Annotated in this window: 95 protein-coding genes (2 of these 95 cut by a window edge); 76 read left to right on the top strand and 19 right to left on the bottom strand. The window is 32.5% G+C overall.

Annotated features, from left to right (window positions below; genetic code table 11):
• The 9 genes from pfkB to KQI85_RS08190 form a co-directional block, all read left to right on the top strand.
• Positions 1 to 10: the end of a 1-phosphofructokinase gene (gene pfkB / locus KQI85_RS08230; protein ID WP_216575614.1), read on the top strand. The gene continues 911 nt to the left of window position 1, outside the view; only the last 10 of its 921 coding nucleotides appear in the window; the start codon falls outside the window, past its left edge; it ends in the stop codon at positions 8 to 10.
• A gap of 131 nt (positions 11 to 141) precedes the next feature.
• Positions 142 to 2,040: a fructose-specific PTS transporter subunit EIIC gene (locus tag KQI85_RS08225; RefSeq protein ID WP_216575613.1), complete on the top strand. Its 1,899-nt coding sequence runs from the start codon at positions 142 to 144 to the stop codon at positions 2,038 to 2,040.
• Positions 2,041 to 2,319: 279 nt separating this feature from the next.
• The gene (locus KQI85_RS08220) at positions 2,320 to 2,577 is read left to right on the top strand and encodes an HPr family phosphocarrier protein (RefSeq protein WP_216575612.1); all 258 of its coding nucleotides are present in this window, start codon (positions 2,320 to 2,322) and stop codon (positions 2,575 to 2,577) included.
• A gap of 175 nt (positions 2,578 to 2,752) precedes the next feature.
• Positions 2,753 to 4,405: a phosphoenolpyruvate--protein phosphotransferase gene (gene ptsP, locus KQI85_RS08215; protein ID WP_216575611.1), complete on the top strand. Its 1,653-nt coding sequence runs from the start codon at positions 2,753 to 2,755 to the stop codon at positions 4,403 to 4,405.
• 115 nt (positions 4,406 to 4,520) lie between these two features.
• Positions 4,521 to 5,282: a DeoR/GlpR family DNA-binding transcription regulator gene (locus KQI85_RS08210; protein ID WP_216575610.1), complete on the top strand. Its 762-nt coding sequence runs from the start codon at positions 4,521 to 4,523 to the stop codon at positions 5,280 to 5,282.
• Positions 5,283 to 5,452: 170 nt separating this feature from the next.
• On the top strand, positions 5,453 to 6,319 hold the full coding sequence (locus KQI85_RS08205; RefSeq protein ID WP_216575609.1) for a hypothetical protein: 867 nt from the start codon (positions 5,453 to 5,455) through the stop codon (positions 6,317 to 6,319).
• A 202-nt stretch (positions 6,320 to 6,521) separates the two neighbouring features.
• Positions 6,522 to 7,289, top strand: coding sequence for a ThiF family adenylyltransferase (locus tag KQI85_RS08200; protein ID WP_216575608.1), 768 nt, complete (start codon positions 6,522 to 6,524; stop codon positions 7,287 to 7,289).
• A gap of 350 nt (positions 7,290 to 7,639) precedes the next feature.
• Positions 7,640 to 8,818 carry a PLP-dependent aspartate aminotransferase family protein gene (locus KQI85_RS08195; RefSeq protein WP_216575607.1) on the top strand — a complete coding sequence of 393 codons (1,179 nt, stop codon included), beginning with the start codon at positions 7,640 to 7,642 and terminating at the stop codon, positions 8,816 to 8,818.
• Complete coding sequence (locus KQI85_RS08190; protein ID WP_216575606.1) at positions 8,799 to 9,986, top strand: MalY/PatB family protein; 1,188 nt, start codon at positions 8,799 to 8,801, stop codon at positions 9,984 to 9,986. Before KQI85_RS08195 ends, KQI85_RS08190 begins: the two co-directional genes overlap by 20 nt.
• Before the next feature lie 135 nt (positions 9,987 to 10,121).
• Here KQI85_RS08190 and KQI85_RS08185 read toward each other — a convergent pair whose 3' ends face one another.
• Complete coding sequence (locus KQI85_RS08185; RefSeq protein WP_216575605.1) at positions 10,122 to 10,919, bottom strand: hypothetical protein; 798 nt, start codon at positions 10,917 to 10,919, stop codon at positions 10,122 to 10,124.
• Positions 10,920 to 11,182: 263 nt separating this feature from the next.
• Here KQI85_RS08185 and KQI85_RS08180 point away from each other — a divergent pair, with 263 nt between their 5' ends.
• From KQI85_RS08180 to KQI85_RS08080, 21 genes are all read left to right on the top strand, one after another.
• The gene (locus KQI85_RS08180; protein WP_216575604.1) at positions 11,183 to 12,907 is read left to right on the top strand and encodes a GspE/PulE family protein; all 1,725 of its coding nucleotides are present in this window, start codon (positions 11,183 to 11,185) and stop codon (positions 12,905 to 12,907) included.
• 23 nt (positions 12,908 to 12,930) lie between these two features.
• Positions 12,931 to 13,986, top strand: a complete 1,056-nt coding sequence (locus KQI85_RS08175) for a type IV pilus twitching motility protein PilT (RefSeq protein ID WP_216575603.1) — start codon at positions 12,931 to 12,933, stop codon at positions 13,984 to 13,986.
• A gap of 38 nt (positions 13,987 to 14,024) precedes the next feature.
• Positions 14,025 to 15,239: a type II secretion system F family protein gene (locus KQI85_RS08170; protein ID WP_216575602.1), complete on the top strand. Its 1,215-nt coding sequence runs from the start codon at positions 14,025 to 14,027 to the stop codon at positions 15,237 to 15,239.
• Between the two features lie 159 nt (positions 15,240 to 15,398).
• Positions 15,399 to 15,839, top strand: coding sequence for a prepilin-type N-terminal cleavage/methylation domain-containing protein (locus KQI85_RS08165; RefSeq protein ID WP_216575601.1), 441 nt, complete (start codon positions 15,399 to 15,401; stop codon positions 15,837 to 15,839).
• Positions 15,840 to 15,900: 61 nt separating this feature from the next.
• Positions 15,901 to 16,659, top strand: a complete 759-nt coding sequence (locus tag KQI85_RS08160; protein ID WP_216575600.1) for an A24 family peptidase — start codon at positions 15,901 to 15,903, stop codon at positions 16,657 to 16,659.
• Positions 16,660 to 16,763: 104 nt separating this feature from the next.
• A complete protein-coding gene (pilM, locus tag KQI85_RS08155) occupies positions 16,764 to 18,497 on the top strand; it encodes a pilus assembly protein PilM (protein ID WP_216575599.1) in 1,734 nt (577 codons plus the stop codon).
• Entirely contained in the window at positions 18,497 to 19,174 is a 678-nt protein-coding gene (locus tag KQI85_RS08150; RefSeq protein WP_216575598.1) for a hypothetical protein, read from the top strand. Before pilM ends, KQI85_RS08150 begins: the two co-directional genes overlap by 1 nt.
• A gap of 16 nt (positions 19,175 to 19,190) precedes the next feature.
• On the top strand, positions 19,191 to 20,498 hold the full coding sequence (locus KQI85_RS08145; protein WP_216575597.1) for a prepilin-type N-terminal cleavage/methylation domain-containing protein: 1,308 nt from the start codon (positions 19,191 to 19,193) through the stop codon (positions 20,496 to 20,498).
• A gap of 3 nt (positions 20,499 to 20,501) precedes the next feature.
• Positions 20,502 to 22,673 (top strand): hypothetical protein, encoded by a 2,172-nt coding sequence (locus KQI85_RS08140; RefSeq protein WP_216575596.1) that lies wholly within the window; start codon positions 20,502 to 20,504, stop codon positions 22,671 to 22,673.
• Between the two features lie 12 nt (positions 22,674 to 22,685).
• Positions 22,686 to 23,222 carry a type II secretion system protein gene (locus tag KQI85_RS08135; RefSeq protein ID WP_216575595.1) on the top strand — a complete coding sequence of 179 codons (537 nt, stop codon included), beginning with the start codon at positions 22,686 to 22,688 and terminating at the stop codon, positions 23,220 to 23,222.
• A 6-nt stretch (positions 23,223 to 23,228) separates the two neighbouring features.
• A complete protein-coding gene (locus KQI85_RS08130; protein WP_216575594.1) occupies positions 23,229 to 23,840 on the top strand; it encodes a PilW family protein in 612 nt (203 codons plus the stop codon).
• 15 nt (positions 23,841 to 23,855) lie between these two features.
• Positions 23,856 to 28,082 (top strand): DUF5057 domain-containing protein, encoded by a 4,227-nt coding sequence (locus KQI85_RS08125; protein WP_216575593.1) that lies wholly within the window; start codon positions 23,856 to 23,858, stop codon positions 28,080 to 28,082.
• A gap of 123 nt (positions 28,083 to 28,205) precedes the next feature.
• A complete protein-coding gene (locus KQI85_RS08120; RefSeq protein ID WP_216575592.1) occupies positions 28,206 to 29,021 on the top strand; it encodes a rhomboid family intramembrane serine protease in 816 nt (271 codons plus the stop codon).
• A 140-nt stretch (positions 29,022 to 29,161) separates the two neighbouring features.
• Positions 29,162 to 30,595 carry a pyruvate kinase gene (gene pyk / locus KQI85_RS08115; RefSeq protein WP_216575591.1) on the top strand — a complete coding sequence of 478 codons (1,434 nt, stop codon included), beginning with the start codon at positions 29,162 to 29,164 and terminating at the stop codon, positions 30,593 to 30,595.
• Between the two features lie 165 nt (positions 30,596 to 30,760).
• On the top strand, positions 30,761 to 31,216 hold the full coding sequence (locus KQI85_RS08110) for a hypothetical protein (RefSeq protein ID WP_216575590.1): 456 nt from the start codon (positions 30,761 to 30,763) through the stop codon (positions 31,214 to 31,216).
• 142 nt (positions 31,217 to 31,358) lie between these two features.
• A complete protein-coding gene (locus KQI85_RS08105) occupies positions 31,359 to 31,718 on the top strand; it encodes an Asp23/Gls24 family envelope stress response protein (protein ID WP_216575589.1) in 360 nt (119 codons plus the stop codon).
• A 39-nt stretch (positions 31,719 to 31,757) separates the two neighbouring features.
• Complete coding sequence (locus tag KQI85_RS08100) at positions 31,758 to 33,434, top strand: DAK2 domain-containing protein (RefSeq protein WP_216575588.1); 1,677 nt, start codon at positions 31,758 to 31,760, stop codon at positions 33,432 to 33,434.
• A gap of 235 nt (positions 33,435 to 33,669) precedes the next feature.
• Positions 33,670 to 33,894, top strand: coding sequence for a hypothetical protein (locus KQI85_RS08095; RefSeq protein WP_216575587.1), 225 nt, complete (start codon positions 33,670 to 33,672; stop codon positions 33,892 to 33,894).
• 511 nt (positions 33,895 to 34,405) lie between these two features.
• Entirely contained in the window at positions 34,406 to 35,683 is a 1,278-nt protein-coding gene (gene serS, locus KQI85_RS08090) for a serine--tRNA ligase (RefSeq protein ID WP_216575586.1), read from the top strand.
• A gap of 220 nt (positions 35,684 to 35,903) precedes the next feature.
• Complete coding sequence (recG, locus tag KQI85_RS08085; protein ID WP_216575585.1) at positions 35,904 to 37,952, top strand: ATP-dependent DNA helicase RecG; 2,049 nt, start codon at positions 35,904 to 35,906, stop codon at positions 37,950 to 37,952.
• A gap of 111 nt (positions 37,953 to 38,063) precedes the next feature.
• The gene (locus tag KQI85_RS08080) at positions 38,064 to 39,179 is read left to right on the top strand and encodes a DUF4261 domain-containing protein (protein ID WP_216575584.1); all 1,116 of its coding nucleotides are present in this window, start codon (positions 38,064 to 38,066) and stop codon (positions 39,177 to 39,179) included.
• Positions 39,180 to 39,351: 172 nt separating this feature from the next.
• On the opposite strand, the gene KQI85_RS08075 is transcribed toward KQI85_RS08080, so the two are convergent.
• Positions 39,352 to 39,567: an alpha/beta-type small acid-soluble spore protein gene (locus KQI85_RS08075; protein WP_216575583.1), complete on the bottom strand. Its 216-nt coding sequence runs from the start codon at positions 39,565 to 39,567 to the stop codon at positions 39,352 to 39,354.
• Between the two features lie 257 nt (positions 39,568 to 39,824).
• Here KQI85_RS08075 and KQI85_RS08070 point away from each other — a divergent pair, with 257 nt between their 5' ends.
• The 4 genes from KQI85_RS08070 to KQI85_RS08055 all read left to right on the top strand — a co-directional run bounded on the left by KQI85_RS08070 (position 39,825) and on the right by KQI85_RS08055 (position 42,220).
• Positions 39,825 to 40,412 carry a histidine phosphatase family protein gene (locus KQI85_RS08070; protein ID WP_216575582.1) on the top strand — a complete coding sequence of 196 codons (588 nt, stop codon included), beginning with the start codon at positions 39,825 to 39,827 and terminating at the stop codon, positions 40,410 to 40,412.
• A 92-nt stretch (positions 40,413 to 40,504) separates the two neighbouring features.
• Positions 40,505 to 41,062 (top strand): 16S rRNA (guanine(966)-N(2))-methyltransferase RsmD, encoded by a 558-nt coding sequence (gene rsmD, locus KQI85_RS08065; RefSeq protein WP_216575581.1) that lies wholly within the window; start codon positions 40,505 to 40,507, stop codon positions 41,060 to 41,062.
• A 12-nt stretch (positions 41,063 to 41,074) separates the two neighbouring features.
• Complete coding sequence (gene coaD, locus KQI85_RS08060) at positions 41,075 to 41,557, top strand: pantetheine-phosphate adenylyltransferase (RefSeq protein WP_216575580.1); 483 nt, start codon at positions 41,075 to 41,077, stop codon at positions 41,555 to 41,557.
• 39 nt (positions 41,558 to 41,596) lie between these two features.
• Positions 41,597 to 42,220 carry a hypothetical protein gene (locus KQI85_RS08055; protein ID WP_216575579.1) on the top strand — a complete coding sequence of 208 codons (624 nt, stop codon included), beginning with the start codon at positions 41,597 to 41,599 and terminating at the stop codon, positions 42,218 to 42,220.
• 86 nt (positions 42,221 to 42,306) lie between these two features.
• On the opposite strand, the gene KQI85_RS08050 is transcribed toward KQI85_RS08055, so the two are convergent.
• Positions 42,307 to 43,287 carry a hypothetical protein gene (locus KQI85_RS08050; RefSeq protein WP_216575578.1) on the bottom strand — a complete coding sequence of 327 codons (981 nt, stop codon included), beginning with the start codon at positions 43,285 to 43,287 and terminating at the stop codon, positions 42,307 to 42,309.
• Positions 43,288 to 43,497: 210 nt separating this feature from the next.
• Between KQI85_RS08050 and KQI85_RS08045 the strand changes: the two genes are divergently transcribed.
• The 27 genes from KQI85_RS08045 to rsfS all read left to right on the top strand — a co-directional run bounded on the left by KQI85_RS08045 (position 43,498) and on the right by rsfS (position 68,345).
• A complete protein-coding gene (locus KQI85_RS08045) occupies positions 43,498 to 44,949 on the top strand; it encodes an aminoacyl-histidine dipeptidase (RefSeq protein ID WP_216575577.1) in 1,452 nt (483 codons plus the stop codon).
• A gap of 31 nt (positions 44,950 to 44,980) precedes the next feature.
• Positions 44,981 to 45,781, top strand: coding sequence for a GTP pyrophosphokinase family protein (locus KQI85_RS08040; protein ID WP_216575576.1), 801 nt, complete (start codon positions 44,981 to 44,983; stop codon positions 45,779 to 45,781).
• Positions 45,782 to 45,797: 16 nt separating this feature from the next.
• Positions 45,798 to 47,174, top strand: a complete 1,377-nt coding sequence (locus KQI85_RS08035) for an RsmF rRNA methyltransferase first C-terminal domain-containing protein (RefSeq protein ID WP_216575575.1) — start codon at positions 45,798 to 45,800, stop codon at positions 47,172 to 47,174.
• Complete coding sequence (locus KQI85_RS08030) at positions 47,128 to 47,886, top strand: pseudouridine synthase (protein ID WP_253293793.1); 759 nt, start codon at positions 47,128 to 47,130, stop codon at positions 47,884 to 47,886. Before KQI85_RS08035 ends, KQI85_RS08030 begins: the two co-directional genes overlap by 47 nt.
• Before the next feature lie 38 nt (positions 47,887 to 47,924).
• A complete protein-coding gene (locus KQI85_RS08025) occupies positions 47,925 to 48,596 on the top strand; it encodes an HAD family phosphatase (RefSeq protein ID WP_216575574.1) in 672 nt (223 codons plus the stop codon).
• Positions 48,589 to 50,688, top strand: coding sequence for a YgiQ family radical SAM protein (locus KQI85_RS08020; RefSeq protein WP_216575573.1), 2,100 nt, complete (start codon positions 48,589 to 48,591; stop codon positions 50,686 to 50,688). Before KQI85_RS08025 ends, KQI85_RS08020 begins: the two co-directional genes overlap by 8 nt.
• Positions 50,689 to 50,693: 5 nt before the next feature.
• Entirely contained in the window at positions 50,694 to 51,455 is a 762-nt protein-coding gene (locus KQI85_RS08015; RefSeq protein ID WP_216575572.1) for an SDR family oxidoreductase, read from the top strand.
• A gap of 3 nt (positions 51,456 to 51,458) precedes the next feature.
• Positions 51,459 to 52,016: a hypothetical protein gene (locus KQI85_RS08010; protein ID WP_216575571.1), complete on the top strand. Its 558-nt coding sequence runs from the start codon at positions 51,459 to 51,461 to the stop codon at positions 52,014 to 52,016.
• 177 nt (positions 52,017 to 52,193) lie between these two features.
• A complete protein-coding gene (locus tag KQI85_RS08005) occupies positions 52,194 to 53,195 on the top strand; it encodes an RluA family pseudouridine synthase (protein WP_216575570.1) in 1,002 nt (333 codons plus the stop codon).
• 271 nt (positions 53,196 to 53,466) lie between these two features.
• Positions 53,467 to 53,997 carry a Holliday junction resolvase RecU gene (locus KQI85_RS08000; RefSeq protein WP_216575569.1) on the top strand — a complete coding sequence of 177 codons (531 nt, stop codon included), beginning with the start codon at positions 53,467 to 53,469 and terminating at the stop codon, positions 53,995 to 53,997.
• A 121-nt stretch (positions 53,998 to 54,118) separates the two neighbouring features.
• The gene (gene hisZ / locus KQI85_RS07995; RefSeq protein WP_253293792.1) at positions 54,119 to 55,381 is read left to right on the top strand and encodes an ATP phosphoribosyltransferase regulatory subunit; all 1,263 of its coding nucleotides are present in this window, start codon (positions 54,119 to 54,121) and stop codon (positions 55,379 to 55,381) included.
• Between the two features lies 1 nt (position 55,382).
• The gene (gene hisG / locus KQI85_RS07990; RefSeq protein ID WP_216575567.1) at positions 55,383 to 56,030 is read left to right on the top strand and encodes an ATP phosphoribosyltransferase; all 648 of its coding nucleotides are present in this window, start codon (positions 55,383 to 55,385) and stop codon (positions 56,028 to 56,030) included.
• Positions 56,030 to 57,328, top strand: a complete 1,299-nt coding sequence (gene hisD / locus KQI85_RS07985; RefSeq protein WP_216575566.1) for a histidinol dehydrogenase — start codon at positions 56,030 to 56,032, stop codon at positions 57,326 to 57,328. The genes hisG and hisD overlap by 1 nt, the downstream gene beginning before the upstream one ends.
• A gap of 199 nt (positions 57,329 to 57,527) precedes the next feature.
• A complete protein-coding gene (gene hisB / locus KQI85_RS07980) occupies positions 57,528 to 58,115 on the top strand; it encodes an imidazoleglycerol-phosphate dehydratase HisB (RefSeq protein WP_216575565.1) in 588 nt (195 codons plus the stop codon).
• A 41-nt stretch (positions 58,116 to 58,156) separates the two neighbouring features.
• Positions 58,157 to 58,876, top strand: a complete 720-nt coding sequence (gene hisA, locus KQI85_RS07975) for a 1-(5-phosphoribosyl)-5-[(5-phosphoribosylamino)methylideneamino]imidazole-4-carboxamide isomerase (RefSeq protein ID WP_216575564.1) — start codon at positions 58,157 to 58,159, stop codon at positions 58,874 to 58,876.
• A gap of 68 nt (positions 58,877 to 58,944) precedes the next feature.
• Entirely contained in the window at positions 58,945 to 60,135 is a 1,191-nt protein-coding gene (gene hisIE, locus KQI85_RS07970) for a bifunctional phosphoribosyl-AMP cyclohydrolase/phosphoribosyl-ATP diphosphatase HisIE (RefSeq protein WP_216575563.1), read from the top strand.
• Between the two features lie 24 nt (positions 60,136 to 60,159).
• Positions 60,160 to 61,350: a ribonuclease E/G gene (locus tag KQI85_RS07965; RefSeq protein WP_216575562.1), complete on the top strand. Its 1,191-nt coding sequence runs from the start codon at positions 60,160 to 60,162 to the stop codon at positions 61,348 to 61,350.
• Positions 61,351 to 62,032: 682 nt separating this feature from the next.
• A complete protein-coding gene (locus KQI85_RS07960) occupies positions 62,033 to 62,671 on the top strand; it encodes a cyclodeaminase/cyclohydrolase family protein (protein ID WP_216575561.1) in 639 nt (212 codons plus the stop codon).
• A gap of 29 nt (positions 62,672 to 62,700) precedes the next feature.
• Positions 62,701 to 63,558 carry a bifunctional 5,10-methylenetetrahydrofolate dehydrogenase/5,10-methenyltetrahydrofolate cyclohydrolase gene (locus KQI85_RS07955; RefSeq protein WP_216575560.1) on the top strand — a complete coding sequence of 286 codons (858 nt, stop codon included), beginning with the start codon at positions 62,701 to 62,703 and terminating at the stop codon, positions 63,556 to 63,558.
• Positions 63,559 to 63,733: 175 nt separating this feature from the next.
• Complete coding sequence (gene rplU / locus KQI85_RS07950; protein ID WP_216575559.1) at positions 63,734 to 64,042, top strand: 50S ribosomal protein L21; 309 nt, start codon at positions 63,734 to 63,736, stop codon at positions 64,040 to 64,042.
• Positions 64,043 to 64,058: 16 nt separating this feature from the next.
• Positions 64,059 to 64,385: a ribosomal-processing cysteine protease Prp gene (locus KQI85_RS07945; RefSeq protein WP_216575558.1), complete on the top strand. Its 327-nt coding sequence runs from the start codon at positions 64,059 to 64,061 to the stop codon at positions 64,383 to 64,385.
• 3 nt (positions 64,386 to 64,388) lie between these two features.
• Entirely contained in the window at positions 64,389 to 64,679 is a 291-nt protein-coding gene (rpmA, locus tag KQI85_RS07940) for a 50S ribosomal protein L27 (RefSeq protein ID WP_216575557.1), read from the top strand.
• Positions 64,680 to 64,833: 154 nt separating this feature from the next.
• Positions 64,834 to 66,120: a GTPase ObgE gene (gene obgE, locus KQI85_RS07935; protein ID WP_216575556.1), complete on the top strand. Its 1,287-nt coding sequence runs from the start codon at positions 64,834 to 64,836 to the stop codon at positions 66,118 to 66,120.
• 127 nt (positions 66,121 to 66,247) lie between these two features.
• Positions 66,248 to 66,541 (top strand): ribosome assembly RNA-binding protein YhbY, encoded by a 294-nt coding sequence (gene yhbY, locus KQI85_RS07930; protein WP_216575555.1) that lies wholly within the window; start codon positions 66,248 to 66,250, stop codon positions 66,539 to 66,541.
• A gap of 12 nt (positions 66,542 to 66,553) precedes the next feature.
• A complete protein-coding gene (gene nadD, locus KQI85_RS07925) occupies positions 66,554 to 67,168 on the top strand; it encodes a nicotinate-nucleotide adenylyltransferase (protein ID WP_216575554.1) in 615 nt (204 codons plus the stop codon).
• A 3-nt stretch (positions 67,169 to 67,171) separates the two neighbouring features.
• Positions 67,172 to 67,912 carry a bis(5'-nucleosyl)-tetraphosphatase (symmetrical) YqeK gene (yqeK, locus tag KQI85_RS07920; protein ID WP_216575553.1) on the top strand — a complete coding sequence of 247 codons (741 nt, stop codon included), beginning with the start codon at positions 67,172 to 67,174 and terminating at the stop codon, positions 67,910 to 67,912.
• 70 nt (positions 67,913 to 67,982) lie between these two features.
• Positions 67,983 to 68,345, top strand: a complete 363-nt coding sequence (gene rsfS, locus KQI85_RS07915) for a ribosome silencing factor (RefSeq protein WP_216575552.1) — start codon at positions 67,983 to 67,985, stop codon at positions 68,343 to 68,345.
• A 321-nt stretch (positions 68,346 to 68,666) separates the two neighbouring features.
• On the opposite strand, the gene lexA is transcribed toward rsfS, so the two are convergent.
• Positions 68,667 to 69,284: a transcriptional repressor LexA gene (gene lexA, locus KQI85_RS07910; protein WP_216575551.1), complete on the bottom strand. Its 618-nt coding sequence runs from the start codon at positions 69,282 to 69,284 to the stop codon at positions 68,667 to 68,669.
• A gap of 491 nt (positions 69,285 to 69,775) precedes the next feature.
• Between lexA and KQI85_RS07905 the strand changes: the two genes are divergently transcribed.
• Positions 69,776 to 70,114, top strand: a complete 339-nt coding sequence (locus KQI85_RS07905; RefSeq protein WP_216575550.1) for a LysM peptidoglycan-binding domain-containing protein — start codon at positions 69,776 to 69,778, stop codon at positions 70,112 to 70,114.
• A gap of 74 nt (positions 70,115 to 70,188) precedes the next feature.
• Here KQI85_RS07905 and KQI85_RS07900 read toward each other — a convergent pair whose 3' ends face one another.
• Positions 70,189 to 70,923, bottom strand: a complete 735-nt coding sequence (locus tag KQI85_RS07900) for an ATP-binding protein (RefSeq protein ID WP_216575549.1) — start codon at positions 70,921 to 70,923, stop codon at positions 70,189 to 70,191.
• A 583-nt stretch (positions 70,924 to 71,506) separates the two neighbouring features.
• On the opposite strand from KQI85_RS07900, the gene KQI85_RS07895 reads away from it, so the two are divergent.
• The 13 genes from KQI85_RS07895 to KQI85_RS07835 all read left to right on the top strand — a co-directional run bounded on the left by KQI85_RS07895 (position 71,507) and on the right by KQI85_RS07835 (position 97,877).
• Positions 71,507 to 75,106, top strand: coding sequence for a S8 family serine peptidase (locus KQI85_RS07895; RefSeq protein ID WP_216575548.1), 3,600 nt, complete (start codon positions 71,507 to 71,509; stop codon positions 75,104 to 75,106).
• 754 nt (positions 75,107 to 75,860) lie between these two features.
• Positions 75,861 to 77,021, top strand: coding sequence for a DEAD/DEAH box helicase (locus tag KQI85_RS07890; protein ID WP_216575547.1), 1,161 nt, complete (start codon positions 75,861 to 75,863; stop codon positions 77,019 to 77,021).
• Positions 77,022 to 77,485: 464 nt separating this feature from the next.
• On the top strand, positions 77,486 to 79,072 hold the full coding sequence (locus KQI85_RS07885) for a DUF2828 family protein (RefSeq protein WP_216575546.1): 1,587 nt from the start codon (positions 77,486 to 77,488) through the stop codon (positions 79,070 to 79,072).
• A gap of 608 nt (positions 79,073 to 79,680) precedes the next feature.
• Positions 79,681 to 82,752 (top strand): DEAD/DEAH box helicase, encoded by a 3,072-nt coding sequence (locus KQI85_RS07880; protein ID WP_216575545.1) that lies wholly within the window; start codon positions 79,681 to 79,683, stop codon positions 82,750 to 82,752.
• A 32-nt stretch (positions 82,753 to 82,784) separates the two neighbouring features.
• Positions 82,785 to 85,958 carry a sacsin N-terminal ATP-binding-like domain-containing protein gene (locus KQI85_RS07875; protein ID WP_216575544.1) on the top strand — a complete coding sequence of 1,058 codons (3,174 nt, stop codon included), beginning with the start codon at positions 82,785 to 82,787 and terminating at the stop codon, positions 85,956 to 85,958.
• 6 nt (positions 85,959 to 85,964) lie between these two features.
• Positions 85,965 to 89,360, top strand: coding sequence for an AAA family ATPase (locus KQI85_RS07870; RefSeq protein ID WP_216575543.1), 3,396 nt, complete (start codon positions 85,965 to 85,967; stop codon positions 89,358 to 89,360).
• Positions 89,361 to 89,467: 107 nt separating this feature from the next.
• A complete protein-coding gene (locus tag KQI85_RS07865; RefSeq protein WP_253293791.1) occupies positions 89,468 to 89,779 on the top strand; it encodes a type II toxin-antitoxin system Phd/YefM family antitoxin in 312 nt (103 codons plus the stop codon).
• A 597-nt stretch (positions 89,780 to 90,376) separates the two neighbouring features.
• Positions 90,377 to 90,607 carry a helix-turn-helix transcriptional regulator gene (locus tag KQI85_RS07860; RefSeq protein ID WP_216575541.1) on the top strand — a complete coding sequence of 77 codons (231 nt, stop codon included), beginning with the start codon at positions 90,377 to 90,379 and terminating at the stop codon, positions 90,605 to 90,607.
• Between the two features lies 1 nt (position 90,608).
• Complete coding sequence (locus KQI85_RS07855) at positions 90,609 to 92,207, top strand: type I restriction-modification system subunit M (protein WP_216575540.1); 1,599 nt, start codon at positions 90,609 to 90,611, stop codon at positions 92,205 to 92,207.
• Between the two features lie 4 nt (positions 92,208 to 92,211).
• Entirely contained in the window at positions 92,212 to 93,381 is a 1,170-nt protein-coding gene (locus KQI85_RS16540) for a restriction endonuclease subunit S (RefSeq protein ID WP_253293790.1), read from the top strand.
• Positions 93,382 to 93,413: 32 nt separating this feature from the next.
• Positions 93,414 to 96,395, top strand: coding sequence for a type I restriction endonuclease subunit R (locus KQI85_RS07845; RefSeq protein ID WP_216575539.1), 2,982 nt, complete (start codon positions 93,414 to 93,416; stop codon positions 96,393 to 96,395).
• A gap of 103 nt (positions 96,396 to 96,498) precedes the next feature.
• Entirely contained in the window at positions 96,499 to 97,425 is a 927-nt protein-coding gene (locus KQI85_RS07840; protein ID WP_216575538.1) for a site-specific integrase, read from the top strand.
• A gap of 194 nt (positions 97,426 to 97,619) precedes the next feature.
• Positions 97,620 to 97,877 (top strand): type II toxin-antitoxin system Phd/YefM family antitoxin, encoded by a 258-nt coding sequence (locus KQI85_RS07835; RefSeq protein ID WP_216575537.1) that lies wholly within the window; start codon positions 97,620 to 97,622, stop codon positions 97,875 to 97,877.
• Positions 97,878 to 98,059: 182 nt separating this feature from the next.
• Here the strand turns inward: KQI85_RS07835 and KQI85_RS07830 are convergent, their stop codons facing one another.
• The 3 genes from KQI85_RS07830 to KQI85_RS07820 all read right to left on the bottom strand — a co-directional run bounded on the left by KQI85_RS07830 (position 98,060) and on the right by KQI85_RS07820 (position 100,242).
• Positions 98,060 to 98,908, bottom strand: a complete 849-nt coding sequence (locus KQI85_RS07830; protein ID WP_216575536.1) for an AraC family transcriptional regulator — start codon at positions 98,906 to 98,908, stop codon at positions 98,060 to 98,062.
• A gap of 180 nt (positions 98,909 to 99,088) precedes the next feature.
• Positions 99,089 to 99,349 (bottom strand): hypothetical protein, encoded by a 261-nt coding sequence (locus KQI85_RS07825; RefSeq protein WP_216575535.1) that lies wholly within the window; start codon positions 99,347 to 99,349, stop codon positions 99,089 to 99,091.
• Between the two features lie 167 nt (positions 99,350 to 99,516).
• Positions 99,517 to 100,242, bottom strand: coding sequence for a DUF6465 family protein (locus KQI85_RS07820; protein ID WP_216575534.1), 726 nt, complete (start codon positions 100,240 to 100,242; stop codon positions 99,517 to 99,519).
• 208 nt (positions 100,243 to 100,450) lie between these two features.
• On the opposite strand from KQI85_RS07820, the gene KQI85_RS07815 reads away from it, so the two are divergent.
• Positions 100,451 to 101,653, top strand: coding sequence for a tyrosine-type recombinase/integrase (locus tag KQI85_RS07815; protein WP_216575533.1), 1,203 nt, complete (start codon positions 100,451 to 100,453; stop codon positions 101,651 to 101,653).
• Between the two features lie 234 nt (positions 101,654 to 101,887).
• Here the strand turns inward: KQI85_RS07815 and KQI85_RS07810 are convergent, their stop codons facing one another.
• From KQI85_RS07810 to KQI85_RS07760, 11 genes are all read right to left on the bottom strand, one after another.
• Positions 101,888 to 103,414 carry a L,D-transpeptidase family protein gene (locus tag KQI85_RS07810; protein WP_216575532.1) on the bottom strand — a complete coding sequence of 509 codons (1,527 nt, stop codon included), beginning with the start codon at positions 103,412 to 103,414 and terminating at the stop codon, positions 101,888 to 101,890.
• 82 nt (positions 103,415 to 103,496) lie between these two features.
• Positions 103,497 to 104,144, bottom strand: coding sequence for an AAA family ATPase (locus KQI85_RS07805; RefSeq protein ID WP_216575531.1), 648 nt, complete (start codon positions 104,142 to 104,144; stop codon positions 103,497 to 103,499).
• Positions 104,145 to 104,373: 229 nt separating this feature from the next.
• Positions 104,374 to 105,246: an L-serine ammonia-lyase, iron-sulfur-dependent, subunit alpha gene (sdaAA, locus tag KQI85_RS07800; protein ID WP_216575530.1), complete on the bottom strand. Its 873-nt coding sequence runs from the start codon at positions 105,244 to 105,246 to the stop codon at positions 104,374 to 104,376.
• Positions 105,247 to 105,254: 8 nt separating this feature from the next.
• A complete protein-coding gene (gene sdaAB, locus KQI85_RS07795) occupies positions 105,255 to 105,914 on the bottom strand; it encodes an L-serine ammonia-lyase, iron-sulfur-dependent subunit beta (protein WP_216575529.1) in 660 nt (219 codons plus the stop codon).
• A 167-nt stretch (positions 105,915 to 106,081) separates the two neighbouring features.
• Positions 106,082 to 106,912, bottom strand: a complete 831-nt coding sequence (locus KQI85_RS07790; RefSeq protein ID WP_216575528.1) for an Mrp/NBP35 family ATP-binding protein — start codon at positions 106,910 to 106,912, stop codon at positions 106,082 to 106,084.
• Between the two features lie 161 nt (positions 106,913 to 107,073).
• Entirely contained in the window at positions 107,074 to 107,949 is an 876-nt protein-coding gene (locus tag KQI85_RS07785) for a methionyl aminopeptidase (protein WP_216575527.1), read from the bottom strand.
• Between the two features lie 407 nt (positions 107,950 to 108,356).
• On the bottom strand, positions 108,357 to 108,923 hold the full coding sequence (locus KQI85_RS07780; protein WP_216575526.1) for a manganese efflux pump MntP family protein: 567 nt from the start codon (positions 108,921 to 108,923) through the stop codon (positions 108,357 to 108,359).
• Between the two features lie 295 nt (positions 108,924 to 109,218).
• Complete coding sequence (locus KQI85_RS07775; protein ID WP_216575525.1) at positions 109,219 to 111,975, bottom strand: hypothetical protein; 2,757 nt, start codon at positions 111,973 to 111,975, stop codon at positions 109,219 to 109,221.
• Positions 111,976 to 112,037: 62 nt separating this feature from the next.
• Complete coding sequence (locus tag KQI85_RS07770) at positions 112,038 to 113,591, bottom strand: ABC-F family ATP-binding cassette domain-containing protein (RefSeq protein ID WP_216575524.1); 1,554 nt, start codon at positions 113,589 to 113,591, stop codon at positions 112,038 to 112,040.
• Positions 113,592 to 113,742: 151 nt separating this feature from the next.
• Positions 113,743 to 115,194 carry an HAD-IA family hydrolase gene (locus KQI85_RS16915; RefSeq protein WP_216575523.1) on the bottom strand — a complete coding sequence of 484 codons (1,452 nt, stop codon included), beginning with the start codon at positions 115,192 to 115,194 and terminating at the stop codon, positions 113,743 to 113,745.
• A gap of 71 nt (positions 115,195 to 115,265) precedes the next feature.
• Positions 115,266 to 115,343, bottom strand: partial view of an LrgB family protein gene (locus tag KQI85_RS07760; RefSeq protein ID WP_216575522.1) — the final stretch only. It continues 615 nt past the right edge of the window; only the last 78 of its 693 coding nucleotides appear in the window; the start codon falls outside the window, past its right edge — the gene reads right to left on this strand; its stop codon occupies positions 115,266 to 115,268.

The following is a 115,343-nucleotide window of genomic DNA, read 5'->3' as shown; positions in this document are numbered from 1 at the left end:
AAAAAGATAATACAAGATAATGCAAAATAATGTAGAAAGTATATTAAAGAATAAAACAGGGTGTAAAGATTACTAACTGTGTAAGGGAAGACACAGAATATAATATATGAGTATAGCGAATACTCAGAATAGGAGGTTTATATGAGAATTACGGATTTATTAGACAAGAGAAGTATTAATCTTAATGCTTCACCAAAGACAAAAGAAGAAGCACTTAATGAAGCAGTTGCACTTATGGCAAAAAGTGGCAAGATTAAAGACACAGAAGCTTATAAAAAGCAGGTATTTAAGAGAGAAGAAGAGAGTACAACAGGTATTGGAGAGGGCATTGCAATTCCACATGGCAAATGTAGTGCAGTTACAAAACCTGGACTTGCAGCAATGGTAGTAAAGAACGGAGTTGACTTTGATTCACTTGATGGTGAACCAGTTAATATCATTTTCCTTATTGCTGCACCTGATACAAAAGATAATGTACATCTTGATGTATTAAGCAAGTTATCAGTACTTCTTATGAATGAAGAATTTACAGAATCACTAAAATCAGCAAAGAATGTTGATGAATTTTTAAAGATTATTGATGAAGCTGATAACGAAGCAAAGAGTATTGACGCGAGATTAGAAGCTACATCAGGCAACAATGCGAAGATTCTTGCAGTTACATCATGTCCAACAGGTATTGCACACACATATATGGCAGCGGAAGGAATTGAAAAAGCAGCTAAAAAAGCAGGATGTGCAGTTAAGATTGAGACAAGAGGGTCAGGTGGTGCGAAAAATGTACTTACTGCTAAAGAGATTGAAGAAGCAGATTGCATTATTGTCGCAGCAGATGCACAGGTACCAATGGACAGATTTGATGGCAAACATGTTATAGAATGTCCGGTATCAGATGGAATCAATAAAGCAGATGAACTTATACAGAGAGCACTTAGAAAAGATGCACCTGTATATACATCTAAGAATGCACCACAGAAGTCAGAGACTAAAAAAGGCGGAATCGGACATCAGATATATACACAGCTTATGAATGGTGTATCACATATGCTTCCATTCGTAGTAGGTGGTGGTATTCTTATAGCAATAGCTTTCCTTATTGATGGTTTCAGCGTTGATATCAATTCATTAGCTGAAGCAGATAGAAGTAACTTTGGTACAATTACACCAATAGCAGCATTATTCAAAGGAATAGGTGGTGCCGCATTTGGATTCATGCTTCCAATACTGGCAGGTTATATTGCTATGGCAATCGGTGACAGACCGGCACTTGCACTTGGATTTGTAGGTGGTTATATAGCAGCTAATGGTAAGTCAGGTTTCCTTGGAGCAATAGTTGCAGGTTTCCTTGCAGGATATCTAATCCTTGGACTTAGAAAAGTATGTGAAAAACTTCCGGAAGCTCTTGAAAAAATAGCACCAGTTCTTATATATCCTGTAGTGGGTATTCTTGTTACCGGACTTTGCATGAACTATATTGTTGAACCAATAATGGGTATAATTAATACAGGCCTTAATAATGGACTTGCAAGTATGGGTGATTCAAGCAAATTGTTACTTGGTTTTGTCCTTGCAGCAATGATGGCAATAGATATGGGTGGTCCATTCAATAAAGCAGCTTATCTATTTGGTACAGGAGCAATCGCAGCTGGTAATTATGACATAATGGCAGCAGTTATGATTGGTGGTATGGTTCCACCTTGCGCAATCGCACTTGCAACAATATTATTTAAAGATAAATTTACAAAAGAAGAAAGAGAATCAGGTCCAACTAACTTTGTAATGGGACTTGCGTTTATAACAGAGGGTGCTATTCCTTATGCAGCAGCAGATCCACTTCATGTAATACCATCATGCCTTATAGGTTCAGGTGTTGCAGGTGCATTAAGCATGATATTCAAATGTACACTTATGGCTCCTCATGGTGGAATCTTCGTATTCCCTGTAGTAGGTAATGCTTTGCTATATATTGTAGCACTTGTAGCAGGAACAGCAGTATCAACATTATTACTTGGTATTCTTAAGAAAAAAGTAGTACAGTAAAAATACACAAAAAAAGATGCGCAAATATAAAATTTATAGTAAAAATGCTGTAAAAAGATTAAAAAACTATAAAGAATATGACTTAAGCAGCCGAAAAAATAGTGTAAGCAAATAGTTTATAAGGTGATTATGAAATATAATTTGTTTTTATTCAGCCATACTTTTCCTAAAATATTCATAATCACCTTACAATAAAAATTGTTAAACCAATAGGAAAAGTGATTGAATAATTAAAAACCAAAAATATAAATATCAATAATAAGAAAGGAAGTATTTAATATGAAACAGTTCAATTATACAATAACAGATCCAGAAGGAATTCACGCACGTCCAGCAGGAGAGCTTGTTAAAGCGGCTAAAGAATTCGAGAGCAAGATTACATTAGAAAAAGATGGAAAAAGTGGTGATTGCAAGAAGATTTTTACAATTATGGCACTTGCAGTAAAGAATGGTAATGAAGTAACAATTACATGCGAAGGTCCTGATGAAGATGCAGCAGCAGCTAAGATGCAGGAATTTATGAAAGAAAAGATGTAATAGTTTTTATATTCAATATATGAAGGGGACACAATATGTCCTCTTTATATATTAATACATCGTTAAAAAAATAGCAAAATATGTAATGCAAAGAACACAATATAACTTGTTAACTGCGTACATTGAATAGAATTATTAATTGCAGATTATGGTAACACAGGAAGGGGTTATAATTATGAACAAATATAACGGAAAAAGCGTATTTAAAGGAATTGCAATAGGCAAGATCTCTGTATATAAAAAGGGTGAACAGCTTGTAAAGAGAACAAGAATAGAAGATACACAAGCTGAGATAAAGAGATATAAAGATGCTGTAAGCGAAGCTACAAGACAGTTACAAGATCTTTATGATAAAGCATTAAAAGAAGTTGGTGAAGCTAATGCGGCTATATTCGAGATACATCAGATGATGCTTGAAGATGATGGATATGAAGAATCAGTTGTTAATATAATCGAATCACAGAATATGAATGCAGAATATGCAGTTGCAACTACTGGAGATAATTTCTCACAGATGTTTGCGGCAATGGATGATGAATATATGAGAGGACGTGCAGCAGATGTCAAAGATATCTCGGAACGTCTTATTACAATTTTGTCAGGAAAAAGTCAGTCAGGTGTAAGTGCTGATGAACCGGTTATAGTAGTTGCGTTAGATCTTGCACCTTCAGAGACAGTTCAGATGGATAAAGAAAAAGTCCTTTCATTCGTAACTGTAGAAGGTTCTCTTAACTCACATACAGCAATTCTTGCAAGAACAATGAGCATACCATCACTTATTGGAACTAATATGCCACTTGATGATACAGTTGATGGCAAACTTGGTATAGTAGATGGAGAAAATGGCTGTATCTATGTAGATCCTGATGAAGAGACAATTAAGATAATGACTAAGAAGAAAGAAGAAGATGACAATAAGAAACTTCTTTTACAAAAATTAAAAGGAAAAGAAAATGTTACTCTTGATGGACAAAAAGTAAAACTTTATGCAAACATTGGTAATATAAAAGATCTTGCACTTGTATTACAAAATGATGCATCAGGAATTGGACTTTTTAGAAGTGAATTCATTTATCTTGATAAAGATGATTATCCAACAGAAGAGGAACAGTTTACAATATATAAAACAGTAGTAGAGACAATGGCTGGCAAACAAGTCATTATAAGAACACTTGATATAGGTGCGGATAAACAATGCGATTATTTTAATATGGATAAAGAAGCTAATCCGGCATTAGGATATAGAGCAATAAGAATATGTCTTACAAGACCAGAAGTATTCAAAACTCAGCTTAGAGCATTATTTAGAGCCAGTGCATTTGGTAATCTTGCAATAATGTATCCTATGATAACAAGTACATGGGAAGTTGAAGAGATAAAACGTATTGAGCAGGAAGTTAAGGATGAACTTACAAAAGAGAATATACCATTTGGCAATCCACAGTCTGGTATTATGATTGAGACACCTGCTGCTGTAATTATAAGCAGGGCACTTGCTAAGATGGTAGATTTCTTCAGTATAGGAACCAACGATCTGACTCAGTATACACTTGCAATAGACAGACAGAATCCAAAGCTTGACAAATTCTATGATGCACATCATCCGGCAATACTTGAGATGATAAGAATGGTAGTTGAAAATGCACATAAAGAAGGTATCTGGGCTGGTATATGTGGAGAGCTTGGTGCTGATACGGAACTTACAAGAGATTTTCTTGCAATGGGTGTTGATGAACTTTCAGTATCACCGGGAAGTGTACTTCCAATAAGAAAAATCATTGTGGAAACTGACGTTAAGGAGTATATTAAGAATAGTGGTGCAAAATAATATGCAAAATTAATAGATTAATAAAAAGAGATATATGCTGTCTGTGGGCTTATATATAGCCCACAGATTATTAGATAATGCACCTGCTAGAAGAGATTATCAGGAGGTGTGTATTATGCTCACTGAGCAGAGACATGATATAATATTACAATTATTAAAAGAAAAAGGAAGTATAACTGTTACAGAGATAAAAGAACGTCTTAATGTATCAGAATCAACAATAAGACGTGATCTTATGGTTCTTGACAGAGAGAATAAACTCGTAAAAGTATTTGGCGGGGCTGTTCTTGCAGAAGAGAACGTTATGACAACTGAACTTTCAGTTTCTCAAAAAGAGGATGTTAACACAGATGAAAAGCAGATAATAGCACAATATGCCGCAAAACTTATTAATGAAGATGATTTTGTATATATTGATGCCGGAACAACGACCGGATATATGATAGATTATATTACACAAAAGAATGCAACTTATGTTACTAATGCTGTCACACATGCGAGAAAACTTGCCGCAGCAGGTTTTCATGTGATAATAATCGGTGGTGAATTAAAAGGGACTACAGAAGCAGTTGTTGGAAGCCAGGCATTGATTAATATAAAAGATTATCATTTTACAAAAGGTTTTTTTGGAACTAATGGAATTAATAGAAAATGTGGATTTAGTACACCGGATAGTAATGAAGCAATGATTAAGAAGATCGCAATGGAACATTGTAACCATAGATATATTCTTGCTGACAAAGAGAAGTTTGGTAAAGTAACTTCTGTTGCGTTTGCAAGATTTGAAGATGCTATAATTATAACCAATTCTGTTCCAAAAGATACATTTGGTGATTGCGATAATATAATGGTTGCACATAGCAATATAGGTATATGATAATGCCAATAAAACATATATTTCTGTCAAAAATTTAAGCCGTTGTAATAAAAACTTAAGATGCGAACATGTATTTACGATGATATAATCAAGTTAACATAACGGGAGACATATATTAAGATGCAAATAGATATATGTATCTGTAAAAATATAGCTGGAGGCGGTTTGATATGACAATTAAGAGATGTACTATAATGTTATTAGGAATATCTGCAATAGCTACGCAGATTATTGCATGTGGGAATCCTGGTTCACAGGATAAGACAGATAATTCAATTATGCAGACCAAACAGAGCGATATAGAGAAGTCATCAGAAGATACTACAGATAAAAAAGGCGATTTAAAAGTATCAGATGAAGGTACTGAATCAGGTATGGATAAACAGGAAGCAGCAGATGATGTTGATATTAATGATATATATAAAGCCGCACTTTATGATTTTGCCAATAATCATACATTTCCTGATGGTAGTGACTGTGCTTATGATGAAAGTTTTGGCGAGATGAGTGATAATACATTTGCAATAAGCGATATTGATAATGATGGCAGTGCAGAATTAATTATTAATTACATAACAGCACCGGTGTCAGGACAGGTAATGAATGTATATGATTATAATGAAGATAATGGAAGTATAAGCCTTGAACTTATGGAAGTTCCACAGGCAGAGTTTTATAGCAATGGACTTGTAAAGGCGATGTGGTCGCATAATCAGGGGCTTGCAGGTGACAGCTTTTGGCCATATAATCTGTATAAGTATAATGAAGAACGAAAAGTGTATGAACTTGTAGCATCAGTTGATGCATGGAACTTAAGCTATGCAGCTAAAGACTTTAATGGCAATTCATTTCCAAAAGAAATTGATAAAGAGAATGCCGGTATAGTATATTATGTTACAGAGAATGGTGCAGAGAATATTATAAGCAAAACAGATTATGATAAGTGGTACAATTCATATTTTTCAGCAGTTGAATCAATTAATGTAAGCTATGTTAATCTGACAAAAGAGAATATTGAGAATGTAACGTCAAAGTGATGATATATAGAAATGTATAAGATGTTGACGAAATGAATTATAGGCATTATAATATATCCTATCAGATTAGTAGAGTAACATTTAGAGTAGCGGGTGTTAATCATCCGCTATTTTGTTGTGAGATAATTTAATTATGTGAAAAATAGCACTGGCTATTGCCTGGATGTTATAATATTATAAGGATTTATAAGGAGGAATGATTGTGTTAACACAATTTTCAAGAACGGAATTATTACTTGGAAAAGATGCAATGGCAAAGCTTGAGAATTCAAGGGTTGCTATATTTGGAGTAGGCGGAGTAGGTGGATATGTATGCGAAGCTTTGTGCAGAAGCGGAGTAGGAGCATTTGACTTAATAGATGATGATAAAGTATGCCTGACTAATTTAAACCGTCAGATAATAGCTACAAGAAAAACTGTTGGTAAATATAAAGCCGAAGTAATGCGTGACAGAATATTAGAGATTAATCCAAAAGCTGACGTAAGAATTCACAAGTGCTTTTTTTTACCTGAGAATGCAGATGAGTTTCCTTTTGATGAATATGATTATGTGGTTGATGCTGTTGATACTGTTACAGCAAAGATTGAACTTGTAATGAAAGCACAGGCTTATAATGTGCCAATAATAAGCAGCATGGGAGCAGGTAATAAGCTTGATGCAAGTATGTTTCAGGTAGCAGATATCTATAAGACAAAAGTATGCCCACTTGCCAAAGTAATGAGACGTGAACTTAAGAAGAGAGGCGTTAAAAAACTAAAAGTAGTATATTCAGAAGAAAAACCAACAAGACCAATCGAAGATATGTCAATTAGTTGTAGAACTAATTGTATATGTCCACCTGGTGCGGAACATAAATGTACAGAGAGAAGAGATATACCAGGCTCAGTAGCATTCGTTCCATCAGTAGCAGGACTTATTATCGCCGGAGAAGTTGTAAAAGATCTTGCCGAATTCAAATATAGAGATTAATTAGATTGATAATGATTAATTAGATTGATAATGATAGTATTATTATGTCAGATTAATTAAGGATAATAGAGAACCTATAATGGAGATGTTCTGTTATAGGTTATTTCTATATCTGATTAAAGAAAAAATAGATTAACACTTTTCCTAGTATTCTGATAGAATAAAGTTACTAAAAGGGTTGACCAATTAGATACATATATACATTAAGTATATATGGTTAGCGTAGATTGTCATGCTTTAATGATTATTGCAATTATATGTGTCATCATATTAATAGATATAACAAACTTAAATTAATGAATCTGATTGGACTGACATAAATCTAAGATATAGGATACGGAGGAATGTATATGGCAAGAAAAATAGAAACAAAATGCCTGCACCTCGAAGAAGAAGAGGGCAGTATCAATAATTACGGAGCAATAAGTTATCCAATATATCAGACAGCAACTTATGCACATGCAGGAGTTGGAAAGAGTACAGGATTTGATTATAGCAGATTACAAAACCCTACTAAGGAACACTTAGAGAAGATAGTAGCTTCACTCGAAAATGGAACAGATGCACTTGCACTTTCAAGTGGAATGGCAGCAATTACACTTTTGATGGAGATATTTAAACCGGGAGATCACTTGATAGTAGATTCAGATCTGTATGGTGGCAGTATAAGACTTTTTGATAATGTATCTAAGAAAAATGGATTAAAGTTCACAAGCATAGACTGTTACAAAGAAGATGTTGAATCATATATAACTGAAGATACAAAGGCAGTATATATAGAGACACCAACGAACCCTATGATGAATGTTACAGACATTGAAGAATTATCAAAGATAACTAAAAAACATGGAATATTACTTATAGTAGATAATACATTCTTATCACCATATTTTCAAAATCCACTCGATCTTGGAGCAGATGTTGTTCTTCATAGTGGAACAAAATTCCTTGGTGGACATAATGATACACTTGCAGGATTCATTGTAACTAACAAAGATGATATAAGCGAAAAACTAAGATTTTTAATAAAGACAACAGGTGCAGGACTTGCTCCATTTGACAGCTGGTTAATACTTAGAGGAATCAAGACACTTGGAATAAGAATGGAGAAAGCACAGGCTAATGCAATTAAGATTGCTGACTGGCTTGTAGAACAAGACGGTGTAACAGAAGTTATATATCCTGGATTAACATCACACCCTGGACATGAGATAATGAAAAAACAAAGCAGAGGCTTTGGTTCAATGTTAACATTCAAACTTGAGAGTAAAGAATTTGCACTTGCAATTCTTGAGAAGATTCGAATGATCAAATATGCAGAGAGCCTTGGCGGAGTTGAGACGCTTATAACATATCCTACAACACAGACACATGCAGATGTACCAAAAGAGATTAGAGAGAAGAATGGAATTACAGAGAATACACTTAGAATGTCTGTAGGAATTGAAGATGTAGATGATTTGATCGAAGAACTTGACAAAGTATTTAAAGAGATTGGAGAGGAACTTCATGGCAGAAAGAAATCTTGATTTTGATAAAGTAAATAATAGAAAAGACACTAATTGTCTTAAATATGATTTTGCTATCGAGCGTGGAATGCCACAAGATGTACTTCCACTTTGGGTAGCAGATATGGATTTTCAGACTTCATCATATATTCAGGATGCATTAATAGAAGAAGTTAATCATGGAATATTTGGTTATAGTGAAGTTAAAAAACCATATTTTGACAGTGTTGCCGGTTGGATGAAGCGACATTATGATTGGGATATAAGAGAAGAATGGCTTGTTAAGACACCGGGAATAGTATTTGCACTTGCAATGGCAGTTAGTGCATATACTAAGCCTAAAGATAGTATACTTATTAATCTTCCTGTATACTATCCTTTTAGAGAAGTTATAGAAGATAATGATAGAAAGCTTGTAAGCAGTGATTTATATAAAGGTGAAGATAACAGATATCATATTGACTATGAAGATTTTGAGAAGAAGATAGTAGAAGAAGACGTTAAGATGTTCTTCCTATGTAATCCACATAATCCTGTTGGACGAGTATGGACACGAGAAGAACTTGAGACGATTGGTGATATCTGTTTAAAACATAATGTAATTGTTGTAAGTGATGAGATTCATGCAGATTTTGTATTTAAAGGCAGACATCAGGTCTTTGCAGATATAAAAGAAGAATACAAAGATATCACAATAACATGTACTTCACCAAGTAAGACATTTAACCTTGCAGGACTTCAGATATCTAATCTGTTTATTCCTAATGAGAGCCTTAGAAAAACATTTAAGAAACAGCTTGACAGGGCAGGATATAGCCAGCTTGGTGTATTTGGGCTTGTTGCATGTAAAGCAGCCTATGATAATGGCGAAGAATGGTATAAAGCTATGAAAGAATATGTATGGAATAATATTCAGTTTGCTAAAGAATACATAGACAAGAATCTGCCTGGAGTTACAATGACAGACCACGAAGGCACATATCTTATATGGTTAGACTTTAATGGAACAGGTCTGACACCGGCAGAAGTGGAAGACTTGATAGTTAAGAAAGCAAAACTTTGGTTAGATAGTGGAAGAATATTTGGCAAGACCGGATATGGTTATCAGAGAATCAATACAGCTTGTACAAGACAAGTACTAACAGAAGCACTTGACAGAATAAGAGATGCGTTAAATAAAAATTATTGATGGAATCTGAAATAGTATAATAAAAGCTATTAATAGTAATATCAAAAAGGCATAATAATAGTGACTTATGTTTTAATTATTAGAATTTAAAGCATAAGTCACTTGTTTTGATTATATAGTTATGTAATTATATAATTATATATTTGATTTATCACATATCAAATCAAATACAAGTTTTTTATGTTTTACAAAATAATCATCATAAAGTTCAGACATCTCAAGCATTGATATTCCTGGAACAGATTCCTTAAGATTGAATATCTTGCCATTATCAAAAGAACAGCTTACGATATCATCATATACATAATAATCAGTATTAACAGCCATATAATTCTTACGATAGCCCTTAAGTGTCCATTTATCATTCTTCATAGAACCACCTTCTTCGATGCTTGTTCTTAGAAGCTTCATAAGTAAAGTTTCAAGAGTCATTGATACATGGACTCTTGTAAGCTGTGAAAAAGTAGAGATATCTGTATCTGTTACATAAGTATGATTAATCTCTGCTTCATAAGAATCCATATTGGCAATCTGGTCTAGTCTTGCTTTAAGATTCATAATAGCCATATTATAGAATATCTTACCATTCATACCATTAGTCTCTGGTATAGTTTCTTTAAGTGAACTTTCAAGTTTTTTAATAACAGACTCCCATTTTTTAGTATCACAGAACATAATGAACTCATCAATAGTACTTATATTATCAAAAAAATCAAATAATGCACCAAGAAGTTTGTTATAATCAGAAGCTCTTTTAAGATTTTCTTTTTCTTCAAATGTATCAATTGCCATATACATAAGGTATATCTCATCGGTACGGACTCTTGGAAGTAGTTCAACAGTTTCCTTGGTAAGGTTAAAAATACTGTCAGTAGTAGATATATTTAAGCTACTAAGTTCAGTAAGATCAATTTCATTAGCTAAGTCTATCATAAAAAAATCCTCCTTATATTTCGAATATTATAATATTAATAGTATGCCGAATTTAATGAAATCTAAAAAAAGTAATTAATATAACTTCAATAGTTCTTATCGGCACATATAATGGAATGAACTAATTGTTTGAAAATAAAAAATATTAAAATTTTTCAAATTATACTATCAATTAATAAAATTGTTCTTAAAAAACAGTACCTCTATTGAAATTGTGTGGGTATATGATAATATTAACTTAATTAAAACGAAGGGGTGGAAATATGCAGGAAAACGGTAAAGATAACATTCTTAAGAAAAAGAAGAAGCTTGGGGATGTTCTCGTTGAACAGGGTGTTATTACAAATGACCAGTTAATGGAAGCTCTTGCAAAACAAAAAGTAACAAAGAGCCGACTCGGTGCAACACTTATAGAGATGGGAATAATTACCGAATTAGAGATTGCTAAAGCATTGCAGCAGCAGTTTGGCTTTGAATTTGTATCATTGTCTGGAATTAAGATACCGGATGATGTAATCAATCTTATAACAGATACAGCAATTCTTAAAAAGAATACAATGATGCCATTCGAATTTGACCAGGGCGATATGAGTACCCTTAGAGTGGCTATGGCAGATCCTCTTGATATATTTGCAATAGATGACTTGTCAATTATAACTAATACACAGATTCAGCCGGTAATAGGAACAACAACAGATATTATGGCTGCAATCGACAGATACTATGGTAATAAAGATGCCCAGGCTGTTGCTGAACAGTATACAAGAGAACGTGAAAAACAGTATATTCAAAAGCAGCAGGAAGAAGAAGCTAATAATGAGGATGTTGAAAAATCACCAATTGTTATTCTGGTTAAGACTATTATTGAACAGGCGGCAAGACAAAGAGCGAGCGATATACATATAGAACCACTAGAGAACAGAGTAAGATTAAGATATAGAGTAGATGGAGTGCTGCATGAGATATCATCGTATGATAATAATCTTTTGCAGGCTATTGTTGCGAGAATTAAGATCGTTGGTGGTATGGATATCTCAGAGAAGAGAAAACCACAGGATGGACGTATAACTCAAGTGGTTGATAAGATAGAATATGATATCCGAGTATCTATTCTTCCTACAGTATATGGAGAGAAGATAGTTATGCGACTTACAGCTAAACATAATCTTACAAGAGATAAGAAATTACTTGGATTTAATGAAGAAGAATTAAAGAGATTTGATGCGATATTATCTAATCCACATGGTATTATCCTTGTAACAGGTCCAACAGGAAGTGGTAAGTCTACAACGCTTTATACTGCTCTTAGTGAACTTAACAGGGAAGATGTTAATATTATAACAGTAGAAGATCCAGTAGAAGCTAACATTGATGGTGTTAATCAGGTTCAGGTTAATACAAAAGCTGATCTGACGTTTGCATCTGCATTAAGATCAATATTAAGACAGGATCCGGATATTATCATGATTGGTGAGATTCGAGATGAAGAGACAGCAAGAATAGCTGTAACAGCATCAATTACAGGACATCTTGTTGTATCAACTTTACATACAAATAGTTCAATTAATACAATTACACGACTTGAAGATATGGGAATTGAGAGTTACCTTATTGCAGATTCAGTAGTTGGAATTATTGCACAGCGACTTGTAAGAAGACTGTGTACATGTAAGAAGATACGAGAAGCAACAGATAGTGAGAAGATAATTCTTGGTAAGAATACTTTTGAAAAAATTAATATTTTTGAGCCATGTGGCTGTGCAAAATGTAATGATACAGGGTATGCCGGACGTATAGGTGTTTATGAAATTTTAACAGTAAGTAATGCTATTAAAAATGCAATTAGTAATAAGAAGAATACGGACGATATACTTGATATAGCATTAAGTGAAGGAATGAGCACTCTTAGAATGAGTGCAACAAAGCTTGTTCTTGACGGTGTTACTTCAATTAATGAGATGAAGAGAATTACCTATGATAATGAATAAATAGGTAGAAAGGTGAAATATATATGATAAAGATAGAAGAACTTCTATTAAAAGCACAGGAAGCAAAAGCATCTGATCTTCATATCTCAGTTGGAATTCCACCAAAGATCAGAGTTAATGGTGAACTTATTCCATTAGATTATGAAGATATGACACCACAGGATACTAAAGAGATAATAGAACCTATATTATCAGACAAGATACTTGATACACTTGCCATGGAAGGTGAGGCCGATTTTTCGTATGCGATAAAAGGAATCGGACGTTTCAGAGTCAATGTCTTTAGACAAAGAGGCTCATACGCACTTGTTATCAGATTAGTAGCAACACAGATTCCACCGGCAGAGAAACTTGGAATACCACAGTCAGTAATAGAACTTACCAATAAAAAAAGAGGCCTTGTCCTTGTAACAGGTCCGACAGGAAGTGGTAAATCAACCACATTAGCATCTATGATCGACATAATTAATTCTACCAGAAATGAACACATTATAACTCTTGAAGACCCAATCGAGTATATTCACAAACATAAAAAAGCAATTGTAAATCAAAGAGAGATTGGAATTGATACCAACTCATATTCAAAAGCATTAAGAGCTGCATTACGAGAAGATCCGGATGTTATCTTAGTAGGTGAGATGCGAGATCTTGACACAATATCAATAGCTATAACAGCAGCAGAGACAGGACATCTTGTATTCTCAACATTACATACAACAGGTTCTGCGAATACAATAGAACGTATTATTGACGTATTCCCTTCAGAACAGCAGCAGCAGATACGAGTTCAGCTATCTAATGTACTTGAATCAGTAATATCACAGCTTCTTATACCTACAAGAGATGGCAAAGGACGAGTTGCAGCTTATGAGGTAATGCATGGAACACCTGCAATTAAGAACCTTATAAGAGAATCAAAGACACATCAGATTAATTCGATGATTCAGACAAGCAAAAAGCTTGGAATGCAGCTTATGGATGATGCTCTATATGAATTATATCTAACAGGCAAGATTGATGCTGAACAGGCACTTAATTTTGCACAGGATGATGTAACAATGGAGAGAAGATTATTCTAATTAAGATATATTAATAATTAAAGAAAGGAAGATAGAATTTGGCAGAGTTTTCATATGTAGCGATTGCAAATGACGGCAAAGAGAAAAAAGGCTCAATGGAAGCTATTGATGAAGCATTTGTAAGAGCAAAACTTAAGAATGAAGGCCTGATTCCAATAAAAGTTACAACGCAGAATATGTTAACAAAAGATATTAATATCTCTATTGGCAAAGGTGTAAAGCCAAGAGATCTTAGTATATTCTGCAGACAGTTTAACAGTATTCTTAATGCAGGTGTAACAGTAGTTGAAGCACTTGCAATGTTAGGGGACCAGACTGAGAACAAGATATTTAAAAAAGCAATAAACGAGACTAAAATAGCAGTTGAAAAAGGAGAGACTCTATCAGATGCAATGAGTGTTCATAAGAATGTATTTCCGGCACTTATGATTAATCTTGTTGAAGCTGGTGAATCATCAGGAAGTCTTGATACAGCATTTGGACGACTTGCAACACAATTTGAGAAACAGGCCAAGATAAAAGGTCTTGTAAAAAAAGCGATGATCTATCCGATTATTCTTGTTATAGTCGCGATAGTTGTTGTAATTATTATGTCAGTAGCAGTTATTCCAAAATTTGCCGATATGTTTAGTGACATGGGAAGTGAACTTCCGGCAATTACAAAATTTGTACTCGGAATAAGTGATTTTCTTATATACAAATGGTACTTACTCATAATTATAGTAGGTGCATTAGCAGGTGGATGCAAACTTTTTGCAGGAACAGACAAAGGCAAACACATATTTGGAACACTTAAGATCAAATTGCCTGTGTTTGGTAAACTGTCAGTTAAAAGTTCGAGTGCTTCGTTCTCAAGAACATTATGCACACTTGTAAGTTCAGGGTTATCTCTATCAGATGCTCTTGATATAACAGCAAGATCAATGGATAACATATTATTTAAAGAGGCCATTGACAATGCAAAATCTGAAGTTGAAAGAGGTGTTTCACTCTCTGAACCTATCAAAGATGCCAATCTTTTTCCACCTATGGTTCATCATATGTTAAAGATTGGTGAGGAAACTGGTAATATTGAAGGTATGCTTGAAAAAGTTGCTGAATATTACGAGGAAGAAGTTGAGATTACAACACAAAGTCTTACAGCAGCCATAGAACCACTTATAATCGTGGTTATGGGTGTCATAGTTGGTATACTTGTACTTGCTATTTATATGCCAATGATTAATATGTACAGTGGACTTGAGAATCTCTAATGTAACATCGTTTAATAATTCCTAAAGCTATGGGAGCGGCAGGTATATTTGTTAGAGAATGGATAACCTGGAAATGGGAATTGTTAATATATTCGTGCAAATCAGACTGTTTGCACAAAAGTAACAATTAAATATTTTATATTAAGGAGAAATTGAAAAATGAAACTAAGAAACAAGAAACTTAATAACAAAGGATTTTCACTTGTAGAACTTATCGTAGTAGTTCTTATCATCGCTATTATTGCTGTTGCACTTGCTCCACAGGTTATGAAGTGGGTTAGTAAATCAAAAGACAGTGTTGATTCAAACAACATTGCATCAATTAAATCTTCAGTTAACACAGCAATTGCAGCAGTAGGTGAATTACCATCAGCAGAGCTTACATTCTATGTAACAAAAGATGGTATCAGTGGTACAGAAGCTGATTTAGCAACATACAAAGATGAACTTGCTGAGATCTTCAATGGAGATTATTCAGAGCCATCTAAGGGTGGTGCTTTTAAAGTAACTGTATCTACAACTGGTTCCGTAACAGTTGAAACAGCTGATAGTGCAAGTGGAAGTGTTGTTATTAAAGCAAACTCATCAGAAAGCAAATAATTCCGTATGTTTTACCGCAGGGCAGTGTCGCCTGCCCTGTGGTATATAAAGAAAGGGCAGTATGTTAGAAACTATCTTATATGCGTTAGTATTTATATATGGAATAATAGTTGGAAGCTTTCTAAATGTCTGCATTTATCGTATTCCGTTAAAGGAAAGCGTAGTCACAACCCGCTCCCATTGCATGAGATGTGGCTATAAGTTAAAGTGGTATGATTTAGTTCCTGTATTTTCTTATGTATTCCTTCGAGGAAGATGCAGAAAATGCGGGGACAGAATATCACCACAATATCCTATTATTGAATTATTAAATGGAATATTATGGGTGCTTACATTTATATATACAGGCATTAATATTACATCGCTTATATATAGCCTTGTGATATCAGCCCTGATTGTATTGAGTGTTATAGATTTCCGTACATTTGAGATTCCTGTAAGCATTAATGTCTATATAGGAATTATGGCACTTGTTAACATTGCTACTGATTATGAACATATACTTACTTATATAATAGGAATGATAATTGTCAGTGGAGTACTCTATCTTATGTACTTTTTATCAAATGGACGTGCAATCGGTGGTGGAGATGTGAAATTAATGGCTGCTTGTGGGCTTTTACTTGGTTGGAAGCTTATAATAGTGGCTTTTATTTTTGGATGTCTGTATGCTTCAGTAATCCATATATTAAGAATGGTAATATCTAAAAAAGATCATATGCTTGCGATGGGACCTTATCTTAGCGCAGGTGTAATAACTGCAATGTGGTTTGGCAGTCATATCGTTAACTGGTATGTTACCTGTCTCTTCCCCGGCTAAAAGGCTGTTGTACAAAATTAATAATTCATATAAGCCGGGTGAGTTATTAGTTTTGTACAACAGATTTTTGCTGTTATGTATAAGAAATTTTAAGGAGGATTTGTATGAAAGTATCCAAAGTAGTCAGTATCGAGATTGGTAATATTGTTACCAGAATATGTGAAACTGATTATAAAAAGAAAAATCCCAAAGTATATAAATGCGCTACAATACCAACACCTGAAAATAGTGTTGAAGATGGATATGTCAGGGATAAGGATAAATTAGTAAGAGTATTAAAAGATAAGTTAAGTGACATGGGAATCAAGAATAAGAATGTTATATTTACGATTGATTCTAATAAGATACTTAGCAGAGAAGTTACAATTCCACTTGTAGCAGAGAATAAGATGCTTGAAGTTGTAACGGCACAGGCGAATGACTATTTTCCAATGGATGTATCTAATTATGTTGTGTCATATAATCTTTTATCAAAAGATACAGAAGCAAAAAAAGCTAAAGTAATAGTATTCGCAGCACCATCTAATCTTATTAAGACATATTTCAGCTTTGCAGAACTTGCAAGTTTTAATATAGTATCTCTTGATTATGCAGGTAATTCAGCATATCAGTGGCTTAAGAAGATATCCGGTGAGGAAACAGGCTTCTATATGATTGTTAATGAGAATACAACTCTTATAAGTATTATTAATAATGGAGTACTTGAACTTCAAAGAACAGTTAATTATGGTACTAATATAATGGTTGAAGCTCTTATGGAGACTGGCAATGAAGAATTCGTATCGCCGGAGAAGTGTATGGAAGCACTTAAGAAGCATAAGTATATTAAAGACAGCTTTATGGATACTTCTGATGATGAGGTTGTTAATGAAGTAACGAATTCTCTCAGATTATTTGTAAGTAATATTGCAAGAATTATTGAATATTATCATTCCAATTTCAAGAATTCACGCCTTACAAAAGTATATATAATAGGTCTTGGCTCAATAGTAAAAGGACTTGATACGATTCTTTCAAGAGAACTTACACTATCTGTGTTTAATTATACAAGTGTTCCGGGAATTACATTCCCAAAAGAGAATATAGATGATTATATCCCAGGTGATATGGTTGTCTGTGCTGCAGGTGCGATGAAACCACTTGGATTTATTCCGATAGACCAGATTGTAAGTAAAAAAGGCGTTGATAAGACTCTTATGTATGTAACAGGTTTTTTTGTTGCAATAGTAGGTTCGGTTATGTTAACAGTGCTACCAATGATTAAGTACAATCATGCAGTTGACAAGAAAAAGAAATACGAAAAGCGAATTGAAGAGTTAAGTTACATAGAACAGATATGTGCAGATTATATGAATTATAAGAATGTATATGCTGCACTTGATGACATGAATACACATACATTTAGCAATATCGAGAATATGAATGGAATAGTAAGTGAACTTGAGCGTAATATCCCTTCAGATACAATCATACATTCGCTTGTTGCGACTAATGAGTCTATGATACTTAATGCCACAGTTTCATCGAAAGAAGAAGCAGCCAAGCTTGTAAGCCAGGTTGAAGGCATAGAATATTTTTCAAAAGTAACTACATCAGGTTTTACTGATACTAAGAATGAAGATACAGGTTCTAATGAAGTAGTATTGTCACTTGTATGTTATTTTAAAACAACAGAAGATGAGACTTCTAAAGATGCAGATACTAAGAAGGATAGTGATGCTTCTAAAGATGCAGATACTAAGAAGGATAGTGATGCTTCTGATACTGAATCTAAGAGCGATACCACTAATAGTGATAAGTCACAAGATAATGATAAGACGAAAGGAGGCACTAACTAATGAATGCCAAGATATTGAATAATGAGCAGACCAAATTAATAGTTATTCTTCTTGCAGTTGTTATGTTGTTCTTTTCGTATCAGTTTGGATTCAGCAGATATAATGATAAGACTGCTGCCATTAATGAAGAAAATAAGACACTTAAAGAAAAGCAGGAAGAACTTCAGGGGCTTGTTGATAAACAGACAATCTATGAAGATGGAATAACCAAATATAGTAAACTCATAGAAGAATTTACAGACAGATATGGTGCAGGAATCTCAATTGATAAGATTATTATGTTTCTTGTATCTTTAGAAAAGGAATCTGATATGGAGATTAGTGCAGCATCACTTGGAACAGAGACTCTTATACTTAATGAGGAGAATATTCCATCTGATATATCAGAACAAGGTATTCTCTATGCATACTCTGTTCCTATATCGGTGACATATAAGACAACTTATGAAGGATACAAAAAATGCATGACATATATTAATGAATATAAAGAGCGAATTAATGTCACAGATCTTAATACAACTTATGATGCACAGACAGGTAATCTTACAGGAACAATGACTCTTTCAATGTATTATCTTACAGGAACTGATAAGCCATTTGAAAGACCGGACATATCAGATATTAATCTTGGAACAGGTAATATATTTGGAACTCTTGAGATAAATACAGCCAACTAAAGGAGATGCCGTTTTTATGAAAAAAGGTAGTATTAAAAATAATAATGACGGTTTTACTCTGATTGAGACAATCATAAGTATGTTAATACTTGCTATTATTGTAACACCACTTCTTAGAACATTCGTTGTATCGGCTGTTACTAATAATAAGACTAAGACTAAGCAGATAGCAGGCGAGATAGCGACAACTCTGATGGAAGGCATTAAGGCGTATGGCATAGAAGAAACAGCACTTGAACTTAATGAGATAAATACTTTTAGACTTATAGATTCATCTTATATTACAGATGACACACAGATGTATGAACTTAGCTATAATAATCTTACTAATATGTATAAGAGAATTGAGAATCAGAATCTTTTGTCAGTAGCTAAAGGTAGCGATGGAACATATAGTTTTAAGACGAATACAGACAGACAATATTATTATGCTATTAATAATGTAAAAAAGGATAATCGTACATTTGATATCATTGCTAAGTTTGATGCAACAGAATATACAGGTAATACAGAGTCAGGTGGAGATGTTAAACAGAATAATTATAATATGCCTGAACTGTCTGAATTAAATAGTGCTACAACAGCAATACTTACGCCAGCTTCTTATGATGAGCGAGCCAGTGATTATTATTATGAACTATATAAGAATTATGAATTTGACAAATGGGTAAAAGCATGCGAGATTGCAGCAGCAGCTAATACTCCCGCACCGGAATATGTTCTATCAAAGACAGAAGATGATATTAAGAACAGAATAAGCCGTACACATGATGTTATACTTACAAAAGAAGCAGATAATAGAGTTAAAGTTACTTGTAATATTGTATATACGTTTGATAATACAGGTGGAATTATCTGTGCTGTGGGTGATGCTAATGAGAGTACTCTTACAGTGAGAGAATATAAGAATGCAGCCACAGAGAAGACTTATGACGCTCTTGAGAATGTATATCTTTTTTTTAACCAGTATAATACAACAGATTATAAAAAAGATATTATAAGAGTTAATAATGGTACAAGTATTAATTCATCAGTAGCAGCTAACCTGTTTATAGCTGTTCAGGATAGTAATTATGTAACACCGGTTAATATAGCACTTGATGTGTCACAGGCTTGTGCCAATAAGCTTAATATTTTTTCAAACAAACAGGTTCTTAATAGCACAGGGAGAGTATATACAGGAAGCGAATATAATGATTCATTGTATACAAGAAGTGATGCGACAGACAGACTTTACGATGTGACTATATATGTATATGAGAGTGAAGCGAATAACAGATATGTTAAATTGTATACTTCAATGACTTCATCGATAGGAGAATAGAATATGAAAAGACCTAAGAGTAGAAAAAAACTTAATAATGCAGGTTCATCATTAATTATAGTAATTATCTGTTCAATGTTTGTAAGTATTCTTGGGATGCTTATGCTAAGCCTTACTAAGATGAATTTTGATATGAAGAATACATCAATTAAGTCTAAAGATAATTTTTATACAGCAGAGAATGCACTTGATGAATTAAAAAATGGAATATATGAGAATGCTTCAGAGACTATGGCAGATGTATATGAGAAGATGCTTACTACATATACATCTACAGATAGTAATAAACGTATTAAGAATATGAAAACTGATTTTGTAAAAACATTCTACAGCGAATATACTTCAGATGATTCTAATAATGAACATCTTATGTCAGAAGATGAACTTAATCAGCTTTACAGTTATTTTGTTAATATAAAAGTCAGAAAAGATAATGGATATGGTGTAGAGATTGCATTATCACCGGTTGTTGCGTTTGATTATGATAAATATATTGTAACTTTCAAAGGCATATCACTTAGTTATCTTGATGAAAAAGGCTATGAGAGCAGAATAACAACGGATATTACTGTTGAATGTAATTATCCGGACAGACAGGTAACTTATGGCGATGGAGAATTGTATTATAGTGATTTTGCAATTATTAATGACGGAACATTAGATGCTAATCTTACAAGTGCCAATGTTAATGGCAATGTATATTCAGGAAGTGGAATAGTTGTATCAGGACTTGGCAATTCGCTTAATATTAATGCAGCTAAGATTATTACAAGAGAAGATATTACAGTTGAGAATAAAGGCCATTTTAGAGCAGATTTTCTTCAGACACTTGGTAATACATGTTCTATATGGGCTGATAATATTCTTACTAAGTCTGATAGTGGTTATACAACACCATCTGATTATATATCTGTTAATGCCGACTGTTATGTGAAAGATGATCTTACACTCTCTGCAAAAGGTGGTAATGTTAAGATAAGTGGTAATTATTATGGATATAGCAGTGGTAATTCGTCACCTGCTAATATAGATGGTGATGCGATGACAAGCAGTGCCATTAATGTTAATGCACAGTTTGCAACACTTGATTTGTCTGATTTATCAACACTTTATGTAGCTGGTAAATCATATCTTAATGTTCCAGACAGATATGGAAGTACTGTTAAGAGTGAGAGTAATGTATCTGTGCTTATGGGTGAGTCAGTGACTTTTAAAGGTAATCAGGTTGCATATCTTCTTCCTAATGAATGTATAAGCGGGCTTTTACATAATCCTGTAACAGCAGATGAATATCAAAAGATTATGGATGGTGAATATACAATTGATATTACTATGTCAGGAAAAAATGGTGGAATTGTATTAGAGAATTATCTTAATCCGGCTACACCTTATGTCAGCGTTCCTGTAAGGTATGTTGGAACAAAAGGTGTAGAAGGAGGTATGTTCTATATCTATATGAAGTTTCAAAATGCTGATAAGGCAGCAGCTTATTATAAAGAATATTATAACAGGTATGGTATAGATCTTAACCAGAGAACAGCAGGCAATAATACAGGTAATGTTATTCTTAATGAGAGTATTGTGTCAACAGGTAATGCACTTATGTATAATGACGGAGCATTATCACTTGTAGGTGCTAACCTTTCTCAGAATGATTCTTCTGTAGAAGCGTCAGAGATTAATTATGGTGCATCTTATGATGGTCTTATTAAAAAACTCAGAACAGATTATGTATCAGATGATAATAATGATCTTACAGATAATCTTATATGGTTTGAAGATAATACAGATGCCGGTGAGCATGGTGTTATATATGACAGCAGTATAAGAGGCGGATATGCATATAGCATTACAGAGAATGCTAATAATCCATATTATGTATGTATTACTGATAGAGACGTGAATGTTGATACTATTCATAATAATGGATTAATTATAACAACAGGTAATGTTAATGTTAATGCTTCATTTACAGGACTTATAATTGCAAAAGGCAACGTCAGACTGTCTGGTAATGCAACTGTTAAGTATTCTGATAAGATAATTGACCTTATACAATCTGACAGTAACATATATAAGTATTTTAAAGACTATGTTAGTGAAGATAGCCAAGATACGGTGGCTGACAGTGATAAGATGATAGATGTGTATTATGAAAACTGGTATAAGGATTAAAGGGGATGAATGATGTTGTCATTAAGGTTGAAACATAGAAAAACAAAATATACTCTCTCTAATAAAGGTGTCAGTCTTATTGAAGTTATTGTTGTTATACTGATTCTTGCAATTCTATCAACAGCAGGTATTATAAGTGTCGGTTATATACACAGAGTTAATGCATCTTCATGTGCAGCAAAACTCAATTCGGCACTTGAACAGACGAGAATTAAGACTATGAGTAAGCAGGAAGGCAGGATAAGCCTTGTTATATATACCAAAGATAAGAATTATTACGCAGCTATATGTACAGATAATGCTGGAACTTCAGAATATGATGAAGGTACACTTCTTGGAAGTACTTCCCTTTCACTTAACGTTAAAGCAAGTGACGGAACTGTTACTAAGCTCTCAGATAGTGAGGGTATGGAGTATAGGATTAATTTTGTAAAAGGCAGTGGAGCTTTTAGCTCTGATATAGATGAGATTAGTGTTAAAGGAACTAAGGAAGTTATAATAAAACTTATCAAGGAAACCGGCAGAAGTTACATTATGAAACAGGAGTAGAGAGTTATGAAGAAGAATAGGATTATACAAAAAAATAATGTTAATTCAGATATAGCTTTGGATAATAGAGGTTTTACTCTGGTTGAACTGATTGTCGGTATGCTTATAGCTGCGATAGTTATGCTTGCAGCGGCTTCACTTACAGCAGCAGGTTCTAATCTGTTTGGCAGTGGAAGCGGTGAAGTGAATCTGTCTGTTGAATCCGAGACAGCACTATCTTTTGTATCTGATATTCTTAAGGAATCAAAAGATTATGTATACTACCCGTCAGTTGTAACTGATAGTGGCAGATATAAAGTGCTTACTGTTCTTGTCAGTGATAAAGGTGATAATTATTGTGATATGATTATCTTTAATGAATCAGAGAATCTTTTATGTTTTGAAAAAGATAAGACTACACAGGATGTAGTACTTAAAGATATATCACTAAAGGATATTAAGAATAAATGTGATAATTCAGGACGTAATAACTATCTTGCAATGTATGTTAAGAATTTTGTTGTGACACCAGATAATTACTTAGATGCTAAAGACAGCATTGAGTTACAACTCTATTTTAAAAATGGTAAGTCTGAATATGAGAGCAGTATACTTGTGACGAGCAGAAACAGAAAGTAAAGGAAGGAATATGTAATGAATAGAAAAAATAAGAAAATATTGTGTATAATGCTTGCTTTTCTGTTTGTGGTGGAATCTTTATTAGTAGGCTCAAAATATGGTATTTTTGACATGTTTAGCGTTAATGCAGCAGGAAGTACAGATTATAAGCTGCCAAAGTCTTTGGATTATAATGAATATAGTCTTGGAACAGTTAATAATCCTTTTGTGATTCTTGAGATTACACCTTATGAAGGCTATGCAGAGATTGGATATCTTGTCAAAGGACAGGAGCCTGTATCAATGGAGCAGGTTGTATTAAACGGTGCGATTAATGCAATTGGAAGTGGTGGCTGGGCGATTAATGTCAGCCCATCAAATAGTAAGAAGAAATTCTATGTGGAAGATGAGAGTAATATAACTTCACTTGCCAATCCATCACAATATACAAAGTTAGAGAATAGATATCAATATGGTTATTTTAAGAGAATGGCAGATGGAGATGGAGATTATGTACAGCTTATTACAGCATGTGAAGCTGTTAATATGCCGGGTGGAGCTTATGATTATGTTGATGAGCAACTTAGTGAACTAACAGAAGATAATAAGAATATAGGATACTACATATATGTTGGTGATGGTAATGGAAGTTATGATGTAAGTGATATAACTGATGCAGTATATAGGAAGGTTAAAAAAGGTGAGACAGGTACACTTAACTGGTATGGACTTCCTGAATTCAAAGATGGCAATATTGAAGTATATACTCTTGATGGTTATAATGCAAAGCCATATACCTATGAAGAAGCAAATCATAATAATGCACTAAGCTATGATAAGAAAGTATATACATATATGGAGAAAGCTGTATATGAAGGTTATATCTATGTATATGAGAGCTGTAACAGATTTGCAAAAGATATAATGCGAATAGACGATGATGAAGCTTCAGATTATGTTACTAAAGTTGTTACAGTTACACCTGATGAGCTTAATAAGAATCCAGAACTTATTGACCAATCAGATCTTATATATATTACACCTAAGAGTCATGTAGGAGCACTTAATGGACTTTGGAAGAGTTATGCTAATAAAAAACTTTTTGATGGAACAATTCATGAAGAAAGAGAAGGTTTTGATCATAATGATCTTACTTTTGAAACAGCCAAAAAACTTTTTATAAGAACATGTGTTGAAGAAAAGAGTGCTCTTATATATGATATTGAGACTTATCAAAAGTCATATAATACTAAGAATGTTGCACTTACAAAATATTATGCGAATGGTACTCCTGTAAGCAGTGATGTTGCAAGAGGTGATAATTATTATGGTAATAATATTGTAAAATTGTATATTATGATGCATGTTATGGATCCTGTAACTTTTTATAATAATTATATAAAAACAGGTAAGATTGATGAGAATGGCAATTACATTGAACAGACAGGTGATGCAGCAGCTTATTGGGGAATTCTTACATTCTGTCCATTTGAGATATATGATGATTATGCAGATATGGGGCATGTATATAATTTTGCAGACCTTGGATTTGAGACAAATCTTTATAATAATAACAATAATGATACTGTAAGGAATAATTATTTTACTTTTAATGGTAATACAGCAACGACACAGAATATTGTTAATGGATGGCATATTAATAATCAGGGTTATACTTCGGATGCATTTGATTTCTTTAAGAATAGTGGAGAAGATATAAGATATTCAGGTGATGAGAATCACATGTCACCGGCAGATGCTATATATTATCTTCTTCACAGAGATAAGACTTATGAAGATGAGATTAACAGAGATATGGTTATTCTTGAAATTGAAGCTGGTAACAGATTTAAGTCAGATGCATATTTTAAGACGCTTATAACTAATACACTTCCTGAATTCACAGGTGATATTAAAGTTGTAAGGCAGACTTCTGCTGAGTTTATATGCAGTAATATTGATCTTAATTCTGAGTATGATATGATATTTATTGGAACATATCTTAATGGCAATACAATAGATGGAGAGTATTCGCAATATGCTTACATTCATTCAGGCAGAGGAACATATAAAGTCAGAAAGTCGCTTTGGGATGGTCTTGATGGCAAGAGTGATTGTAAGAATGTTATTAAAAGTGGTAATGACCTGACTGGTGTTAGTGTAAGAAAGCTTGAAGATTATATTAATGGTAAACTTCCTGTTATATTTGCAAAAGGATTCTATTCAGATCCATCTAATCGTATAATTGACAATTATAAGGGTGCAGATAAGACAACTAATATGCGTGTATTCCTTACAACATATAATGATTCGAGAACTTATTGTGAAAAAGGACTTGACAGAAAGAATCTTAGAAGGATTATGACTGAGAAGATGTGTAATATTGATATGCTAAGTGAGCCTAAAGAATATGTTGATAAGACAGCCGCAGTCAATGAAGGTAAAAATATCACTGATGCAGATATATATGTAAATGGTGAAAATATTAACAATAAAGTGCTTGAATACAGATTTACTATTAATAATACTATTGCAGAAGATACATATACACTTAATCTGTATATAGATAGCAATGCTGATGGTAAGTTTGATGCACAGGCAGAGCTTCTTAATTCTGTCTATGTATATGATGAGACACTTTCAAGAAATGTTGATATAAAGGATCTGGCAGCAGGACATACATTTAAGGTTACAAGAAGTGTTGACAAGCTTGTCGGTATACTTCCTTGGAGATTAGAGCTTGTCAATAACTCTAATTCAAGTATCAGGGATTCAAAGATAGGATATTGTGCATTAAAGGCATCAGCTAATACTGAAAAAGAGACTATTAAGATACTTCAGATAGCTCCAGATTCAGATATAATAAGTGTTGCACTTCCTACAGATGAAGAAATAGCAGGCAAGACTAAGATTGAAGATTTTAGGAATAATACAGTTGTCAATGGAAAAGTACTTCCGGATAATCTATCTGATATTACGGGTAAATTCTGGTATTATACTAAAGATCTTGATTGTTTTGATATTCATTTTACAAGACTTACAATTAATGAAGTATCAGATATGATTAAGAATAATCCATATTACTTTAGTGAATTCGATATGCTTATTCTTGGTTTTTGTGATAAATATCCGGAGATTGATGACAGGAATCTCTTACAAGGTGTTGTAGATTTTGCTAATACAGGAAAAGCAGTTCTGTTTGCACATGATGTACTTATGTATAACTGGAATAAAGAAAGGGACAATACCAAAGAGAATCTCAATGCATCATATTTTAGAGAAATGCTTGGTATGGACCGTTATGGTGTAAGGCTTAACAAAGATGAACGTGAAGGTAAAGACAGTGTATATATAGGCAGTGATATAACAACAAGTGAAGATTTGTCAAAGTATATTCAAGGATATACAACAGCTACAATTGACTGTTATGATCAGAATCTGAAACAATATACAAGAAAGACTACAAAAGTTACTAATAATAATACAGGACAGATTACAACATATCCATATAATATTGATAAAGAGTTTGATGTTGCAGAGACACATTCACAATATTTTCAGTTGGATCTTGAGACTGATGATATAACAGTATGGTATTCACTTGGTGGTGATTATTATAATCAGAGCCCTAATGATGGACGTAATAATTACTATATCTACAATATTGGCAACATAACATATACCGGTATGGGACATATGAAGTATTCTAAAAGGACAACGTTTAAACTATCAGATATGGAGATAAAACTATTTGTTAATACTATGATTGCAGCTTATCGTTCTTCTGCTGCACCTGTAGAGATAACAATTACTAATACAGATGCAACAGATAATGGAGAGAATGCTTTCCTCTATGTTGATTATGATGCAACAGAGAGTGAGAATGCAATCGGCAGTGGTATAACAACAGTTGATGGTGTTCAGTATAAGAGAATATACTTCATGCTTCAGGATAAGAGTATTGTGTCTAACAAGACTACAGAAGTAGTATTCCATATGTCTGATGAGAATGGTAATACAGATGTTAGTAAAAATGAAGGATATCAGATATTTAGAACATCAGATAATATACCTGTAGACAATACATCACTTACATCAGGCGTTGAATATTATATTGATGTACCGGTAACACAATTAAATAGCGTGATTATGGAGAAACTTACAATAGAAGCAAAAGTAAGGTTTGGAAAAGCAGGCGAAAATGTGATTTCAAGCAATAAAAATGCCATAATTATGAAGAGAGCTCTTTTTGAACTTGATTAATGAATATAAAATTACTCAAAAAAAATTATTATTTAAGAACAGAATTAATTGACAAATAATTGTTACTAATTTATAATGTCAATGCGGTATGTCCGCTATAATAAAAAGTGAAGAAGGAATGATATGAACTGGCTTAACAAGTTAGAACGCAAGTTTGGAAAATATGCGATTCACAATCTGATGTATTATATAGTAATACTTTATGCAGTTGGTGTATTTGTTAATATCGTTAATCCATATTTTTATAGCCTGCATCTTTCCCTTAACGCAGAGAGAATTCTGCATGGAGAAGTCTGGAGACTTGTCACATTTATGATAAAGCCGCCTGACTCATCACTGATTTTTGTTATATTTGCTTTGTATCTGTATTATATGATAGGTACTAACCTTGAGAGACAATGGGGTGCATTCAGATTCAATATTTATTTCTTTACAGGAATAATAGGAACGATTGCAGCAGCATTTGTATTATATGCAATAACAGGTTACAGTTATGCGTTAGATACTAACTATCTTAATATGTCACTGTTTTTTGCTTTTGCTGCTACTTATCCGGATTATCAGCTCCTGCTGTTTTTCATAATACCGATTAAGATGAAGTATCTTGCAATGCTTGATGGACTGTATTATATAGTAGCATTCTTTACTGGAGGTATTGCAGTAAAAGTAGCAATAGTATTATCACTTGCCAACTTTATAATATACTTCTTTTCAACAAGAAATTACAGAAAGCTTTCACCTTATGAGATGAAGAGAAAGCGTGAATACAGACAACAGGTTAAGGCGCCAAAGAGTATAACAAAACACAAATGTGCCATATGTGGAAGAACAGAAAAAGACGATGACAATCTGGAATTTCGCTTCTGCTCAAAATGTGATGGTAATTATGAGTATTGTAGCGAACATTTGTATACGCATCAGCATATTAAAAAGCAATAATACAAAGGTGTATTATAGTTGTATTTTTGTGAACAATTTATTATGACAAAGATATAGAACGTATTATAATTGCTGTACGTTCTATATTTATGAAAATTTTAACAAAAAAAGCCGTAGAAACGGCAAAATTGGAGGATTTTATGAAGAGAACAAAAATTATTTGTACAATGGGACCTAACACTAATGACAAGAACGTATTAAGAGAACTTGTTAAAAATGGTATGGATATTGCCAGATTTAACTTTTCTCATGGTGATCACGAAGAACAGTTAGGACGTGTTAAAAACGTTCGTGAGATTCGTGAAGAATTAGGTTTACCTATTGCTATGCTTCTTGATACAAAAGGACCAGAGATCAGAACTGGTATTGTCGCAGGAGATAAAAAATTAAACCTTGTTGCTGGTAACAAATATACAATCAAAATGGAACAGTGTGAAGCTACTGAAGAAGTAAACTGTGTATCATATAGCGGACTTGCTGGTGATGTTAAAGCTGGAGATACAATCTTATTTGATGATGGTCTTATCGAATTACACGTTGATGATACAACAGCTACAGAGATTCACTGTACAATCGTTAACGGTGGTGAACTTGGAAGCAAGAAAGGTGTTAACGTACCTAATGTAAGCATTAACCTTCCAGCTATCACAGAAAAAGATAAGAGCGATATCATCTTTGGTATTGAACAGGGATTTGATTTCATCGCTGCTTCTTTCATAAGAAATGCAGAAGGTGTTCGTGAAATCAAAAAGATCTTAAAAGAACATAATGGAGACATCGCAATCATCTCTAAGATTGAGAACGCTGAAGGTATTGCAAATATCGATGAAATCATCGCAGAAAGTGATGGTATCATGGTAGCTCGTGGTGATATGGGTGTTGAGATTCCAGCTGAAGACGTACCACATGTACAGAAGATGATCATTGACAAATGTAATGCTGTATTCAAGCCAGTTATTACAGCTACACAGATGTTAGATTCAATGATCAGAAATCCAAGACCAACAAGAGCAGAAGTAACAGATATTGCTAATGCTATCTATGATGGTACAGACGTAGTTATGCTTTCAGGTGAAACAGCTAATGGTAAATATCCAGTAGAAGCTGTTACAATGATGGCTCATGTATGTGAGACATCAGAACAGTACCTTGATCATCAGAAATATATCGACAGAAACAAAGTTTCAGAGAAAAATAACGTATCTAACACAGTTAGCTACTCAGCAGTTGCTGCAGCTGACAGCTTAAATGCAGAAGCTATCGTAACACCTACAGTGTCAGGCTTTACAGCAAGACTTGTATCAAAATATAAACCATCATCACTTGTTATTGCAACAACACCTGATGAAAAAGTACAGAGAAAAATGCAGATCTTATGGGGTGTAAAACCACTTAAGGCTGATAGAAAAAATTCAACAGATGATATTATTGAGACAGCTGTTGAAACAGCTAAGAATAGCGGACTTGTTAAAGATGGTGATACAGTTGTATTAACAGCAGGACTTCCAGCAGCTAACGAAAAAGCTGGTGAAAGAGGTATCACTAACATGATGAGAGTTCTTAAAATTGACTAATTAATATAATTAATTTTTTGAACGATATAAATATCAGTTATTATATGATACAGTGCCATGTATAGTGGCACTGTATTGTTGCAAAATAACAACAACTGTTCAATATAATATAATGCGTATCTGTTATTAGATATAGCATCCCATGAATTATCAGAGGTGTGTGTAATGTATATAAATGACCTTGAATATATAGGTTGTAATATAAGCTTTAAGCGTGTTATAAAAAGAAAAAGAAAGTACAGGCTCATGGAATGTGAAGTTAATTTTTATGGTAAAGTTATGAAAGGCAAAGCTAAGATGTATAAGTCTGGTGGTGCATATTTTATACCTGACAGAAAAAGAGACGTTATATTCTTAAGTGAAGCATACAACTATTCACTTAAAAAAAAGGATCAGCCACTTTCTAAAAGAGCATTTAAACGTTCAAGCGTAAAGATTGCAGCGAATTTATTTGTTATATTCTTTTTGTACTTTATATCTCAATATGGTGCACTATTATCGATATCATTTAAAAATGGGCATATGTATTATGTAGGATACTATTATATTATACAGATGATGCTTGCGAGTGTTTTTTTAATTATATCATTTAAGATGCGCAAGCTGGTACATTGTTTTTAAATATCCTGGCAGGTTTGCCTGCCGGGTTTTTTTTTCTTATTGAAATGTTTTTATTATCAAAATAAATTTTATATATTTATTTTTTCTTTAAATTGGTATATAATGTTTAAAGAATTCTCTAAAATAATGGGAGGTATTAATTATGAAAGGTAAAATGAATAATCAGTTAGGCGAAATAATTATAGATACTGATGTTATTGCGAATTATGCAGGATCCACTGCAGTTGAGTGTTTTGGAATTGTAGGAATGGCAGCCGTTAATGTAAAAGATGGACTTGTAAAACTCTTAAAAAGAGACAGTCTCACTCATGGTATTAATGTTGTTGTGGATGAGAATAATAAAATCACAGTAGATTTTCATGTTATTGTAGCTTATGGTGTGAGTATTTCAACAGTTGCAGATAATTTAATCAATAATGTTAAATACAAAGTTGAAGAATTTACAGGAATGGAAATTGAGAAAATTAATATTTATGTAGAAGGTGTAAGAGTCATAGATTAAGAATCAGTACTCTTATACAGATTTAAGGAGGAACCAGTTGTGGTAGTTAATACAATAGATGCACAGACTCTTCAGAAGATGTTTCTTGCCGGGGCAGCTAATCTTGAGTCAAAAAAAGAATGGATTAATGATTTGAATGTATTCCCTGTTCCAGATGGTGATACAGGTACTAATATGACATTAACTATTATGTCAGCTGCAGGTGAAGTAAACAACATTACAGAACCTACATTTGCTAATCTTGCAAAAGCAATATCAAGTGGATCTTTAAGAGGAGCAAGAGGTAATTCAGGAGTTATCTTATCTCAGCTTTTCAGAGGCTTCACAAAAGAGATCAAAGAAGTTAATGAGATTAATTCAGAGATTATAGCAAAGAGTTTTGAACGTGCTGTAGAGACAGCTTACAAAGCTGTTATGAAACCAAAAGAAGGAACAATTCTTACTGTAGCAAAAGGTGTAGCTGAGAAAGTTAATGAACTTGCTCAGACAACAGAAGATCTTAATGCTATTTTTGAAGGTGCTATTGAATATGGTGATTATGTACTTTCAAAGACACCAGATATGTTGCCAGTATTAAAACAGGCAGGTGTTGTAGACTCAGGTGGACAGGGCCTTATGACTGTACTAAAAGGATGTTATGATGCATTCCTTGGTAAAGAGATTAAATTCGAAAGTGCTAAGAATGAAGATAATGATACAAAGAAATTAGCTAATGCACAGCAGGCACTTGAGAATGTAGATATTAAGTTTGGATATTGTACAGAATTTATTATTAATCTTGAGAAGGAATTTGACAAAAATGAAGAATTACAACTCAAAGCATTCCTTGAATCAATCGGTGATTCAATTGTTGTTGTTGCAGATGATGAAGTTGTAAAAGTTCATGTGCATACTAATGAACCGGGTGTTGCTATTACTAAAGCTTTAACATATGGTTCTCTTTCTAAGATTAAGATTGATAATATGAGAGAAGAACATGAAGAAAGATTGATGGCTGAATCAACAGATACTACAGAGAGTACATCTGTAAAAGAAGAGAGTGCTAATGAAGAACGTAAAGAGTTTGGATTTATCGCAGTATCTGCCGGTGAAGGCTTAAGCGAGATATTTAAAGGACTTGGTGTTGATTATCTTATCGAAGGTGGTCAGACTATGAATCCAAGTACAGAAGATATGCTTAATGCAATTGATAAAGTTAATGCAGATACAATCTTCATCTTTCCTAATAATAGTAATATCATACTTGCAGCTAACCAGGCAGCAAGTATATGCGAGAACAAAGAGATTATTGTTATTCCTTCTAAGACAATACCACAGGGAATAACAGCTATTATCAACTTTGTATATGATAAATCTGCTAAAGAGAATGAAGAACATATGATAGAAGAGATGCAGCGGGTTAAGACAGGTCAGATCACATATGCAGTAAGAGATACTAATATTGATAATAAAGAGATACATCAAGGCGATATAATGGGTATTGGTGATAAAGCAATCTTAACAGTTGGCCATAATGTAAAAGATACAACAATTGCTCTTATCAATGAGATTGTTGACGATGAGACAGAACTTATAAGTCTCTATTATGGCCAGGATATAACAGAAGAACAGGCTAATGAAGTAGCTTCAGTTATTGAAGAAAAATATCCTTCATGTGATATTGAAGTTCAGTTCGGTGGACAGCCAATATATTATTATGTAGTATCAGCTGAATAATTCAATTAGTAGTAATGCAGATAATTATAAAAGTTATTAACTAAGATAGATATTATACTTAATAATATAAAAAATAGTTTATAATAATTAAAAGAATATAGACTACTAAAGTATGGGAACGGAATTGACGAAAAATAGTTTTGAATTATTAACAAAAAGTCTTGACTTATTCTTCAAAAAGTTATATTCTAAGTGAGTAAGTTATATAATTTTATTGAAGAGGAGCGAACGTAAGATGAAAAATTACAACAAGCCTATAATTAGCGAAAATGAAGAATTATTCTTCGAACCAGTTTTAGCAGCATACAGTAATCCATTTGATCCAACATGCTTTAAGCCATCAGAACCACAGTATGATAGTGGTGATTCAGTACCAGCTGTTGCACTTTGTACATGTCCAACAATATGTGGTATTAAGATATGGAATATTGCATGTCCAAAACATGGTTGGTTCAAATAATTATTAGAGTTATTAGAAGATAAATATTGACAATATACGTTTGAGAAAAAATTCGGTTGCAATTCGGATTGCAGAGAGTCAGTGTCTGGTGTGAACTGATATCTGAAGCAGCCTTTCCACTTTTCGAGTATTGGATGATGAATCCAGGTTTTGTATACCTTATAATACTTAATGAGAGGCAGATTATTCTGCAATCAGGGTGGCAACGCGGAAGACTTTCGTCCCTATTATTATATAGGGAGGGAGTCTTTTTTTGTTATGTGATACTCTTTCTCACAGATGACTGATAATTATAGCATTATTATTAAATATAGATGCTATAATCAAATGACTAGTATATAATTAAAGCTAGTACTAAATAATGCTACTAACTAGAACCAAAGAATACTAGTTGGTAGATAATAAAAGTTAATATCAGTTATCGATGAGATTGATATAAAGAATATAAGAATATTAAATTTATAAGAAAGGATATGTTGTGATATGTCTAATATCACAATAGGAGAAGAATATGTTAGATTTAAAATTTTTAAGAGAAAATCCAGATATTGTAAAGCAGAACATTAAAAACAAATTTCAGGACAGAAAATTACCTTTAGTTGATGAAGTAATTGAACTTGATGCATTAAGCAGAAAGACACAGCAGGAAGCTGATGATCTTCGTGCTAATAGAAAGTCTGTATCAAAGCAGATTGGTATGTTAATGGGACAAGGCAAAAAAGAAGAAGCTGAACAGTTAAAAGAACAGGTTAATAAGGATGCTGAACATCTTGCAGAACTTGAAGAAAAAGAAACTGAACTTCAGGAAAAGATTAAGAAAATCATGATGGTTATTCCTAATATCATAGATCCAAGCGTTCCAATTGGTAAAGATGATAGTGAAAATGTTGAAATAGAAAAATTTGGTGAACCTGTAGTTCCTGATTTTGAGATTCCATATCATACAGAGATTATGGAAAAATTCAATGGTATTGATCTTGATAGTGCAAGAAAAGTTGCAGGAAATGGTTTCTATTACTTAATGGGAGATATTGCAAGATTACATTCTGCAGTTATCTCTTATGCAAGAGATTTCATGATTAACAAAGGCTTTACTTATTGTGTACCTCCTTTTATGATCAGAAGTGATGTTGTTACAGGTGTTATGAGCTTTGATGAGATGGAAGCTATGATGTATAAGATTGAGGGAGAAGATCTCTATCTTATAGGTACAAGTGAACATTCAATGATTGGTAAATTCATTGATACAATCGTTCCAGAAGAATCATTACCACAGACATTAACAAGTTATTCACCATGTTTTAGAAAAGAAAAAGGTGCTCATGGTATTGAAGAGAGAGGTGTATATCGTATTCACCAGTTCGAAAAACAGGAGATGGTTGTTGTATGTAAACCAGAAGAAAGCAAGATGTGGTTTGATAAATTATGGCAGAATACAGTAGAATTATTCCGTTCATTAGATATTCCAGTAAGAACACTTGAATGTTGTTCAGGAGATCTTGCAGATCTTAAAGTTAAATCAATTGACGTTGAAGCATGGTCACCAAGACAGAAGAAATACTTTGAAGTCGGAAGTTGTTCAAATCTTGGAGATGCCCAGGCAAGAAGACTTAAGATTCGTGTAAATGGCAAAGATGGTAAATACTTTGCTCATACATTAAATAATACAGTTGTAGCTCCACCTAGAATGTTAATCGCATTCCTTGAGAACAATCTTAATGCTGATGGTTCAGTAAATATTCCAAAAGCATTACAGCCATACATGGGTGGAATGACAGTAATTAAATAGTAGATAATATCGTTATATATTATAATATCTATCATGATATATAAGAATAATTATCAGTATTATCAGTATTATGAGTATTATGAGCATTATCAGTATTATGATAATGAAGAACTATTCTAATAGATGCTATTAGAGAATAAAAGATAACATATAAAAATGAGCCGTTAAAGATAAGGATTTTATTTTTGACGGCTCATTGTAACAGACAGGGGGAAAGAGTATGGAGTTAAGAGACATCAAGGGTATCGGTGAAAAAACTGAGCAGTTATTTAATAAGGTTGGAGTATATACAAGTGAAGATCTTGTTAACTATTATCCAAGAGCTTATGATACATTTGCTATGCCTGTTACACTTGTTGATGCAGATATGGATGATATAGTATCAATTGATGCAGTAATATGTTCTAATGTAACATTAGAAAAAGTTAGAAATCTTCAGATATTATCAGTATATATCAAAGATGTGAACCATGATACATTGAGACTTACATGGTATAATATGCCATTTTTGAAGAACAAATTAAGAATAGGGATGCGATATATATTTCGTGGACGAATCATATATAAACGTGGTGCAAAAGTAATGGAACAGCCATCAATATATACTCTTGCAGAATATGAATTAAAACTTCATGAGATGCAGCCGGTATATGCACTTACAAAAGGTCTTACTAATAATATGGTATCCAAATCGGTAAAAAAAGTATTTGAAGTTCAAGGAATGTATGAAGATTATCTTCCGGCAGATTTTAGAGAAAAATATAATCTTAGTGAATACAATTTTGCATTAAAGAATATACATTTTCCTTTAAGTACGGATAATGTTATAAAAGCAAGAAAAAGACTTGTATTTGATGAGTTTTTTAGGTTCCTTATGGCTATTAGAAAATTAAGGGAAGTTAAAGAAGTAAGTATTAATGAACATGTGATTTGCAATGACACAAGAACTGATGAATTCATAAAGAATCTGCCATTTGAACTTACGAAAGCTCAGCAAAAAGTATGGGAAGAGATAAAACGTGATATGGTATCTGACAAGACAATGAATAGGCTTATTCAAGGAGATGTAGGTTCTGGTAAGACAATTCTTGCAGTACTTGCATTGTTAAACTGTGCATTAGCCGGAAAACAGAGTGCTATGATGGTGCCGACAGAAGTACTTGCAAAGCAACAATATGATTCGATAGTTAAGATGTTTGCAGATAGTGGACTTGATATAGAGATAGTACTTCTTACAGGTTCAACAAGTAGAAAAGATAAAAAAGCAGCTTATGAATCAATTAGCAGTGGCAAGGCTCAGATTATAATTGGTACACATGCACTCATTCAGGAAAAAGTAGAATATAATGATCTCGCACTTGTAATAACAGATGAACAGCATCGTTTTGGAGTAAACCAGCGTAATACATTTGGTGAAAAAGGTCACAAACCACATGTACTTGTAATGAGTGCAACGCCTATTCCAAGAACACTTGCGATAATAATATATGGTGATCTTGATATATCAATTGTTGACGAACTTCCTGCTAACAGACTGCCGATTAAGAATTGCGTAGTTGATGAGAGCTATATGCCAAGAGCATATCGTTTTATTGAAGATGAGATAAGAGCCGGACATCAGGTATATGTAATATGTCCTATGGTTGAAGAAAGTGAGAATATTGAAGCTAAGAATGTTATCGATTATTCAGAAGAACTGCGAGCCGGACTTGCACCTGGAATAACAATAGAATATCTGCATGGTAAGATGAAGAATGAACAGAAGAACGATATTATGGGACGTTTTGCAAAAAATGAGATAAAAGTACTTGTATCAACAACTGTTATCGAAGTTGGAGTTAATGTTCCTAATGCGACTGTTATTATGATAGAAGATGCCGGAAGATTTGGGCTTGCACAGTTACACCAGTTAAGAGGTCGTGTCGGACGAGGATCGGCACAATCATATTGTATTATGGTAAGCAATTCCAAATCTAAAAAAACAAAAGAGAGACTTAATATACTTGCAAAGTCAAATGATGGTTTTTATATAGCAAGTGAAGATCTAAAGCTTAGAGGACCGGGAGATATATTTGGAATAAGACAAAGTGGTCTGTTGCAATTTGAACTTGGTGATATATATACAGATGCTGAGATATTAAAGGATGCAAAAGAAGCATGTGATATTATTTACAATAATGATCCTGAACTTCAGAATATTAAAAATCAGGGTATTAAAAATATATTAGATAAATATCTTGAAAAAGGTTTTGAAAAATTATGTCTGTAATATCTGTAAAATGTTAAAAAAAGATAAATAATCATTCTGATACTTGACTATGATGAATAAAGCATATAACATAGTGTTATTGAGAGATAGTGCAGCGAGGAGTGTGTATTAATGAACATAAATGAAGAACAAAGAACTGCGGCATATAACGGGATGGTTGAATGGTTAAAAGATGAGCATGAGCTTGGAAAAGAACCATATAGAATTACATTGGCAACAGAATTTGATTTACATAATTTGCACTATTACGTTTTTAAGTATAAAAAGAATGCATTTTCAAAATGGATGCTAGGTGTATGTGGTGGATATGAAGAGAATGAGCTTACGAATTGTGGACATGTATTTAGCGATATGGAAGAATACAAAGACAAGACTGCTGTTGCAGATGCTACTGCAATTGTAGAGAAGATTCGCAAGTATTACATGGATCTTGCCAGAAAAGATTGTTGTAAAGTCGTTGAGAATGAGAATACGAATACTGACAGTAAGAAGAAAGGAATATTTGCCGGTTTTGTATTATTAGATACATGTGAGATGGATGTTTCAAGATTTAAGAACTCCTTTGAAAAAGATTGGGAGTATGAATTCACTGATTTTGATATTAAGAATGAGACTTTATCTTTTACATATAACAAATGTCTTGTTATGGCGTCTATGGTATCTGTTCCGGTTCCTAATGGAGAAGCTGTTAAGAATGCAGAGACAAGTATCATGTGGAAAGAAGCAGTAGATGTTACCAAAACTCATGTAGCACATATTATACTTACAGTTGTTGCGAATGATAAGAATATGGATGCTAAAGATGTAGCAATTATATTTGTAAAAGCAGCATCAAGTCTTTTAAAACTTAAAAATGCAATAGGATTTAATTATTGTGGAACAGTATTTGAACCACATTTTTATATCAATGCTGCTGAGATTATAAAAGATGGTGATATTCCATTATTAAACCTGGTATATTTTGGAATATATCGTACAAGAGCCGGAATTAATGGTTATACTTTTGGACTTAAATATTTTGATAAAAAAGAGATAGAAGTAATAGGAACAGAGAAAACGCCAAATGAACTTAATGAATTTTTGTATGATATAGCATATTATGTAATTGAGAATGATATCACTCTTAATCCTGGTGAGACGATAGGTTTTACCGCAGAACAGAAGTTCGCAATAACACTGTCAAAAGGTATTTCACTTGAAGAAAATACACTTAAGATAGGAATGTAATCTTTAAGAGATTTAAAAAAGTAACAATAAAAATTTGAAGATTTAAAAGTGACAGTAAAAATATTTAGAAAAGAGACACTTAAAATCATTAAAAATGCTTAGAAAAGATAAAATTATTTAAAATCACAAGAAAAAGGGGAGTTTATAAAGACTCCCCTTAATTTTGTGGCTGTTATTTATCAGCCATCTCCTGTTTCTGACGTTCAATCATTTTCTTAACCATATAACCGCCGACACTTCCGTTCTGTTTAGAAGTAAGGTCACCATTGTAACCTGCCTTTAAAGGAACTCCAAGCTCCTCAGCAACTTCCATCTTAAATCTGTCTAATGCTTCTCTAGCTTCGGGTACAGAATTGTTTGATGAACTGTTTGATGAATTATTACTCATAATTAACGCCTCACTTTCTGCAGATTATAATCTGCAATGATTGTTTTTTGATAGAAACAAGCTGTAACTTTGTGTTACAATGTTATTATGTGATATATAATTGAAAATAAACTGGCAATATAAGGTTAAAAAGTGTTTTTTTTCTAATAATGTGGCTAATGTGCTTGCGATATTGATGACTAGAGGATATAATAAAACAGTTACTAAAAAGGAAAGTTAGTCATCATCCTTTGAAACCACGAATGGAGGGACTTGTTGTGGAGATATACATTATAAGACATGGTGAGACATATTGGAATGCTAAGAAGAGAATACAGGGATTTAGCGATATAGAACTTAATAATAATGGAATAGAACTTGCTAAGCATACTGGAGAGAGATTAGCAGATACAGAGTTTGACTATGTATATTCGAGTCCATTGAAAAGAGCACATAAAACTGCTGAACTTGTAACACAGAATAGATATGAGATTATTGATGATGACAGATTAAAAGAGATCTGTCTTGGTGATTATGAAGGCAGAGTAATGAGCGAGATCGGAGAAGAATTTAAAAAATTCTTTGATGCACCTGAAGAATTTGTGCCTGTTAATGGAGAAAGATTTGAAGAAGTCATATTACGTACAAAAGATTTTTTTGATAAAGTTATAATACCACTTGAAGGTAAAGCAGACAGAGTACTGATAGCATCACATGCTGCAGCAATCAAATGTATGTTATCATGGATAAAAAAAGTTGATGTTAAAGATCTGTGGTGTGGACCATTTATTAAGAATTGTGCTATAAGCATAGTAGAACTAAAAAATGGTCAATTACAGCTAAAAGAAGAAGGAATTATTTTATAAGCTAGAGTGTAAAACCCACTACCTTTAGGTGATGGGGAGTTCACAAATCATGGTAAATATATCGGTTTATAGATACTAATCGGAGGTTAGGAATGAGAGTAATAGCTGGTAAAGCAAGAAGACTTAATTTGAAGACAATAGAAGGACTTGAGACAAGACCTACAACTGACAGACTTAAAGAAACATTATTCAATATGATTCAGAATGAAGTTATAGGAGCTAATTTTCTTGATCTGTTTAGTGGAAGTGGAGCAATCGGAATTGAAGCATTGAGCAGAGGAGCTAAGAATGCATGGTTCGTTGAGAATAATAAGAAGTGTACAGAATGTATAAGAGAGAATCTTAGATTCACTAAACTTGCAGATGATGCAGTTGTTATGGAATGTGATGTACTTACAGCACTTAATCGTCTTGAAGGCAAAGTAGATTCATTTGATATTATATTTATGGATCCACCATATTCACATGAGCATGAGAAGACTGTATTAAGTCATCTTATATCAAAAAGTTATGTTACAGAAGATACATTAATAATAGTTGAAGCAGAACTTCATACAGAATTTGATTATCTTGCCGATATGGGATATGAGATTGTCAAGAATAAAGAATATAAGACCAATAAACATGTGTTTATTAAAAAAATACGCTAATTGGAGGATATTATGAGAATTGGAGTTTATCCGGGAAGTTTTGATCCGGTAACTTTGGGGCATTTAGATATTATAGAAAGATCATCAAAGATTGTTGATAAGTTAATTGTAGGTGTTTTGAACAATAATTCAAAAACACCGTTGTTTTCTGCGACTGAACGTGTTAATATGTTAAAAGAAGTGACGTCACATATTCCTAATGTGGAAGTGCAGGCTTTTAGTGGGTTACTTGTTGATTTTGCAAAAAAGAATGATGCATGCATCGTTGTGAGAGGTTTACGTGCCATAACAGATTTTGAGTATGAACTTCAAATGTCACAGACAAACAGAATAATATCACCAGATATAGATACAATCTTTTTTACAACCAATTTAAAGTATGCTTACCTTAGTTCAAGCACAGTAAAAGAAGTTGCAAAATTCGGTGGAGATATAAGTAAGTTTCTCCCTGAAAAAGTAATTTCGCATATGCAGGAAAAATTTAAAGAACAATAAAAGTGACATCAGATTAACAATAAGAAGAGGAGAGGTAGTATGAGCAAAATAGAACAGATTATTTCTGAGATAGAGGAATATATAGATAATTGCAAACCACAGCCTTTATCTAATACAAAGATTATTGTAAACAGGGACGAAATTACAGAACTACTTACAGAATTAAGAATGAAGACACCTGAGGAGATTAAGAGATATCAGGCAATAGTAAAGAATAAAGATGCTATTATCGAACAGGCTCATGAAGAAGCAAGAAAAGTAGTTGATGAAGCGAAAGTATATACTGAACAGCTCGTTAACGAACATGAGATTATGCAACAGGCGTATGCACAGGCTAATGCTATTGTTATGCAGGCACAGGAAGAAGCAAGAAATATGATTAATGCAGCATATGAAGATGCTGAGAATATAAGACTTGGAGCAATAGACTATACAGATGAATTGTTAGGTACAATGCAAAGTATGTTAGAGAATACAATAGAGACAACCAAGATCAAATATGACAGTCTCATCGCTTCTCTTTCAAAAGATCTAGAAGTTGTTGTTAATAATAGAAAAGAACTTCATCCAGAACCAGTACAGGAAGAGAAAGCTGAAGAACCAAAAGAAGAGCCAAAAGACGAGAATGAATATGACGAAGAGTCAGGAATGATAGAAGAATAACAGATACATAATGTAATTTAGAGCTGATCCTAGAGAGTATATAATACTTTTAGGATCAGCTTTTTATATATTTTCTGATTATATATTCATACAAGACAGATATATATAATATATATAACTCCACCAATTATAGACTCACATAATTTGGAAAGCAGATAATGAAGGCTGCTAATACCAGCTTTTTTGCTTACACCTAATACCTGCATATTAATACATATTCCACTAAAGCATATAGACATGACAATAATGAGGTTGCAGATAATCGGAATGTTAATAACACTATATGTATAATTAATTCCATTTGTTATCTCAACGATACATAGAATCAATGCTTTGATTGCTGGAGTTTTGAAAGATAATCTGATAATATATTCTGTCAGTACAGAACACATTATTATATATCCACCTACTCTAAGGATGATCTGAAAACTTGATGTTATTGCATCATCAATCAGGCTTATCAGATTTACTTTATCTTTTACCTTATCTTTTATATTATCCTTGATATTAAAATCAGAATAATCAATCTGTGAATATGAGTCAGGACATTTGATGTGATAGATTTTTTTATATATAGGCAGTAATATGATACGAGGAGCATATACAGATATTATAATTGCTAATATATTGTATATATTGCCTTTTTGTGCAGTAAGGACATATCCTGACAAAAACATAGGACTTATAAAACTTGAAATAATACATAAGAATTCACATTCATGTTGTTTTATAATTCCACTATCATACATATTAACAGCACATACTGCACCCGATGGATAACCACATATAATGCCGGGAATTACAATAGATGCATAATAAGGATTAAGATGCAATATCTTTTGAAAAAAAAGACCGAATATATGCCTGAATAATATAAAGCCGCCAAGTCGGTCCAAAAGATTTATTATAGTTATAAAAGGCAAAAGTGTTGGAACTATGTTATTAAACCATAATAGCAAACCGGTTCTTGCACCTGCGATTGATATAAGAGGTGAGGAGGCAAAAGCTGTAAGTGTAAGCAGGCATATAACAGAGAATATGTCTGTTTTATTAGTTGTATGTAGCATATTGTATCCATATAAGTTTGATTATTATTAATATATGCAAAGATATATATATAAGAACTATGTTTTGTGCTATAATATCACTGATTGATTTTTTGTAAAGATTATGGCAAAATAGTAGATAAAGGTTTTGATGCAAGGATTTTTAAGAATAAGTTAACATAACTTTATTAAAATATTGTAGCAAAATAGATAAGAAACGAGGTAATTAAAATGGAATATAAATTAAGTAATTTAAAACCTGAAAAAGTATTTAGATATTTTGAAGAGATAACAGCAATCCCACATGGTTCAAGAGATACTAAGAGAATTAGTGATTATTGCGTTAATTTTGCTAAAGAACGTGGATTAAGATATATTCAGGATGCTGCTAATAATGTTATTATATTCAAAGATGGAACAAAAGGATATGAACAAAGCGATGCTGTAATACTTCAAGGACATCTTGATATGGTATGTGAGAAGACTTCTGATTCAGAACATAACTTTGATACAGATTCATTAACTCTTATTGTTGACGGTGATAATCTTACAGCAGATAGAACAACATTAGGTGGTGACGATGGAATAGCTGTTGCTTATGCACTTGCAATACTTGACAGTGATGATATTGAACATGCTCCACTTGAAGTTATATTTACAGTTGATGAAGAGATAGGAATGCTTGGCGCTGACAGTATTGATCTTAGCATGTTAAAAGGCAAGTATATGCTTAATATGGATTCTGATGAAGAAGGCATTATTCTTGCAAGTTGTGCAGGAGGACTTACATCAACAGTTGAACTTGATGCAAAATATGCTAAAAAAACAGGTCTAAAAGTAGATATTGCAATAACAGGACTTCTTGGTGGACATTCAGGTGCCGAGATTAATAAAGGACGTGCTAATGCAAATTGTCTGTTAGGAAGACTTCTGTTCAATATAATTGAAGAGATAGATGCCAATATCATAAGTCTATATGGTGGTTCAAAAGACAATGCGATTCCAAGAGAAAGTGGAGTATCACTTGTAATTGATTCAAGTGATTATGATGTTTTAAGCACAGCATGTGATGAACTTCAAAAAGCACTTTCTGTAGAATATGGTGTTACAGATAAAAATATAAAGATAACTCTTACAAGAGATACAGAGGGTGAATATAATGCTCTTGTTGGAACAAGCCAGTTAAAACTAATCTTTTTATTAGTTAATCTTCCTAATGGAATAATGTCAATGAGCCCTGATATTGAAGGACTTGTTGAGACATCACTTAATCTTGGAATTTTATCACTTGATGAACATAAAGCAGTTATGGGATTTGCAATAAGAAGTTCTGTTAATTCAGCCAAGATAGCACTTAAGAACAGAGTACGATTTATGGCAGAATTCGTAGGTGCTTCTTACCATGAAAGTGGTGATTATCCAGAATGGGCATATAAGAGAGAATCCAGATTAAGAGATGTATGTAATGATGTATTCAAAAAACAGTATGGACATGATGTCAAGATAGAGGCAATACATGCAGGACTTGAATGTGGAATTATCGCCGGCAAAGTAAAAGATCTTGATATTGTCTCTTTTGGACCGGATATGAAAGATATTCATACACCAAATGAGACACTTAGCATATCATCTGTTGAAAGAGTATGGAACTTTGTTATACAAGTATTAAAAGAACTTAAATAACTAAAATAATATTCTCAGGGAGGTATTTTGCATGGAAATACAATTATGGAGAGAAATACTTACACCTTATGATCTTGCAGTAGATGAATTAGTTGTTAAATTTTCACACATGATTAAAGAATACAGACAAAAAGGGATGTATTCTCCAATTGAGCAGGTTACCGGAAGAGTAAAGACAATCTCTAGTATTCTTGAAAAAGTTCAAAAGAAGAACATTTCAATGGACGAGATTACAACAAAGATAGAAGATATTGCGGGAATAAGAATAATATGTCAATTTGTTGAAGATATATACAAAGTTGTTGATATAATTCGTAACCGCAGTGATATGACAATAAAAAGTGAAAAAGATTATGTAAAGAATCAAAAGGACAGTGGATATAGAAGTTATCATCTGATTATATACTACAATGTTGAGACAAGTCAGGGATGTAAGAAGATACAGGCTGAGATACAGATTAGAACACTTGCTATGAATTTTTGGGCTACTATTGAACATTCATTACAGTACAAGTACCGATATAATATGCCTGATTCGATAAAAGAACGCCTTATGGCTTCTTCAGAAGCCATTGTTATTCTTGATAAAGAGATGTCATCTGTAAGAGATGATATTATGGATGCACAGAATTCTTTTAATGATAAAGCTAATGTTGTTGCAGATATTCTTAATAATATCCAGAACCTGTATAAGGTTGCTAATAAAAGAGAGATTGTTAAGATTCAGGATGAATTCTATAGCATATATAAAGAAAATGATTTGGAACAGTTAAAAAAATTTAATAAACAATTAGATATAATAGCCGAGGGATATAGAGCTCAGGGCTTGTAAGGAGAACAGGAAAAGAATGAATTTACCAAAGCAGTTTACTGATAGTATGAAAGTACTTCTAAAAGATGAGTACGAAGATTATATAAAAAGTTTTGAAGAACCAAGAATATACGGACTTAGAGTTAATACATCTAAGATAAGCGTAGAAGATTTTTTGAAGATTAGTCCTTTTAAGTTAAGACAGATACCATGGATTGAGAATGGCTTTTTTTATTCAGAAGATGACAGGCCTGCTAAACATCCATATTATTTTGCAGGATTATATTATCTTCAGGAACCAAGTGCGATGACACCGGCTAATCTTTTGCCTGTAACACCGGGAGAGAGAGTTCTTGATCTGTGTGCTGCACCTGGTGGAAAGAGTACAGAACTTGCAGCAAAACTTGCAGGAGAAGGATTACTTGTATCTAACGATATAAGTGCTACAAGAGCTAAAGCATTACTTAAAAATCTTGAATTATTCGGGATATCTAATATGGCAGTTGTATGTGAGATGCCACAGAAACTTGCAGAATATTTCCCAGAATATTTTGACAAGATCTTAATAGATGCGCCATGTTCAGGTGAAGGAATGTTTAGAAAAGATAACAAACTTATAAAAGCATGGCTCAGTAATGGTCCTGAATTCTATAGCAATCTTCAAAAGACTATCGTTACAGAAGCAGTTAAGATGTTAAAACCAGGTGGACTTATGATATATTCAACATGTACATTTTCAATGTGTGAAGATGAACAACAGATACAATATATTCTTGATCAATGTCCGGAGATGTCAGTTGTTCCACTTGAGAAAAAAGAAGGCTTTTGTGATGGAATGTATGAACTTGCAGGTACATCAAAAGAGACAAAAGGCTGCGTAAGACTGTTCCCTCACAAGATAGAAGGCGAAGGTCATTTTGTAGCATTACTTAAAAAAGATGGAGAATTAAAAGAGGATCTTAATGGTAAAAGACTTGAGTCTAATGTAAAAAAAGTGCCTGAAGAGATAACTGAATTCTTAAAACATATATATAGAGACTATAATATGGATGAACTTCAGATATTTGATACAAGAGCATATATCGTACCAAAAGAACTTGGTTCATTAAAAGGACTCAAATATCTTAGAACAGGACTATTGCTAGGTGAGATTAAGAAAAACAGATTTGAGCCAAGTCAGGCACTTGCAATGTCACTTAAGATGAACGAGTTTGATTCGGTTATCGATCTTAATGTAGACGATGCAAGAGTTATAAAATATCTTAAAGGTGAGACAATTGATGTAGATGATATACAGACAGCAAGAGACAGTGGCTGGCAGTTAGTATGTGTAGATGGATGTCCACTAGGCTTTGGTAAACTTGTCAATGGAACACTTAAGAATAAATATCTATCCGGATGGAGATGGCAGTAATATGATAAGACTTGACAAATATCTGTGCGAGATGAGCGTTGGAAGTCGCAGCCAGGTAAAAGAGTATATCAAAAAAGGTCGTGTAAAAGTTGATAATGAAGTTGTAAAAAGTGCAGATGTTAAGATTGATGAGAATAGTGCAATAATAACATTTGATGATAAAGTGGTTGGATATACAAAAGTAGAATATTATATGCTTAATAAACCAGCCGGTGTAGTATCTGCAACAACTGATAACAGATATCGAACTGTAATTGATATAATAGATGATAAGAAGAGAAAAGATCTTTTCCCGGTTGGGAGACTTGATATAGATACGGAAGGACTTCTTGTAATAACTAATGATGGAGATATGGCACATAGGCTTTTATCGCCTAAAAAGCATGTATCAAAAGTATATTATGCACGAATAAATGGTCCTGTTACAGACAGACATATAGAATTATTTAAAGAAGGACTTATACTAAAAGATGGCACAAAAGCATTGCCTGGTAATCTTAAGATTATTAACTCTGCTGATGAGTCCGAGATAGAACTTGAGATATTTGAAGGTAAGTTTCATCAAGTTAAGAAGATGTTCGAAGCGATAGATCTTAAAGTGCTCTATCTAAAGAGAATATCAATGGGCAAGTTAAAACTCGATAATACTCTTGAGATTGGAAGTTATAGAAAACTCACTGATGAAGAAGTCAAACTTCTTAATGAAAGATAATGATTGCACAAAATAAAAGAAAAGGAAAAGAATAACTAATGTTAAAAGATATTAAAGCAGTAATATTTGATATGGATGGAACATTAATAGATTCAATGTGGATGTGGAGAGATATAGATATAGAATATCTTGGAAAACATAATATTGAACTTCCAGAGAAACTTCAAAAAGAAATTGAAGGAATGAGCTTTACAGAGACAGCAAATTATTTTAAAGAGAATTTTAACCTTAAAGAGTCGATAGATGAGATTAAAGAGACTTGGAATAATATGGCGAGATATAAATATGAGCATGAAGTAGGTTTAAAGTATGGAGTAAAAGATTTTCTCTCATATCTTAAAGATAATGGAATAAAACTTGGTATTGCAACAAGCAATTCAAGAGAACTTGTTAATGCTGTATCACTTGGTACAGGACTTAATAACTATTTTGATGAAATTGTAACAGCATGTGAAGTTAATAGAGGAAAGCCTGCACCTGATATATATCTTAAAGTTGCAGATGAACTTAATGTAGAGCCACAGGAATGTCTTGTATTCGAAGATGTGCCAATGGGAATTCTTGCAGGTAAGAATGCAGGTATGCAAGTATGTGCAGTATATGATGATTATTCAAAAGATGTTGACAGCGAGAAGAAGGAACTTGCCGATTATTACATTAATAATTATAATGATATATTAAGTGGAAAGTATGAGGTACTTAATGATTAAAGATTTTTTACCAATATCAAAAGAAGATATGAAAAAGAGAGGCTGGGAACAGTTAGATTTCGTCTATGTAATAGGTGATGCTTATATAGATCATCCATCATTTGGACCTGCAATAATAAGTAGAACACTTGAAGCACATGGATATAAAGTAGGAATAATATCACAGCCAGATTGGAAAGATAAAGAAAGCATTACAATTCTTGGTGAACCAAGGCTTGGATTCTTAGTATCTTCAGGTAATATGGATTCAATGGTTAATCATTATACTGTTTCTAAAAAAAGAAGAAAGATGGATTCATTTACACCAGGTGGCATTATCGGAAAAAGACCTGATTATGCTACAACAGTATATTGTAATCTTATACGTCAGGTATATAAGAAGAATCCTATAATTATTGGTGGAATTGAAGCGAGTCTTAGACGACTTGGACATTATGATTATTGGTCAGATAAAGTAAAACATTCGATTCTTATCGATTCAGGTGCAGATATTATATCATATGGAATGGGTGAACATTCAATAGTTGAGATAGCAGATGCACTTAATTCAGGGCTTGCTGTATCGGATATTACATTTATAGCAGGAACTGCATATAAGGCAAAGACACTTGATAATCTATATGATTATATTATGCTTCCGTCTTTTGATGAGATAGCTTCAAGCAAAGAAACTTATGCCAAAAGTTTTTATACACAGTATATTAATACAGATCCATTTTCGGCAAAAGTACTTGTTGAAAAATACAAAGAAAAATTATATGTAGTACAAAATCCACCATCTAAGCCACTTACTCAGATGGAGATGGATGATACGTATGCGTATGAATATATGAGAGATTACCATCCATCATATAAAGAAGCAGGAGGAGTACCTGCTATTGAAGAGATAAAATTCTCACTTACAAGTAACAGAGGATGCTTTGGAGGATGTAGTTTTTGTGCATTAACATTTCATCAAGGAAGAATAATACAGGTTAGAAGTCACCAATCTATAATAGATGAAGCTAAGCTTATGACTGAAGATAAAGATTTTAAAGGCTATATACATGATGTTGGTGGACCAACAGCCAATTTTAGACATACATCATGTGAGAAACAGCTTACAAAAGGTGTATGCATTGGTAAGCAATGTCTATTCCCAGAACCATGTAAGAATCTTACAGTTGACCATAAAGATTATGTTGTGCTTCTTCGTGAGCTTAGAAAAATACCAAAAGTTAAAAAAGTATTTATTCGTTCTGGTATAAGATTTGATTATATGTGTGCTGACAAAGATGATACTTTTTTAAAAGAACTATGTAAGAATCATATAAGTGGTCAGTTAAGAGTTGCACCTGAACATATAAGTGATTCTGTATTAAAACTTATGGGCAAACCTAAGAATGAAGTATATGAACGATTCAGGAAAAAATTTGAAAAAGTAAATCTTGATGAAGGAAAGAAGCAATATATTGTTCCATATCTTATGTCTTCACATCCGGGTTCAACAATGAAAGAAGCTGTTGAGCTTGCAGAATATGTAAGAGATCTTGGATATATGCCAGAACAGGTGCAGGATTTTTATCCGACACCATCAACAATATCAACATGTATGTATTATACAGGTCTTGATCCAAGAACAATGGAGAAAGTATATGTTCCTGTTAATCCACATGAGAAAGCAATGCAAAGAGCACTTATTCAATATAGAAATCCTGAAAATTATGATCTTGTAAAAGAAGCACTTATAATTGCAGGAAGAACAGATCTTATTGGATTTGGTGATGAATGTCTTATACCACCAAGAAAGATGGCATATACTAAATATAAAAATTCAGATACTAAACGTACTGATATTGTAAGACGTGATACCTCTAATAGCCATGCGGACAATGTTAAGCATAATTCAGGAAAAAATGCAAAGAATCATACAGTTAAAGATTCAAATAAGCATACAAAAAATGTAAAAGACAGTAATACTAGAAAAAATGCAAAAGATAGTAATGTTGCAAAATATTCTACAAACAAGAATAATAAAGACAGAAAATATTCAGAAGATAAAAGCAGGAATAGAACTGATAATAAAGACAAAAATAAAACAAAAAGAAGGTAGTGAGTATGAAAATAGCTTTAGTTACAGGTGCATCATCAGGAATGGGAAGAGAATTTGTAAAACAGATATCTCAAAAATATCCAAAATTGGATGAAATATGGGTAATAGCAAGAAGAATAGACAGACTTTCAGAATTACAAAAAGAAGTAAAGACTCCACTTAAGATAATAGGACTTGATCTTACAAAAGATGAGAGTCTTAATGAATTCGAATCAATTCTTGCTGAATACAAACCTGATGTAAAGATACTTGTCAATTCAGCAGGATATGGAAAGATAGGCAACGTGGAAGAACTTGCATATGAAGATGTAACAGGAATGATAGATTTGAATTGCAAAGCACTTACAGCAGTAACATATCTGGTATTACCATATATATCAAACAGAAGTCGAATCATTCAGCTTGCATCATCTGCAGCTTTTATGCCACAGCCGGGATTTGCAATCTATGCTGCGACCAAATCATATGTGCTTAGTTTTTCAAAAGCACTTGGATACGAATTAAAAAAGAGAAACATTACAGTAACATCAGTATGTCCGGGACCTGTTAAAACAGAATTCTTCGATATAGCTGAAACAGAACATAGTATTCCTTTTTATAAAAAAGTGGTAATGGCTGATCCTAAAAAAGTTGTTGCACATGCAATAAAAGAAGCTGCATTTGGTAAAGAAGTATCCGTATATGGAAAACTTATGCAGGCTTTCAAAACATCTTCTAAGTTCCTGCCACAAAAGATGGTATGCAATATTATAAGTAAAGGAAGATAATATATGCCACAAAAAGGAGAATATGGATATCTTAATGCGAGAATGAAGAAGCAGGCAGGGCTTTCGATATTTGGACTTGCAATAATAATTGCGACAATTGTTGTAGGATATTTAAGATATCATACAAGAGCCAATATTTTTACAATAGCAGCCGCTCTTGTAGCAATACCAACAGCAAAAGTTCTGGTAGGTTTTATAATATGTATTAAGAATAAATCACCAGAGAGAACACAATATGACCGATTAAAAGAAATAGCAAAAACACCATATATTCTTAGCGATCTTCTCTTAACATCAAGAGAGAATATGATGCCTTTTGAATTTGCAATAATAAGTGCCAATAATCTGTGTCTGTATACAACTAATAAAAAGATGGACAAGAGAAAAGCAGAGAATTATATAAGAGATTATATAAAAGCAGAAGTTAAGAATATCAATGTAAAAGTTGTTGATGATTATAATGCAATAATTAAAGCAGCTGCAAGAATGGTTGTAAAAGAAAAGGGTAATTATGATACAGAGGAAACCATTAAAAATACTCTTTTGATCTTACAATATTAAGCAGTTAATTGAATATGAACAGGCAATTGTTAATGTAAATATCTTTACAGACAATTGCTAATGTATATGTTCTTACAGAAGTGAGAATCTATTAGTATGCCAATATAGTATGCCAATGGATTCTCACAATGTGATCATAATAATATATAGTTATCAGATGAAAAAGGGAGGAAACTTATGAGACAGTTAATTATCTCAGAAAATGATGCAGGACAGCGTCTTGACAAATATCTTGCTAAATATCTTAATGCTGCACCAAAAAGTTTTTTTTATAAAATGATGCGTAAAAAAAATATAGTACTTAATGGAAAAAAATGTGATGGCAGTGAAAAAATCAAAAAAAATGATGAAGTAAAATTATTCTTATCAGATGAGACAATTGATAATTTTAGAACTAAAAAAAATAATATATCAATATCAAAAATTCCTGTAACAAAGCTTGATATAGCTTATGAAGATAAAGATATACTTATTATAAATAAACCATCAGGAATGCTTACACAAAAAGCATCACCAACAGATATATCTCTTAATGAGTATATAATAGGTTATCTGATTAATTCAAAAGCATTAAGTGAACATGAACTTTTAACATTCAGACCTTCAGTATGCAATCGTCTTGATCGTAATACAAGCGGGCTTGTAACTGCAGGCAAGACTCTAAAGGGACTTCAATATCTGTCAGGAGTATTAAAAGACAGAAGTGTTAAAAAATATTATCTGTGTATGGTAAAAGGACGGATAGATAAAAAAATGAAAATAACAGGTTATCTTGGTAAGAACGAAAAAACCAATAAAGTTACTATATACAAAGAAGAGAAAAAAGACTCATCCTACATAGAAACAGAATATGAACCACTTGTATGTACAGATAATATAACACTTTTAAAAGTACATCTGATCACAGGACGTTCACATCAGATTCGTGCGCATCTTGCATCAGTAGGACATCCGCTTATTGGTGATTATAAATATGGTAACAGTAGCATTAATGATTATTATAGAAAAAAATATAATATAAAAGATCAGATGCTTCATTCATACGAGATGATATTTAGTAATGACAATAAAGAATTTGCTTATCTTGCAGACAAAATAATAAAAGCAGATATTCCGGAAACTTTTAAAAAAGTTGCAAGGGGAGAAAATATACAACTTGATATACTAAATGTTAAATAATAATACAGATTAATAAATTGAGAATTGAATCGATAAATTAATAATTGAATCAATAAATTGAGAGCCGAATCAATAAGTTAATAATTGAATCAATAAATTGAGAGCCGAATCAATAAGTTAATAATTGAATCAATAAATTAAGAGCCAAAATCAATAAAGTGATAATTGGCTCAATGAATTCACATTAAAACAGTAGAATAATAATTAACAATAGATTGATAATTAAAATAATAGCTTAGTTTTTACTAAGCAAAGACCTGGGAGTGATAATATGGCAACATGGAGTTCGAGAGGACTTAGAGGTAGTGGTCTTGAAGAACTGATTAATAAGAGTAATGAAAAATATCGAGAAAATCATCTGGGGCTGGTGCAAAAAATTCCAACCCCGATAACTCCGATAAAAATTGATAAAGAGTCAAGACATATAACACTTGCATATTTTGAACAAAAGAGTACAGTAGATTATGTTGGTGTTATTCAGGGAGTACCAGTGTGCTTTGATGCAAAAGAATGTGTCACTGACACTTTTTCAATGCAAAATATACATGAACATCAGATTAATTTTATGAGAGAATTTGAAGAACAGGGCGGAATTGCTTTTATAATACTTCAGTTCACAAAGCGTAATGAGATATACTATATACCATTAGAATCTTTAAATAAATTCTATGAGCGTGCTAAAAATGGCGGTCGAAAAAGTTTTACCTACGAAGAAATTGATAAAAATTACATAATAACAACAAAATCAGGAGTTCTTGTACACTATCTGCCTGCTTTAAAGAGAGATTTGGAGAACCGCTAAGACGGTTTTCCAAAAAAATCTTTATAATGATTGACAAATATAGGTGATCCATTGTATAATCAATAAAGTTGATTTAGTGTAGTAGCATTTTACCATATTAAAGCAGATGAGGAGGATTACATTGAAGAAAAGTTTATTACATACACCAGAAGGTGTAAGAGATATATATAATGCAGAATGTTCCAAGAAAAAGGTTATTGTTGACAGAATGAGAAGTGTTATAGACCTATATGGTTATAACGGAATCGAGACACCAACATTTGAATTTTTTGATATATTTGACAGTGAAAAAGGTTCTGTTGAGACAAAAGAATTATTCAAATTCTTTGACAGAGATGGTAATATTCTTGTATTAAGACCTGATATGACACCATCGATAGCAAGATGTGCTGTTAAATATTATACAGAAGAAGATATGCCATTACGTTTATCTTATATTGGTAATACATTTATTAATAATCTTAATTATCAGGGACGATTAAAAGAGACAACGCAGATAGGAGCTGAACTTATAGGTGATGATTCTGTAGCTGCAGATGCTGAGATAATCGCAATTGTAATTAATATTATGCTAAAAAGCGGAATTAGTGAGTTTCAGGTTGACATAGGACAGGTTGATTACTTCAAAGGACTTATAGCAGAAGCAGAACTTGATAGCACAACAGCTGAGAATCTTAGAAAGTTAATTCAGGAAAAGAACTACTTTGGCGTTGAAGAATTATTAGATTCAAGCAATTGCAATGATTCAGTCAAGAATGTATTTTTAAGACTTCCACAATTATTTGGTTCTTATGAGATACTTGATGAAGCAAGAGCACTTGCAGGTAATGAGATAAGCCGTAATGCAGTTGAGAGACTTATTGAACTTAGCAGATGTCTTGATGAATATGGTCTTTTAAAATACATTTCATTTGATTTTGGTATGTTAAGCCGTTATGAATATTATACAGGAATTATATTTAATGCATATACCTATGGAACAGGTGATTCTATCATAAAAGGCGGACGATATGACAAACTTTTAGCACAGTTTGGAACGGATGTTGCGTCAGTTGGATTTGCAGTAACAGTAGACCAGATGTTAGTAGCAATGTCAAGACAGAAGATTAATATTGATACGGATGATAATATAAAAGCAATTGTATATTCAAAAAAATATGAAAAAACAGCTATAAAACTTGCTACGAATATGCGTAATAATGGTCAAAAAGTAAGATTTATGCAGCTTGATGCAAAAAGAGATCTTACATACTATATAAAATATTGCAAGAATTGTAAGATAGCAGAGCTTATAGAAGTAAAATCTGATAATCAGGTTAATATTACTGACATTAATACAGCAAATGCGATATTAAAAAATATAGATGAGCTGGAGGGGAAATAAGATGAAGTATATTACAATAGCACTTGCAAAAGGTCGTCTTGCCAAGAAGACTTTAGCTATGTTCGAACAGATTGGAATAACATGCGAAGAGATGAAAGATGAGACATCAAGAAAACTTATATTTGTAAATGAAGAGCTTGGACTTAGATTCTTCCTTGCAAAAGCAAATGATGTTCCAACTTATGTAGAATATGGTGCCGCAGATATAGGAATTGTTGGTAAAGATACAATTCTTGAAGAAGGAAGAAAGCTATATGAAGTTCTTGATCTTGGAATTGGTAAATGTAAGATGTGCGTATGTGGACCTGAATCTTCAAGAGAATTGTTGCAGCATCATGAATTAATCAGAGTTGCAACTAAATATCCTAATATAGCAAAAGACTATTTTTATAATGTTAAACATCAGACAGTAGAGATTATCAAACTGAACGGTTCAATAGAATTAGCTCCAATAGTAGGATTATCAGAAGTAATAGTTGATATAGTTGAGACAGGAGCAACACTTAGAGAGAATGGTCTTACTGTACTTGAAGAGATAGTACCATTATCAGCAAGAATGGTTGTTAATCAGGTAAGTATGAAGATGGAAAGCGATAGAATTGGGAAAATAATTGAAGATATTAGAAAGTATCTGGCAGGAGGCAAATAATGAAGATATTAAAATTAGATAATAACAGTAAAAAGAATCTATTAGAAGATCTATTAAAAAGAAGTCCTAACAACTACGGACAGTATGCCGGCGTTGTTGATGAAGTGCTTAATAATGTTAAAAATAATGGTGATAAAGCATTATTTGAATATACTAAGAAGTTCGATAAAGCTACAATAACATCAGAGAATATAAGAGTTACACAAGAAGAGATTGAAGAAGCATATACTCTTGTCGATGAGAATCTTGTAAGAGTAATAAGAAAAGCACTTGTTAATATTAAGGAATATCATGAGAAGCAGAAACAGTATAGCTGGTTTGATTCAAAACCTGATGGTACAATTCTAGGTCAGAAAGTCACACCTATCGAAAGAGCCGGTGTCTATGTTCCGGGTGGAAAGGCAGTCTATCCTTCAAGCGTTCTTATGAATGTTATTCCTGCTAAAGTAGCTGGTGTATCACAGATAGTTATGACAACACCTCCAAACAGCGAAGGAAAAGTCAATCCTAATACACTTGTAGCTGCTAATGAAGCAGGTGTTGATGTTATATATAAAGCAGGTGGAGCACAGGCAATAGCTGCACTCGCTTATGGGACAGAATCAATTAAAAAAGTAGATAAAATAGTCGGACCTGGCAATATCTATGTAGCACTTGCCAAAAAAGCAGTATATGGACATGTAAGTATTGATTCAATCGCAGGTCCAAGTGAGATTCTTGTAATAGCAGATGAAACAGCCAATCCAAGATATGTTGCTGCAGATCTGTTATCTCAGGCAGAACATGACGAGCTTGCAAGTGCAATCCTTGTAACAACAAGCAGTGACCTTGCAAAAAAAGTTAACGAAGAAGTAGAAGGTTTCTTAAAAGTACTTGACAGAAGAGAGATAATCCAAAAATCACTTGATAATTATGGATATATACTTCTTGCAGATACAATTGATGATGCAGTTGATATTGCTAATGATATTGCTTCAGAACATCTTGAGATAGTTACAAAAGATCCATTCAATACAATGACTAAGATTAAGAATGCAGGAGCAATATTCCTTGGTGAATACAGTTCAGAACCACTTGGAGATTATTTTGCAGGACCTAACCATATTCTCCCAACTAATGGAACAGCCAAATTTTTCTCTGCATTATCAGTAGATGATTTTGTTAAAAAATCAAGTATAATCTCATATTCAAGAGAAGCACTAGAAGATATTCATACAGATATTGAACAGTTTGCAAAAGCTGAAAAACTTACTGCACATGCTAATTCAATAAGTGTAAGATTTGAAGATGCTAAATAAATTTTAATAAGAATAAGTAATTGCCTAATTATACGAATTGCAGATTAATAAAACTAATGAATAATTAAAATAAAGTGTAATGAAGATAGAACAGACAATAAATAATTGTAGTAAAGATGAATCAGACAAAGAATTATTGTAGTAAAGAGTTAAGAAAAATAATTAGGCAATTACTAATAACAATAAAGGAAGTGAGAATATGGCAAGATTAGCTGATATAAGCAGAAAAACAGGTGAAACCGATATCACCGTAAAATTTAATCTCGATGGAAGTGGAAAGACAGACATAGATACAGGAATAGGCTTTTTTGATCATATGTTAAATAGCTTTGCAAGACATGGTCTTTTTGATCTTGAAGTTAAGGCAAAAGGAGATCTGTATGTAGATTGTCATCATACAATAGAAGATGTTGGAATTGTACTTGGCAAAGCAATAAAAAAAGCAGTCGGCGATAAAAAAGCAATAAAAAGATATGGTTCTGTTATACTTCCAATGGATGATGCACTTATTATATGTGCAATAGATTTATCCGGAAGACCATATTTTAACTATGATGTTACTCTTACAGCAGACAGAGTCGGCACATTTGATACAGAGATGGTAAGAGAATTCTTCTATGCAATATCATATGCGGCTGAGATGAATCTTCACATTAAGATGCTGTCGGGAATTAATAATCATCATATAATAGAAGGAATATTCAAAGCATTCGCAAAATCACTTGATGAAGCGACAATAACAGATAATAGAATAACAGACGTGTTATCAACCAAAGGAAGTCTGTAGACTTAGAATAAATAAAACTGAAAGGCATAGGTGATAATAACATGAAACTTTATCCTGCAATTGATATAAAAAATGGACAATGTGTAAGACTAAGACAAGGAAAATTTGACGATGTAATAATATATTCCAACAACCCTGTTGATATTGCAAAAGAATGGGAAGCATGTGGAGCATCATTTATTCATCTTGTTGATCTTGATGGAGCATTATGTGGACATGCAGTTAATGCAGAAGTTATAAGAAAGATTGCATCTACAGTAAATATTCCGGTAGAAGTAGGTGGAGGAATAAGAAATATCAAAGATATTGAAGATGTTTTTGCACTTGGTGTATCAAGAGTTATTATAGGAACTAAAGCAGTTGAGAATCCTAATTTTATAAAAGAAGCAGTAGACAAATTTGGTGCAGATAAGATTGTTGCCGGCGTAGATGCAAAAGATGGACTAGTTGCAATACATGGCTGGGAAAAAGTAAGCAATATAAAAGCTGTTGATCTGTGTATGGAGATGAAAAAATTAGGAATAAAGACAATTATCTATACAGATATATCAAAAGATGGAATGTTATCAGGACCAAATGTATATCAGACAAAACTTCTCTCAGATCAGACAGGTCTTGATATTATTGCATCTGGCGGTGTATCAGGATTAAAAGATCTTGAACTTGTAGACGAAGCTGGTATACATGGAGCAATAATTGGTAAAGCACTCTACGAGAATAAAATTGATCTAAGACAGGCAGTAGCGATGTTTGAACGATAATAACATATAATTATGTAATTATATTGCCATAAATGTCTAAGTATGAGAAGAATATGTGGAGGAAAGATATGGATAAAAAATTAATTTCAAAAATATACATTAATGATAATAAGGCATATAGTGATAGTGCACTTACAAAGCTGCTTACAGATGATGTAGTCAATCTATGTATTGAATTATGTGGAATTGGTGCAGACGGAATATATATTAATGATGTGTCAGATGATGATTATTCACATGACAGCAATATTCTTCTTATTAAAAAAATATGTTCCAATTGTGCATCTGATGTATATGTAAGTGGTACTATTAAGAAGTTTGAAGATATTAAAAAGTATCTATATGCTGGTGCAAAAAGTGTACTTGTAAAAGAAGATGAAGTTAAGAATAGTAAAGCTGTACAGGAAGGAATAGACAGATTCGGCAAGAAAAAAGTCGGAATAATATTTGACGGCGACAAAGGTATTAAGACAGACGATATGTTTACTATATGTGAATGTGATTCTGCACAGATTACAGACTATTTAAAACAGGATTTGATTTCAGGCGTAGTTTGTGATATCTTTAATCTTGAGTTTGATTATAATGGATTCAAGGATAAGCTATCAAAAGATGGTATAAATACAAGCATAATAAAGAGTAGTATAAACTTTTCTGAATTTAAGACAGATGAGAATGGACTTATTCCGGTTATAGTAACTGATTTTAAAAGTGATGAAGTTCTTATGTTAGCATATATGAATGAAGAAGCATTTAATCTCACAGTTACAACAGGACGAATGACATATTATAGCAGAAGCAGACAAGAGATATGGGTAAAAGGTCTTACATCCGGACATTATCAATATGTAAAATCAATAGATATTGATTGCGACAAAGATACACTTTTAGCAAAAGTACACCAGATAGGCGCAGCATGTCATACCGGTAATAGAAGCTGTTTTTATACTAATCTGTTTAAAAAAGAATATACAGAGACTAATCCACTTAAAGTATTTACAAGTGAGATGAATACTATTCTTGACAGAAAAGCTCATCCAAAAGAAGGATCCTATACTAATTATCTCTTTGATAAAGGAATAGATAAGATACTTAAAAAAGTTGGAGAAGAAGCGACAGAGATAGTAATAGCAGCTAAAAATCCCGAGCCGGAAGAGATCAAATATGAGATTGCTGACTTTTTATACCATGTTATGGTTCTTATGGCAGAAAAAGGAGTTACATGGGAAGATATCACAGATGAATTGTCAAAGAGATAAAATATAATATTTTATGGTGATTTGATGAATGGAAAATTAATAATAACAGAATTATATGATAAAAAAATGAGTGCATATTTTGAAGAAGGTAAAGTGAAAGAATTAAAATTTCATGATAAATCAATTCTTGGCAATATATACATAGGAAGAGTTCAAAATGTTGTTGGGAATATTGATGCCGCTTTTATTGAGATACAAAAAGGTCTTATATGCTATTATTCAATGAAAGAAAATAAGCATCCCATTTTTTTAAACAAAAAGAATAATAATAAAGTTAATATCGGTGATCTTATGTTAGTTCAGGTATCTAAAGATGATATAAAGACTAAAGCACCAACAGTTACCTGCGAGATTAATCTGGCAGGTAAATATGCTGTACTTACATATGGAAAAAGTCATATCGGAATATCTAATAAGATCAAGAATGAACATTGGAAAAAGATATTCAGGAATTTGTGTGAACCATTTATAATAGATAATATAGGCTATATAATAAGAACTAATGCCGGAAGTGTACCAGCTGAGATTGTAGTCGAAGAGATACAAAAACTTAAAGAGCAATTTGATGCAATAATGAAGAAAGCAGAATATCTTAGTGCTTTTAGTTGTATATATACAGAAGGAGAGAGTTATATAGCCGCTATCAGAGATATGTATGCTAATTTATCTTATGAGATAATAACAGACAAAGAAGACATATATAATAATATAAAAGAGTATCTTACAGACAAAGAGCCAGATAGATTAGATACATTAAGAATGTACGATGATAAGATGCTTCCGCTTATAAAACTTTATAGTCTTGAAAAATGTGTTACAGATGCACTTAGAAAAAATGTATGGCTTAAATCCGGTGCTTATCTTGTTATTGAACCAACAGAAGCACTTACTGTGATTGATGTTAATACTGGTAAATATTCCGGTAAAAAAAATAGCAGTGAAACTTATCTTAAGATTAATATTGAAGCTGCAAAAGAAGCATGTGCGCAGATACGACTACGCAATATTTCAGGAATAATAATTATTGACTTTATAGATATGGAAAGTGAATCAGACCGACATAAGCTTATGGATGAACTAAAACTACTTGCCGGCAAAGATCCTGTAAAGACAACAGTTGTAGATATGACATCACTTAATCTTGTAGAGATGACCAGAAAAAAAGTAAGAAAACCATTATATGAACAGATATCACTTCCTAAATCAGATAATTAAGCGATTGAATAATTAGGTGATTGAATAATTAGGTGATTGAATAATTCAGGAATTGAGTAATTAAGCAATTGAATAATTAGGTGATTGAATAATTCAGTAATTGAATAATTAAGTAATTGAATAATTAAGCGACTGAGTGATTGAGCGATTGAATAATTAGGTGATTCAGAAATTAAGTAATTGGCAGAAAAATATTAATAAAATAATATTTTTCTGCCAAAATGCTTTTTCGCCTTGACATATTACAGCCATAAAGTTTATACTAACGTCAATTAATTAATTAATTAATGCAGAGTTGAGTCTATATTAATTCAAGGGTTTATTCTATATCTGAATTAATGTTAATTCGGGTTTGTATTCTATATTTGGATTAATGTTAATTTAGGTTGATATTCTATATTTGGATTAATGTTAATTTAGGTTGATATTCTATATTTGGATTAATGTTAATTTAGGTTGATATTCTATATTTGGATTAGTATTAATTTAGGTTGATATTCTATATTTGGATTAATATTAATTCAAGTTAATATTACAATTTGGATTTGATATTAAGTAATTGGGAAACTACATTTATTAGTTAATATTTTATTTATTGTAGAAGTTATATTATTAAGTTTTATAATAGAAGTTATTTTGATTTTGAGTTTTTCAGTTACTTTAGAATAGAGAGGAGATATATATGAGCGATAAGATAATAGATAAAAGCTGCATGGAATTTGTACAGGTTCTGTCAAGTAAAGCACCGGTTCCCGGTGGTGGAGGAGCAAGTGCACTAGTTGGAGCAATTGGAATAGCACTTGGTAATATGGTAGGAAATCTTACTGTTGGAAAGAAGCGATATGCAGACGTTGAAGAAGATATTATTGAACTTATGCGACATTCAGATGAATTACAGGCTCGTTTTCTAGAACTTGTAGAAAAAGATGCAAAAGCTTTTGAACCTTTATCAAAAGCCTATGGAATGCCTAAAGAGACCAAAGAACAGCAGGCAGAAAAAGAAAAAGTAATGGAACAGGCACTTATAGAAGCAAGTAAAGTCCCATACGAGATAATGGAAGCATGTAAAGAAGCTGTAGATCTTATAGATGCCTATGCCGAAAAAGGTAGTAAAATAGCAATCTCAGATGCAGGAGTAGCAGCAAGTTGTATAAGAGCAGCACTTAATGGAGCGGCACTTAATATTTTTATCAATACAAAGCTTATGAAAGATACAGAGTATGCCAAAGATATGAATGAGCGAACAGAACTTTTACTTGAAGAATATACTAAAAAAGCTGATTATATATATAAAAAAGTTATAGATAAAATAAGACAATAAATAATAATTGACAGGAGTGATTAGATTATATGGCAAAGCTTTTACTAGGTAAAGAAGTTAATCAAAGATTAAACGAAGAGATAAAGAAAAAAGTAGATTTATTAAAAGAAAAAGGTATAGAGCCAACTCTTGCAATAGTAAGAATTGGTAATAATGAGAGTGACTTAGCATACGAACGTGGTGCAACAAACAGATGTGAAAAATTAGGCGTAAATGTTGAAAAACATCTAATACCTGAGACAGCAACCCAAGAAGAAGTGATAAAAGTTATTGATACACTTAATAAAGATAAAAAAGTTAATGGTGTATTGCTATTTAGACCACTTCCAAGACAGTTTGATGCATATAAGATAGAGAATATGCTTGCACCTGAAAAAGACGTTGACTGTATGACTGAAGGCTCAATCGGAGCTGTATTCACAGGACATGATATAGGATATCCACCTTGTACACCTCATGCATGTATGGAGATTCTTGATTATTATGGAATCGACTGCACAGGCAAAAAGGCAGTTGTTATAGGTCGTTCACTTGTAGTTGGCAAACCTGCCGCAATGATGCTTATGAAAAAGAATGCAACTGTTACAATATGTCATACAAAAACAGCTGATATGGCAAAAGAAGCAAGAGAAGCAGATATTCTTATTGTTGCAGCCGGCCACAGCGGCACTGTTACTAAGGAATATGTAAGAGAAGGACAGATAGTTCTTGATGTCGGAATCAATGTTAATGAAGAAGGCAAATTATGTGGAGATGTAGTATTTGACGAAGTTGAAAATATTGTCGATGCAATAACACCTGTTCCTGGTGGAGTTGGCAGTGTTACAACTTCTGTACTTGTAAAACATGTAGTTGATGCTGCAGCCAGACAGAATAATCTCGCATAAAACAACGAAAATTAAAAAAGAAAATTAAAAAAATATAAAAAAGTGTCATGCACTTAAAAAGATGTTGACAAAATACTTTTTTGTATGTATTATAGATTTATGTGCCGCTCAGTGAGGTTTCAAAGTGCCTTATAGGACACCGAAGCTGGCGAGTAATTATTATAGGAGGTGCCATATGTACGCAATTATTGCAACAGGTGGTAAACAGTACAAAGTATCTGAAGGCGATGTAATCAGAGTTGAAAAGCTTGGTGTAGAAGCTGGACAGACTTATACATTTGACCAGGTTCTTTTTGTTAATGACAAAGAAGCAGTTGTTGGTAATCCAACAGTAGCTGGTGCTACAGTATCTGCAACAGTTTTATCAGAAGGTAGAGCTAAGAAAGTTGTTGTTTACAAATATAAGAGAAAAACTGGATATCACAAGAAAAACGGTCACAGACAGCAGTACACAGAAGTTAAGATTGACAAAATCAATGCTTAATCTGATATAACTGGATATGATTAAAATTGTGATATATGAAGATTCCGATAAGAATTGTATAGGATTTAATATGGCAGGTCATGCAGGCTATGCAGAAGAAGGCGAAGATATCGTCTGTGCTGCAGTTTCATCGATCGCATTGAATACTATTAATTCAATAGAGACTTTTACGGAAGATAAGTTTGAATATACTGTTAATGAGAATGATGCAGTTATCAATTATATTCTTAAAGGTGCAAAGAGTAGTGAATCTTTATTATTATTAAAGTCTTTTGTATTAGGCCTTAATGGTCTTTACGAAAACTACAGTGAATTTATTAAAATTGCATTCAAGGAGGTGTAGACCATGTTAAATATGAACATTCAGTTTTTTGCTCATAAAAAAGGTGTTGGTTCTACTAAGAACGGTAGAGATTCAGAATCTAAGAGATTAGGTGCAAAAAGAGCAGACGGACAGTTCGTTTTAGCTGGCAATATTCTTTATAGACAGCGTGGAACTAAAGTTCACCCAGGTAACAACGTAGGCCGTGGTGGTGATGATACATTATTTGCATTAGTAGATGGTGTAGTTAAGTTCGAAAGAAAAGGTAAGGATAAAAAACAGGTTTCTGTTTATCCAGTAGCTTCTAACGAATAATTAATTTTGGCTTCAGATCTTTTGATTTGAAGCCATTTTTTACGTATGATACTGATTTACACAAGAACAGATACGAAGTATAATAATTGATGTAATATAAGAATAATAAGAACGAGATATTAATATATAATAAGATAATAAAGAAGGTGAAACAATGTTTGCAGATAGAGCAAGAGTATTTATAAAATCAGGCAAAGGCGGAGATGGACATGTAAGTTTCAGACGTGAACTCTTTGTAGCTGCAGGTGGCCCAGATGGTGGAGATGGTGGTCGTGGCGGCGATGTAATCTTTGTTGTTGATAAAGGACTTAATACACTTACAGATTTTAGACATGTAAGGAAATATTGTGCTGAAGATGGTGAAGAAGGCGGAAAGCGTCGCTGCCATGGTAAAGATGGAGAAGATCTCATAGTAAAAGTTCCGGAAGGAACAGTTATATATGATGACGAATCAGGAAAAGTAATTGCTGATATGTCAGGAGAGAATTCAAGACAGGTTATTCTCTCAGGCGGTCGTGGTGGTAAAGGTAATATGAACTTTGCAACACCAACTATGCAGGTCCCAAAATATGCACAGCCTGGACAGCCATCAAAAGAATTATGGATTCGTCTTGAACTTAAAGTAATTGCTGATGTAGGTCTTGTTGGATTCCCAAATGTTGGAAAATCAACATTTCTATCAAGAGTTACTAATGCAAAGCCAAAGATTGCTAATTATCATTTTACAACTCTTAATCCAAATCTTGGAGTAGTAGATCTTGATGGTTCTAATGGTTTTGTAATAGCAGATATCCCTGGACTTATAGAAGGTGCATCAGAAGGAATAGGACTTGGACATGAATTCCTTCGTCATATTGAGAGAACAAGAGTAATCATTCATATGGTAGATGCAGCATCAACTGAAGGAAGAGATCCTATTGAAGATATCAATACAATTAATAGTGAATTAGAAGCTTATAATCCAGAACTTCTTAAAAAGCCACAGATTATTGCTGCTAATAAAATAGATGTATTATATTCAGAAGATGAAGATCCAGTTGAAAAACTCAGGCAGGAATTTGAACCAAAAGGGATAAAAGTATATGCAATATCAGCTGTAAGTGGTAAAGGCGTAAAAGAACTTTTATATGCTGTTAATGAACTTCTGTCAACAATAGAAGTAGAACCGATTGTATTTGAATCAGAATATAATCCTGATGAATATATGGATAATCCTAATGAACCATATACAGTATCTAACCCTGAAAGTGGTATATTTGTAGTTGAAGGACCTAGAATTGACAGAATGTTGGGCTACACTAACCTTGATTCAGAAAAAGGTTTCAGTTTCTTCCAAAAATTCCTTAAAGAAAGTGGAATTATTGACGAACTTGAAGCACTCGGAATTGAAGAAGGCGATGTAGTTAAGATGTCATATCTTGAATTTAATTATTATAGATAATATAGATAGACAATATGTTTAAATAGACAATACGTTTAATAGATAGTATGTTTAATAAACAATACGTTTAATAAGTAATACGTTTAGTAGGCAATATATAGTAACGTATTAATAGAAGGAGATAAAAATGACAAGTAAACAAAGAGCATATTTAAAGAGCCTTGCTATGGTTATGGACCCAATTTTCCAGATTGGAAAATCAAGCCTTACACCAGAAGTAACAGAGGCTATTAATGAAGCACTTGAAAAAAGAGAATTAATTAAAGTTAATGTTCTTAAGAATTGTGCAGATGATCCTAATGAACTTGCACAGATAGTTGCAGAGAGAACACATTCTCAGGTAGTTCAGGTAATTGGCAAGAAGATCGTGCTTTATAAAGAAGCTAAGGATAAAGATAAAAGAAAAATAGTACTTCCATAGTAGGAGAATATTATGAAGAGTAAGAGAAGAATTGGTATAATGGGTGGTACTTTTAATCCCATTCATATAGGACATTTAATATTAGCACAAAAAGCATATGAAGAGTATGAATTAGATGAAATTATATTCATCACATCGGGAGATCCTCCACATAAGCAGGTTGGTCATATATCAGCTACAATGCGTGGCGATATGACACGACTTGCAGTAGAAGATAATCCTATATTTCAATATTCGGATATGGAGATTAAGAGAGAAGGTTACTCATATACCTATCTTACACTTCTCGAACTTAGAGAGATATATGCAGATGCCGAATTATATTTTTTACTTGGTGCAGATTCACTTTTCTATCTTGAAAAATGGAAAAGACCAGATATAATTATGCAGAATGCAGTTATTTTGGCAGCAAACAGAAATACAAATAATGAACAGTTGTATAATAAAATTGATGAATTAAAAAAAGATTATGACGCAGACATAAGAATCATTGATATGCCTAACATTGATATAAGTTCATCATCCATAAGACATATGGTGAATATTGGCAGATCAGTAAAATATTATGTACCTGATTCAGTCATAGATTATATAAAAGAAAATAATTTGTATTTGGATGGAGAATAAGCAATGGAATATGATATTGATAAGATTAAGCAGTCATTAAGACGAAAACTTGATAATTACAGATATGAACATACTATAGGTGTTGCATATACTGCAACATCACTTGCAATGCGTTATGGTGAGGATATAAAAAAAGCTGAAGTTGCAGGTCTTCTTCATGACTGTGCAAAGTGTATACCGGATGATAAAAAGCTTGCGAAATGTATAAAGCATAAGATCAACATAACAGACATAGAAAAAGAGCGCCCATATCTATTACATTCCAAACTGGGAGCGTTTTATGCAATGAAAAAGTATGATGTATATGATAAAGATATAATTAATTCTATTTTAAATCATACGACAGGCTGCCCAAATATGACACTTTTAGAGAAGATAGTATTTGTAGCTGATTATATTGAACCAGGAAGAAATAAAGCTAAGAATCTTGATGAGCTAAGAAAGATAGCATTTGAAGATCTTGATATGGCTGTATATATAATATTAAGAGATACACTTGATTATCTTAGCAAAAAAACAGGCAATATTGATGATATGACACAGAAAGCATATGAGTATTATAGCAATCTTATAGCAAATAGAGATGACAACTGTAATCAAAAAGATGATTCATGTAATAAAGAGGATTCGTGTGAAAAAGAGGATTCTTGCAATAAGGATGATTCTTGTAAAAAAGAGAGTTCTTGCAATATAGATGATTCATGTAATAAAAATAATTCTTGCAATATAGAAAGTAAAGAATAATTACAGATACTAATAAAGAGATAGTTTAGATTAATTAATGTAACTAAATAGAAAATGGAGGTCCGAAGTAATGAATAATTCAAAAGAGATGGCTCGTTTAGCATTACTTACATTGGAAGATAAAAAAGGTGAAGATATTCAGGTAATAGATATATCTGAGATATCTGTACTTGCAGATTATTTTGTAATTGCAAGTGGTTCTAATGTAAGTCAGGTACAGGCTATGGTTGACAGTGTACAGGAAGAATTATATAAAGCAGGCTATGAATGTAAACAGGTAGAAGGTTATAAGAGTAAAAACTGGATACTTCTTGATTTTGGTGATATTATAGTTCATGTATTCTTAAGAGAAGACAGACTATTCTATGATCTTGAGAGAATCTGGAAAGATGGTAAATTCATAGATCCTGAAGAATTAAAAGCTGAGAAATAATCTATAGAATAAATAAAACATTGGATAATAGCTTTAATTGTTGCGTTGGTATGATTGATACTTAAATATAAAATATGAATATAGAATATGAGTAGAAACTATATAGATTCTATATAATCGTTAAATGCTATTATATAAAAAAGGCAAAAAACAATATCGTTTGTATGATATTGTTTTTTGCCTTTTAAGCTATTAATTAGACACTAGAACTTATTTTTACAATCTTAGAATAAATTTATTAGAATAGAATCGCTCTATTTATGTATGTAAAGTTAAACTTATTATCTGAACAGCTCTTTTGTGACTAATAAGCATAACCTATTATTTGAATAATCTGAATACACCGATTACAGTTCCAAGAATCTCTACATCTTTAACAATAATAGGATCTAATAGATCATTCTCTGGCTGTAGACGAATATGATCATTCTCTTTATAGAATCTCTTAACAGTTGCTTCATTATCAATCATAGCAACAACAATCTCACCATCTTGAGCAGTTGCCTGCTGTTTAACAAGAACTTTATCTCCATCAAGAATTCCTGCATTAATCATACTCTCACCCTTTACATTGAGCATATATACATTCTCTGGTGGCAGACAATCGGCTGGAACAGGAAAATATTCTGAGATATTCTGTTCTGCAAGAATTGGAGTTCCTGCTGCAACACTTCCGACAATAGGTACATTACGAACCGGATGTCTCTCAAGGTTAAAACTCTCGTCAAGAATCTCAATAGCACGAGGCTTAGTAGGATCTCTTCTTATATGTCCAAGTCTCTCTAATGTCTCTAAATGTGCATGTACTGAAGATGTTGATTTTAAATTAACTGCATCACATATTTCTCTGACTGCAGGTGGATATCCCTTTCTTAATATTTCAGCCTTGATAAAGTCAAGGATCTCTTGCTGCTTTTTACTCATTGTAGTTCTGCGCATAAAATTTTCCTCCTGTAAACTGGATTACATTATAATTAATTATGAATATAGTAGTCTTAATCATATAACAAACATATATTAACAATCTGTTTTATAATAGCATATTATTACAAATATTGCAAACCAATGTTCTGATTTTTGAAAAATATATTGACAAACATATGTTCAAGTAATATAATCAAAACAGAACAAAAGATAGAACATGTATTCAAGAAAACCTGTTCTAAAAATACTATACAATATGAGCACAGTTTTGTCAATGATTTTAATTGATATAAGTTATATCGCAAAACATATTATGAAACATAGTATATATAAAGCTGCTTTATATATAAAACAATCTGATATATATAACGATTTGCCATATATATTATTGTCATATATATATTAGCTTGCTATATGACTAAGATTACTATATTCATAATTAAGTATGTTGACATTAGAAACTGTTTACAGCTTTATAAACAAACAAAAGAAAGGATGAGCTATGTATGAGAATAGTAGAAAGTAATATTAATAAGAAAATTAAATCTAAGGTGAGATCAAAAGAGATGATCTTGGTTGCAATAATAATGGGAATATTCTTGTTTATACTATTCACAGGATTTGCATATAGTGGGCGAAGGAATGATTATACATATAGTAACAACATAAGATATAGCAGCATACGAATCGAAGAAGGTGATACTTTGTCTGATATAGCAACCAGATATATGCCGGATGGAGTAAGTGAAGAAGATTACATTAATAACTTAATGAGTCTTAACTGTCTAACTAATTATAAGCTTAATACCGGCAGATATCTGATTATATATTATTATACATATTAGAAATATCTAGTAATGCGTAGTATATTTAGTAGTGCCTTGCTATATACGTGAACATTAAAAGTTGACGATACCATCTATCGTTCAGTTCTTTTACGTTCCGGGAATCCTTCAAGATTACCATTAATTATAGCACTGAATATACGATTTTTAGCTCCTGGAGATTCATGGTTAATCTCTTTAATCAGATTAGATGCATATTCTCTTTTAGTAAAACCATCTGCAGGACAGAGATTTTTAACAACAGGCAGGTTGTATTTATTCTTAAAACCGATAATATCAGCTTCGTTTATATATAAGAGTGGTCTAATTAGAGTAAGATTACTTTTTTCAAGATGAGTAACCGGTGAAAAAGTATGTATTCTGCCTTCATATATGAGTGACATCATAAGACTTTCTACAAGATCATCTTTGTGATGAGCATAGGCTATCTTATTACATCCTAATTCGATTGCTTGGTTATTGAATGCACCTTTACGCATTTTAGCACATAACGAACATGGATTACTTTCTTTTCGTGCATTGAATACGATCTCATATATCTGCGTATTAACTATTGTATAGTTAACGCCAAGTTCTTTGCAAAGATTGGCTATTTGTGTAAAGTCCATTCCATCGATGCCAGTAGATACAGTTACTGCTTCTATGTCAAAGTGTTTTGGATAAAATCGACGCAGATTACTAAGAGCATACAAAAGTGCAAGGCTATCCTTACCGCCTGATATGCCTATAGCAATCTTATCTCCATCGTCAATCATACTATATTCTTCAATAGCCTTCCTGGTAAGACTTAATAATTGTTGTAGTTTCATAAACAAAAATCCTTTCATATATTCCCTTAATTGATATTGCTGATAATATGCATTATAGCAGATGTCTGCGTGAATAGGTAATAAAAAATGAAAATGTATAATAAGCAACACTATAGAACTATATACATAACAATTTTATAAAAATAATTAACAAAAAATTAAAAAGATATTAAAAATAGTACTTAAGTACTATTGCATTGAAGCTGTTAATTAATTATCATACAAATATGGTAAACATACTATTAAGTCAAAGATGACGCTTAGATTATTTTAATGAGATTCACTATTTTGATATTATATGATGATGAATTTTGTTGGAATTAAGATAGGTTTCATCTAATTTTTTACTCATAAACTTTATTTAGTTAATGTGGCGTAAATATGAAACAGTAATACATTAACACTATTGCATTGAAAAAACAGCTAGTAATAACGTTTCGCATTAGTATGTGTAACGTTCCCGCATTAGTATATGCATAAAGTTTCAGTATAAAAATTAAAATTTGGATAGTGAATATGTTTACTATTAATAGAGGCAGATAGTATGATAGTCTGCCTAATCAAAATATGGGAGGAATGTAATATGAAAAAGAAAACGGTTTCTTTATTTGTAGCAGCTACACTTGTAGCCGGCAACATAGCTACACCGGTATATGGCGCTACACCTACAGCAGATAATGGCCTTTTGACTAAATTAGACGAAGCACTTTCTGCTGGTGACGTAATCACAGTTGATGGAATTGCTGGTGAGAATACAACAGCAGACAAAGAAGTACTTACAAAAGAAGATGTAGAAAGTGAACAGAAATTTGCAGATGATCAGGTTGTAAACATTATTGTTGAACTTGATGATGATTCACTTTTACAAAAATATGTAGACGAAGGTGCTTCAGTAGATTTTGAAGAATACTATGCAGAAGATAAGAGTAAAGAAGTATTAGATGAACTTGCAGCAAAAAGAGATGAAGTTAAAGAAAAACTCGATAAAGAAGTAAGTGATTATGATGTAATCTGTGATTATGATACAGTTATCAATGGATTTGCTATATCAGTAGAATATGGCAATCTTGAAAAAATTGAATCAATTCCAGGTGTAAAAAGAGCATTCGTATCAGCTACATACGAACTTGATAAGACAGATGTAAGCGAAGCTACTCCAAACATGGCATATAGTAAAGAGATGATTGGTTCAACAGAAGAGAATTCATTAAGCTATGCCGGTGCAGGAACAGTAGTTGCAATTCTTGATACAGGTCTTGATTATGAACACGAAGCATTTTCTACTAATTTCCCAGAGAATGGAAAATATTCAAAAGAAGATATCGCATCAGTAATTGATAATTCAACACTTGCATCAGAGACATTTGCAGGTAAAGAATTATCAGCAGATGATCTTTATGTTAATTCAAAAGTTATCTATGGCTATGATTATGCAGATAATGATACTATGATTATACCAGATAATGCAGAACAGAATCATGGTACACATGTAGCCGGTACAATCGCCGGTAACTGTGACAACCTTAAAGGTGTTGCAAAAGATGCACAGCTTATGATTATGAAAGTATTCAGTGATAAAGGTGGCGGTGCAACAGATACTAATATTCTTGCAGGACTTGACGATGCAGTTGCACTTGGTGCAGATGTAATCAATATGAGTCTTGGTTCATCAGCCGGATTCACATCAACAGAAGAACAGGCTGTATCAGATGTATATGATCTTGTAACTACATCAGGAATTAACCTTTCTGTATCAGCAGGTAACTCATATAGTTCATCATATAATTCAAATTATGGCAATTATGCACTTGCAACTAATCCAGATAATGGTATTGTTGGTTCACCATCAACATATCCTGGTTCACTTTCAGTAGCAAGTATAGAGAATACACATCTTGCAAATTGTGCATATTTCTTAGGTGGTAAAGATGATGTAACAGTTGAAGGATTCTATAATGATAATGGTCCAGACGATAAAAAACTTTCAACATTAACAGGTACATATGAATTCGTAGACTGTGGATTAGGTACAGAAGAAGAAATTGCTGCAGTAGGCGTAAGTGGCAAAGTTGCACTTATCAAACGTGGTAGCATTGCTTTTTCAGATAAAGTTGCTAATGCTGCAAAAGCAGGTGCAGTTGCAGTAATCATCTATAACAATACATCAGGAACACTTAATATGTCAGTAGAAAATTATTATGTTCCTACAGTTTCAGTTACACAGGCAACTGGTGAAGCACTTCTTGCTTTAACAGATAAAGTTGTTACATTTGGCAGTGAGCTTGTAAAAGATGCTCCAAATGGACAGGCATATCAGATGTCAGATTTCTCATCATTAGGTGTTACACCAGATCTTAAGTTAAAACCAGAAGTAACAGCTCCAGGTGGTAATATCTATTCAGCTACAATCGGTGGCGGATATGTTAATATGAGTGGTACATCAATGGCAGCTCCTCATGTATCAGGTGCTATGGCAATCGTAAAAGGATATGTTAATGAAAAATATCCTGAATTATCAAAAGTTGAAAAAGAAAACTTAATTAATTCATTACTTATGAGTACAGCAACACCAGTTGTTGATTCAAATGGTCAATATTACACACCAAGAAAAACAGGTTCAGGACTTATCAATACTGAAAAAGCAATTACAACAAAAGCATACCTTTCAGTTGATAATAATGACAGACCAAAAGCTGAATTAGGATATAACACAGATGGTGCTTATGAATTCAGTTTCAATGTTAATAACTTATCATCAGAAGAATTAACATATAAGATTGATACAACAGTCCTTATGGAAAATCTTTCATCATACAATGGCAATATCGTATTTACAATGTCATCATCATCACTTGGCGAAGATGCAACAGTAACTTATGAGAACGTTAATGATGGAGTAGTAACAGTTCCAGCTAATGGAAGCACAACAGTAAAAGTTAACTTTGCAATATCAGATGACGCAAAAGCATTCTATGATGAACATTGTACAAATGGTCTTTTTGTAGATGGTTATGTACAGCTTCTTGCATCAGATGAGACTAACTCAGATCTTACATTACCATTCATGGGATTCTATGGAGACTGGGCAAAAGCACCTATGTTCGATGCTGCAAAATCAGCGGATTCAAAAGAAGTAATGAAAGCATGTACATTATATGATGTAAATTGCAAATACTTACTTGGACAGAATATGTTCGGTGAAGGTAGCGTAGAGAATAACAAATATGTAATTGCTCCAAAAGCTACAATAACAAAAGAAGATGGAACACCATATTTCGCAGAAGCTTCTACAATAACAGGACTTCTTAGAAATGCTGAAAAACTTACATATACAGTTACTAATGAAGCTGGCGAAGTTATAGATGAATTTGCTTATGATTATGTTCGTAAATCATACTACTATGCATCAGGCAGTATGATGTTATCAGCAGAAGATCTTATGGATGAACCACCAGTATTCAATGGTAAAGACAAAGATGGTAACTATTTACCACAGGGTATGTATACAATAACAATAACAGGTGTTGTATGTGGAACTAATGGTGCAACACAATCAATGACAGAAAATGTATATCTTGACTTTGAAGCACCACAGGTAGATGATACAGTACTTGCAAAACAGGACGGTAAAGATTATCTCTTAGTATCAGTAGAAGATAATCACTACGTTGCAGGTGTTCAGCTTACAACAGTAGATGGTAAAGTAGCAGTAACTAAGACAAAGGCTGTCTCAGAAGATACAATCGGAAGTACAACAGTTCTTACATACGATATTACAGGACTTTCAGAATTACTTGCTAATAAAGGTTATGAATCAGATAAGATTGCAGTATCAGTAGTAGACTATGGCTTAAATTCATCATCAAAAGTTGTATCAATAGCACCAAAATATAAAGTATCATTCAAGAAATTCGTATTAGCTGCAAAAGAAGGTACAACAACAACTCAGGTTGCTGATGTAAAATCAGTTAACAGCATTGGATATACACCAGAAGTTACATATTCATCAACTAATGAAAAAGTAGCAACAGTAGATGCTAATGGTGTTGTAACAGCTAAAAAACCTGGAACAACTACAATTGTAGCACAGTTACCAGATGGAACAAAAGGCTGTTATAGATTAGTAGTAACAGTAGATGTTAAGAAAGTATTCAAAAAAATATTTGGCTGGATAAGACACTAATCATAATACATGCAATACAATATATGTTTGATATATGTTTGAATTAATATATGTTCTCAAACATTCTAAAATATAGTTTAAGAACATATAAACAATAATGTATTTAATATAAGAAAATCTGTATTTTATAATATACATTATGTTTAACACAAGAAAATCTGTATTTTATAATATACACTATGTTTAATATAAGAGAACCTGTTTTCTATAATATGCAATATATAGAATAGCAGGTTCTTTTTATTATTTTCGCTAAGTTTTTCTTATTATTTTCTTTAAGTTCTTCTTATTATTTTCTTTAAATGCTTCTTATTATTTTCTTTAAATGCTTCTTATTATTTTCTTTAAATGCTTCTTATTATTTTTGCTAAGTACTTTTGTTGTCGCATAATCAATTCGTTCTTAGTCTACATAATATCTTACGATTAGTGAACTGCCCACCATCTAAAACTAACTCTTTTACTGTTTGACTAATTAATGTATAGATGGACTATAAGACAGATTTTGATGCTCTAGCAAATGTGACAAAGTGAAAATTCGATTGTATAAAGTAGTTTTATAGTCTATAATAGAAAACATAAAGGCAGATGTCTTTTCACATATCAATTTTCAAACCTCTAAAGGTAGTGTTTTTTCGCTTAAGAAAAATAAAATAATTCAATTATGAATTATAACATTATACAATTTATGACATCTGTTTTTAATAATCGCATATAGAGATGAAATAGTTAATAGTTGAAAGGATTAGATAATTATGGAAAGAAATAATATAAAAAATATATCATTTACTGAACTTGGACTAAATGATAATATTATTCAGGCATTAAAAAAAGAAAAAATTGTAAAACCGACAGAGATTCAGGCTGTAACATTTGAGAAGATCAACTCTGGCAAATCTTTTACAGCCAAATCATATACAGGTTCAGGTAAGACACTTGCGTATATACTTCCATTATATATTAATGCTATTAATAATACTGAAAAAGGAAACAAATATCTTATTTTAGTTCCTACTCATGAACTTGCATTTCAGGTAAATAGACAAATTGAAGCTCTTAATAAGAATTCGGGTAATAATGTTACTTCAGTTGTTATTACGGGTAATATTAATATAACACGTCAGATAGAACATCTTCGTGAAAAACAGACTTTTGTAATAGGAACACCAGGACGTATACACGAACTTATCAAGAAGAAAAAGATTGCAGCCCATCTTATAAAGACACTTGTAATTGATGAGGGTGATAAGATGCTTGATGATAATAACTATCAGGTAACTTATGATGTTCGTAAGACACTTATGAGAGATACACAGATTCTTATGTTCTCAGCCAGTATGAGTAAAAAAGCACTTGAAAAATTCTCTACACTTACTAGCGAATACGAGAATATTGAAGCTGAACCTGCAAAAAAAGTTCCAGACAGTGTAAAGCATATGTATGTAGTATGTGATAAGAATAAAAAAGTTGAAACAGTAAGATCTATAATTAATGCTATAAAACCTAAAAAAGCTCTTATATTCGTAAATGGTGAGTACATGATTGAAGAGATTACAGCCAAACTTAAATATCATCATTATAATGCTGAATGTATATATGGAAAAGTAGATAATAATAAGCGTAAGAATGTTATTAATAGCTTTCTTAATAACAAGACAGATATTCTGGTAGCTACCGATATGGCTGCGAGAGGATTACATGTAGATGGAATTGATCTTGTTATCAATGTTACACCGGTTGAAGAAGCAGATATATACCTTCACAGAAGTGGAAGATGTGGACGTAATGGCAGACAAGGAACAAGTATAAGTATTGTTACAGAGAACGAAGTAAGATTTATTAAAGAATATAGAAAAGCTCTTGGTATCAATATTGTTGAGAAAAAGTTATTTAAAGGAAAACTGACAGCAAAATAGTTATATTACATGACAAAAGTGCCGCTAAGGTATCATCGAATTGCGAATTTCACATAAGCATGCACCGATGATAACCTTAGCGACACTTTTATCATATTCATATATAACTAATTGTAGAATATTAGAAATTTAATTTCAAGTAGGGAAATTACATAGCGCAGCCAATAATGCAATACTTGCAATATAATAATTGGGCAGAATATTTAATAGTTTATGAAAAAAATCAGTTCGCAACTTTTTTTCCGTGATAAAAAATCATATATAGCATATAATCATGTCATGAACAGCGAAGTTAAGAAAAAATCTTCTTCGTGTCCGGCTTAGCTCAGAAGGTAGAGCACAGAAAAGAGGAATCTTGTATAAGGTTCTTACAGCACTGATATCATTTTAGGGAACTGTTGTCGTTGGTTCGATTCCAACAGCCGGACGTGTTCATTTTTTATACGATGATGAGGTGAGTATATATGACTTTTATAAATATGTTAAATAATCATTTGAAAAATCAAAAACAATATACAGAAAATGGGGCTGTAGGTTATGCAACTTCCGGAAGGGAACTGCTTGATATGAATTATGCAGTTGGAAGTATGCGACAGTGGACTGATGAACAGATACTTAAACAATATGTAAAAGCTTATTATGAGAATCCTCTACTTGCAGTTAAATGGCTTTTTTATCTAAGAGATATAAGAGGCGTTGGAATGGGAGAGAGGCGAATATTCAGAGTATGCTTAAAATGGCTTATAAGTAATCAGTTTGATTATACATATCGAATAATAGATCTCGTTCCGGAGTATGGACGATATGATGATCTTATGTGTCTTCTCGATACCAAAGCCAAAGGGATAGTAATCTCTATCATTAGAGAACAGCTTATGAAAGATATAGATGGTATGCAAAATGGTAAACCGATATCACTTCTTGCAAAATGGCTTCCATCATGTAATACAAGTTCAGCTAATACAAGAAAAAAGGCTAAAATAGTCTATGAAGCACTTGATATTCGTGAAAAAGATTATCGTAAGATATTATCAAGACTCAGAGCATATCTTAACGTAGTTGAAGTTAAGATGGCTGATAATGCGTGGTCTGATATAGATTATAGTAAGCTGCCATCAAGAGCCAATTTGATATATGGTAATGCATTTTTAAGAAATGATGAAGATAGAAGGAGAGAATTCTTAGGAAAACTTACAAGAGGAGAAGTAAAGATTAATGCAGATACTCTTTTCCCAAGCGATATTGTTGCAAAATATTATAAAGAGAATAATAGTTTCTATCGTTATGGAAAAGATGAGTTAAAAGAAAGAGATGATACTCTTGAAGGTCTGTGGAATTCACTTCCTGATTATGTTAATGGCGATGGTTCAACTCTTGTAGTGCGAGATGGCTCCGGTTCAATGACTGTGAAGATTGGTAATACTAATATATCAGCACTTAATGTAGCAACTGCACTTTCAATATATTTTGCCGAACATTGCAAGGGAGAGTATCATAATAAATTCATTACATTTAGCAGCACACCTCAGATAGTAGATATGTCTAATGCCAGATGCCTTAGAGATAAGCTTGAGATATGTGACGCATATCAGGATATTACCAATACTAATATACAGGCTGTATTTGAACTCATTCTTCAGACAGCTGTTTATAATAGATTGTCACAAAGCAAAATTCCTAAGAACGTATTGATAGTGTCTGACATGGAATTTGATTCAGCTATAGGAACATATATCTGGGATGATGATAGAACTTCTGGAAAAAAATGTACGTTAAAAACTTTATTTGAATTAATTAGTGACGAATACCAAAAATATGGCTATAAGATGCCCCGCCTTATATTCTGGAATGTATGCTCAAGAACACAGACAATTCCACTTAAAGAGAATGACGCAGGAGTTACTCTTGTAAGTGGATTCAATCCGGCAGTCTATAATATGGTACTCTCAGATGAATTAGATCCTTATAAATGTCTGATAAAACAGATTAATTCTAAGAGATATGATGCTGTTGAGAGGAGAGTTGTGGGAGAGAAGGTAAGATATTATTGATTAATAGGGTGGAGAATTGTAATTAAAATATATTGGAAAAGATATGAGATGAGAAGCGCACTTGGTGGGCTTCTCATCTCATATACAAAATATTATTCATCTATTAACCAGTTAATTAAATTTAAAGATTTTATACTTTCTAACACCTTCACTTATCATTGACTCAGTAACCTGAATATAGATTTTATCATCTGGTTTTGTTGCAATAAAATCTATTTCAGCATTATCAATTTTACCAATTTGTGCAGTAGATTGCAAAAACTTCGGATTTTAAAAAGTTTCTGCAGTTTACTGCACAAACTTTTGATTTTGGAAAATTTACGCAGTTTACTGCAAAAAAATTTAGAGTCCTGTTTTTAATTGATAGCATATATTATAATCTCTAATAGTAACATTATTCAACTAATGAAAGAAAGTAGTAATAGGAATCTCTATAAGTGTATAGTTGCCGAAACATTGTAATTGTAACATAATTACTTCATAGACATTTTAAATGTAATATCAAATATAATTGAATCAATATATATCGATATTATGCCGATATTAGCACATATATTAACATGACAAATAGTACATAGTAGTACTATTAAGGTTAGGAGGACTTTAATATGGCTATTTTTAGTCAAGGACAAGTAGTTGTTTTAAAATCGGATAATTCAATAAAAGGTGCTGTTGTTAGCATAATTGATAGAGCTAATGAAGTTAGTTATCAAATATTTACAAATACTTTAGGAATACAAGTATATTATGAATCACAATTACAATCTGAAATTATTCAAACTGAGTTAGAAAAAGTTGATGCATATAGATTCCATGCAGGATTGACTGCATCTTTGATTCGCAATCCGACTATATCAAGTTTATATTCTCTTAATTCAGCCAAAATAGACTTTATTCCTCATCAATTTCGTCCAGTTCTAAAATTCATTAAGTCAGATAGACCTAGATTGTTAATCGCTGATGGCGTAGGTGTAGGTAAAACTATTGAAGCCGGTTTAATTATCAGAGAGTTAGAAGCTCGTAGAAATATAGAATCTATTCTGATCATCTGTCCTCGTCCACTTGTTTCGGAAAGAAAATGGGAAAACGAAATGAAGCGATTTGACGAAGAATTTGTTTCATTAGATGGAAATATCTTTCGCTATTGTATTAAAGAAATGGATATTGAGGGAGAATGGCCAGATAAATATAAAAAGTGTATAATTCCATATTCACTTTTTGATGAAGGAAATGTATTAGGTAATAGAAATGGAAAAAATGTAAGATTAGGTCTTATGGATGTTGAACCACCCAAATTTGACCTTGTTATAGTAGATGAAGCACATCATATTCGAAACACAGCAACATATGCCTATAAGGCAGTAGAGCAGTTTGTTGATTCGGCGGAAGCTGTATTATTTCTTTCTGCGACACCAGTACAGCTAGCACAAGACGATTTATTTGTATTGCTCAATTTATTGCGTCCAGATTTAATTATTGATAGAAATACATTTTATGATATGGCAGAACCAAATAAATATATTAACGCAGCTTCTGTACAAGTACGTTCACAAAAAGGTGATTGGAAAAGGAACACAATAGAACAGCTCTATCTTGCATGTGATACGTCATGGGGGCAAAAAGTATTTAAGCACAATCCTGTTATTCAAGATATTTTAACTGCACTATCTCAAGATAGCATTAGTATTGAGCAAAGAGTAGAGTTAATTAATAATATTGAAAATTTACATACTTTTTCCAATATAATCAGTAGAACAAGACGAAGAGATATAGGTGAATTTACATTGCGTAAACCTATTACAGTTACAGTAGATTTTACTAATGAGCAAAAGATACTACATGATAGTATTTTGACTATTATTCACAATATTCTTTCGTCGATTCATTGCACTGAAAATACAAAATTTATGATGACAACCATAAGAAGACAGACAGCAAGTTGTTTATTTGGATTAGTACCTCTACTTAGAGAAATCTTATATAAACATGTATATGAACTAATTGATGATGATGAATTTAATGGAAATATGTTAGATAAAGATAAAGACGCTACTTGTATTAAGACTCAGATTGAAGCGATTATTAAAATGGCTGAGAATTTACCGGAAAAAGATCCAAAATTGGATGCATTAATGAAGATTATTGATAAAAAAAATCAAGTAACTAAAAGTAATAAAATAATGATTTTTAGTAGCTTTAGACATACACTTAGTTATTTGTATCAAAAACTTATTGATAAAGGGTATCGAGTAGGATTAATACATGGTGGTGTATCTGATGAAGATAGAAGAACACTTAGAAAACGATTTAATCCTGATGATACATCTGTACTAGATAAAAATGCTATTGATATTTTACTATTTTCGGAAATCGGTTGTGAGGGTTTGGATTATCAATTTTGTGATTGTATGGTTAATTATGATTTACCATGGAATCCTATGCGTGTTGAACAGAGAATTGGCCGAATTGATCGTAATGGTCAAAAGAGCGAAAGTGTTGCTATATATAATCTTATAACCCCAGGAACTGTGGATGCAGATATCTATAACAGATGTTTAATGCGAATAGGTGTTTTTCACAGTTCTATAGGCGATTGTGAAGATATTCTTGGTGATGTTACTGATGAGATAAGAAAAATCGTAGGAAACTTAGAATTAACAGATGAAGAAAGGCAAGAAAAACTTCAACAAATGACAGATAACAAGATTAGGTTCATCAAGGAACAGGAAAGATTGGAAGAAAAACAGCGAGATTTATTTGGAGTACATATGCCACAAACAGCATTCGATTCCGAACTACGTCAAGCTACAAACTTTTGGTTAAGTGCTGATAATATTCAAAACTTAGTGACCATTTATCTTAGAGAAATACTAAAAGATAACAAAGAATACATATTAGGTGAAAAAGAATTAAAAACACTTAGGTTGTCACAAAATGCCAGACTTACATTATTAGAAGATTTTAAAAGAGCAAAATTAGGACGAAATGAAATTAATAGAAATTGGAGAAAATGGCTAGAATCTGGTGAACAGCATCTGCCTATAACCTTTAATAGTGATTGTAGCATGAATGCTCCTGGTGTAACACTATTATCAATTACACATCCGTTAGTTAAGCAAGCAGCTCAATATCTTAAATGTAAAGGTAAAATAGTAAGTTTTTTAAAGGTTAAAACCAATATGTTTGAGCCAGGTGAATATCCTTTTGCTATATATCAATGGAAGTTATCTGGTGAACGTGAAGATTTACAAATGAAGACAGTATCTGCGAACTCTTCATTAAATAAAGTTTTATTAGAGTTGTTAAAACAAAGTTATAACATAGATGTTGACTTTGAACTTAATTCAAGTAATTGGGAGAAAGTTGAGAATATGCATCACAATATTTGGACAGATTCACTTACTGAGCATAAAAAACGCACTGAAGAGATAATACTATATAAGGAAAGCAGCCTAAAGACAAGTCATAACGCTCGTATTGCAACACTTGAAGAACAATTAAAGAATAGTAGAAATGATACTTACAAACTACTTACAGAAGGTAAAATACGAAGGGCGAATGAAGATTATCAAATCCATATGAGAGAATTAGAACAAGCTAGAGAAAAAGCAGATATTCTTTTTGAATTATTAGCTTATGGAGTATTGATTATCTCACCAGTCAATGAAGACGTTATGTAATAATGGTAAAATGTAAACAAGGGGTGTTTTAAATGGATTTTTATGAACAAGTTAGAAATGATAATATAGTTAAATATGGAACAAGAGTGTCAAATTACATACCAATTATCATTAATCAATATAGTGATCGCACACATTTTATTTATGAAGTATTACAGAATGCAGAAGATGCTGGAGCTACATATGTTCGATTTCATCTTTTGGAAGATAGATTAGTTATATATCATAATGGTCGTTTATTTAATGAAAATGATATCAATGGTGTTTGTGGTATTGCTGATGGCACTAAAGAAGATGGAACACGAATTGGTCACTTTGGAATTGGATTTAAAGCGGTATATGGATACACTTCAACACCTGAGATTTATTCAGGCGATTTTTGCTTTAAAATCGTTGAATATCTAAATCCTTATGAAATCAGTAAATTAAAAGAGGTAACAGATAATGAAACTTGTTTGAGCTTACCATTCAATAAGACCTCTGTATCTAAGAATGTTGCGTATAAAGAAATAAGCGAAGCGCTTACTAATAAGATAACTGCAGAGAGTATAATGATGCTGAATTCAGTAACAGATATTGAAATTAATATTGATGGCAATCCTAATATTATTATAATTAATAAGGAGAAAGGCTCAATCAATAAGTCTAAGAATGTATTTGCGATTAATTTATTAACGATATATGAGAATAAATTAAATCACAAAAAAATTGAATCAGAGAGCAATTTCTTATATTTTACAGATGCACAAGATAAGGCAACAGCTATTGTCTTTAAGATAAATGGAAAGGAGATACAAGCAATTAAAAATAATAAAGTTTATGCTTTCTTTCCAATGGCAATAGAATCTCATCAAAATTTTTACATTCATGCCCCATTTGATACTAATCCTGCCAGAAATGAAATCTTACAGGGTGAAGATTTTGGACGTAATAATGTTATACTCATTAACAATATCTGTAAACTGATAAGATTAGCATTTATATGGCTTAGAGATAATGGTTATTTATCATTTTCCAACTTGAATAGAGTCTATCCTATTTACGAATATGAGAAGACGAATATATTGTATTCAATTTATAAAAATAGTATTGAACTTATTAAAGGCGGAGAACCATTATTACCTACTAACATACCAGGTATTTATAAGAATATAGATCAAATATGCCTACCAGGTAATATGGGAATTACTAGCATTTTTACAGATGATGATTTAAAGGAACTAACTGGTAATAGAAATCTCTTTTGGATATCAAAAGAAATTCAATCAAGAGAATATGTTTCATTTAAAAACTTTTTAGATACAAACTTTATATTTAATACTTACGAGTGGAGACATCTTATTCTTAGAATGACAGCATCTTTTCTTGAAAAGAAAGATATAAATTGGATAGAATCTCTAGTATGCAATATTGAAACTTTTTGTATAAAGAGAGTTACATATTCAAGTAATTATATTGATGTATCAAAAATCCCTTTTGTAAGACTTACTAATGGTAAACATATATGTGCTAGAAAAAATGATAAGTTACAGGTTTATTTAAATAATCCTGAACAATGTGAATCTAAAATTTCCAAAGAATTTTTAGATAACACTAATATAAAAGGATTCTATGAACGTGCACTTAATATACCTCTTTATGATGTTGAGCGAGAAGTTATAGATAGCATATTGCCAAAATATATGACAAAAAATGTTATGTTCAAAACTAATGATCCTATTAGAGAAAATATCAATGATTTGAAAACAATTAAGGATGCTATCACAATAAATCCTAAAATTATTGAACAAGTATCTAATAGGTACATTGTTACGGATGGAAAAGATTGGTATAAACCATGCAGTTTATATATTAAAAGTCTTGATTTGATCAGAACAGGATACGCACTGATAAAAGATATATTACACATAAAATTTTTATCTGAACATTATTTTTATGATAATGTATTGAATATAAAACTTGATGAAGATTTTTTCAGAAAGATTGGCTGTTCATTGGGATTAAAGATTGTGCATGTCTCAAAAGAAAGGTACCTTGATGCAGTATCAACATATATCGATGAAAATGCTGCCAAAGAAATTGATATGAAAGTACTACAAAAATATTACATATCCACAAAATGGGATTGGGCATTCAATTTTGAAGGATTTCCAGATGTTTTTTGTAATATGACACCACAGAAATCTAAAAATATAGCTAAATTTGTAAATGCTAATATTCAAAAGTTTGATATTCAAGGTGATTTAATTGGTGCAAATAATCCAAACTTTAATGGTAACAGTGTAGATAGCATAACCGCATATTCCATGTTAGGGCTAATACTATGCTTTGAAAAGTGGATATATGTTAATGGGAATCCAGAACCACAAAGACCTGTTGATATAGAAAAAAAAGATATTATAAGTGGCTATGAACCAGCACAAAGATTAATTAATTCACTTACATTTAAAGAAATGAATAATGCTTTGGATGAATGGCTTAGAACTGTTTATGTAGATAAAGGTGATATTGATTTGATAAAGCGCTTTATGGAACAACCAGCAGAAATGATGAAGCTTATCAAGTACAAGGCAAAAAGTGATGCTAAGATAGCTGCAAAGGAGAATAAAAAGGGTGGATTAAAAGGACGATATGAACATGGTGATAAGGAGCAAATTGGTGATGAAAATTCGGAAACAAAAGAAATCAATATATCACCAATTTCAAAAAAGGCTTTAGATAAAAGAGAAGAAGCACTTGCAGGAGAATTTGAAAAGTCTATTAATGAAAAACCAAGAATGGCAAGAGGATTATCATATACACGAATAAACTGTAATAAAGAAGAGAAAACTTTTCTACAGAGTGAATATGGTGGCATATGTCAAATATGTCAAAAGAGCATTCGTAAGTGGAATGGTGAAATGTATTTTGAAGCAATAAATATCATAAAGCCACATGAATTATATGATAAACTTGCTAATAGTATGAGCTTTGGCTGGAATTCACTCTCATTATGTCCGAATTGTGCAGCGGAGTATAATTATTGTTCTAAAAAAATATCGACCATTTATGAACAGGTAATGAAAACTAATGTAGAGCCTGATTCAGAAGAACCAATTAGAATATCTATTGAGATGCCTATTGGTAAGCCTAGGAACATTATTTATAGTCCGAGACATTTTCTTGCATTAAAAAAGGCCTTTGAAATATTTGCTAATGAGGAGTGATTATAGATGGCATTAATACTTTACACTCAAAAGGATATAGAAGATATGGATGTTAATAATATTTCAGAAGAATTTCGAAATTATTTTGATGGATTATCTGATGACGAAAAGAAAAGTATTGTTGAATTACGTCCAGAATTGGCACTAGTACTAGAATACTCATATACTCAACATAACATTAATACAGAGCTTAAAAATAAAGATAATAATCAAAAAGAAACTGTTGTTCTTCAAAATAACATAAAAAAACAAGGTAATGAAGCACCTGATATGCAGAATATTAAAGATATTATTAATGAAACAATTCAAAGTGATATTTATGATAATCTGTATGCAGATAAAGACGAAAACGACATTAGAAATACTTCCTTAACGCCGGTACATGCATTAACAGTTCCAGATGGACAATTAGAATGTAAACTGCATCGCAGACCATTAGAAAAATTACAATTAAATTATACTGTTAATGGTACGCATGGAAAAGCATCGTATGGCTGTCAGGCTTATTGGTGTGCTGATTGTCATAGACTTTTTTTGGAAAAAAGCAAGTCAGAAAGTTATGCTCAAAAATTCAAAAAATATGCGATTGAATATAAATTCTATACATTAGAAGAATCTCAAAGATACTTAGAAAGTCAAATGAATGCAATTGAGATTACTAATAATGATACTTTATATGTACCAGATGTATGGATAGAAGAAAATCCACAATGTCCGATACATAATGTATGTTTAACTTCATATCCATATGTATTTGTTGGAAGTGACTTTAAAATACCTTTTAATGGTTTTACTTGTAGTATATGTAATAAGCTACTTGTAAGAAGAACAGTTGCACTTGATATTGATGATAAATGCAAAGAACAGGGTGAACTTGGTCCTAAGATAGAAAGTATACGACCAAAAGTAAATTCAAATAAAAAAAATAAGGAAGAAGTCATTCCACATTATATAATTGAGGAAGGCGAAAAAAGTGAATTTCCTTACACAAAAGTAAATGATGATGCATATAGATTAGACGAAAAGGATACTGTTGTAGTATCTGATTCGACTTATTGTAGTCTTGATGGTCATGATACAGAACAGGTAGAAGCTGTTTATGCTGTAAATGATAAAAAAATAGGAAAGAAGCAATATTATATATCACTTCTTGGATATTGCAGTCAATGCCAAAAATTTTATATGGATGAGGAAGATTACAATACTTTATATGCATGTGGACGTCCAGAATTTGATGTTATTAGATATATAGATGATGATGAATATTTAATTACTTCTGGTGAAGTGTATAATATTGAGAAAAATCATTTAGACAACCTTAAACATTTAGTAGATTTAGAATCAGAAAAAATAAGAAACCATCAAGATTATGTTGAACAAACAGCTACTGCATCTGACTATGATGAGATATCTGCATTGCAATGGAAAAAAGAATATAGTAAACGAAAATTTGAACCATTGTTAGAAAATCTAAACATTATTGATGAGCCTGCATATAGATATCGTGTTGATATTACCTTCAACAACAAAACTGAAACATATTACATTGGAAGTAAGGATATTGAAATTGATGGAGAAAGAAAAGTAATGTCTATGGCTAATGATATGGCTAGAGCGCTAGTTAATACTAGAACTATGCATTATATAAAAGATGGTTTACAATACGATGTAACACTTTTAAGAGAATTCGAAATAGAAAGAGCATATTTGTATGGATATAGAAATGTAAAAACAGATGAAGATGCTGTATTCCGTTCAGGAATTACGGATCCATTTCTAATTCGTGTTTTAAATCAAAGAAAAAGACAGCATGAATTAGTTGACATTTTTATCACTATTCAAGAGAACCAAAATAGTATTGTAGATGAATCTATAAGTAGAAATATCATTGTTCAAGGATGTGCAGGCTCAGGTAAAACTATGGTAATGTTGCATCGATTGTATACTTTGAAATACAATCATCCAAGTTTTGACTTTAATAATGCTTTAATTTTGACACCAAGTAAACAATTCAATTTACATATAAAAAATCTGGCTGATAGTTTGCAAATTGGAAATATTGAAAGATTATCTGTAGAAGAATATTATATAGACATGCTTAACCAATATTCATCTGATTTTGTTGCTTTTCGAAAATTACGCACCGAAATGGTTGTCAGCCAAAAATTTGTTGATTATATTTATTCAGATGATTTTCTTGTACAATTAGACAAGGCTTATAACAAAATTGTTGATCAACAAATTCGTATAGGTTCTATATTAAAAATGACATATAGTGATGCGAACAATAAGTTATCAAAAATAAATGCCACTTCACAAGCTGATTGGATTCGAGAATTAAAGCTGCGATATACTAGATTTGCAGTACTAATTCAAAAAAATATGCAAAAGATTACGGATGCCCAAAATAAACTTGAAAGTTTGCTAACCATAAAAACAAATATTGAAAATAGAATTATTGAAGTACAGCAAAGTGAAGGAACTAAAGCAGAAGCTGAAAATCAAGAACTTGAGCAATTAACACAAAAAATGCAAGAGGTTGATTTAAAAATCGACAAAGCAACTGCAGCATTAGAAAAAGCTAATAGTGAGAAATATTCAGAAAAAATATATACTGCATATAATTATATTAAAGGTAAGTTAGCCGAAAGTTCTGATTTAGATATATTCAAAAAGGTTTTTGAATTAGCTACTAAAGAATTTAGAAGCAAGAATAGACTAAAATTGCCTGCTGGTATGCATAGATACGAACTATATGCAGCATTATGGTTTTGCATTAAATATTTTGGCAAATCAATAGGAACTTCCTCATTTATATGCTTTGATGAAGGGCAAGATATATCTTATAACGAATATAAGTTGATTAGAGTACTTAACCAGAAAGATGTTATTTATAATATATTTGGAGATACTAATCAGCTTATTAAAACAGATCGTGGGATAACTTCGTGGGATAAACTTGTCTCAGAACTTTCTGCAAAAATGTATTATCTTAATGAAAATTACAGAAATACTAATCAGATTACTCGATTTTGCAATCAAAGTTTTGCAATGGATGTTAAACAAACCGGCGTTGATGGTGCTAAAGTTAGAGAAATACCTAAGCGAGAGCTTGAAAAAGAACTCTCACTTCTGGATATTAGTAATGAGCGAGTTGCTATATTATTTTCAAGAAAAGTTTACAAAAAACCATCTCTTGAATTAGAAATATTGCCAGATAATATACGCAATGCAATTAAGGATACTATTGATAAAGAGGTTATTTCATACATGTATGTTGATGAGGTAAAAGGAATAGAATTTGATAAAGTATTTGTCTTCGTTAACAAAATGAGTAAAAGCGAAAAGTATATTGCGTATACTAGAGCTTTGTCAGAACTAATTATTGTTATTGATGAATAGAGTGGAGAATTGTAATGAAAATATAACAGAAAAATTACATATAATCTTTATTTATCTATTTATTTTACATATAATATAAGTAAAATAAATAGATGGAGGTATTGGGTATGGCAACACATATTTTGCAAAGCCTTGTTCCAATTTCACAGTTTAATAAAGGTCAAGCTGCTAAGATATTTGATAGACTTCATTCTGAAAAAGAATTAGTTGTTTTAAAAAACAATCAACCATCAGCAATCATATTATCACCAGATGAGTATACACGCTTAACAGAGATAGTAGAAGATTATTATCTCTTATTAGAAACTAATAAACGTATGGAGACTAACGAGAAAACTTCAACTTTTAATTCTGTTATGAAAGAATTAGAAATTAGTGAATCTGAACTTTTGAATGCGGAGGATGTAGACATCGAATGACATGGAATATTGAAAAGTCGGTTGACAATGCCTGATTTGGTGTTAAATTATAAGTAATGAAAAGCTTTAGTGCTTTTGCGGCGATAGAGAGGAGCTACCCGTCCCGACTTTGCGGGCAATAGAAATTCAAAGGTCGTCTCTGCCTATGGAATTATCATAGGACTGCTCCCAGAATTGCAATTCAAAAAAGAAAAGTTAAGCCTGAGCCTAACAGCCCAGGCGTTTTTCTTTTATGTAGCAGAAAAGCTCCGTTGGAGATACGAAAGGAAGATAGTGGTGCAGTCACTCGTTGATATATTTCAAAACACAAAAGACAACATCTAAGCCAATGGTTTAGGTGTTTTTTGCTTATATAATAACTTCATGTATATCTTATTGAGTTTAGATGAATTTGAACACGACAAGAAAAGATACAGTAGATATTGGATCATAAAAACTGGAATAAATTTGAATATTAATACAAAAATGGCAATAATTCAAAACAATCATCAGATGTACGACTTCTCAAACATTCCGATTGCGATTACGACATAATCATAGTATAATAATCCTATCGATGCAATTGAGTAATAGTGATACCAATACGGAGGAAATGATATGTCAGATAAACGGGCTAAGATTAACTATAAACCATTGTGGAAGATGCTGATAGACAAGGATATGACGAAATCTGAACTTAGAAAAGTCACATCAATATCAAGAAGCACAATGGCAAAAATGGTAAATAATGAATACGTTGCCATGAATGTGCTTGTAAGAATATGCATAGCATTAAATTGTAGCATTGATAACATTGTTGAGATTGAGAGAAAAACGGAGGAAGAATGAGATGGCAGAATTAGAGAACAGTAAAGACTTAATAAGTGTACTATGGAGCGGAGCGGACATACTTCGTTCAAAGATGGACGCTAATGAATATAAGGACTATTTACTAGGAATAGTATTCTACAAATACTTATCAGATTCTTTTCTAATAAAAGTATATGATCTGTTATTTGATGAAAAACCGGAGACATTAAAGATAGCATTAGATGCATATAAAGAAGCATTACAGGACGAAAGTGCAGAGGAACTCAAAGAAGAATTACAGAGTAGTTGCCATTATGTAATAGAACCAGAGTATACTTATACATGCTTTGCAGAAGCAGCACGCAACAATTCATTCAGTCGAGAGAATCTAAAGAAAGCATTCAATAATATAGAACAAAGCGATCCACTATTTGTAGATCTTTTTACAGACATTGATCTATATTCTAACAGACTTGGTACAGGCGATCAGAAACAGAGTGATACTATATCAAGCCTTATAAAAGAAATAGATAAAGCTGATCTGCTAAATTCAGATGCAGATGTACTTGGTAATGCATACGAATACTTAATCGGTCAATTTGCTTCTGAGACAGGTAAAAAAGCAGGAGAATTCTATACACCACAAGCTGTATCAAAGATATTAACTAAGATAGCAATAGCAGGACAGGAGACTAAAATAGGATTATCAGTATACGATCCATGTATGGGATCAGGTTCATTACTTCTTAATGCCAAAAAATATGCAACATCACCTGAGAATATCAGATACTATGGACAGGAATTAATGACTTCAACATATAATCTTGCCCGTATGAATATGTTCCTACATGGAATAAGTCCTGATTGCCAAAAACTTCGTAATGGCGATACACTCGATGGAGACTGGCCAACAGGAGAAGATACTGACTTCAATATGGTACTTATGAATCCACCATATTCAGCAAAATGGAGTGCTGCAGCCGGTTTCTTACAGGACGAACGTTTTAGTGACTATGGAGTATTAGCACCAAAATCCAAAGCTGATTATGCATTTCTTCTTCATGGACTGTATCATCTTAAGAACAACGGAACAATGGCAATCGTATTACCACATGGAGTATTATTCAGAGGAGCTGCAGAAGGTAAGATTAGAGAAAAATTACTTCGCTCCGGTAATATCTATGCTGTTATCGGACTTCCTGCAAACTTATTCTATAATACATCAATCCCAACATGTATCCTTGTACTTAAGAAACATAGAGATGGCAGAGATGTGTTATTCATTGATGCATCACAGAAATTTGAAAAAGGTAAAAAGCAAAATGCAATGACAGATGAACATATAGATTCTGTTCTTGAATTGTATACTAAACGTGAAACAGTAGAAAAAGAAGCTTATCTTGCAAGCTTTGAAGATATAGAGAAAAATGATTTTAATCTGAATATTCCAAGATACGTTGATAACTTTGAACAGGAAGAAGAGATAGATATTAACGCACTTTTAACAGATATGCAGAACACAGATACAGAGATAGCCAAGACACAGAGTGAACTAGTATCACTTCTAAAAGATCTGACATCAGATGATGAGAACATAGTAGCATCATTAAATAGCTTTATAAAGATGATTGAGGGGTGAAAAAATGAAAAAGCCAAAGATTAGATTTAATGGGTATACTGAAGATTGGGAACAGCGTAAGTTAGAAGATGTTATGGATACAGTGACAGACTATGTAGCTGCGGGTTCATTTGAAGATATTAGAAATAATGTTACTTATCTTAATGAACCAGGATATGCACAACTGGTAAGAACAGTAGATTTAAAAAAGAAATTTACTAATAACGATTCTGTTTATGTTGACGAAAGTGCATTTAAGTATTTGTGGAGAGTTAATTTAAACGATGAGTGTATTGTTCTACCTAATATTGGTGCAAACATAGGTGAAGTCTATTTTTTAGAGCCTTCCGGTTTACCTTATGATAATAATGTTTTGGGTCCAAATGCTATTTTATTGAAGGCAAATGAAGATACTTATTTTGCTTTTACCACACTTAATAATCTGACCTTCCAAAAACAATTATTTGAAAATGTAGGTTCAAGTGGACAACCAAAGTTTAATAAAACAGAGTTGAAATCAATACAATTATATATGCCACAAAATGAGGAACAGATAAAAATCGGGCAGTATTTTAGAAACCTCGACCACCTCATCACTCTTCACCAGTGTAAGTATACATTTTTTAGAGAGGTGAATGTTTCTACTTGGGAACAGCGTAAGTTGGGAGATGTTGCGGAATTCAGCAAAGGAAGTGGATATTCCAAAGGTGATTTGATTGAGTTTGGAATGCCGATTATTCTGTACGGAAGATTATATACGAAATATGAAACTAGCATTTCGGATGTTGACACTTTTGTGGAAGCAAAAGATGGTTCTGTATATAGCAAAGGTGGAGAAGTTATTGTGCCTGCGTCAGGTGAAACAGCAGAAGATATTGCAAGAGCTGCAACTGTTGATAAATCAGGAATTTTGCTTGGTGGAGATTTGAATGTTGTGATGCCAAACGAAGACATTAATTCTGCGTTTTTAGCTATTTCGATATCTAATGGAAATTCACAACGAGAACTAGCAAAAAAAGCACAGGGAAAATCAGTTGTTCATATCCATAATGAGGAGATACGAAATCTAGTTGTGCCATTTCCGACAAAGATGGAGCAAAGCAAAATAGTGACTTATTTTTCCACCCTCGACCACCTCATCACTCTTCACCATCATAAGCTCCACCCCGCCCACATTGCATTTATATACACATAAAAGAATTTTTTAACAGAAAGGACGACAGATACATGCCAGAATTAGAACAAATGATAGAGAACAAATTAATAGAGCAACTAGTTTATGGAGATTCTCAATGGACATACAGAGAAGATTTAAAGACAGAGGAAGATCTATGGGCTAATTTTAGATATATCCTTGAACAGAATAACAAAGACAGATTAAATGGAGAACCTTTATCAGATAGTGAATTTGAACAGGTTAAGAACCAGTTACAGTTTTCTTCATTTTATAAGGCTGGTGAATGGCTTGTAGGTGAGAATGGTAAAGTACAGGTTCATGTGCAGAGAGATACAGAGAAGATTCACCTTGTTGTAATGAATCATGAGCATATCGCAGGTGGAAGTAGTGTATATGAAGTAATCAATCAATATAGTGCACTCAAATCCGATGATGATGACAAGAATAATGTTAGAAATAGAAGATTTGATGTTACACTTTTAATCAACGGACTTCCAATGATTCATATTGAACTTAAGAATAAAAAACATTCCTATATGGATGCTTTTAGGCAGATTAAAAAATATATTGGTGAAGGTAAGTTTACCGGAATATTCTCTGCTGTTCAGATGTTCGTAATTAGTAATGGAGTTGATACAAGATATTTTTCCGCTGCAAGTGATACAGAACTTAATCCAAAGTTTATGAGTTGTTGGTTAGATAAGGATAATAATCCGGTTACAGATTATCTTGAATTTGCCAAGAATGTTCTTCGCATTCCTGAAGCGCATGAGATGATAGCAAGATATACTGTACTTGATAAGAATGCTAAGAGACTTATATTACTTCGTCCATATCAGATACATGCAATTGAAGCAATCAGAGATGCGTCTAAGACTGGCAGATCAGGTTTTGTATGGCATACAACAGGTTCAGGTAAGACATTGACTTCTTATAAAGCTACTAGAAACCTATTAATGGATATTCCATCTATTGATAAGACAATCTTTTTGATAGATAGAAAAGATCTTGATACTCAGACAACTATGGCTTTTCAGGCTTATGCTAATAATGATGTTATCACAGTAGATGAGACTAATAACGTTAATGAACTAAGAGACAGATTAAAATCACTCGACAGAACTGTTATCGTAACTACTATTCAGAAATTACAGCGATTAATAGATAATCGATTAGTAGAAGGAACACCTGAATATAACAGGATTAAGAATCTTAAGATAGGATTTATAGTTGATGAATGTCACAGAGCAGTAACACCGGCGACTAAGAGAGAATTAGAGCAATTTTTTAACAATTCACTATGGTTTGGATTCACAGGAACACCAAGATTTTCCGAGAATCCTTATGCCCAACTTGGTGATCTTCCACGTACAACAGAAGAATTATATGGTAATCTGCTTCACAAATACACTATTCAGAATGCTATTCATGATAAAGCTGTATTAGGATTTCAGGTCGAACATAATGGTCCTAAAGATGTTGAGGACGAGACAGATACCAGCATATATGAGAGCGAATCGCATATGTTAAAGGTACTTGATATTATTCTTAATAAGTCATATAACAAACTTGGTTTTCAGAATGGTAAGGGAATGACTTATGAAGGACTTCTTACGACAAGTTCTATTCAGATGGCGCAGAGATATTATGAATTATTGAAAAAAGTAAAGAATGGCGAGACTTCTCTTAAGATTGATGAGAAGATTAAAAAAGTTCTTCCGGATTTTCCAAAGTTTGCTATTACATATTCTGTAGCAGAGAATAGCGAAGGTGGGCAAGTTAATAAAGAGAAGATGGAAGAGTCTCTTAATGACTATAATAGTATGTTTGATAAGAATTATGATATGTCAAGAATTCAGACATATAATGATAATCTTAATAAGCGACTTGCAAGAAAAGATCCTATGTATAAGAGCCGACACGAACAGCTTGACCTTGTTATTGTAGTTGACAGATTATTAACAGGTTTTGATGCACCTTGTATGTCTACGATATTTATTGACAGACAGCCTATGGGACCACATGATCTTATTCAGGCATTTTCAAGAACCAATCGTATATTTGACACAGCCAAAACAGAGGGACAAGTAGTAACATTTCAAGCACCTATGTTATTTAAACAAAGTGTTGATAATGCAATAAAATTATATTCAGCAGGTGGTACGAATAGTTCTATTGTATCTGAATGGGATGCGATAGAAGAGGAATTCCGTAGAGCACTTGCAGCTTTGCGAGGAATAGCTAATACACCAGATGTTATTAAGCAGATGTCTCTTTCTGAGAAAAAAGTTTTTGTTAAGACATTCCAGCATTTTGACAGACTGTTCTCACAGCTTAAGTCTTTTACACGTTATGATGAGAGTATGTTAGCTGATTATAATATCACAGAAGAAGAATATGACAATTATGCCGGTCATTATCTTAATGTAATGGAAGAAATTCGAGATGAAAATCCTAGTGGAGATGGTGATTCAGAGTCAACAGATAATGGAGCTATTGATCCGGAATATGAACTTATGGCTTATAGTAATATCAAGATTGACTATGAGTATATAATTAATCTCATTCAGAATATTGTTACACCTGATGATGAGGAAGAGGAGATTACTCCACAAGAGCGAGAGCGTAGAATGTATGAAGTTAAGCAATATATTGATGAACTTCGTAAGGATAATCCAAAAGTAGCTGATATTATGACTGAACTTATTAATAACATTGAATCTGACAGTAATGTATATAAAGGTCAGTCAATCCTTAATATTGTTGAGAATATGAAGAATGAGAGTATTGAAAAAGTCATTACTGATTTTTGTATTAACTGGTATGCATCAAAAGATGATGTAATGTATGCAGCGACACATTATAGAAATGGTGAGATTCCTAACGAAAGTGCGATAAAATCTAATGTTGATTATACAACTTATAAGACACAGCAGGAAAAAGCACTTCCAAAATTCAAATATTATAAGATATTGATGGAAGAGTTAAAAAAGACTCTTGAAGAAGAGGTTAAGCCTTTGATTATAAGATAAATGACCATTACAATATTTATGACTAAGTCTTTGATTGTAAAATAAATGTCCGTTACAATATATGAACCTCAGCGTAAGAATTATAGGATTTGGAGGTTTGTATATGTATAATAATATAGATGATACTTTGTTATTTAGTGAGTATTACAGACAATGGGTTGATGTGTATAAAAAAGGTGCTATAAGAGATGCTACAATGTCTAAGTACCTTATGACACAGCGATGGCTTGAGAGACTTGCACCTGAGTTAAAAATTTCACAATTAACCCGAACATCATATCAGCAGTTATTAAATGATTATGCCAAGGAGCATGAAAGGCAGACAACACTTGATTTTCATCATCAGCTAAAAGGAGCAATTCTTGATGCTGTTGATGAAGGTCTGTTAGAACGTGATCCCACAAGAAAAGCTATTATAAAAGGAAAGACACCAAGAGCTAAGAAGATTAAGTACCTTAATCAATTTGAACTTCATACATTAATTGCGCATCTTGAGCTTTGCGAAGAGCCTAGTTGGGATTGGTTTATATTATTAGTAGCAAAGACTGGAATGAGATTCTCAGAAGCACTAGCCATAACACCGGGAGATTTTGATTTTGCAAGGCAGACGTTATCCATCAGTAAGACATGGGATTATAAAGGTGAAGGTGGTTTCTTACCAACCAAAAACAAGTCTTCAGTGCGCAAGATTCAGATTGATTGGCAGATTGTAGTCAAATTCTCTGAACTTATAAAAGGAATGCCTGAGGATAAGCCAATCTTTGTTAATGATAAAAAGATATACAATTCAACTGTTAATGATGTACTTACAAGACATTGCAAAGCCTGTGGAATATCTGAGATATCAATCCATGGACTCCGTCATACACATGCATCTTTATTATTATTTGCAGGAGTATCAATTGCAAGCGTAGCACGCAGACTAGGTCATGCAAGTATGACAACAACCCAAAAGACATATCTGCATATCATTCAGGAACTTGAGAATAAAGATGTGGATTTGGTTATGAGAACATTATCAGGATTGTAATATAAAAAGTTTTAAGTTCTTACGCTGAGAATTTTAAAATCAAGAATAAGCCGTACCAATGATGATTGATGTAAATCCAACATTACAGGAAATTTATGGAACATATAAGTGTAAGATTGACATGAGAGTACTGATATCATATAATAAAAGTACGAAAAAGCATACGATTTTTTGCATGAAACGAGGTGTTAAAAATGTTGGCAGTAAAGAGTATGGATGTAAGAGAAAATTTTAAATCATTATGCGATAAGGTTTTTAAGGGAGAAACATTAATTATTTCAAGACCTAAAAACGAAAACATAATTATGATGTCTGAACGTGAATACAATGAGATTATGAAAGCCAAAAGAAATGCTGATTATCTTGCTATGCTAGACAAATCTATGGCTGAAGCTGAGGCAGGTGGTTTTGTTAGTAAGACTATTGGAGAATTGGAGGCTTATGAAAAATAATTCTATATTAGAAACCTGGTGCATTAAATTGGCATCAGGTTTTTGATATTATGACGTTTTCCACTTCAAATAGTTCTATCTATTCGTAAAACAAGGATTTAGCGAACAGATGTATATAACACTAAACACCCCTACTCCATCGTCAAATCATCCAATTTAGCTTAACATAAAAATAAGAGAATCTATACGATTCCCTTATTTTTTCTATATTTATTAGGTGAGACACCTTTAACTTTTCTGAATGCATCACCAAAGTAATTGCTGTCATTAAAGCCGCATTTTTCGGCTATTTCAGTTATCGAATTATCTGTATCAAGTAATAGATCACATGCTTTTTTAAGACGCACACTAGTTATATATTCTTTATAGCCAAATCCAGTCACAGCCTTGAATTTTCTTGAAAAATATGACTTACTAAGGTTAAACTTCTTAGCAATATCGTCAAGGCTTATATCCTTATTATAATTATAATATATGTATTTTACGGCTTCTGATATTATCTCATCGCTTTCATTGGAGGTATCTACAATGTCAGAACAATCATTTTTGCTACAACGTATCAAGAATGCAATCAGTTCGTTAAAATAAGTTTTTACCAGAAATTTTGATAATTCATCAATCTTCTTATGTTCATCAATCATTTTTTGAAGAAGATTTTTTACATATTCATATCTGCCAGCTGGAATATTTATTATATGATTTGAAAAAAAACTTAAAAAATCTTTTTTACCATATATCTCAAAAAATGGTTCAAGATATTTTTCTACAAAACATATATTAACAAGTTCTATTGCACAAGGGTTATGTTCTGCCGGATATCCTTTGTGTATCTCGCCTGTTGATATGAATACAGCATTACCTTTATTAAAGAAGTATATCGAGTGATCTATCGTCATATTACGACATCCAGATACTAAGAATCCAATCTCATAATATGGATGATAATGATACTTTTGTGTATTATAATTAGAATCTCTGTGAACTCTTTCTATATAAAAATCTTTTGTTTTGTCATACTTATTATAATTCATTTTACTGCTATCCTTTTTATATTGATTATTTATAGTTATCATCAAATGCTGATACAAAAGTTAAGATTAAACTCAATAATCAACACCTTTTTCTTTCGGTAATACATTCTGAGTAAAAAACTCTAAGTAAAAACTCTGAGTAAAAAAACTTTAAATAAAAAATTATACTATCTGATTATATTATTCATTATTATTTCTTGATATTGCATCAATTTTTTTGTTAATAAAATCAATAGCTGCTTCTCTTCCACTGCTGTCAAATGAAAATTCGGCATATTCTTTAAGTTCTTCACTTGTAGCCTTATATCCCAATGGTTCAGGCCAGATACATACTTTTAGAAGATCGTCTTCTTTGTATAACATATATCTAATACCATCAGCACTGCCATATAGATTTTCTTTTTTTACATAATTCATTGATATATTCTCTACATCAAGCATACCATCCACCCTCTATTTATATTTTTACTAAACATTATATATCATGATTTTTATAATTTCAATATTTTAATATTATATTTTGATAGTATATTTTGACCTATATTTTGATATTAAAATAAAACCGTTCGCAACAATTCCTGCAAACGGTTTTATAGCTTATTTAATTATTAAAAATCAAGTTTTCCTGCATAATCATTATTAACTACATAGTAGATAGCATTCTCAGCTGGCTTTAAGTATACAGAGATATTCTTGATATCGCTCTCTTTACGACCAAGTTCTGATGTCCATACGAATTTGATCCAATCATATATAGCATCTTCGTTAATCTCTCTTCCAGGTACCTGATAACATATATTAGTCTCAATTGCAGCTTTTTTAGCTTTTTTAGGTGCTGTTGTTGTAGCTTTGCTATCATTTGTAGTTTTTGTAGTCTCTGCTTTTCTAGGACGACCACGTCTTTTAGCTGGTTTATCTTCTGCTTCAGAAAGTTTAGCATTTTTTAAAGCTCTTGCTCTTCCTTTTACAGATGTTGTATCTAGTTCTTTTGGTTTGTTCTTACTGCCAGGTTTTCTTCCACGTTTTTTAGGTGCTTCTACTTGATTAACATCAGTTGTCTGTGCCACATTCTCAGTTTCTGCTGATACATTCTCTTTTGTTGCAATCGCTTTTTCAGTCTCGACAACAGTTTCTGTATTATGTACTTCTGTCAATGTCTGTGATATGCTCTCAGGCTTTTTATCATCAGTTTTTAATTCAGCTGTATTATTCCCGCTATCAGCTGTCTTATTAGTTGTTCCTGTAAGTACATCGTTAAGTTCTAACTGTCCCACTGTTGGTGTAGTTGTTACATTTTTCTTGTTTCTTCTACTATTTGTTCTTGGTCTTGCCATTTACATTCCCTCCTACGATATTTATCTTCTAAATAATAACTCTAAAATCAATTAATTGCAAGATTATTTTTTAAATTAATTATTTTTTCTATTTTAAAAATATCATTTGACATAATATTATTTTGAACATACAATAAAATATATAAAATGTATTTAAATAATATTTTCAATTAACTATTATATTACAAAAAACTATAGGAGGACTAATATGGCTGATTTAACATACCATGAATCGCAGAATATTAAATATATACAAAAATTAAGAGAACTAATGAATGAGTTACCTTCTTTTACAGAATTATATTTTAGAGGAATTGAACATAAGAATGCACCAAGAACAAGAATTGCTTATGCTATGGATCTTAAGACTTTTTTTGAATTTATGAAGGAGAGTAATCCATCTATAACATGTGATATTAAAGATATTCCTATTGATATTCTTAATAAGATTACAACTCAGGATATCGAAGAATATCTTGAACATATTAAATTATATAAAAAAGATGATAAACAGATGATTAATAACGAAAGAGCGATTAAGAGAAAATTGTGTGCGCTTCGTTCTTTTTATGGATATTTTCATAAGAATAAGATGATTGATGTAAATCCAACATTACAGGTTGATATGCCAAAGCTTCATGAGAAAGCTATTGTGCGTCTTGATAATGATGAAGTGTCTGATTTGCTTAATACAGTAGAATCCGGTGAAGGACTTACGAAAAAACAGCTTGATTTTCATAAGAAGACCAAACAGCGTGATCTTGCATTACTCACACTTCTACTTGGAACAGGTATCCGAGTATCGGAATGTGTTGGACTTGATATTAATGATGTTGATATGAAAAATGAACGAATTAAAGTTGTTAGAAAAGGTGGATATGAATCTTATGTATACTTTGGCGATGAAGTATCTACGGAGCTTGAACTTTATCTTGAAGAAAGACGTAATATAGAGGCATTAGAAGGAAGTGAAAATGCACTTTTTCTCTCTATTACCAAAGCACGTCTTGGCGTAAGAGCTGTTGAAAAGCTTGTTAAGAAGTATTCTTCACTTGTGATAAGTCTTAAGAAGATAACTCCACATAAGTTAAGAAGTACTTATGGTACAAGTCTGTATAAGGAGACTGGCGATATCTATCTTGTAGCAGATGTTCTTGGACATAAAGATGTTAATACAACCAAGAAACATTATGCAGCAATTGAGGATGAACATAGAAGAAAAGCACGTAATATTGTTAAACTAAGAAATAGTTATTCTTCCGAGAATGATATTGTTAGGCATGTTGAGCTTAATAATATAAATATTGATAATGTTAATATTAATAATGCTAATAATACTAATGCTAATAATACTAATGCTAATAATACTAACGTTAATAACACTAATACTAATAATACTAATACTAATTAATACTAATGCTGCTTTTTTCTCCATATATCTGCCACATTTACTATAGTTAATTCCGAGTAGTTATTGGACGAAGGACACCCTTGGCTTGGCTGTATCATTCTCACTACCAGGCGAATTTGGGACTTTAACCCATTAGAAACGTGCTCCGCTAGGCACACATATACAACAAAAAAGCTGGCAATTTTTTAGTTTGCCAGCTTTTTTTCTTCGTCTTGTGATTATCCATCTTCAAATCTAAGGCCTTACGAGTTCTTCAGTTACAATAGATTCATTACCATAAAAGTCTGTACAGCTATAAGTAATGTGATATACTGACTTCTTGATTTTTTTGATAGTAATGATTACTCCATCTGAGTCAATTCCGTTCTCTTCTATTACGTCAAGCACACGACTTCTTGCATATGCTTCGTCTACAACTTCAATATCTTCAGGAATATTCTTATCTTCATTCAATATAATCTGTGGTGCAACTGTATCTACGAAGATGCTTTGAGAATATTCTGTTGTATTACCTGCTATGTCTGTTATTGTATATGATATGTCATTAAATCCTTCATGTATTGGTTCGTATGTAAGTATAATATCTGAAGAATCCATCTCAATATCTGCGTCTGTTACTGTCATTCCTTCTCTTAAGAAATCATCAGTAACTTCACCTGTTAATGATGTTACAAGCTTGTTAACAGGATATGATGTTATTACCGGAGCAATTGTATCAATTACTGTAACTTCACTTATATAGGATATATTATTGCCTGTTCCATCAGAAGCTGTGTATACAAGCTCATATGTTCCAGGAGTATACAGATCAACATTGCCATTAATTGATATACATTCTGATACATCATTACCATATATGTCCATAGCTTTGACTCCATCCATTACATTGAATGTGAGATCTCCACGTTCAACAGTACGATCGCTAACACCTGTAAGTGATGCAACATAATGTTTCCAAGGATTATTCTCATCTGGATCTGTAGGATCCCATCCACATCCAAGATTAATCTTCATTGCAGATGGTTTGCCAAGTGGTCCTGGATGTTCGGCATCATCATAGATATCAACAGTTGTTCCGGCAGGACAATTATCATATATCCATTTTTCGTCTTCAACTTTAAGTCTTATACATCCAAGTGATGCTTTCTCACCAAGTTTGTTATATTCTTCATATTCGATATCATTTTTGTTAGGTGTATAGTATGGAACTGAATGGAACATAATTGAACCATGTATTCTAATCGCATATTGTCCAAATACATCTCCTTCAAGCATTCTCCATGTATACATATCACTTGTCGTATATATGCCAAGTGGTGTTGCTTCACCAGTAGAGCATATCATTGCTCTTAAAGGTACAGAGTAAAATCCTGAATCATCAAGACCATAAATTGTTACACAATTTGCCGCTCTGTTAACACGAATATAGTAATCATATCCGTCCACTTTTTCTTGATATGCAAATGAATAATCATATTCATCATTAGCACCAAGATTAAGTGTATCTTTTTCTATTGTCTCACCAAGTACACCTGTTGAATCTCGGTCAGTATATATATTGTTATCTGACAATTCACTATTAGATGTATCTGATGATAACGCTGTCGTTAGTTCATCATCTGTAACGGCAATATAGTTATTATTATTCTTAATAAAAAAGTCTTTCACACATATACCAATAGATGCTGTAGCTACTGCTGATAATGTTGCCATAACAACAAGTACAGATTTTTTTATGGTTATCTTATTGTGTTTTTTCATCGGGTGCTATTAATATCTTCCAGATATTAATCTCCTTTCTAAATTAGTCTGAAACACTTTTAAACTCAAATTAAAAACTAAACTATATATGAAATTTATTATTAGACGCATTCTTTTTTGTCTTTATGTAGTTCTCTATTATCTCTACTGCGCCTTCGACACCGACTTTTGCACTATTAATGCATAAGTCATATCCTTTTGCCTCTCCCCATTTTTTATTGGAGTAGTAATTATAATAATTAGCTCGTTTCTTATCAGTTTTTAAAATTACATCACGGGCTTTATCTTCAGTTAATGAGTATATTCGCATAATTCTCTGAATTCTTGCTTCTATATCAGCTGAGATAAATATGCTTATTTCATTTGGAAACTCTTCAAGTGCATAATCTGCGCAACGTCCTACAATAACGCATGATTCTTCACTTGCTAGTTTTTTAATTGCATCAAACTGTGCCAGGAATACCTTATGATTTAAAGGCATATCATTAAATACTGATGTTGAATATCCCATTGAATATGTATCCATAACAAGTGAATATAAGAAACTATTAGTTGGTTTCTCATCATGATTTTCAAATATCTCCTGACACATACCGCTTTCTTTTGCTGCTTTTGCAAGTAATTCCTTATCGTAACATTTTATACCAAGTCTGTCAGCTAATACTGTTCCGATCTCTTTACCTGCACTGCCATATTCACGGCCAATTGTAATGATTAAATTTCCATTCATACCTTATGTCCCCCTTTAGTATTGGATATAAACATATTATAACCTAAATTTATACATATTTCTAGCTAATTTTCAAAAAAATACAGCTTTTTTAGAAAAAATCACTAAATAATATGTGATAAAAGTACTAAATTGTTGCTCCGATAACAGACCTTTTGTCATTTCTATCTAAAATAACTTTAAACATAAGGTATATGCAATTATTACTTAGTTATAATTAAAAAGTTCTTTATTTGGTTTTCAGGTTTTTACATATTTCGGCTGCTGTTGGTGTTGCAGCAAGCCCCCCTAACCCAGTTTCTCTAAATCGTACATCCATGTTCTCGCCCACTTCTCTCATAGCATCTACAACCTGATCAAAAGGTATCATGCTTATAATTCCCGCAAGTGACATATCAGCTGCAGATAATGCATTAACTGAACCGATAACATTTCTCTTAACACATGGAATCTCTACAAGTCCTCCAACAGGATCACATACAAGACCAAGAAGATTCTTAAGTGCAATCGCAGCTGCACTCGCTATCTGTGTTGGTGTGCCTCCTCTTAATGAGACTAATGCGCCTGCCGCCATAGCCGATGCAGCTCCTATCTCTGCCTGGCATCCACCTGATGCACCTGCTATAAAAGCTCTTGCAGCAATTATCTGACCAATTCCTGCAGCGACAAATAATGCATCTATTATCTGTTCTCTGTCTGCCTGTCCATGATCATAACATGCTGTAAGTACAGCTGGCAATACACCACATGCACCTGCTGTTGGTGCTGCTACTATTCGTTTCATACATGCATTGGATTCACCCATCTTTAATGCTCTTGCCATAACATCATTAACGAATGGACCACAGTATGATTTATCACTGCCTATATAGTCTTCCATAATACCACCAAGAGAACCTACAAGCCCACTTTTTGAAAATTGTTTTCTGTTATAAGTAGCATTAGCATTGACCATAGCATCCCACATTACTCCCATCTGTGTGATGGTGTCATCTCTTGATACTTTACGTTCATACATATCATCAAGAATTACTGCCTCTGCAAAGGATATACTCTGTTTATCGCATTTTTTAATTATCTTATCTATTGAATTGTATGACATATATCCTCCTATTCTACACTGAGGTATGTAACTTTTATTACACCCTCTAGATGTCTGAGCCATTCTATTGATTCTTCTGGAATCTCACTGTCTGTTTCAATAACCATAACAGCATATCCACCACGATGATCACGAAATAGTTGCATTGTTGCAATATTAACGGATTTGTGTGATAACATTGAGGTTACTTCAGCCACATGTCCCGGCTGATCAATGTTATGAACTATGAGTGTCGGACTCTCACCTGAGAAGTTAACATCGATGCCGTCTATCTTATTAACCATAATGCGTCCTCCGCCGACTGAGGATGCCTGTATCTCAAGCTCACGACCTGACTCTCCTTTTACCTGTAATATTGCAGTATTAGGATGTGCATCTTTAAGATTTTTACTTTCAAAAGAAAATTCAAGTTTCTTCTCTCTCGCAATATTAAAACTATCAGGAATTCTTATATCATCCGGATGCATACCAAGAACACCTGCTATAAGTGCCTTATCTGTTCCATGTCCTGCGCCTGTAGCACTGAATGAACCATGAAGTATTATATTTACTTTTACAGGTCTCTCGCCTAACAGCTTTAGAGCTATAAGTCCAATTCGAACTGCACCGGCTGTATGTGAACTTGATGGTCCAACCATTATCGGACCAAGAATATCATATATATTCATATTGTGTCCTCCCTATTATATTTTATGCTGTGAGAAGATTCTATCACATCCATACTCTTTATTCTAGATATTTTATTCATAAAAAAACCCCCCCTTTTGGGGGGATTTTTCGCTAATCTACATAAAGTTGAGACAGGTACTTTTCGATATAAAGTAACTATCGTTTTTTACATTAATTTATTAAGCAGGCTACTTAACTGTTCGAGATTATCTCCATTATAATCTTCGATATTACCTTTATCGCAGTAGTTTGCAATCTGTGGATCGATTGCAAGTCTTACAGTATTAGATATTCCATATTGTGATGCTAATTGTTCAATATCACTTTGTCCAAAGATATAATGTCTGTTATTACAGTCCGGACATATAAAATAAGACATATTCTCTACAATTCCTACTATAGGAATATTCATCTTTTCTGCCATCTTAACAGCTTTTTCAACTATCATTGAGACTAACTCTTGTGGTGATGTTACAATGATAATGCCATCAATTGGAATTGATTGAAATACAGTTAATGCAACATCTCCTGTTCCTGGAGGCATATCAATATATAAAACATCAAGATCTTCCCATAATACATCTGTATAGAACTGACTTACCATTCCTGATATAACAGGTCCTCTCCAGATAACTGGATCTGTATCATTAGGAAGTAAGAGATTTGTTGACATTACTTTTATTCCTTTTTTTGATACTTCAGGTATAAGTCCTGCTTCAGAACCTTTTGCTTTTCCATTTATACCAAAACTTTTTGGGATGGAAGGGCCTGTAATATCGGCATCCATAATTCCTGTCTTATAACCTTTATTTGCAGATGATAAAGCCATAAGACTTGTTACAAGTGATTTACCAACGCCACCTTTACCACTTACTATACCATATATTTTTTTTATTGAAGTAGTATCTTTTGGCTGAAGGTAACGACTTTTCTTTTCTTCTTTTGAAGAACATTCTGTACTGCATGTGTTGCAGTTATGTGTGCAATTACTACTCATTGTTACTCTCCTAATCTAATGTGAATATATAATCATTGAATTCTAAATTTGCTTTTAATATATTATCTGTCTATATCTTGTATTGCATATTTGAGCATATTCACTACAATTCCAATTATAGGAATATTCATCTTTTCTGCCATCTTAACAGCTTTTTCAACTTACCATGCAATTACTTCATATCCATCATTGGTAACAAGAACCTGTATCTCCCATTGTGCAGATGGAAGCCCATCGTCTGTATATACAGTCCATCCGTTGTCTTCATCGATATAGATATCTGGTTCACCCATATTAACCATTGGTTCTATTGTGAACATCATACCTGGAACTAATAACATCTCTGTTCCCTTTCGGCTTACATAACTTACCCAAGGTTCTTCGTGGAATTTAAGTCCTACACCATGTCCACCGATATCTTCAACTACTGAATAGCCATTCTTAACTGCATGGTTATGAACTGCTTCACCCATATCTCCAAGAAATGCGTATGGTTTTACTTCTTTTAGACCAATCTCAACACATTCTTTTGTAACTTCAACAAGACGCTTCATCTCTTCTGGCACATTGCCAATCATAAACATTCTTGATGAATCAGAAAAATATCCATTATATATTGTTGAACAGTCAACATTGACAATATCACCATCCATAAGTATGATATCGTCTGATGGAATTCCATGACATACTTCATCATTAATTGATATACATACGCTCTTAGGAAATCCTTCATAATTAAGGGGTGCCGGTATTCCTCCAAGTTCTGTTGTCTTATCATATACAAGTTTATCAATCTCGGCTGTTGACATTCCGGCTTTGATATTCTCTGCAACATAATCAAGAACAGCAACATTAATCTTTGCACTCTCACGAATCTTTGCAATCTGTTCTTCATTCTTAATCAGATCTCTTGTAGGAACTATGCATCCTTTTCTTTTGAATTCAGCTATTTTACTATCCATCTCTTCATGACAGTATTTGTATTTCTTACCACTTTTACACCAACACAGATCATTTCTGCCTAATTTTTTTAACATAATTATATTCTTCTTTCTATTTTACATTTGCTTTACAGCCTCTATAATTGTAATATTATTTGGGATATTAGTCAACATTAGTGTCTGTTTTGATGAAATTTATCATATTATTTCATATTATTCTTTATCATATTATGCTATACCATATTATTCTTTATCATATTATGCCATACCATATTGTCACATCGTATCAATATGATATAGCATAATATTAGTTAGTATCTATGATATATTATATTCTATTCTATGTAATTATATTACTAATCACATATATTGCTCTACGTTATCATTTTATTCATCATAATTAAAAATCATTTTATAAAAAACTAAGATTTTAAAAATTATCAATAAGCAGCTTTTCTTTGTTATATCGCTGTATTACGTAATATATTTCGCTGTATTACATACTATATTGTGAGGATTCCAAGATGTTCAAGTAATATCTTAACTCCAAGAAGAATTAAGATTATTCCACCGGTAAGTTCGGCTTTTGATTTGTACTTAGTTCCAAATACATTACCAATCTTAACACCAAGTGCTGATAGAATAAATGTTGTTATTCCTATGAATGAAGCGGCAACCAGAATGTTAACATTAAGGAATGAGAATGTGATTCCAACTGCAAGTGCATCAATACTTGTTGCTATGGCAAGTACAAGCATTTCTTTTGGCTTAAGAGATGCATCTTCTTTTTCTTCTTCTTTTGATAGTGCTTCTTTTATCATGTTTGCACCTATAATAGCAAGTAAGATGAATGCAATCCAGTGATCAATTGCTGTAATCTTATCTTTGAATGTGCTTCCTAACAGATATCCAATAACCGGCATCAAAGCCTGAAAACCACCAAACCACAGTCCTACAATACCTGCTTTTTTAATTGTTATTTTTTGCATTGCAAGTCCTTTGCATATAGATACTGCAAAGGCATCCATTGACAGACCTACTGCCAGAATAAATAGTGTGAATAAATCCATATAAGTGTCTCCTTTTTATACAATTGTGCTTAGATAATTGCAATGATACTGCTTACAGCATAGCAAAGTTTTATGCTATATATGAGCAGGTATAATAGCGCAATTACTTAGTGATTATACCGAATTGTGGAGTTAGTGCAAAAAAAGAGACTCATCTACAGCATGTATAATTGCAGATATAATACATGCTGCAGATAAGTCTCATTATTTAAAATGAAGCCAGATGTATCTCATCATTATGTTGACTTCATTACATTACTAATTATAGTAAATGCTAACTACTCCCTTATCAGCGTTACTTGATAATTATATTATTGTCTTGTTTTTTTGTCAAACGCTTTCTGATAATTTTTCTTATTAGTAATATTCCAGTTGCTATAATAAATATTACTATTACAACTACTAGCAATATCTTTATATGTGTATAATCTTTTTGAAGCTCAAACACTGAAAATGTTCTGTCTTCATATAATTGGAATATTACATAATCACCGTCACGTTCATAAGGAATATTATATCCTTTTGCATCTGTAAGTTTTAAATGCTTATTATCAATCGAAGTACGATAATGAACCATTATTGTACTGTTCTCATTACCTGAATCATCATTAATTACAATATTATAACCGTTAACGAATATATAATCTGCCTGATAACGCACTTCATTTCGATTAACATCTTCAAGAGTCACTGTTGAATTATTATCAAATGTTCCTTCAACAATTACAAGCGGTGGATTCTCACCTGTGTTAATTGAAGAGAGGAATGGTGAATATACTGCATATATGTCTGCACTTTGAGTTATATTCTCTTTTTGAAATTCAGGCCATTCTCCATATTCGCCACTATGCAATGGAACATCCGGAATATCACTGTCTGTAATTGAGTCACCATAAGATAAGTCAATCGTCTTGATAAGTGTCTCTCCGTCATAAAAATTAATATGTATAGTAAGGTCTGTAAGTTCTAAAGATTTTTTTCTAAGTGCATCTGATATATAATTAGCATCATTATCAGATATAAATGTTATCTGTGGAATATAAGTACCTTCACCATCTGCTATACACCAGTCATCTGCCTCAAAGTTAGAATATGCTTCCGGAAGTATAGAAGAGCCTGTCATCTGCTCTATTGTTAATGGAACTGTCTTAAGATTATAATCGATTCCATCAACTGCCTGCATACCTTCATTAAGAAAATAACATGCATCAATTAATTCTCCGACTTTGCCGGCTATAGCTCCTTTTTGTTCTGTATCTTTTGATATTGATGGTAGTGAATAACATTCTGTAATTGCATTTGAATATCCTGCAATACCGCCGACACATGCTTTGGCTGTAATTGTACATACTGAGAGTGATTTGCTTACCTCGACATTGCTATATCCTGCAATACCACCGGCATTAGAGCCTTCATTTCCTGTTATTGTACATCTTGATATATTATATGTAATTGAACCGGCAGAGGCATGTCCGACAATACCACCGGCATTCTTAGTTGTAAAAGTAATATCTCCATCATTAATACTTCCGACAATCTCTATACTATTATCAAGTTCTGTACCAAAGTCACTGTCTGGCGGATCATCCACTTTATTACCTGGTATCTCGTATGAGATATTACCAACAATTCCTCCTACATTCGTATCACCTGTTACTGTAGCTGAATTGATACAATAGATAATCTGGTGCAAAAGTTCTTCGTCAGTATTATCAAAACCATAATTAGTTACAGCTTCAGGAATCGTATCCGGAGCTTCTGAATCAAGTCCAGCTTCAAGATCTTTAAGTATTGAAGAATCTGAAGATGAATCAGAGCTATTATCTGAATTGTCAGATTCTACGTCATTATCTGAATCGCTATCACTATCTAAGTCATTATCTGAATCTATGTCATTACTACTATCTGTGTCACTATTCTGTGTATTACTCATATTAGCTGATAATACAGCTGTATCTGCACGATGATAGTTGAGAACAGAATCATCATCGTCATCTGAATCTCTGACCGGTTCAGTATCCAATTCATTATCTGAATCATTAAAGTCAGAGTCATCATCGCTATCATCAGAATCGTTAAAGCCAGAGTCATCATCGCTATTATCAGAATCGTTAAAGCCAGAGTCATCATCGCTATTTTGGTTAGGTGCTATAGCATCTTCATTATCAAGAAGAGTTGGAATCTTAACATAGGTAAAACGTGGATCGAACTGACCAGCAATACCACCTATATCTTTTAATCCGGATACATTACCATTATTAGTACATTCGCTTATATATCCATTAACTCGTCCAACAATACCTCCAACATTGTAACCTCTGTCATTAAGACCAATCTCACCTGTATTAGCACAATTTACAATACGTCCTCCTGAGATTGCTGCAATACCACCTGCATCAAAGTTAGAGCCTTCTTTGAACTGTATTGAACCTTCATTACCACATCCACCAATACTTCCATAATTAAATCCGGCGATACCGGCAGGCTTATTAATCGCTGATATTGTGGCTTTGTTAGTACAATTAACGATTATACCATCAAGATTATTAAGTCCAACAATACCTCCACATGAATTTATTCCTTCAATACTTCCAATCGCAGAACATCCAACAATTGTACCACTGTTAGAACCGGCAATTCCTCCAATATATGAGCCGCTGCCATCTGCAACAATTGTAACATCTACAATCAGATTACGAATTATAGATTTATTTGTCGCATATCTTATAAGTCCCTGAAAAGATCCCGAACAATTAATAGATAGTCCGGAGATTGTACATCCATTACCATCAAAGATTCCGGAGAACACAGGTATCGGACTATATTCATATCCTGAAAGATTAATATCATTTTTTAAAATTACAAGTTTGTCTATTGAATAAGCATCATTACTACATTCTTTACTAAAACTGATAAGTTCTTCTGCTGTCGTAATATATACTATGGTATATGAAGAAGCATAACCTGTATATGTAGTATTAACAGCAATAATATTGAAGACGACAACCAGTGTCATTATAAAAGCGAGTAATTTTCTCTTTTTTATCTTCAAATTTCAAACACCACTTTCATATAATCAAAACCAATATAGATATCTAAAAAGCGATAAATGGATTAAATAGTCTTAGTTGTCCATTTACTGCAATCCCAGATATCAGTAACAATATCTTCATAAAAATCAGGTTCATGACATATAAGAAGAATACTTCCTTTATATGCTTTTAACGCTGCTTTTAATTCCTCTTTTGCATCTACATCAAGGTGATTAGTCGGTTCATCAAGTAATAGAATATTAGTCTCTTTATTAATGAGTTTACATAGACGTACTTTTGCCTGTTCACCACCACTTAGTACTCTTACCTGGCTTTCAATATGTTTGGTTGTAAGTCCACATTTTGCAAGAGCTGAACGTACTTCATATTGTGTGAATGATGGAAATTCCTTCCATATCTCTTCAATACATGTATTAGGCTCAGGCTTAATCTCCTGCTCAAAATATCCTATATAGAGATAATCACCAAGCTCAGCTTTACCTGACAATGGCTTGTTAAGTCCAAGAATACTTCGTAAGAGTGTTGTCTTACCAATACCATTAGCACCGATAAGCGCAATCTTTTGTCCTCGTTCCATAGACAGGTTAAGTGGTTTTGATAATGGTTCAGTATATCCAATCACAAGATCTTTTGTCTCAAATATAACTTTACCAGATGTTCTTGCTTCTTTAAAACGAAATTCCGGCTTCGGTTTCTCTCTTGCAAGTTCTATTTTATCCATCTTATCAAGTTTTTTCTGTCTGGACATTGCCATATTTCTTGTAGATACTCTTGCTTTATTACGGGCAACAAAGTCTTCAAGTTCTTCTATCTCCTGCTGCTGCCTTCTGTAAGCTGCTTCAAGCTGTGCCTTTTTAGCTTCATGAACTTCAAGGAACTTATTATAATCGCCTACATATCTGTTTAACTCCTGATTTTCCATATGATAGATTATATTCACTACACTGTTTAAGAAAGGAATATCATGTGAGATAAGTATAAATGCATTATCATACTCCTGAAGATATCTTTTTAGCCATTCAATATGATTAACATCAAGATAGTTAGTCGGCTCGTCAAGCAGTAGAATGTCAGGTTTTTCTAAGAGAAGTTTGCCTAGAAGAACTTTAGTTCGCTGTCCTCCACTTAACTTTGTAACATCAGCATCAAGACCGATATCTGTAAGACCAAGTGCACGTCCAATCTCTTCGACTTTAGAATCTATGATATAAAAATCATGTAAAGTAAGTGTATCCTGGATAACTGCAAGTTCATCCATCATTGTCTCAAGTTCCTCAGGTGATGCTTCACCCATGCTGTCACATATACTATTCATTCTCTCTTCCATATCAAAAAGATATGAAAAAGCTGACTTTAATACATCTCTTATAGTCATACCTTCTGTAAGAACAGAATGCTGATCAAGGTAACCAACTCTTACATTCTTTGACCATTCAACTTTGCCATCATCAGGCATAAGTTTGCCGGTTACTATATTCATAAAAGTTGATTTACCTTCACCATTCGCTCCAACAAGTCCGATATGTTCTCCTTTTAAAAGTCTGAATGATACATTATTAAATATGGCTCTGTCGCCAAAACCATGACTCAAATTTACTACATTTAGAATACTCATAAAAACTCCTTAGCTGCATATTTTAAATTCCGAGGCTAATCATATCAGTTTTTAATATAGAACGCAAGCTACTTATTAATTAATGTGAGTGTTTTTTAGAAAATTTAATATTTTTTTTGGAAATATAATTTTATAAATTATATCAGAATGTCTATTTGTTAATAAGTGATATAATCTCGTGAGGTTCGTTAATAATCATGTCAGCACCATGCTCTTTTAAAAAATCATATCCTCTAAATCCCCATGCGACTCCAATACAGTCCATATTAGCATTCCTTGCAGTATCAACATCAACATCAGAATCACCAACATATACTGCCTTAGACGCATCAATATTAAAGTATCTTAATACTTCATTAACACTATCTGGTGCAGGCTTCTTTTTAATATTCGCTCTTTCACCTACCACATAGTCAAATATACCATTAAAATAATCATCGCATAGAGAACGTACTGCAAAATCAGCTTTATTAGATACAACAGCAATTTTTAAGCCACTCTTCTTAAGCAAATTTAAAAGTTCATTGATTCCATCGTATGCTTTAGTAGTATCAGCACAATGTTCTTTGTAATGCTCTTTAAAAACAGCAAATACTTTTTCTGTAAGTTCATCAGATGTAAAAGGTGGAACAGCTCGTCTTATAAGCATCTCTATACCATTACCGACAAATCGTCTGACTTCATCAATAGTACGTAGTGGCATATTATATGTAGAAAGTGCATAATTAACACTAGATGCAAGATCATTAAGTGTATCTAATAATGTACCGTCAAGATCAAATATTACAGCCTTATATTTTTTATTAGAAACTGTTTCTTCATTAGAAGTTGTTTTTTTATTACAAATTGTATTCTCATTATCATTTACATCTGCATAATTATTCTTATTCTTACTCATACCATAGTCCTCCCATTCTCTAAGATACTCTTCTATTATATTATAGTGTAGATTAATATACTGATTGCATTTTTCCATATCTTTGTCATATAATCCGTCAAGAATTCCTCTATGTGCTTTTGCAAGTTGTAATTTGGCATCTTCATCTATTCTTGCAATAACATCTTCGATCCATTTTCTATATACATCTGTTACAGCATACATAATCATGCTTAAAAAAGCATTATCAACTGCATCTATTAATCTGAAATGAAACTCTCTGTCAGCCTCGGAAGCTCTTTTCATATCAGAATAATCATTAGTCTCTGATAAAAGTTCATACATCTTCTTAAACCATTCAGCATCTTTCGGTTTATTAATTATAGCTTCACAAGTAGTCTTTTCCACAAAACGTCTGAATGAACAGACATCTTCTTTGCTTATTGAATTAATAAGAAGCATCACATTAATCATCTCTCTTAGATTATTCTTCATATCAGCAGATATATAATTACCAGATCCCTGCTTTCTTGTGATAAGTCCCATACATTCAAGAGTCTTTAAAGCCTCTCTTGTCGAATTACGGCTGATTGAAAGTTCTTCTGATATTGCACGTTCAGTAGGAAGTTTTGAACCGATTGTAAGATTACCATCTTCTATTTTATCATATACATAATCTATAACTTTCTTATATTCCGGTGAATTATTATTGTTGCTAAAAAACATAATGATACCCTCTCTTTGTTACATATTGTGAACTACCCATCACCTAGAGGTAGTGGGTTTTACGCTCTAGATTATAAAAAGTTTGCAAAAACAGATGCCAGTATAACTGTAAGTATTCCTGATACTGCTATTGAAAGACTGCTCATAGC

Source organism: Falcatimonas sp. MSJ-15 (assembly GCF_018918265.1).
GTDB lineage: Bacteria > Bacillota > Clostridia > Lachnospirales > Lachnospiraceae > Falcatimonas.
The sequence above is the reverse complement of the archived record's forward strand: the minus strand, read 5'-3'. Positions and strand labels throughout refer to the sequence as shown.

Coding starts and splice junctions, on each gene's coding strand:
- KQI85_RS08045 (WP_216575577.1), top strand. CDS start 43,498: ATGGAATATAAATTAAGTAATTTAAAACCTGAAAAAGTATTTAGATAT.
- coaD (WP_216575580.1), top strand. CDS start 41,075: ATGAGAATTGGAGTTTATCCGGGAAGTTTTGATCCGGTAACTTTGGGG.
- KQI85_RS08220 (WP_216575612.1), top strand. CDS start 2,320: ATGAAACAGTTCAATTATACAATAACAGATCCAGAAGGAATTCACGCA.
- yhbY (WP_216575555.1), top strand. CDS start 66,248: ATGACAAGTAAACAAAGAGCATATTTAAAGAGCCTTGCTATGGTTATG.
- KQI85_RS08135 (WP_216575595.1), top strand. CDS start 22,686: ATGTTGTCATTAAGGTTGAAACATAGAAAAACAAAATATACTCTCTCT.
- KQI85_RS07905 (WP_216575550.1), top strand. CDS start 69,776: ATGAGAATAGTAGAAAGTAATATTAATAAGAAAATTAAATCTAAGGTG.
- KQI85_RS08185 (WP_216575605.1), bottom strand. CDS start 10,919: ATGATAGACTTAGCTAATGAAATTGATCTTACTGAACTTAGTAGCTTA.
- KQI85_RS07955 (WP_216575560.1), top strand. CDS start 62,701: ATGGCAAAGCTTTTACTAGGTAAAGAAGTTAATCAAAGATTAAACGAA.
- KQI85_RS08055 (WP_216575579.1), top strand. CDS start 41,597: ATGAGCAAAATAGAACAGATTATTTCTGAGATAGAGGAATATATAGAT.
- KQI85_RS08140 (WP_216575596.1), top strand. CDS start 20,502: ATGAAAAGACCTAAGAGTAGAAAAAAACTTAATAATGCAGGTTCATCA.
- KQI85_RS07860 (WP_216575541.1), top strand. CDS start 90,377: ATGTCAGATAAACGGGCTAAGATTAACTATAAACCATTGTGGAAGATG.
- KQI85_RS07770 (WP_216575524.1), bottom strand. CDS start 113,591: ATGAGTATTCTAAATGTAGTAAATTTGAGTCATGGTTTTGGCGACAGA.
- KQI85_RS07820 (WP_216575534.1), bottom strand. CDS start 100,242: ATGGCAAGACCAAGAACAAATAGTAGAAGAAACAAGAAAAATGTAACA.
- KQI85_RS07810 (WP_216575532.1), bottom strand. CDS start 103,414: ATGAAAAAACACAATAAGATAACCATAAAAAAATCTGTACTTGTTGTT.
- recG (WP_216575585.1), top strand. CDS start 35,904: ATGGAGTTAAGAGACATCAAGGGTATCGGTGAAAAAACTGAGCAGTTA.
- KQI85_RS08145 (WP_216575597.1), top strand. CDS start 19,191: ATGAAAAAAGGTAGTATTAAAAATAATAATGACGGTTTTACTCTGATT.
- pyk (WP_216575591.1), top strand. CDS start 29,162: ATGAAGAGAACAAAAATTATTTGTACAATGGGACCTAACACTAATGAC.
- KQI85_RS08150 (WP_216575598.1), top strand. CDS start 18,497: ATGAATGCCAAGATATTGAATAATGAGCAGACCAAATTAATAGTTATT.
- KQI85_RS07895 (WP_216575548.1), top strand. CDS start 71,507: ATGAAAAAGAAAACGGTTTCTTTATTTGTAGCAGCTACACTTGTAGCC.
- KQI85_RS07865 (WP_253293791.1), top strand. CDS start 89,468: ATGGCAACACATATTTTGCAAAGCCTTGTTCCAATTTCACAGTTTAAT.
- KQI85_RS08015 (WP_216575572.1), top strand. CDS start 50,694: ATGAAAATAGCTTTAGTTACAGGTGCATCATCAGGAATGGGAAGAGAA.
- KQI85_RS08175 (WP_216575603.1), top strand. CDS start 12,931: ATGATAAAGATAGAAGAACTTCTATTAAAAGCACAGGAAGCAAAAGCA.
- KQI85_RS08205 (WP_216575609.1), top strand. CDS start 5,453: ATGACAATTAAGAGATGTACTATAATGTTATTAGGAATATCTGCAATA.
- KQI85_RS07945 (WP_216575558.1), top strand. CDS start 64,059: ATGATTAAAATTGTGATATATGAAGATTCCGATAAGAATTGTATAGGA.
- hisIE (WP_216575563.1), top strand. CDS start 58,945: ATGGATAAAAAATTAATTTCAAAAATATACATTAATGATAATAAGGCA.
- KQI85_RS07890 (WP_216575547.1), top strand. CDS start 75,861: ATGGAAAGAAATAATATAAAAAATATATCATTTACTGAACTTGGACTA.
- KQI85_RS07825 (WP_216575535.1), bottom strand. CDS start 99,349: ATGCTTGATGTAGAGAATATATCAATGAATTATGTAAAAAAAGAAAAT.
- hisD (WP_216575566.1), top strand. CDS start 56,030: ATGAAGATATTAAAATTAGATAATAACAGTAAAAAGAATCTATTAGAA.
- KQI85_RS07855 (WP_216575540.1), top strand. CDS start 90,609: ATGGCAGAATTAGAGAACAGTAAAGACTTAATAAGTGTACTATGGAGC.
- KQI85_RS08040 (WP_216575576.1), top strand. CDS start 44,981: ATGGAAATACAATTATGGAGAGAAATACTTACACCTTATGATCTTGCA.
- yqeK (WP_216575553.1), top strand. CDS start 67,172: ATGGAATATGATATTGATAAGATTAAGCAGTCATTAAGACGAAAACTT.
- KQI85_RS08000 (WP_216575569.1), top strand. CDS start 53,467: ATGGCAACATGGAGTTCGAGAGGACTTAGAGGTAGTGGTCTTGAAGAA.
- hisB (WP_216575565.1), top strand. CDS start 57,528: ATGGCAAGATTAGCTGATATAAGCAGAAAAACAGGTGAAACCGATATC.
- KQI85_RS08035 (WP_216575575.1), top strand. CDS start 45,798: ATGAATTTACCAAAGCAGTTTACTGATAGTATGAAAGTACTTCTAAAA.
- KQI85_RS07885 (WP_216575546.1), top strand. CDS start 77,486: ATGACTTTTATAAATATGTTAAATAATCATTTGAAAAATCAAAAACAA.
- hisA (WP_216575564.1), top strand. CDS start 58,157: ATGAAACTTTATCCTGCAATTGATATAAAAAATGGACAATGTGTAAGA.
- KQI85_RS08010 (WP_216575571.1), top strand. CDS start 51,459: ATGCCACAAAAAGGAGAATATGGATATCTTAATGCGAGAATGAAGAAG.
- sdaAB (WP_216575529.1), bottom strand. CDS start 105,914: ATGAATATATATGATATTCTTGGTCCGATAATGGTTGGACCATCAAGT.
- KQI85_RS07790 (WP_216575528.1), bottom strand. CDS start 106,912: ATGAGTAGTAATTGCACACATAACTGCAACACATGCAGTACAGAATGT.
- KQI85_RS07965 (WP_216575562.1), top strand. CDS start 60,160: ATGAATGGAAAATTAATAATAACAGAATTATATGATAAAAAAATGAGT.
- KQI85_RS08225 (WP_216575613.1), top strand. CDS start 142: ATGAGAATTACGGATTTATTAGACAAGAGAAGTATTAATCTTAATGCT.
- KQI85_RS08080 (WP_216575584.1), top strand. CDS start 38,064: ATGAACATAAATGAAGAACAAAGAACTGCGGCATATAACGGGATGGTT.
- KQI85_RS07815 (WP_216575533.1), top strand. CDS start 100,451: ATGGCTGATTTAACATACCATGAATCGCAGAATATTAAATATATACAA.
- rsmD (WP_216575581.1), top strand. CDS start 40,505: ATGAGAGTAATAGCTGGTAAAGCAAGAAGACTTAATTTGAAGACAATA.
- KQI85_RS07870 (WP_216575543.1), top strand. CDS start 85,965: ATGGCATTAATACTTTACACTCAAAAGGATATAGAAGATATGGATGTT.
- serS (WP_216575586.1), top strand. CDS start 34,406: ATGTTAGATTTAAAATTTTTAAGAGAAAATCCAGATATTGTAAAGCAG.
- KQI85_RS08020 (WP_216575573.1), top strand. CDS start 48,589: ATGATTAAAGATTTTTTACCAATATCAAAAGAAGATATGAAAAAGAGA.
- KQI85_RS07900 (WP_216575549.1), bottom strand. CDS start 70,923: ATGAAACTACAACAATTATTAAGTCTTACCAGGAAGGCTATTGAAGAA.
- ptsP (WP_216575611.1), top strand. CDS start 2,753: ATGAACAAATATAACGGAAAAAGCGTATTTAAAGGAATTGCAATAGGC.
- KQI85_RS07835 (WP_216575537.1), top strand. CDS start 97,620: ATGTTGGCAGTAAAGAGTATGGATGTAAGAGAAAATTTTAAATCATTA.
- sdaAA (WP_216575530.1), bottom strand. CDS start 105,246: ATGTCATACAATTCAATAGATAAGATAATTAAAAAATGCGATAAACAG.
- KQI85_RS16915 (WP_216575523.1), bottom strand. CDS start 115,194: ATGTTTTTTAGCAACAATAATAATTCACCGGAATATAAGAAAGTTATA.
- KQI85_RS07875 (WP_216575544.1), top strand. CDS start 82,785: ATGGATTTTTATGAACAAGTTAGAAATGATAATATAGTTAAATATGGA.
- KQI85_RS07840 (WP_216575538.1), top strand. CDS start 96,499: ATGTATAATAATATAGATGATACTTTGTTATTTAGTGAGTATTACAGA.
- KQI85_RS08125 (WP_216575593.1), top strand. CDS start 23,856: ATGAATAGAAAAAATAAGAAAATATTGTGTATAATGCTTGCTTTTCTG.
- nadD (WP_216575554.1), top strand. CDS start 66,554: ATGAAGAGTAAGAGAAGAATTGGTATAATGGGTGGTACTTTTAATCCC.
- KQI85_RS08195 (WP_216575607.1), top strand. CDS start 7,640: ATGGCAAGAAAAATAGAAACAAAATGCCTGCACCTCGAAGAAGAAGAG.
- KQI85_RS08130 (WP_216575594.1), top strand. CDS start 23,229: ATGAAGAAGAATAGGATTATACAAAAAAATAATGTTAATTCAGATATA.
- rsfS (WP_216575552.1), top strand. CDS start 67,983: ATGAATAATTCAAAAGAGATGGCTCGTTTAGCATTACTTACATTGGAA.
- KQI85_RS08095 (WP_216575587.1), top strand. CDS start 33,670: ATGAAAAATTACAACAAGCCTATAATTAGCGAAAATGAAGAATTATTC.
- KQI85_RS08110 (WP_216575590.1), top strand. CDS start 30,761: ATGTATATAAATGACCTTGAATATATAGGTTGTAATATAAGCTTTAAG.
- pilM (WP_216575599.1), top strand. CDS start 16,764: ATGAAAGTATCCAAAGTAGTCAGTATCGAGATTGGTAATATTGTTACC.
- KQI85_RS16540 (WP_253293790.1), top strand. CDS start 92,212: ATGAAAAAGCCAAAGATTAGATTTAATGGGTATACTGAAGATTGGGAA.
- KQI85_RS07805 (WP_216575531.1), bottom strand. CDS start 104,144: ATGAATGGAAATTTAATCATTACAATTGGCCGTGAATATGGCAGTGCA.
- KQI85_RS07830 (WP_216575536.1), bottom strand. CDS start 98,908: ATGAATTATAATAAGTATGACAAAACAAAAGATTTTTATATAGAAAGA.
- obgE (WP_216575556.1), top strand. CDS start 64,834: ATGTTTGCAGATAGAGCAAGAGTATTTATAAAATCAGGCAAAGGCGGA.
- KQI85_RS08165 (WP_216575601.1), top strand. CDS start 15,399: ATGAAACTAAGAAACAAGAAACTTAATAACAAAGGATTTTCACTTGTA.
- KQI85_RS08190 (WP_216575606.1), top strand. CDS start 8,799: ATGGCAGAAAGAAATCTTGATTTTGATAAAGTAAATAATAGAAAAGAC.
- KQI85_RS07780 (WP_216575526.1), bottom strand. CDS start 108,923: ATGGATTTATTCACACTATTTATTCTGGCAGTAGGTCTGTCAATGGAT.
- lexA (WP_216575551.1), bottom strand. CDS start 69,284: ATGCGCAGAACTACAATGAGTAAAAAGCAGCAAGAGATCCTTGACTTT.
- KQI85_RS08120 (WP_216575592.1), top strand. CDS start 28,206: ATGAACTGGCTTAACAAGTTAGAACGCAAGTTTGGAAAATATGCGATT.
- KQI85_RS08160 (WP_216575600.1), top strand. CDS start 15,901: ATGTTAGAAACTATCTTATATGCGTTAGTATTTATATATGGAATAATA.
- KQI85_RS08030 (WP_253293793.1), top strand. CDS start 47,128: ATGGAACACTTAAGAATAAATATCTATCCGGATGGAGATGGCAGTAAT.
- rpmA (WP_216575557.1), top strand. CDS start 64,389: ATGTTAAATATGAACATTCAGTTTTTTGCTCATAAAAAAGGTGTTGGT.
- KQI85_RS07845 (WP_216575539.1), top strand. CDS start 93,414: ATGCCAGAATTAGAACAAATGATAGAGAACAAATTAATAGAGCAACTA.
- KQI85_RS08075 (WP_216575583.1), bottom strand. CDS start 39,567: ATGAGTAATAATTCATCAAACAGTTCATCAAACAATTCTGTACCCGAA.
- KQI85_RS08180 (WP_216575604.1), top strand. CDS start 11,183: ATGCAGGAAAACGGTAAAGATAACATTCTTAAGAAAAAGAAGAAGCTT.
- KQI85_RS08105 (WP_216575589.1), top strand. CDS start 31,359: ATGAAAGGTAAAATGAATAATCAGTTAGGCGAAATAATTATAGATACT.
- KQI85_RS08025 (WP_216575574.1), top strand. CDS start 47,925: ATGTTAAAAGATATTAAAGCAGTAATATTTGATATGGATGGAACATTA.
- KQI85_RS08210 (WP_216575610.1), top strand. CDS start 4,521: ATGCTCACTGAGCAGAGACATGATATAATATTACAATTATTAAAAGAA.
- KQI85_RS08005 (WP_216575570.1), top strand. CDS start 52,194: ATGAGACAGTTAATTATCTCAGAAAATGATGCAGGACAGCGTCTTGAC.
- KQI85_RS08050 (WP_216575578.1), bottom strand. CDS start 43,287: ATGCTACATACAACTAATAAAACAGACATATTCTCTGTTATATGCCTG.
- hisG (WP_216575567.1), top strand. CDS start 55,383: ATGAAGTATATTACAATAGCACTTGCAAAAGGTCGTCTTGCCAAGAAG.
- KQI85_RS07785 (WP_216575527.1), bottom strand. CDS start 107,949: ATGTTAAAAAAATTAGGCAGAAATGATCTGTGTTGGTGTAAAAGTGGT.
- KQI85_RS07960 (WP_216575561.1), top strand. CDS start 62,033: ATGAGCGATAAGATAATAGATAAAAGCTGCATGGAATTTGTACAGGTT.
- rplU (WP_216575559.1), top strand. CDS start 63,734: ATGTACGCAATTATTGCAACAGGTGGTAAACAGTACAAAGTATCTGAA.
- KQI85_RS07880 (WP_216575545.1), top strand. CDS start 79,681: ATGGCTATTTTTAGTCAAGGACAAGTAGTTGTTTTAAAATCGGATAAT.